Source organism: Sulfitobacter guttiformis, assembly GCF_003610455.1.
Classification (GTDB): domain Bacteria; phylum Pseudomonadota; class Alphaproteobacteria; order Rhodobacterales; family Rhodobacteraceae; genus Sulfitobacter; species Sulfitobacter guttiformis.
Window position 1 is genome coordinate 57,232 of sequence record NZ_RAQK01000001.1, and the last position, 115,343, is coordinate 172,574.

General features: G+C 56.4%; 103 protein-coding genes, 2 tRNA genes and 1 pseudogene (2 of these 106 only partly in view). 50 read left to right on the forward strand and 56 right to left on the reverse strand.

Annotated features, from left to right (window positions below):
* The 6 genes in view from C8N30_RS00275 to C8N30_RS00300 are tightly spaced (at most 42 nt apart) and all read left to right on the forward strand, a layout consistent with a single transcriptional unit that may run on beyond the window.
* On the forward strand, positions 1 to 391 hold the 3' end of the coding sequence (locus C8N30_RS00275) for a DMT family transporter (RefSeq protein WP_025062485.1). 512 nt of this gene lie to the left of the window's left edge; the window shows 391 of its 903 coding nt (coding positions 513-903); the start codon falls outside the window, past its left edge; the stop codon is at positions 389 to 391.
* A gap of 42 nt (positions 392 to 433) precedes the next feature.
* Positions 434 to 1,708, forward strand: a complete 1,275-nt coding sequence (gene eno, locus C8N30_RS00280) for a phosphopyruvate hydratase (RefSeq protein ID WP_025062486.1) — start codon at positions 434 to 436, stop codon at positions 1,706 to 1,708.
* Entirely contained in the window at positions 1,705 to 2,307 is a 603-nt protein-coding gene (locus tag C8N30_RS00285; RefSeq protein WP_025062487.1) for a DUF7002 family protein, read from the forward strand. The genes eno and C8N30_RS00285 overlap by 4 nt, the downstream gene beginning before the upstream one ends.
* A complete protein-coding gene (locus C8N30_RS00290; RefSeq protein ID WP_025062488.1) occupies positions 2,304 to 2,810 on the forward strand; it encodes a GNAT family N-acetyltransferase in 507 nt (168 codons plus the stop codon). The genes C8N30_RS00285 and C8N30_RS00290 overlap by 4 nt, the downstream gene beginning before the upstream one ends.
* Positions 2,807 to 3,229 (forward strand): cupin domain-containing protein, encoded by a 423-nt coding sequence (locus C8N30_RS00295; RefSeq protein WP_025062489.1) that lies wholly within the window; start codon positions 2,807 to 2,809, stop codon positions 3,227 to 3,229. Before C8N30_RS00290 ends, C8N30_RS00295 begins: the two co-directional genes overlap by 4 nt.
* Entirely contained in the window at positions 3,226 to 3,564 is a 339-nt protein-coding gene (locus tag C8N30_RS00300) for a hypothetical protein (protein WP_025062490.1), read from the forward strand. The genes C8N30_RS00295 and C8N30_RS00300 overlap by 4 nt, the downstream gene beginning before the upstream one ends.
* On the opposite strand, the gene C8N30_RS00305 is transcribed toward C8N30_RS00300, so the two are convergent.
* Positions 3,542 to 4,669 (reverse strand): anhydro-N-acetylmuramic acid kinase, encoded by a 1,128-nt coding sequence (locus C8N30_RS00305; RefSeq protein WP_025062491.1) that lies wholly within the window; start codon positions 4,667 to 4,669, stop codon positions 3,542 to 3,544. The genes C8N30_RS00300 and C8N30_RS00305 overlap by 23 nt on opposite strands.
* A gap of 69 nt (positions 4,670 to 4,738) precedes the next feature.
* On the opposite strand from C8N30_RS00305, the gene tyrS reads away from it, so the two are divergent.
* Both tyrS and C8N30_RS00315 read left to right on the forward strand, forming a co-directional pair.
* Complete coding sequence (gene tyrS / locus C8N30_RS00310; protein WP_025062492.1) at positions 4,739 to 5,989, forward strand: tyrosine--tRNA ligase; 1,251 nt, start codon at positions 4,739 to 4,741, stop codon at positions 5,987 to 5,989.
* 57 nt (positions 5,990 to 6,046) lie between these two features.
* The gene (locus tag C8N30_RS00315; protein ID WP_025062493.1) at positions 6,047 to 6,868 is read left to right on the forward strand and encodes a GNAT family N-acetyltransferase; all 822 of its coding nucleotides are present in this window, start codon (positions 6,047 to 6,049) and stop codon (positions 6,866 to 6,868) included.
* Between the two features lie 75 nt (positions 6,869 to 6,943).
* Here the strand turns inward: C8N30_RS00315 and C8N30_RS00320 are convergent, their stop codons facing one another.
* From C8N30_RS00320 to C8N30_RS00330, 3 genes are read right to left on the reverse strand one after another with little or no spacing between them, the layout of a single operon-like run.
* Positions 6,944 to 8,752 carry an ABC-F family ATP-binding cassette domain-containing protein gene (locus C8N30_RS00320; RefSeq protein WP_025062494.1) on the reverse strand — a complete coding sequence of 603 codons (1,809 nt, stop codon included), beginning with the start codon at positions 8,750 to 8,752 and terminating at the stop codon, positions 6,944 to 6,946.
* Positions 8,753 to 8,787: 35 nt separating this feature from the next.
* A complete protein-coding gene (locus C8N30_RS00325) occupies positions 8,788 to 9,510 on the reverse strand; it encodes a GNAT family N-acetyltransferase (protein ID WP_025062495.1) in 723 nt (240 codons plus the stop codon).
* 40 nt (positions 9,511 to 9,550) lie between these two features.
* A complete protein-coding gene (locus C8N30_RS00330; protein WP_037967927.1) occupies positions 9,551 to 10,015 on the reverse strand; it encodes an outer membrane protein assembly factor BamE in 465 nt (154 codons plus the stop codon).
* Between the two features lie 88 nt (positions 10,016 to 10,103).
* On the opposite strand from C8N30_RS00330, the gene C8N30_RS00335 reads away from it, so the two are divergent.
* From C8N30_RS00335 to C8N30_RS00370, 8 genes are all read left to right on the forward strand, one after another.
* Positions 10,104 to 10,658, forward strand: a complete 555-nt coding sequence (locus tag C8N30_RS00335) for a YceD family protein (protein WP_025062497.1) — start codon at positions 10,104 to 10,106, stop codon at positions 10,656 to 10,658.
* Between the two features lie 228 nt (positions 10,659 to 10,886).
* Positions 10,887 to 11,093: a 50S ribosomal protein L32 gene (gene rpmF / locus C8N30_RS00340; RefSeq protein WP_025062498.1), complete on the forward strand. Its 207-nt coding sequence runs from the start codon at positions 10,887 to 10,889 to the stop codon at positions 11,091 to 11,093.
* Between the two features lie 40 nt (positions 11,094 to 11,133).
* Positions 11,134 to 12,210, forward strand: a complete 1,077-nt coding sequence (plsX, locus tag C8N30_RS00345; protein WP_025062499.1) for a phosphate acyltransferase PlsX — start codon at positions 11,134 to 11,136, stop codon at positions 12,208 to 12,210.
* Complete coding sequence (locus C8N30_RS00350) at positions 12,207 to 13,178, forward strand: beta-ketoacyl-ACP synthase III (RefSeq protein ID WP_025062500.1); 972 nt, start codon at positions 12,207 to 12,209, stop codon at positions 13,176 to 13,178. Before plsX ends, C8N30_RS00350 begins: the two co-directional genes overlap by 4 nt.
* 87 nt (positions 13,179 to 13,265) lie before the next feature.
* Positions 13,266 to 13,568 (forward strand): integration host factor subunit alpha, encoded by a 303-nt coding sequence (gene ihfA, locus C8N30_RS00355; RefSeq protein ID WP_025062501.1) that lies wholly within the window; start codon positions 13,266 to 13,268, stop codon positions 13,566 to 13,568.
* Between the two features lie 4 nt (positions 13,569 to 13,572).
* The gene (locus C8N30_RS19535; RefSeq protein ID WP_025062502.1) at positions 13,573 to 14,901 is read left to right on the forward strand and encodes a MerR family transcriptional regulator; all 1,329 of its coding nucleotides are present in this window, start codon (positions 13,573 to 13,575) and stop codon (positions 14,899 to 14,901) included.
* A gap of 69 nt (positions 14,902 to 14,970) precedes the next feature.
* Positions 14,971 to 15,047: transfer RNA gene (locus tag C8N30_RS00365), tRNA-Pro, on the forward strand.
* 79 nt (positions 15,048 to 15,126) lie between these two features.
* Complete coding sequence (locus tag C8N30_RS00370) at positions 15,127 to 16,203, forward strand: 2'-deoxycytidine 5'-triphosphate deaminase (protein ID WP_025062503.1); 1,077 nt, start codon at positions 15,127 to 15,129, stop codon at positions 16,201 to 16,203.
* A 90-nt stretch (positions 16,204 to 16,293) separates the two neighbouring features.
* Here C8N30_RS00370 and C8N30_RS00375 read toward each other — a convergent pair whose 3' ends face one another.
* The 8 genes from C8N30_RS00375 to C8N30_RS00410 all read right to left on the reverse strand — a co-directional run bounded on the left by C8N30_RS00375 (position 16,294) and on the right by C8N30_RS00410 (position 23,678).
* Entirely contained in the window at positions 16,294 to 16,521 is a 228-nt protein-coding gene (locus C8N30_RS00375; RefSeq protein WP_025062504.1) for a hypothetical protein, read from the reverse strand.
* A gap of 58 nt (positions 16,522 to 16,579) precedes the next feature.
* Positions 16,580 to 17,185, reverse strand: coding sequence for an SMC-Scp complex subunit ScpB (gene scpB / locus C8N30_RS00380; protein ID WP_409373588.1), 606 nt, complete (start codon positions 17,183 to 17,185; stop codon positions 16,580 to 16,582).
* A gap of 43 nt (positions 17,186 to 17,228) precedes the next feature.
* Complete coding sequence (locus C8N30_RS00385) at positions 17,229 to 18,023, reverse strand: segregation and condensation protein A (protein WP_025062506.1); 795 nt, start codon at positions 18,021 to 18,023, stop codon at positions 17,229 to 17,231.
* Positions 18,016 to 19,035: a beta-N-acetylhexosaminidase gene (gene nagZ / locus C8N30_RS00390; protein ID WP_025062507.1), complete on the reverse strand. Its 1,020-nt coding sequence runs from the start codon at positions 19,033 to 19,035 to the stop codon at positions 18,016 to 18,018. The genes C8N30_RS00385 and nagZ overlap by 8 nt, the downstream gene beginning before the upstream one ends.
* Positions 19,032 to 20,012 (reverse strand): SPOR domain-containing protein, encoded by a 981-nt coding sequence (locus C8N30_RS00395; protein WP_025062508.1) that lies wholly within the window; start codon positions 20,010 to 20,012, stop codon positions 19,032 to 19,034. Before C8N30_RS00395 ends, nagZ begins: the two co-directional genes overlap by 4 nt.
* Positions 20,013 to 20,086: 74 nt before the next feature.
* A complete protein-coding gene (gene argS, locus C8N30_RS00400) occupies positions 20,087 to 21,832 on the reverse strand; it encodes an arginine--tRNA ligase (protein ID WP_025062509.1) in 1,746 nt (581 codons plus the stop codon).
* A 59-nt stretch (positions 21,833 to 21,891) separates the two neighbouring features.
* On the reverse strand, positions 21,892 to 22,497 hold the full coding sequence (locus tag C8N30_RS00405) for a hypothetical protein (RefSeq protein WP_025062510.1): 606 nt from the start codon (positions 22,495 to 22,497) through the stop codon (positions 21,892 to 21,894).
* A gap of 2 nt (positions 22,498 to 22,499) precedes the next feature.
* Positions 22,500 to 23,678, reverse strand: coding sequence for a deoxyguanosinetriphosphate triphosphohydrolase (locus tag C8N30_RS00410; protein WP_025062511.1), 1,179 nt, complete (start codon positions 23,676 to 23,678; stop codon positions 22,500 to 22,502).
* Between the two features lie 93 nt (positions 23,679 to 23,771).
* Here C8N30_RS00410 and C8N30_RS00415 point away from each other — a divergent pair, with 93 nt between their 5' ends.
* Both C8N30_RS00415 and xth read left to right on the forward strand, forming a co-directional pair.
* Positions 23,772 to 24,095 (forward strand): HesB/IscA family protein, encoded by a 324-nt coding sequence (locus C8N30_RS00415; RefSeq protein WP_025062512.1) that lies wholly within the window; start codon positions 23,772 to 23,774, stop codon positions 24,093 to 24,095.
* Between the two features lie 501 nt (positions 24,096 to 24,596).
* Positions 24,597 to 25,421: an exodeoxyribonuclease III gene (xth, locus tag C8N30_RS00420; protein WP_025062513.1), complete on the forward strand. Its 825-nt coding sequence runs from the start codon at positions 24,597 to 24,599 to the stop codon at positions 25,419 to 25,421.
* Here xth and C8N30_RS00425 read toward each other — a convergent pair.
* Positions 25,418 to 26,668: an MFS transporter gene (locus tag C8N30_RS00425; protein WP_025062514.1), complete on the reverse strand. Its 1,251-nt coding sequence runs from the start codon at positions 26,666 to 26,668 to the stop codon at positions 25,418 to 25,420. The genes xth and C8N30_RS00425 overlap by 4 nt on opposite strands.
* A 266-nt stretch (positions 26,669 to 26,934) precedes the next feature.
* On the opposite strand from C8N30_RS00425, the gene C8N30_RS00430 reads away from it, so the two are divergent.
* A complete protein-coding gene (locus C8N30_RS00430) occupies positions 26,935 to 27,462 on the forward strand; it encodes a hypothetical protein (RefSeq protein ID WP_025062515.1) in 528 nt (175 codons plus the stop codon).
* Positions 27,463 to 27,818: 356 nt separating this feature from the next.
* On the opposite strand, the gene C8N30_RS00435 is transcribed toward C8N30_RS00430, so the two are convergent.
* From C8N30_RS00435 to C8N30_RS00490, 12 genes and pseudogenes are all read right to left on the reverse strand, one after another.
* Positions 27,819 to 29,774, reverse strand: coding sequence for a TniQ family protein (locus C8N30_RS00435; RefSeq protein WP_025062516.1), 1,956 nt, complete (start codon positions 29,772 to 29,774; stop codon positions 27,819 to 27,821).
* Positions 29,771 to 30,868: an ATP-binding protein gene (locus C8N30_RS00440; protein WP_025062517.1), complete on the reverse strand. Its 1,098-nt coding sequence runs from the start codon at positions 30,866 to 30,868 to the stop codon at positions 29,771 to 29,773. The genes C8N30_RS00435 and C8N30_RS00440 overlap by 4 nt, the downstream gene beginning before the upstream one ends.
* A 2-nt stretch (positions 30,869 to 30,870) precedes the next feature.
* Entirely contained in the window at positions 30,871 to 33,183 is a 2,313-nt protein-coding gene (locus tag C8N30_RS00445) for a hypothetical protein (protein WP_025062518.1), read from the reverse strand.
* Positions 33,176 to 33,910 carry a hypothetical protein gene (locus tag C8N30_RS00450; protein ID WP_147419663.1) on the reverse strand — a complete coding sequence of 245 codons (735 nt, stop codon included), beginning with the start codon at positions 33,908 to 33,910 and terminating at the stop codon, positions 33,176 to 33,178. The genes C8N30_RS00445 and C8N30_RS00450 overlap by 8 nt, the downstream gene beginning before the upstream one ends.
* Positions 33,911 to 34,359: 449 nt before the next feature.
* A complete protein-coding gene (locus C8N30_RS00460; protein WP_025062521.1) occupies positions 34,360 to 34,878 on the reverse strand; it encodes a transposase in 519 nt (172 codons plus the stop codon).
* 78 nt (positions 34,879 to 34,956) lie between these two features.
* Complete coding sequence (locus C8N30_RS00465) at positions 34,957 to 38,181, reverse strand: type I restriction endonuclease subunit R (RefSeq protein ID WP_025062522.1); 3,225 nt, start codon at positions 38,179 to 38,181, stop codon at positions 34,957 to 34,959.
* Positions 38,182 to 38,196: 15 nt separating this feature from the next.
* A complete protein-coding gene (locus C8N30_RS19760) occupies positions 38,197 to 38,688 on the reverse strand; it encodes a restriction endonuclease subunit S (protein ID WP_322787453.1) in 492 nt (163 codons plus the stop codon).
* A gap of 216 nt (positions 38,689 to 38,904) precedes the next feature.
* A pseudogene (locus C8N30_RS19765) lies at positions 38,905 to 39,039 on the reverse strand (restriction endonuclease subunit S); the annotation flags it as partial.
* A 48-nt stretch (positions 39,040 to 39,087) separates the two neighbouring features.
* Positions 39,088 to 39,441, reverse strand: coding sequence for a restriction endonuclease subunit S domain-containing protein (locus tag C8N30_RS00475; protein WP_025062524.1), 354 nt, complete (start codon positions 39,439 to 39,441; stop codon positions 39,088 to 39,090).
* Positions 39,438 to 41,471: a class I SAM-dependent DNA methyltransferase gene (locus tag C8N30_RS00480; RefSeq protein ID WP_025062525.1), complete on the reverse strand. Its 2,034-nt coding sequence runs from the start codon at positions 41,469 to 41,471 to the stop codon at positions 39,438 to 39,440. The genes C8N30_RS00475 and C8N30_RS00480 overlap by 4 nt, the downstream gene beginning before the upstream one ends.
* 159 nt (positions 41,472 to 41,630) lie before the next feature.
* Complete coding sequence (locus C8N30_RS00485) at positions 41,631 to 42,527, reverse strand: metallophosphoesterase (RefSeq protein WP_025062526.1); 897 nt, start codon at positions 42,525 to 42,527, stop codon at positions 41,631 to 41,633.
* 144 nt (positions 42,528 to 42,671) lie between these two features.
* Positions 42,672 to 43,292 carry a DUF6634 family protein gene (locus C8N30_RS00490; RefSeq protein ID WP_147419664.1) on the reverse strand — a complete coding sequence of 207 codons (621 nt, stop codon included), beginning with the start codon at positions 43,290 to 43,292 and terminating at the stop codon, positions 42,672 to 42,674.
* Positions 43,293 to 43,789: 497 nt separating this feature from the next.
* Here C8N30_RS00490 and C8N30_RS00495 point away from each other — a divergent pair, with 497 nt between their 5' ends.
* The gene (locus tag C8N30_RS00495; RefSeq protein ID WP_025062528.1) at positions 43,790 to 44,785 is read left to right on the forward strand and encodes an HNH endonuclease signature motif containing protein; all 996 of its coding nucleotides are present in this window, start codon (positions 43,790 to 43,792) and stop codon (positions 44,783 to 44,785) included.
* 169 nt (positions 44,786 to 44,954) lie between these two features.
* Here the strand turns inward: C8N30_RS00495 and C8N30_RS00500 are convergent, their stop codons facing one another.
* From C8N30_RS00500 to C8N30_RS00525, 6 genes are all read right to left on the reverse strand, one after another.
* Entirely contained in the window at positions 44,955 to 46,106 is a 1,152-nt protein-coding gene (locus tag C8N30_RS00500) for a DUF2130 domain-containing protein (protein WP_025062529.1), read from the reverse strand.
* Positions 46,107 to 46,301: 195 nt separating this feature from the next.
* Positions 46,302 to 48,632: an AAA family ATPase gene (locus C8N30_RS00505; RefSeq protein ID WP_025062530.1), complete on the reverse strand. Its 2,331-nt coding sequence runs from the start codon at positions 48,630 to 48,632 to the stop codon at positions 46,302 to 46,304.
* 532 nt (positions 48,633 to 49,164) lie between these two features.
* Positions 49,165 to 49,764 (reverse strand): HNH endonuclease, encoded by a 600-nt coding sequence (locus tag C8N30_RS00510; protein ID WP_025062531.1) that lies wholly within the window; start codon positions 49,762 to 49,764, stop codon positions 49,165 to 49,167.
* 99 nt (positions 49,765 to 49,863) lie between these two features.
* Positions 49,864 to 50,529 (reverse strand): alpha/beta hydrolase, encoded by a 666-nt coding sequence (locus C8N30_RS00515; protein WP_025062532.1) that lies wholly within the window; start codon positions 50,527 to 50,529, stop codon positions 49,864 to 49,866.
* Complete coding sequence (locus C8N30_RS00520) at positions 50,526 to 51,158, reverse strand: DNA-3-methyladenine glycosylase family protein (protein ID WP_025062533.1); 633 nt, start codon at positions 51,156 to 51,158, stop codon at positions 50,526 to 50,528. The genes C8N30_RS00515 and C8N30_RS00520 overlap by 4 nt, the downstream gene beginning before the upstream one ends.
* On the reverse strand, positions 51,149 to 51,892 hold the full coding sequence (locus C8N30_RS00525; protein WP_025062534.1) for a precorrin-6A/cobalt-precorrin-6A reductase: 744 nt from the start codon (positions 51,890 to 51,892) through the stop codon (positions 51,149 to 51,151). The genes C8N30_RS00520 and C8N30_RS00525 overlap by 10 nt, the downstream gene beginning before the upstream one ends.
* A gap of 102 nt (positions 51,893 to 51,994) precedes the next feature.
* Between C8N30_RS00525 and C8N30_RS00530 the strand changes: the two genes are divergently transcribed.
* Entirely contained in the window at positions 51,995 to 53,272 is a 1,278-nt protein-coding gene (locus C8N30_RS00530; RefSeq protein WP_037967930.1) for an MFS transporter, read from the forward strand.
* Positions 53,273 to 53,279: 7 nt separating this feature from the next.
* On the opposite strand, the gene C8N30_RS00535 is transcribed toward C8N30_RS00530, so the two are convergent.
* From C8N30_RS00535 to cysS, 5 genes are all read right to left on the reverse strand, one after another.
* Complete coding sequence (locus tag C8N30_RS00535) at positions 53,280 to 54,044, reverse strand: squalene/phytoene synthase family protein (protein ID WP_025062536.1); 765 nt, start codon at positions 54,042 to 54,044, stop codon at positions 53,280 to 53,282.
* Complete coding sequence (locus C8N30_RS00540) at positions 54,041 to 54,769, reverse strand: class I SAM-dependent methyltransferase (protein WP_025062537.1); 729 nt, start codon at positions 54,767 to 54,769, stop codon at positions 54,041 to 54,043. Before C8N30_RS00540 ends, C8N30_RS00535 begins: the two co-directional genes overlap by 4 nt.
* Positions 54,759 to 55,736 carry an alpha/beta hydrolase gene (locus C8N30_RS00545; protein ID WP_025062538.1) on the reverse strand — a complete coding sequence of 326 codons (978 nt, stop codon included), beginning with the start codon at positions 55,734 to 55,736 and terminating at the stop codon, positions 54,759 to 54,761. Before C8N30_RS00545 ends, C8N30_RS00540 begins: the two co-directional genes overlap by 11 nt.
* A 3-nt stretch (positions 55,737 to 55,739) precedes the next feature.
* On the reverse strand, positions 55,740 to 57,350 hold the full coding sequence (cimA, locus tag C8N30_RS00550) for a citramalate synthase (RefSeq protein WP_025062539.1): 1,611 nt from the start codon (positions 57,348 to 57,350) through the stop codon (positions 55,740 to 55,742).
* 124 nt (positions 57,351 to 57,474) lie between these two features.
* Entirely contained in the window at positions 57,475 to 58,863 is a 1,389-nt protein-coding gene (gene cysS, locus C8N30_RS00555; RefSeq protein ID WP_025062540.1) for a cysteine--tRNA ligase, read from the reverse strand.
* A 234-nt stretch (positions 58,864 to 59,097) separates the two neighbouring features.
* Between cysS and C8N30_RS00560 the strand changes: the two genes are divergently transcribed.
* Positions 59,098 to 60,294: a pyridoxal phosphate-dependent aminotransferase gene (locus C8N30_RS00560; protein ID WP_025062541.1), complete on the forward strand. Its 1,197-nt coding sequence runs from the start codon at positions 59,098 to 59,100 to the stop codon at positions 60,292 to 60,294.
* 61 nt (positions 60,295 to 60,355) lie between these two features.
* Here the strand turns inward: C8N30_RS00560 and C8N30_RS00565 are convergent, their stop codons facing one another.
* Entirely contained in the window at positions 60,356 to 60,949 is a 594-nt protein-coding gene (locus C8N30_RS00565; RefSeq protein WP_025062542.1) for an outer membrane protein, read from the reverse strand.
* Positions 60,950 to 61,325: 376 nt separating this feature from the next.
* On the opposite strand from C8N30_RS00565, the gene C8N30_RS00570 reads away from it, so the two are divergent.
* Positions 61,326 to 62,891: a trimethylamine methyltransferase family protein gene (locus tag C8N30_RS00570; protein WP_025062543.1), complete on the forward strand. Its 1,566-nt coding sequence runs from the start codon at positions 61,326 to 61,328 to the stop codon at positions 62,889 to 62,891.
* Positions 62,892 to 62,961: 70 nt separating this feature from the next.
* Here C8N30_RS00570 and C8N30_RS00575 read toward each other — a convergent pair whose 3' ends face one another.
* The 6 genes from C8N30_RS00575 to pdxH all read right to left on the reverse strand — a co-directional run bounded on the left by C8N30_RS00575 (position 62,962) and on the right by pdxH (position 70,210).
* Complete coding sequence (locus C8N30_RS00575; RefSeq protein WP_025062544.1) at positions 62,962 to 63,390, reverse strand: YqaA family protein; 429 nt, start codon at positions 63,388 to 63,390, stop codon at positions 62,962 to 62,964.
* A gap of 490 nt (positions 63,391 to 63,880) precedes the next feature.
* Positions 63,881 to 67,528 (reverse strand): vitamin B12-dependent ribonucleotide reductase, encoded by a 3,648-nt coding sequence (locus C8N30_RS00580; protein WP_025062545.1) that lies wholly within the window; start codon positions 67,526 to 67,528, stop codon positions 63,881 to 63,883.
* A 793-nt stretch (positions 67,529 to 68,321) separates the two neighbouring features.
* Positions 68,322 to 68,398 (reverse strand) — tRNA-Pro (locus C8N30_RS00590).
* A gap of 72 nt (positions 68,399 to 68,470) precedes the next feature.
* A complete protein-coding gene (locus C8N30_RS00595; RefSeq protein WP_037967933.1) occupies positions 68,471 to 68,977 on the reverse strand; it encodes a DUF192 domain-containing protein in 507 nt (168 codons plus the stop codon).
* The gene (locus C8N30_RS00600; protein ID WP_084273670.1) at positions 68,932 to 69,489 is read right to left on the reverse strand and encodes a cold-shock protein; all 558 of its coding nucleotides are present in this window, start codon (positions 69,487 to 69,489) and stop codon (positions 68,932 to 68,934) included. The genes C8N30_RS00595 and C8N30_RS00600 overlap by 46 nt, the downstream gene beginning before the upstream one ends.
* A 115-nt stretch (positions 69,490 to 69,604) precedes the next feature.
* The gene (pdxH, locus tag C8N30_RS00605; protein ID WP_025062549.1) at positions 69,605 to 70,210 is read right to left on the reverse strand and encodes a pyridoxamine 5'-phosphate oxidase; all 606 of its coding nucleotides are present in this window, start codon (positions 70,208 to 70,210) and stop codon (positions 69,605 to 69,607) included.
* A 230-nt stretch (positions 70,211 to 70,440) separates the two neighbouring features.
* On the opposite strand from pdxH, the gene fabI reads away from it, so the two are divergent.
* The 9 genes from fabI to C8N30_RS00650 all read left to right on the forward strand — a co-directional run bounded on the left by fabI (position 70,441) and on the right by C8N30_RS00650 (position 79,507).
* Positions 70,441 to 71,244, forward strand: coding sequence for an enoyl-ACP reductase FabI (fabI, locus tag C8N30_RS00610; protein ID WP_025062550.1), 804 nt, complete (start codon positions 70,441 to 70,443; stop codon positions 71,242 to 71,244).
* The gene (locus C8N30_RS00615) at positions 71,241 to 71,552 is read left to right on the forward strand and encodes a hypothetical protein (RefSeq protein WP_025062551.1); all 312 of its coding nucleotides are present in this window, start codon (positions 71,241 to 71,243) and stop codon (positions 71,550 to 71,552) included. Before fabI ends, C8N30_RS00615 begins: the two co-directional genes overlap by 4 nt.
* A complete protein-coding gene (locus tag C8N30_RS00620; protein WP_025062552.1) occupies positions 71,549 to 72,151 on the forward strand; it encodes a LysE family translocator in 603 nt (200 codons plus the stop codon). Before C8N30_RS00615 ends, C8N30_RS00620 begins: the two co-directional genes overlap by 4 nt.
* A 7-nt stretch (positions 72,152 to 72,158) precedes the next feature.
* Complete coding sequence (gene gpt, locus C8N30_RS00625) at positions 72,159 to 72,680, forward strand: xanthine phosphoribosyltransferase (protein WP_025062553.1); 522 nt, start codon at positions 72,159 to 72,161, stop codon at positions 72,678 to 72,680.
* Between the two features lie 68 nt (positions 72,681 to 72,748).
* Positions 72,749 to 73,933: an aminotransferase gene (locus tag C8N30_RS00630; RefSeq protein ID WP_025062554.1), complete on the forward strand. Its 1,185-nt coding sequence runs from the start codon at positions 72,749 to 72,751 to the stop codon at positions 73,931 to 73,933.
* A gap of 66 nt (positions 73,934 to 73,999) precedes the next feature.
* Positions 74,000 to 75,841, forward strand: a complete 1,842-nt coding sequence (locus tag C8N30_RS00635) for a peptidylprolyl isomerase (RefSeq protein ID WP_025062555.1) — start codon at positions 74,000 to 74,002, stop codon at positions 75,839 to 75,841.
* A gap of 1 nt (position 75,842) precedes the next feature.
* Positions 75,843 to 77,354 (forward strand): anthranilate synthase component I, encoded by a 1,512-nt coding sequence (trpE, locus tag C8N30_RS00640; protein WP_025062556.1) that lies wholly within the window; start codon positions 75,843 to 75,845, stop codon positions 77,352 to 77,354.
* Between the two features lie 141 nt (positions 77,355 to 77,495).
* Positions 77,496 to 78,161: a potassium channel family protein gene (locus C8N30_RS00645; protein WP_025062557.1), complete on the forward strand. Its 666-nt coding sequence runs from the start codon at positions 77,496 to 77,498 to the stop codon at positions 78,159 to 78,161.
* A 2-nt stretch (positions 78,162 to 78,163) separates the two neighbouring features.
* On the forward strand, positions 78,164 to 79,507 hold the full coding sequence (locus tag C8N30_RS00650) for a TrkH family potassium uptake protein (protein WP_084273595.1): 1,344 nt from the start codon (positions 78,164 to 78,166) through the stop codon (positions 79,505 to 79,507).
* Between the two features lie 80 nt (positions 79,508 to 79,587).
* Here the strand turns inward: C8N30_RS00650 and C8N30_RS00655 are convergent, their stop codons facing one another.
* Positions 79,588 to 81,168 carry a divergent polysaccharide deacetylase family protein gene (locus C8N30_RS00655; RefSeq protein ID WP_025062559.1) on the reverse strand — a complete coding sequence of 527 codons (1,581 nt, stop codon included), beginning with the start codon at positions 81,166 to 81,168 and terminating at the stop codon, positions 79,588 to 79,590.
* Positions 81,169 to 81,349: 181 nt separating this feature from the next.
* Between C8N30_RS00655 and C8N30_RS00660 the strand changes: the two genes are divergently transcribed.
* The 7 genes from C8N30_RS00660 to lexA all read left to right on the forward strand — a co-directional run bounded on the left by C8N30_RS00660 (position 81,350) and on the right by lexA (position 86,833).
* Positions 81,350 to 81,931, forward strand: a complete 582-nt coding sequence (locus C8N30_RS00660) for an anthranilate synthase component II (RefSeq protein ID WP_025062560.1) — start codon at positions 81,350 to 81,352, stop codon at positions 81,929 to 81,931.
* On the forward strand, positions 81,928 to 82,944 hold the full coding sequence (trpD, locus tag C8N30_RS00665) for an anthranilate phosphoribosyltransferase (protein ID WP_025062561.1): 1,017 nt from the start codon (positions 81,928 to 81,930) through the stop codon (positions 82,942 to 82,944). Before C8N30_RS00660 ends, trpD begins: the two co-directional genes overlap by 4 nt.
* A complete protein-coding gene (locus C8N30_RS00670) occupies positions 82,944 to 83,624 on the forward strand; it encodes a uracil-DNA glycosylase (protein WP_025062562.1) in 681 nt (226 codons plus the stop codon). The genes trpD and C8N30_RS00670 overlap by 1 nt, the downstream gene beginning before the upstream one ends.
* Positions 83,621 to 84,433 (forward strand): indole-3-glycerol phosphate synthase TrpC, encoded by an 813-nt coding sequence (trpC, locus tag C8N30_RS00675; RefSeq protein WP_025062563.1) that lies wholly within the window; start codon positions 83,621 to 83,623, stop codon positions 84,431 to 84,433. Before C8N30_RS00670 ends, trpC begins: the two co-directional genes overlap by 4 nt.
* A complete protein-coding gene (gene moaC, locus C8N30_RS00680) occupies positions 84,433 to 84,906 on the forward strand; it encodes a cyclic pyranopterin monophosphate synthase MoaC (RefSeq protein WP_025062564.1) in 474 nt (157 codons plus the stop codon). Before trpC ends, moaC begins: the two co-directional genes overlap by 1 nt.
* The gene (locus tag C8N30_RS00685; RefSeq protein WP_025062565.1) at positions 84,903 to 86,075 is read left to right on the forward strand and encodes a molybdopterin molybdotransferase MoeA; all 1,173 of its coding nucleotides are present in this window, start codon (positions 84,903 to 84,905) and stop codon (positions 86,073 to 86,075) included. The genes moaC and C8N30_RS00685 overlap by 4 nt, the downstream gene beginning before the upstream one ends.
* 65 nt (positions 86,076 to 86,140) lie before the next feature.
* Positions 86,141 to 86,833 (forward strand): transcriptional repressor LexA, encoded by a 693-nt coding sequence (lexA, locus tag C8N30_RS00690; RefSeq protein WP_025062566.1) that lies wholly within the window; start codon positions 86,141 to 86,143, stop codon positions 86,831 to 86,833.
* Positions 86,834 to 86,842: 9 nt separating this feature from the next.
* Here the strand turns inward: lexA and C8N30_RS00695 are convergent, their stop codons facing one another.
* On the reverse strand, positions 86,843 to 88,903 hold the full coding sequence (locus tag C8N30_RS00695) for a ComEC/Rec2 family competence protein (RefSeq protein WP_025062567.1): 2,061 nt from the start codon (positions 88,901 to 88,903) through the stop codon (positions 86,843 to 86,845).
* Between the two features lie 127 nt (positions 88,904 to 89,030).
* Between C8N30_RS00695 and gltX the strand changes: the two genes are divergently transcribed.
* The 4 genes from gltX to C8N30_RS00715 all read left to right on the forward strand — a co-directional run bounded on the left by gltX (position 89,031) and on the right by C8N30_RS00715 (position 93,574).
* Positions 89,031 to 90,431, forward strand: a complete 1,401-nt coding sequence (gene gltX, locus C8N30_RS00700; RefSeq protein WP_025062568.1) for a glutamate--tRNA ligase — start codon at positions 89,031 to 89,033, stop codon at positions 90,429 to 90,431.
* 119 nt (positions 90,432 to 90,550) lie between these two features.
* Complete coding sequence (locus C8N30_RS00705) at positions 90,551 to 91,846, forward strand: citrate synthase (RefSeq protein WP_025062569.1); 1,296 nt, start codon at positions 90,551 to 90,553, stop codon at positions 91,844 to 91,846.
* A 395-nt stretch (positions 91,847 to 92,241) separates the two neighbouring features.
* Positions 92,242 to 93,189, forward strand: a complete 948-nt coding sequence (locus C8N30_RS00710; protein ID WP_025062570.1) for a calcium-binding protein — start codon at positions 92,242 to 92,244, stop codon at positions 93,187 to 93,189.
* A 76-nt stretch (positions 93,190 to 93,265) separates the two neighbouring features.
* Positions 93,266 to 93,574: a hypothetical protein gene (locus C8N30_RS00715; protein ID WP_025062571.1), complete on the forward strand. Its 309-nt coding sequence runs from the start codon at positions 93,266 to 93,268 to the stop codon at positions 93,572 to 93,574.
* A gap of 84 nt (positions 93,575 to 93,658) precedes the next feature.
* Here C8N30_RS00715 and C8N30_RS00720 read toward each other — a convergent pair whose 3' ends face one another.
* From C8N30_RS00720 to C8N30_RS00760, 9 genes are all read right to left on the reverse strand, one after another.
* Positions 93,659 to 94,435: an enoyl-CoA hydratase-related protein gene (locus C8N30_RS00720; protein WP_025062572.1), complete on the reverse strand. Its 777-nt coding sequence runs from the start codon at positions 94,433 to 94,435 to the stop codon at positions 93,659 to 93,661.
* Between the two features lie 72 nt (positions 94,436 to 94,507).
* Positions 94,508 to 94,960, reverse strand: a complete 453-nt coding sequence (locus C8N30_RS00725) for a cytochrome c-type biogenesis protein (protein WP_025062573.1) — start codon at positions 94,958 to 94,960, stop codon at positions 94,508 to 94,510.
* Positions 94,957 to 96,924 carry a heme lyase CcmF/NrfE family subunit gene (locus C8N30_RS00730; protein ID WP_025062574.1) on the reverse strand — a complete coding sequence of 656 codons (1,968 nt, stop codon included), beginning with the start codon at positions 96,922 to 96,924 and terminating at the stop codon, positions 94,957 to 94,959. Before C8N30_RS00730 ends, C8N30_RS00725 begins: the two co-directional genes overlap by 4 nt.
* Positions 96,925 to 97,000: 76 nt before the next feature.
* Positions 97,001 to 97,573, reverse strand: a complete 573-nt coding sequence (locus C8N30_RS00735) for a holin family protein (RefSeq protein ID WP_025062575.1) — start codon at positions 97,571 to 97,573, stop codon at positions 97,001 to 97,003.
* Positions 97,564 to 98,190, reverse strand: coding sequence for a holin-associated N-acetylmuramidase (locus C8N30_RS00740; RefSeq protein ID WP_025062576.1), 627 nt, complete (start codon positions 98,188 to 98,190; stop codon positions 97,564 to 97,566). The genes C8N30_RS00735 and C8N30_RS00740 overlap by 10 nt, the downstream gene beginning before the upstream one ends.
* A gap of 71 nt (positions 98,191 to 98,261) precedes the next feature.
* Positions 98,262 to 98,705, reverse strand: a complete 444-nt coding sequence (gene ccmE / locus C8N30_RS00745; protein ID WP_025062577.1) for a cytochrome c maturation protein CcmE — start codon at positions 98,703 to 98,705, stop codon at positions 98,262 to 98,264.
* A gap of 17 nt (positions 98,706 to 98,722) precedes the next feature.
* Positions 98,723 to 99,751, reverse strand: a complete 1,029-nt coding sequence (argC, locus tag C8N30_RS00750; RefSeq protein ID WP_025062578.1) for an N-acetyl-gamma-glutamyl-phosphate reductase — start codon at positions 99,749 to 99,751, stop codon at positions 98,723 to 98,725.
* A 48-nt stretch (positions 99,752 to 99,799) separates the two neighbouring features.
* Positions 99,800 to 100,609, reverse strand: a complete 810-nt coding sequence (locus C8N30_RS00755) for a glutamate racemase (RefSeq protein ID WP_025062579.1) — start codon at positions 100,607 to 100,609, stop codon at positions 99,800 to 99,802.
* A gap of 122 nt (positions 100,610 to 100,731) precedes the next feature.
* Entirely contained in the window at positions 100,732 to 104,130 is a 3,399-nt protein-coding gene (locus tag C8N30_RS00760) for an indolepyruvate ferredoxin oxidoreductase family protein (RefSeq protein WP_025062580.1), read from the reverse strand.
* Between the two features lie 194 nt (positions 104,131 to 104,324).
* Between C8N30_RS00760 and C8N30_RS00765 the strand changes: the two genes are divergently transcribed.
* Together C8N30_RS00765 and purL are read left to right on the forward strand one after the other, a co-directional pair.
* Positions 104,325 to 105,221, forward strand: a complete 897-nt coding sequence (locus C8N30_RS00765) for a LysR family transcriptional regulator (protein WP_037967936.1) — start codon at positions 104,325 to 104,327, stop codon at positions 105,219 to 105,221.
* Between the two features lie 336 nt (positions 105,222 to 105,557).
* The gene (gene purL / locus C8N30_RS00770; RefSeq protein WP_025062581.1) at positions 105,558 to 107,717 is read left to right on the forward strand and encodes a phosphoribosylformylglycinamidine synthase subunit PurL; all 2,160 of its coding nucleotides are present in this window, start codon (positions 105,558 to 105,560) and stop codon (positions 107,715 to 107,717) included.
* Positions 107,718 to 107,779: 62 nt separating this feature from the next.
* On the opposite strand, the gene C8N30_RS00775 is transcribed toward purL, so the two are convergent.
* The gene (locus C8N30_RS00775) at positions 107,780 to 109,045 is read right to left on the reverse strand and encodes a vWA domain-containing protein (protein WP_025062582.1); all 1,266 of its coding nucleotides are present in this window, start codon (positions 109,043 to 109,045) and stop codon (positions 107,780 to 107,782) included.
* A 63-nt stretch (positions 109,046 to 109,108) separates the two neighbouring features.
* Complete coding sequence (locus C8N30_RS00780; RefSeq protein WP_025062583.1) at positions 109,109 to 110,014, reverse strand: AAA family ATPase; 906 nt, start codon at positions 110,012 to 110,014, stop codon at positions 109,109 to 109,111.
* Between the two features lie 258 nt (positions 110,015 to 110,272).
* Between C8N30_RS00780 and C8N30_RS00785 the strand changes: the two genes are divergently transcribed.
* The 5 genes in view from C8N30_RS00785 to C8N30_RS00805 are tightly spaced (each overlapping or abutting the next) and all read left to right on the forward strand, a layout consistent with a single transcriptional unit that may run on beyond the window.
* Positions 110,273 to 111,313 carry a glycosyltransferase family 2 protein gene (locus C8N30_RS00785; protein ID WP_025062584.1) on the forward strand — a complete coding sequence of 347 codons (1,041 nt, stop codon included), beginning with the start codon at positions 110,273 to 110,275 and terminating at the stop codon, positions 111,311 to 111,313.
* Entirely contained in the window at positions 111,310 to 111,939 is a 630-nt protein-coding gene (locus tag C8N30_RS00790; RefSeq protein ID WP_025062585.1) for a sulfotransferase, read from the forward strand. Before C8N30_RS00785 ends, C8N30_RS00790 begins: the two co-directional genes overlap by 4 nt.
* Positions 111,939 to 114,338, forward strand: coding sequence for a glycosyltransferase family 2 protein (locus tag C8N30_RS00795; RefSeq protein ID WP_025062586.1), 2,400 nt, complete (start codon positions 111,939 to 111,941; stop codon positions 114,336 to 114,338). Before C8N30_RS00790 ends, C8N30_RS00795 begins: the two co-directional genes overlap by 1 nt.
* The gene (locus C8N30_RS00800) at positions 114,339 to 115,037 is read left to right on the forward strand and encodes an FkbM family methyltransferase (protein ID WP_025062587.1); all 699 of its coding nucleotides are present in this window, start codon (positions 114,339 to 114,341) and stop codon (positions 115,035 to 115,037) included.
* Positions 115,037 to 115,343, forward strand: the start of a protein-coding gene (locus C8N30_RS00805) for a glycosyltransferase family 2 protein (protein WP_025062588.1). 749 nt of this gene lie beyond the right edge of the window; the window shows 307 of its 1,056 coding nt (coding positions 1-307); its start codon is at positions 115,037 to 115,039; its stop codon lies beyond the right edge, outside the window. Before C8N30_RS00800 ends, C8N30_RS00805 begins: the two co-directional genes overlap by 1 nt.

Consider the following 115,343-nt stretch of genomic DNA (forward strand, 5'->3'; position numbering starts at 1 on the left):
CCTGTCTTCTATGCAGCTAAGTTTTTTGGGGTTTCTGGTCCTTATCCCCGCAGGACTGATGCTCATGGGTGTCACTGGGCAATCTTTCGCGCCGTTGGATGCACGCCTCTGGGCGCTCATCGTTGCGGCCATCACCATTGGTGTCTTCGCCTATTACGGCATCGTCGCGGCCATGCGTGTGGGCGAGGTAAGTTTTGTCACGCCTTTCCGCTATTCGCGGCTCATCTTTGCGATGGTGATCGGCATGTCCTTTTTCGGCGAGCGCCCCGATGTAATGACATTGTTGGGGGGAGCCGTCATCGTAGCCTCCGGCATCTATACCGTCCTACGTGAGCGCAAACACCGGATCAAAGTCGCGGCGAGCCTTTCAAACCCCGTGAGCCGCCTGTAAGACGGGCGCAAATTCAACGACCTGCCCCAAGGATCCTCTACCATGAGCACCATCATTGACATCCACGCCCGCGAAATTCTCGACAGCCGTGGCAATCCCACCGTCGAAGTCGATGTGATCCTAGAGGATGGCACGATGGGGCGCGCTGCCGTGCCATCGGGCGCATCAACAGGCAAGCATGAGGCGGTCGAGAAACGCGACGGCGACGCGGCACGCTATTTCGGCAAAGGCGTGCTGGATGCCTGCGCCGCTGTGAACGGAGAAATCGCAGAAGCGCTGGTGGGCATGGACGTGACCGAGCAGGTCGACATTGACGAAGCAATGATCGAGCTGGACGGTACCACCAACAAATCCCGCCTTGGCGCAAATGCCATACTAGGCGTCTCGCTGGCCGCTGCAAAAGCCGCCGCAGATTATTGCACGCAGCCACTGTACCGGTATGTGGGCGGTACCTCCGCGCGCGTGCTGCCCGTACCGATGATGAATATCATCAACGGTGGCGAGCATGCGGACAATCCTATCGATATTCAGGAATTCATGATCATGCCTGTGGCGGCTGAAAACATTCGCGATGCCATCCGCATGGGCGCAGAGGTTTTCCACACACTGAAAGCAGAACTCTCCGCCGCAGGGCTGGCCACAGGCGTCGGTGACGAGGGAGGGTTTGCCCCCAACATCGGCTCCACCCGCGATGCACTTGATTTTATTATGAAGTCCATCGAAAAAGCAGGCTATAAACCCGGCGAGGATATCTACCTCGCTCTCGACTGTGCAGCGACAGAATACTATAAGAATGAGGTCTATGTCCTTGATGGTGAAGGCAGAATGTTGACATCCAACGAAAAGGTAGACTACCTCACCTCGCTGGTAAACGATTACCCCATCATCAGCATTGAGGACGGCATGTCAGAGGATGATTGGGAGGGCTGGATCGCGCTCAATGCCGCAATCGGCGACCGTGTGCAGCTGGTCGGGGATGATCTGTTTGTTACAAACCCCACCCGCCTGGCCGAGGGCATCAAGCGCCGCGCCGCCAACTCCATGTTGGTAAAAGTAAACCAAATCGGTACGTTGACAGAGACTCTTAAAGCAGTAGATATGGCCCACCGTGCAGGATTTACCAACGTCATGTCCCACCGGTCCGGCGAGACAGAAGACGCCACCATTGCCGACCTTGCGGTAGCAACCAACTGCGGGCAGATCAAAACAGGTTCGCTGGCCCGCTCTGACCGGCTGGCCAAGTATAACCAGCTGATCCGCATCGAAGAAGCACTGGGCGAAAGCGCACAATACGCAGGCCGCAGCATTCTGAAATGAAAAGAGAGGCGTTTATCAAGCTGTGCGGCGAGACGCTGTATCATGTGAGCGCCGCAACAAATGAAAACCAGATAGCGGCGCGCGGGCTAATGTCCGCCGCCGCTTTGGCCGCGCAAGCAGATATTGAACCGGCAGATATAGCACTGCGAAAGCACCGTATTATTATCGACGGGACTGCAACTCTGAACCACCAGCTGCCCTTGCTGAAAGGGCGCGCCAGAACCGCTAGCTTTCTCGAAGGGCACAGCCTCAAAACCTGGGCAATGCAGCTTGATCAGCGCGTATTCCTCGGCACTGCGACAAAACTTGACGCGCTGAAAGGCAGTTTCGAGCTTCCAACAACAGTCTTTGCGCTTGATTCCGGTCTGGTATTTGATGCTTTCGTCGACGACCTATACCTCTCGCCAATTAATAGCGGCAATGCCGACCGCCTTCCCGCCCTGCGCGGGGATTGGATATACGTACCCGCGCGTTCTTCTGTCCAAGATTTCCGTACAAACCGGCAAAAACGTGGACTTGTTAAAAACCGTGATACAGTGAGGGAAATCTCCCTCACCTGCGCCATCCCACCTGAAGTTCTTAAAAGCCTGCGTGTATGACATTGATCCGCCCTGTAACGACGTCCGCTGACCTTGATGCTGTGCGCCAGCTATGCTGGGATTACCGCAGCCACATTGCATCAGCGTCACCCCAGGATGCGAAATTGACCGAGATATTTTACCCTGTCCCGAAATATACCACGCTCATGGAAGGTCTTGCGCGGACCCATGCCCGCCCGCACGGGATGATCCTTATCGCTGTACACGACGCAATGTCCGCGGGTTGCGCCATGTCACACGCCCTGGATCCTGAAACCTGCGAGATCAAGCGCATGTATGTCACGCCACGCGCGCGCGGCAACGGGATCGCCCGCAAGCTTTTGGAGGTATTGCTCGACCAGGCCCGCAAAGACGGATTTTCGCGCGTCCAACTTGATACTTCCAAAAATCTTGTGCCTGCCCGCGCCCTTTATGCCAGTATGGGATTATCCGAACGCGGCCCTTACGGGGACATCCCCGCGATTGCCTTGCCCCATCTGGTTTTCTTCGAGGCCTCCCTATGACCGATCTCACCGCTGACGACATTATAGCCTGCCTTGACCTCGCGCCGCATCCCGAGGGCGGCCACTACCGGCAAACATGGGTTGCAACAAACAAGGGCCGCCCGTCAGGGACCTGCATCTATTTCCTGCTCAAAGCGGGCGAGCGGAGCGATTGGCACCGCGTCGATGCGACCGAGATCTGGCTTTACCATTCCGGCGCGCCGCTTGTCCTCGGTATGGCGGAAACACACAAGGGGCCTGCGCGGGATTATTTGCTGACCCCCGACCTGACCAAAGGCGCGCCACAGATCATCGTACCCGAACAACACTGGCAGCGTGCGCACACGACAGGCGCCTATACTTTGGTCAGTTGTACCGTTTCACCTGGATTTATGTTTGAGGGTTTCACGCTCGATCCCACCCTCGAAATACCCGTATGAGCAAAAAACAGACAATCGCCCTCACAGGCATCGCTCTGGTCGGCACGCTTTTCTTGATCGAACGTGCGACCAGCAGTGTCACCCTCATACCCGCGAATGTTGTGAGTGTCGCGCAAATCCCAGCCAATGACGGGCCGGACCAGTGGACCGTAACTTTCGAACTATCGAGCCGCGACGTCTTTGAGACGCAGCCGCGGTATGTTCGGCCGGACCTATCGCTGGGTGATCCGATTTGTGTGGCTGCCCGCGCCCGAAGCTGGGCAACAACCAGATATGATCTGACCGGTCAGACTTCCTGCTGGATCGGAGCTGTCACTCCGCTGCGCGGTCCGTAAGGTCAGGCACGCTCACGGTGCCCCCACCCACAGCCGCACGCACACCCGTGGTCCCTGCGCAACTGGTCGGCATTCCGCGTGCCACACGCACGGCGAGATAAGCAAAGGCCTGCGCCTCGAGCATATCACCATCAAGGCCCACCTCCTCAATCGCCACGACCGGACAGTCGAGCGAGACCTCAAGCATTTGCATCAACACCGGATTACGCCGCCCGCCGCCTGTCACAAGCACCTTTGAGGGTGCACATGGGCAATGCTGCATCGCCTCTGCCACACCTGCCGCGCACATCGCCGTCAAAGTCGCCGCAGCGTCGCTGTCTGACAACTCCCTCACCAGCGCAACAATTTCGTCAAAGTCATTGCGGTCCAGTGACTTGGGAGGCATCCGCGCGAAATATGGCTCCGCCAGAAACAACTCCAGCGCGCCGGTCTCAACTGTGCCACCGCGTGCCACAGCGCCGTCCTTGTCGTAGGCTAGCCCAAGGCGTTCCTGCATCAAATCATTCACCGGCGCATTCGCAGGACCGGTATCAAAGGCCAGCAGCGCCCCCTCCAGATGCGGCTCGGGGATGCTGGGATCGACCCATGTCAAATTGCCCACACCGCCCAGATTGAGGAAGGCCACCGGCCCGTCCGCCTTGATGTAACGCGCACAGGCATGGTGGAAAAACGGGGCCAGCGGCGCACCCTCCCCGCCCAGCTCCACGTCGGCCGTACGAAAATCCCAGACTACCGGCACGCCAAGCTCCTGCGCCAGCATCGCGCCGTTGCCCACCTGTAGGGTGCCGTGCACGCGTGGCGCATGGGCCAATGTCTGGCCGTGAAACCCGATCAGATCAACATCCGTAAAATCGCGCAATATCTCAAGGTGCGCTGCCTCAATCACCGCGGCCGCTTCTTCTACAGCATTCCCTGCCCACAGCCCGAATCCCGCAGCGATCTGTTTGCGCTCCGACGCTGAATACGCCCTGAATGAAGAGCGTCCGAAGCCCGCGATATCACGCCCGTCCGTGTGCAGTACTGCGACGTCGACACCGTCCAGTGACGTCCCCGACATCGCACCCGCAGCTGTCACCACACCTGTCTTTGCTATGGCTTTGCTCATATTCTTGTCTTTTCCTTTGGCCTTGCCCGCCCTATAGATGCCCTGCAATTCAAGCCGAGGGCAAGCGCCATGACATACCATCCCAAATCCGAATTCGTCACCGTGATGATGGAGCGTGGCTATCTCGCCGATTGCACTGACTATCAGGCACTTGACGATGCCCTTCTCAAAGGCGCACAGCCAGCCTACATTGGCTATGACGCGACCGCAAAGTCGCTGCACGTGGGTCACCTGCTCAACATCATGATGCTGCGTTGGTTGCAGAAATCGGGTAACAAACCGATCACCCTGATGGGCGGCGGCACAACAAAGGTTGGCGATCCTTCGTTTCGCGCGGATGAACGTCCGTTACTTTCCTCTGAACAAATCAACGCCAACATCGAGGGGATGCAGCAGGTTTTCGCAAAATACCTCACCTACGGTGACGGGCCCTCCGACGCGATTATGCTCAACAATGCCGAATGGCTGGACGGCCTGAACTACCTCGATTTCCTGCGCGACATCGGGCGTCACTTCAGCATCAACAGAATGTTGTCGTTTGAATCGGTCAAGTCGCGCCTCGACCGTGAGCAATCCCTGTCCTTCCTCGAATTCAACTACATGATCCTTCAGGCTTACGATTTTATGGAGCTTCACCGCCGCTACGGTTGCATCCTCCAAATGGGCGGCAGCGATCAGTGGGGCAATATTGTAAACGGCATCGACCTTACGCGCCGCGTAATAGATGGCGAGGTTTACGGCCTCACCTCACCGCTATTGACCACCTCGGACGGCAAGAAGATGGGCAAATCCCAGGGGGGCGCGATCTGGCTCAATGGCGATATGCTCTCCCCCTACGAGTTCTGGCAGTTCTGGCGCAACACCACCGATGCTGATGTAGGCAGGTTCCTAAAGCTCTACACAGAACTGCCCGTGGATGAATGCGAGCGCCTCGGAGCACTTGAAGGCTCCGAGATCAACGAAGCCAAGATCAAGCTGGCCAACGAAGTGACCGGCCTGTTGCACGGTGTAGAGGCTGCGCAGGCGGCAGAGGCGACCGCGCGCGAGGTTTTCGAGAAAGGCGGCGTCGGAGACGACCTGCCCACGCTGACGCTAACCGCGGCCGATGTGGCGGGTGGTATCTCTATCGTGCAGCTGATCGTGAAATCCGGCCTTGCCGGATCGGGCAAAGAAGCCAAGCGCCTGATTACCGAAAACGGTGCGCGCCTCAATGACGAGCCCCTCACCGATGCTTCGTTGATGATTGACGCCTCCGCACTGGCAACGCCGATCAAACTGTCGGCAGGTAAAAAACGTCACGCTCTTATCCAGCTTGGGTAATTATGAAGGGGGGCATCGGTTAAGCCCCCCTTAACCACAGCGGGCGCATCGTCTTGCATGTTTGACGCGAATCCGCCGCCCGCCTCCCATGCCTTGATGCAAGATCGCGCTTTTGCCGCTGCGCTCCGGCTGTGCGGCGAAGAGCCGGTGATGCTATCCTCAGGCTTGCTATTGCTCAACCGGCGGATTCTAGGCCTACGGGTTTTGATGCTGCCTCGTGCGCTGCCACCGCCAGATTTCTACGTCCAGCTTGGGCAGGCGGGACTACACCGTCGCCCGCTAATCCTGTCACCAGACGCACCGCATTCTGTCAATGGAGCATGCGAAATCGCTGCGCCCCGCTGCCTATTTAACCTTGATCTGACCCCGACCAAACCGGCCCGCCGCGCCAGATTGCATCAAAACTGGCGCCATCAGCTCGGGCAGGCCGAGCAGGGACCTTTACGCGTGCTGCAACGCCCGATGACAGCCGATCACCCGCTGCTGGCCCTTGATACTGCGCAGTCACGCAAAAGGCGCTACAGAAACTGGCCTGGCGCGCTTACCTCAGCCTTTGTTACCGTCGCACCGGATCAGAGCCAGCTGTTCACTGCGATGTTGCGCGGTCATCCTGTTGCCCACATGCTGATTCTGACACATGGCAGCCGCGCAACCTATCACATCGGCCATACGACCCAACAGGGGCGCAGCCTGCATGCGCACAATCTGCTGCTGTGGGAGGCTATGACGGTGCTTGCGGAGCGCGGCATAACCACCCTGGACCTCGGGCCGACGACAACTGCGCAGATCGACCGTTTCAAACGGCGCACAGGAGCAATATCACAGCCAACGGGCGGCACGTGGTTCCGCTGGACACCGTTTGCGCGGCGCAATGATTAAGGTAGCTACTCACAATTCAGATATTTGCAGCCAAAATTCACAGGGAATCTCCGCGGAGCATCCATTCCCCTATCTTCAGCTGTTCGCTTTCTCTTCCAGCATCAGCCATTCTTCTTCGGCGTCGCTGAGTTTTTCATGCCGCTGAACAAGCGCATCACTTGCCTTCTGGAACTTCGCAGGCTGCTCGGTAAAGAGTGCCGGATCGCTCAACAGTTCTTCCAGCTTTGCGATCTCCGCGCCAATGCGCTCGATCTCTGCTGGTAGGGCTTCAAGGCGATGCTTCTCGGTAAAGCTGAGACCTGATTGGGACTTTGTTTCCTTGACAGCTTTTGCGCCGGTGGTTTTTGATTTCACAACACTATCCGCGAAATCTTCCATGCCGCGCTGTGCAAGATAATCCGTCCAGCCACCTGCATATACGGTTGCTTTGCCATCGCCTTCCATCGCGATGGTTGTGGCAGCGACACGGTCGAGGAAGTCGCGGTCGTGGCTTACCAGAATGACGGTACCGTCATAGCTGCCCAGCAATTCCTGCATCAAATCAAGGGTTTCTACGTCCAGATCATTTGTCGGCTCGTCAAGCACCAGAAGATTGCTCTCCCGCGCCATCAGCTTTGCCAGCAACAATCGCGCCTTTTCACCACCCGACAAGGAGCGTACGGGCGCACGCGCCTGCGCTTCGTCGAACAGGAATTCTTTGAGATAACCGACGACATGTTTGGGATTGCCGCGTACCAGAATCTGGTCTGCTTTACCAGAGACCCGCATATCGGGATCACCTGTCAAACTGTCCCACAGGGTCATATCCCCGTCGAGTTGCGCGCGCGCCTGATCAAAGAGGGCCAGCGCCAGATTGGTCCCGATCTTGACCTCTCCGGTATCGGGTTGCTCCTTCCCGATCAGCATGTTCAGGAGCGTGGTCTTACCCACGCCATTTGGCCCGACCAGTGCAATCCGGTCTCCGCGATTCACTTGTAAAGAGAAATCGCGCAAGATCACCTTGTCGCCGTAAGACTTTGTTATATTGAGCGCTTCCATGACCTTTCGGCCGGATTTAGGTCCCGCTTCCAACGCCATTGCGGCGGTGCCTTGCCGCGTAATCTGGCTGCTGCGTTCAGCGCGCAATTCCTGCAGGGCGCGCACACGCCCCTGATTGCGCTTGCGCCGCGCCGAGATCCCCTCGACCGCCCACCGTGCTTCCGCTTTGATCTTGCGGTTCAACTTGTGGCGCTGCATGTCCTCTTCTTCCCAGATCGTGTCACGCCATGCCTCGAAGCCCTGAAAACCAATTTCCTGACGGCGTACTTCGCCGCGGTCGATCCACAAGGTGGCACGCGTCAGCGCGTTTAGAAACGCGCGGTCGTGAGAGATAATAAGATATGCTGCGCGGGTCGATTTAAGCTCGCCTTCGAGCCATGCAATCGCTTCGATATCAAGGTGGTTGGTCGGCTCGTCGAGCAGCATCAACTCAGGCTCGAGTGCCATCAAACGTGCAAGTGCCGCACGGCGCCGCTCACCACCGGAGGCAGTCGCAACAGGCCGCTCGGGATCGAACTTGAGGCCCTCGCCTGCCCGCTCGACCTTGTACAACTCACCCGGATCAAGGCCGTGTGAGGCGAAATCGCCAAGCGTCTCGAACCCTGATAAATCCGGGTCCTGTTCCATATAGCCGACTGTCACACCCGGCCCTGCGGTGATGTCGCCCTTGTCGGCCTCCACCAGTCCGGCCATCACCTTCATCAGCGTCGATTTGCCAGAGCCGTTACGCCCCACCAATGCCAATCGGTCCCCTTGCTGGATGACCAGCCCGAGGTTTTCAAATACAGGATCACCGCCAAAAGTAAGGGCGATGTCGGAGAGCTGGAGAAGGGGTGCGCGTGCCATGCGTGTCGCCTACTGCGGCCCTGCGGAAACGTCAATCAGACAAGTGCACGAAGGCGGCTTTTCCGCGCAGGCGGGATCGCCCCAATCTCCAGCGCAGTAAAAACATGCAGGGTGTTCATGGCGCGGTCTATCACTGCGTGGTCGCTGACCCAGCCCCCCATCATCAGATAGGTGCGCAGCAGCGGCGGCAGGGCCGCTGTGGCCCTTGCAAGATCAGGCGTGCGGCGCAAGCGCATACCAAACCGGTAGACATCGTCCGATGCGACCTGCGGGATCCATCGTGCAGGCCCAAGATGGCGTGCCTTCAGCAGGGCAAAAGCGTCAAGATAAGGCGCAGGATCCGTTCCGGAAAAGGAAGAACAGCCAAACAGCATTTGTACGCCATTGGTATCAACAAATGCCGTGAGTGCCGCCCATGCAATGCGCAGAATGTCGGGATCAACATGATCGGGGTGGATGCAAAAGCGCCCCAACTCCAGCATCGTGCCCTGAAACTCGCGTAGCGCAGTCAGGTCATAATAGGTGGCCGCATAACTTTTTTGCAGATCGGCCCCCGCGAATACCGCCATACGGAACGTTGCAACCAAAGCGTCTGTATCGTGCGACCGCACCATGACGTGACTGGCCTGCGCATCAAACGCATCTGCCGTTCCGCCAGCCATGCCAAAGCACAGACCGCGCAATTCAAACGCGGCTTCCATGTCGGCCGCGCTTTGTACAAGGCCAACAGTATATTTACCTTTGGTGAGGGGTGTCATCGAGAGCCCACTGCGCGCAAAACCGCGCAGGTCAATACGATCAGCCTGCAAGGCCTGCGGGGTTAAAGCGCCCGATATTGCCCAAAAGCTGGCGGATAAAGCTGTTGTCGGAAACGCCCGAAGACGTCACACGACGCGTAAGCGGCACAACCTGCCCACGCTCAAGCCCGAATGTCTCAATATTGCTGACAACACCGGCACTGTCAAAACTGATCGCAAGAACCTCGCGCTCGATTTCTTTGGGTGCCAGCGCGCCGAATGTCCGCTTACGGCTGCGCACATAGTAAAAGCCGCTCTCGTTCACGACACCAGCCGTCGAGGGCGCGCCGATGCTCTCTTCTACAGATGCGCGCGTATCAACGCCCACTGTAATCTGCTCAAGATCTTCGGCAGGCGGGATATAACCGTGATTTTTAAATTGGGGCGCACAGGCCGAAACCGCGCCTGCAACCGCAGCCACCAGTAGCGCACGCCGCAGAATGCTCGTGTTTATCGTGATACCCATGGTAGTGCCCCTTGCCCTCAGCCTGTATGGCTTTTATCTCGCATATACCAAATCCGCCCCATGGTTCAAGAATTGAAAGCACATATACATGTCGCCCACACCTCCCACGGCCACCAGCTTGCGGGTAGCGAGCCTCTCGCAGACCGCGCCGACCCCGTTCTCGCTGCGCCCCGGCGCACCCGCCCTTGCCGCGATCGCAGAGGCGTTGGCGCTGAGCGGACTGCGAAAACTATCGTTTGAAGGCACGTTACGGCCCCTTGGGGACAGTGACTGGCAGCTCAAAGGGCGCTTGGGTGCGACAGCGACCCAGCCTTGTGTTGTCACACTCGAGCCCGTGGTCACACGCATTGATACGGATGTCATGCGGGTGTTTATTCATGATTACGTAGATATAGACGCCCCCGAAGCCGAGGTCCCAGAAGACGACAGCGTCGAGCCGTTGGGCGCATGGATTGACCCGGCACAGATAATGGAAGAGGCGCTGGCCCTTGCGCTGCCGGAATATCCCCGCAAGCAAGAGGGCGAAACGACACCCCTGCGCGTCACCGAACCTGGCAAGACCCCGATGACGGACGAGCAGGCACGCCCCTTCGCAGGGCTTGCAGCCTTTAAACAACAGCTCGAAGAGGATAATGACACCTAAGCGAGGATCATTAGATACGCCCCCCGCAGTGCTCCGGTAGATTGCAGGCAAATTCCGGCTTGAAATGCCATGTTCGGGCAGTAATTCGCGCCTCTTGGCTCAATTAGCGTTGGACAAGCGAGCGCCACTTGCCTAAACGCACGACACGCCCGTACGGGAGTTGACATGAAACCTAGGCCCGACGCAGCCGATCTGCGCACCATGGCCCCGAATACAAAGGCACCTGATATGGCTGTCCAGCAGAATAAAGTCTCCAAATCGCGCCGCAACAACCGCCGCTCACACGATTCGCTCACCGCAGCGAACCCGAACGAGTGCACGAACTGCGGTGAGCTGAAGCGCCCGCACCATGTATGCTCGGCCTGCGGTCACTATGCAGACAAAGAAGTTGTTGCCCAAAACGACGAGATTGATCTCGACGAAGACGCAGCATAAGCTTCGTATAAGCAATAACAACTAAAGGCATGCACACCAAATGACGGCCCCGACCGATCATAAACGTGCTGCCGCCCGCACCCTGATATCGGTTGATGCGATGGGTGGCGATCAAGGACCGGCAGCAGTTGTTGCCGGTTGCCTTATTTCGGCCAAAGCCAACCCTGATATCTCCTTTATCCTCCACGGCTCCGAGGCGGAGTTGAAGGCGCTGGTGAGCAAGCACCCCATTCTGGACAACCGCACCACGATCCGCAACGCGGTGGGTGTAGTGACCATGGAAGACAAGCCAAGTCAGGTCGTACGCACGGGCAAGGACACTTCAATGTGGTCCGCCATCGAATCTGTGCGCACCGGAGAGGCGGCAGTAGCAGTGTCATGCGGTAATACCGGCGCACTGATGGCGCTGTCGATGATCCGACTTCGCAAGCTTCCTGGCGTGAACCGCCCCGCGATTGCGGTCCTCTATCCTTCCTCGAACAAGCAGGGCTTTAATGTCATGCTCGACGTAGGCGCGGATATCAAGGCAGATGCCGACGATCTGCTGCGGTTTGCGCTGATGGGTATGTCATATGCACGCAACGGTCTGGACGTGGCTCGCCCGCGTATCGGGCTTTTGAACGTAGGCACAGAGGAGCATAAAGGTCGCATCGAGCTGAAAGAAGCCCACGACCTGATTCGCGACCACGCCCGTGAGGCCGCATTCGATTTTGTAGGCTTCGTGGAGGGTGGCGACATTTCCGGCAACAAAGCCGATGTTATCGTGACAGACGGCTTCACTGGCAATATTGCCATCAAAACCGGAGAAGGCACGGCCAGCCTGATCGGCACCCGCCTGCGGGAAGCTTTCAAATATTCACTGCTGTCGCGTCTGGCATCTGTGCTGGCTTACACCTCGCTCATGCGGTTGCGCCTGAAGATCGACCCGCGCCGGGTAAACGGCGGCGTGTTTCTGGGGCTGAACGGAACAGTAGTAAAATCGCACGGTTCTGCCGATGCCACAGGCATTTCAGCGGCGATCAAACTGGCCGCGCAATTGTCCCAGAACGGTTTCAACGACAAGCTGGCCGCCCGTGTTGCTGCTGCCTTGCCCAGCGAGGAGCAAGCCCCCGAATGACCCTGCGCGCAGTTGTAAAAGGTGTCGGCCACTATTTGCCCGTACGCATCGTCGAGAATGCCGAATTCGAGGCAACGCTGGACACCAATGACGAATGGATCCGCGCCCGTTCGGGCATTGAGCGGCGGCACTTCGTTGGGCCCGATGAGACAACAGCCAGCATGGCCACCTCGGCCGCCCAGGACGCCCTCGAGATGGCAGGCTTGAAGCCTGACGATATTGACGCGGTGATCGTAGCCACCTCGACGGCCGATCTAACCTTTCCCTCTGCCGCGACGATGGTACAGGCGCAATTGGGCATGAAACGCGGCTTTGCTTTTGATATTCAGGCCGTTTGCGCGGGATTTATCTTTGCCCTTAGCAATGCTAATGCACTCATCCTTTCGGGACAGGCAAAGCGCGTACTTGTGATCGGGGCCGAAACGTTCAGCCGCATCATGGACTGGACCGACCGAGGCACCTGTGTGCTGTTCGGCGACGGTGCAGGCGCACTGGTGCTTGAGGCTCAGGAAGAAGCAGGCAGCACAGCTGACCGCGGTATTTTGTCCACTGACCTCAACTCCGACGGTACACAGCGGGATCTATTGTACGTCGATGGCGGCACGTCAACCGGCACCACAGGGTATCTCCGGATGCAAGGCAATCAGGTTTTCCGCCACGCCGTTGAAAAACTGAGCCAGACAGCCACCACTGCTATGGAGATCGCAGGCGTAAGCAGCACCGACATCGACTGGGTCGTACCCCATCAGGCCAACATCCGCATTATTCAGGGCACCGCCAAAAAGCTGGGTCTTCCGATGGAAAAGGTTGTTGTGACTGTTCAAGACCACGGCAACACCTCTGCTGCTTCGATTCCGCTGGCGTTATCGGTGGGCGTGGCACGCGGCCAGATCAAACAGGGCGACCTCATCGTGACCGAAGCGATTGGCGGCGGCCTTGCATGGGGTGCGGTGGTCCTGCGCTGGTAACGATTGCGGATTTGCGCGGGTGCCTCAGTGTAGTTGTTGACTTAATCAACTGATCTGGCCAAACTATTGGGAAATATGGGGGAAGTTATGACGTCTAACACACTTACACGGATGGACCTGAGCGAAGCAGTATTTCGCGAGGTCGGGCTTTCGCGTAACGAAAGCGCACAACTGGTCGAAACAGTCCTCGAAGAAATGTCCGACGCGCTGGTGCGCGGTGAGCAGGTGAAAATCTCCTCTTTCGGAACATTCTCCGTGCGTGCGAAATCTGCCCGTATCGGTCGTAATCCAAAAACAGGTGAGGAAGTTCCGATCAATCCACGCCATGTTCTGACCTTCCGCCCCTCCCATCTGATGAAGGACCGTGTCGCGGACGGTAACAAGTCCTGAACTGATGCCCAAATCGCCTGACGCATTCCGCACAATCTCAGAAGTTGCCGACTGGCTCGGCATTCAGGCGCATGTCTTGCGCTTTTGGGAGAGTAAATTCACGCAAGTGAAGCCTATCAAACGCGCGGGTGGCCGACGGTATTACCGGCCCGTGGATATGCAACTGTTGGGCGGTATCCGAAAACTATTGCACGACGATGGTCTTACCATCAAAGGCGTTCAAAAAATCCTGCGCGAAGAAGGCATGAGCTTTGTCGCGGCCTTGTCAGAGCCGTTGGACGATGCCGATGCTGAAAGCTACGTGTCCGCGCCTGCTGCCCCCCCTCCGCGCGCACGCAAAGCGCCCGAGCCCGAGCAGGCGGTTGTATTGCCCTTCGAGATGCCAAAAGAAAGTCAGCGTCCCGCAGAAAAGGCCAAAATAGACAAAGAGACCAAGGCGATGCCTTCGCCCGTGGCTCCGCCAGAACAAGACTCATCGGCAGAAGGGTCACCGCAACACGATGATACCCATGTCGGAGAGACTACCGACGCGTCCGAATTAATGCGCACATCCACTGACACGCCCGCAGACGCGGGTTCAAGCGACGCGGACAGCAAAGATGCAGTAGATGCGCCGGAACCAGAACCTGCGGTGGATACTGCGCCGGTAGCTGAAGAACAGACAGTAGACGCCGCCGTGGCCGAAAAAGCTGCTCCTGCACTTGAAGAGGAAGCGGCTACAAAAACTTGGGAGAATGAAGAAGCCGAGCAGAGTGAACCTTCGCAAGACTCCGATGCGGCATCGAAATCTGAAATCGCGGCAAAGGTAGAGCCGGAGATTGAAACAGGCACTACCGATGATGAGAACACAGCTGCCGAAGATCCGGAAGATGCGGCGCCGTCAGAGAGCGTAGAAACAGCCGAATTAATGTCCGTTAAAACAGAAATCGCACCCCTGCCCTCCTTCCTCCGCAAACCGGTAGATGAGCCGGCGGCCTCTTCAAAAGATACCTCCGACGACGATGGCGATCCAGCGCCAGATCAAAGCGCCGAGCCCTCTGCGCCTTCAAAGACGCCAGAGCCGGAGCCAACCAAACTAGAGGATTCAGAAGTCGCGGCGACGGAGGACGCACAGCCAATAGAGGCGCCCCGCCCCAAAGCACGCGATATCGGCATGCCCGATATTACTCCCGAGGGCGAGATCCCAGCGCAGCCAGCTGCCTTAAGCTACGCCAGCCGCATGCGTCAGGTAGATCCCGCCACAGCGCAAAAATTACAGCCCCTCGTGTCGCAATTGGCCGCATTGCGCGACCGGATGGCTGCGCGCACTGGTGGCGCACATCCTAAATCCTGACACCACGGTGAAAATGGGTGCGATTGCCTCTTGCACCGCCCTGCCTATGCGGTATGAACACGCCATGTTCGGGCTATGGCGCAGCCTGGTAGCGCGTCCGTCTGGGGGACGGAAGGTCGCAGGTTCGAGTCCTGCTAGCCCGACCAACTTATACGCAAAACGCTCGCATCCCCTCGGGTGCGGGCGTTTTGCACATCTAAAGACCCAAAACCGGAAGGACCTCCCATGCCCGGCGTGATCCCAAACCAACAGCTTGAAACAATGATCGCCAGCGGTGTCATTTACGCCGATCCCGCAGTGGACCGCGCCCAAATACAGCCCGCCAGCCTTGATCTGCGCCTTGGAACGGTTGCCTACCGCGTGCGCGCCTCGTTTCTTGCGGGGCATGGTGCAAAAGTTGCCGACAGGCTGGAAGAGTTCGAGATGCACCGCGTTGACCTGACCAATGGTGCGGTCCTCGAAAAAGGGGCCGTTTATGTGGTGCCGCTGATGGAGCATCTGGCGTTGCCCCAAAACGTGAGCGCTGTTGCAAATGCCAAAAGCTCGACGGGACGCCTTGATCTGCTAACCCGCACGATCACCGATGGTGGCACCGAATTTGACCGCATCGGCGCAGGCTATCACGGCCCGCTTTACGCTGAAATTTGCCCTCGCTCGTTTTCGGTACTCGTGCGCCCCGGGATGCGCCTCAACCAGATAAGATTTGGCACCGGCAATGCCGTCCTTAACGATGATGCACTGCGCGCGCTTCATGCTCAGACACCACTGGTCAACGGTCCTGCGGTGATAGACGACGGTCTGGGATTCTCTGTCGATTTGCGGTTGGCAGGCACCACTCTTGTCGGCTACCGCGCAAAACCGCATACCGGTGTGATCGATCTTGACCGGATCGGTCATTACGCTCCCGCGCAGTATTGGGAAGAGGTCCACAGCGACAATGGCCAGATCATTCTTGACCCCGGAGCATTCTATATTCTGGTGAGCCGCGAGGCTGTAACCATTCCACCGGAATATGCCGCGGAAATGGCGCCCTACCTCGCCATGGTCGGTGAATTCCGCGTACATTACGCAGGCTTTTTCGACCCAGGGTTTGGTTATGACGCAGCGGGCGGGACCGGATCACGCGGAGTTCTGGAGGTGCGCTGCCATGAAGCGCCTTTTGTACTGGAGCACGGCCAAATCGTCGGGCGTCTGGTCTATGAGCGTATGGCTGAGGCCCCTACCCAGCTTTATGGTGCGGGCATCGCATCGAATTACCAAGGTCAGGGTTTGAAGCTGTCAAAGCATTTCAAAGCGCCCTAAAATGCTATGACAGGGTGTTATCTCAATCCCCGCCTCAGTACTTCAGGAAAATTGGACAAAGGCGGAGCGCTCTTAACCGCGCAATAGCTGTCAGCCTTTATTGTTACTCTCCCGTTTGGCGCGGCGGGCGGCGCGCACTTCTTGCTGGCTCGGGCCGCGCTGGACAGGATTACCGTAATCGTCGATCTCGCCCTTGGGCTGCTGCTGCTGTTTACGCCCGTTGCGCATCGAGGAAGCTTTGTTAATGCCCGCGTCGATACCTTTGCTCATGACTTTGCGCATGATGATACGCAGGAACATGTTGATGATCTGGTTCATGGTGATCTCCACATCTGATTTGTTGCCAATATAGGGACAATTGCGGCATTTTTAGGGATTAGTCTTCGAAAAGCTCGCTCTGGCCCTCGGTGCTTTCGGGTTCGTCCTCGCCATCTCCTACTTGTGGCAAAAGCCCCAAGGGCGGGCGGTTTTCAAGCAGACCCGCAGAGCGCAGTTCCTTGAGACCGGGTAGATCACGCGCACTCTCAAGGCCAAAATGATCAAGAAAAGTCTCGGTTACCACAAAAGTTACCGGTCGGCCCGGTGTCATCTTGCGGCGCCCAAAGCGGATCCATTCCAGCTCAAGCAGTTGGTCCACCGTCCCGCGGGAGACGGAGACGCCGCGAATTTCCTCAATCTCGGCGCGGGTGACGGGTTGGTGATAGGCAATGATCGCAAGCGTCTCGATCGCAGCACGGCTGAGTTTGCGTACTTCTACCGTTTCTTTCTGCATGAGAAAGCCCAGATCGGCGGCTGTACGCAAGGCGTAGGCATCACCGATCTTCATAATCTGCACACCGCGCCCGTCGTACCGTTTGCGCAGGTGCACCATTGCCTCGGCGGCATCACAGCCATGCGGCATCCGCGCTTCAAGCTCACGGAGAGTGACAGGTTCAGCGCTGGCAAAGAGCACGGCTTCGATCATGCGCTCCTGCTCGGCCATGGGAGGCGCGTCAAACAGGCTTTCCTCTTTATCCTCCACCTTTTCAACCACGTTCATTTTCCCTTTTTCGCAGCTGGATCGGCGCGAAACTCTCTGATTGGCGCAGCTCCAGATGTCCTTCCTTAACCAGCTCCAGCGAGGCCGCGAAAGTGGCGGCCGTAGCGGAGCGGCGCTTGACCGGATCGATCTCCCATCCTTCGGGCAGAAAGCTCATCAAATCGCCCCAGTCACCCGCAAAGCCGATCAATCCGCGCATCCGCGCCAATGCCTGCTCCATTGTGTAGACACTTTCGCGGTCCATCACAAAGGGGCGGAAGTCGTCACGGGTCCGGATGCGTGCATAGCCCTGCATCAGATCCAGCAGCGTGGCGGTGTAGCGCACATTGCGAACCCGTTCGACCATCTGGGTCTGACCGCGAACAAAGAAATCACGCCCTAACTGGTCACGCCCCATAAGACGCGCGGCGACATCGCGCATCGCGGCCAGACGCTCAAGCTGGAAGGCCAGATGAGCGGCAAGCTCCTCGCCCGAGGGCCCTTCCTCAGTCGGGTCAGGGGGCAGCAGCAAACGCGATTTCAAAAAGGCGAGCCATGCGGCCATCACCAGATAGTCGGCGGCAAGTTCCAGGCGCAACGCCTTTGCCTGCTCCACAAAAGCGAGGTATTGCCGCGCCAGCTGCAGCACAGAGATTTTGCGCAGATCTACCTTTTGTGTTCGGCTGAGGGTCAGCAGCAAATCAAGCGGGCCCTCGAACCCGTCCACATCAATGATTAACGCCTCGGCGGCCAGCCGGTCAGCAACCGTCGCGGCGTCTTGGTCGAATATGTTTTCAGCCATTCACACCCTCGCCCAACAGCGCCTTAAGCTGCGCATCAAGGGCGGGAATGTCAATATCATCGGGTGTCTGGCGGTAACTGAGCGCCCGCAAGGCACGGCGTTGCGCCGCATCGGTCATCTCGCCCGCAGCGGCAGCGACCTGCGCCCGCTCGGCCAGTGTGCCATTGCAATGGAGGATCACGTCACAGCCTGCGGCAAGAGCATCGCGGCTCAACCCATCCAAGCTGCCCGAGAGAGCTTTCATGGAGATATCATCCGTCATAATCAGATTATCAAACCCGATATCCTCGCGGATGACCCCCATCATGCGGGCAGACAGGGTGGCAGGCACCGCATCAACAGCCCCATAGACCACATGCGCGGTCATCCCCATCGGGGTGTCGCGCAGTGCCTTGAACGGGGCAAAATCAACGCGATCAAGTTCATCGCGGGTGGCATAAACATGAGGCAACTCGAAATGGCTGTCAGCCGTGGCACGGCCATGACCGGGAATATGTTTGATTACGGGCAAAACGCCCCCTGCCAGCATACCGTCATTTGCCGCCTGCCCCATAAGGGCGATGTTTCCTGCGTCGGTTCCGTAGCAACGGTTATAAAGGAATTCATGGGTTTTTGGCCCCGGGACATCAACCATAGGCGCGCAGTTGCTGTCGATACCCAGTGCGAAAAGCTCATGGGCGATCAGGCGAAACCGGATGTACATGGCTTTGGCGGCGTTATCACCAGCAGCCTGCACAAAATTCATGGGTTGTTGCCATTCGCGCCATATGGGCCCTCGTAACCGCTGAACGCGGCCGCCCTCCTGATCAATTGTAATTGGCGCATTGTGCCCTGCCGCCTCACGCAGTTCATCGCACAACGCCCGCACCTGATCAGGCGTCCCGATATTGCGGGCAAACAGAATGAAGCCAAACGGCGTTACATCGGCAAACAGCGCCTTTTCCTCGGCCGTCAGACGGAGCCCTTCAGCGTCAAGAATTGTTGCGCCAAACCGCGCAGCGCTCAGGCTCACCGTGTCACCACGGGAATGCAATCGACACTTTCGGCAACCAGTGCAGAACAGAAGCGACGTGCGTCACCGATGTCCTCGAACCCATGCGCGCGCAAGCGGTAGAACGTCCGACCACCGGACTTCGCCTCCATCACGATCCGCTGCTTGCCTTCCATAAACGGAGCAAAACGCGCGCTGAGCTGGCCCCATTGAGCGCGGGCAATCTCGGGGGTGTCAAACGCGCCTAGCTGGACCAAACGGGTCCCTACCGGAAGCGAGGCGGCTTCAAGCTCGGTCGTTGACGCGGAAGCCGCAGCCGGAACCACCATCCCTCCACTGTCAGTCCCTGCGTTGATGGAGGCACGCGCAGGGCGCTGTGACGGACGCAAGGAGACGGACATTCCGTCACCTTCCAGCACTTCCGGGGCATCTTGGACATCTGGCACGGCAACGGATGCCAAAACCGGCAGACTCTCGTCTTCCGTTGCCTCCATCGGCATGATGCCGTCTGTCAGCTGCGCAACAAGGCTGTCGACTGAACCACTTTCAAGGGCAGATGCGATATCTTCGGCGGCAGGTGCTTGAGTTACATCTGACGATTCGTCTGCAGAAACCTCCTCGAAATCAGCCATAGGCTGGTCTTCGTCAATTAGATCGATGGGCTGGGGCGCGAGCCGGACTTGCTCGGTTACCTCGTCCGCAGCGCCGAGGGCTGTGACAGTATTGACCGACAGGCCCTGATGCTCTGCCAGGGTGCCACCCGGCTCTTCGGGCCGCACGCGCATCTCCCCCGCGGCGGCGCGCACAACAGGTATACCGCTCACGTCCCGCACCAAAAGTTTATAACCCCAGATACCGATACCGACGACCAGCGCCAGAGACACAGCAGCACCGGTAAAGTTCGTCAGTTTGCCCACGGCCTGCCCCCGCGGAATTGCATACTCGGGGTGCAAGTGAGGAGCAAAGCCCCCCTGGGGGTTTTGTGTGTAGTCTGCCATCGTCGCCTCTCTGCCCGCGCAGTACATTGCCGCGTGGATCTTATGTCAGTGTCCTGCTTGCCTACGCCGGCTGCTTAGCGCATCTCTTCCGAAGGTGTGACGCCAAGGATACCCAAGCCTGACGCAATTACAATCGCCACGGCCCTTGCAAGCGCAATTTTCGCCTGTGATGTTGCACGATCGTCCTCTTGTATGAACCGCAGTCCGGTCTCGGAGTTTCCAAGCGCCCAGAAGCCATGTAAATCGCCTGCTAATTCATAGAGATAGAAGGCAATTCGGTGTGGCTCATTACTGCGCGCAGCTGTCTCTACCAGACGAGGCCATTCTGCAACTTTTCTGAGCAAAGCCAGCTCTGCATCGTGATCGAGCTTCCCCAGATCCGCAGTTTTCAACGCCGCATCGCTCACGTCGATGCCCGCCTCTGCGGCCTTGCGCAGTACACTTGCGACGCGGGCATGGGCATATTGCACGTAAAACACAGGGTTTTCGCGCGATTGCTCCTTCACTTTGTTGAAATCGAAATCCAGCGGGGCGTCATTCTTGCGGGTGAGCATGACAAAGCGTGTCACGTCCTTGCCCACTTCCTTGATCAGATCACTGAGCAGGACGAAATTGCCTGCCCGCTTGGACATCTTGAACTCTTCGCCGTTCTTGAACAGCTTCACCAGCTGCGTCAGCTTTATATCGAGCGGGACAGACCCGCCCGAGAGAGCGTAAACTGCCGCCTTCATCCGTTTGACATACCCGCCGTGGTCAGCGCCAAAGACGTTAATCAGCTGGTCATAACCGCGCTCGACCTTGTCATTGTGGTAGGCGATGTCAGGTGCGAAATAGGTCCATGTTCCATCGTTCTTCTGGATCGGGCGGTCCTGATCATCGCCGAACTCGGTGGATTTGAACAAGGTCTGCTCGCGGGCCTCGTAGTCATCCGGCAGTTTGCCCTTTGGCGGCTCTAGGGTGCCACGATAGATGAGCCCCATATCATCAAGCTTTTTAAGACAGGCCTCGATCTTACCGGTATTATACAGCGATTTCTCCGAAAAGAACCGATCCATTTTAACGCCCAGCAATGCCAGATCCTCGCGGATCAGCTCCATCATCTGGTCCGTGGCAAAGTTACGGATCGGGATCAGCCAGACATCCTCGGCCTCGTCGAGATATTTATCCCCGACCTCGTCTTTAAGCTTTTGACCGACCGGCACCAGATAATCGCCGGGATATGTCCCGTCGGGGAATGCCACCTTCTGCCCGTGTGCTTCCTGATAGCGCAGGAAAACAGACCGCGCCAAGGCGTCGATCTGGTTACCGCCATCGTTGATGACGTATTCGCGGGTCACATCCCAACCGGCAAAGGCCAGCAGGCTCGCCAATGCATCGCCGAACACCGCCCCACGCGTATGGCCGACATGAAGCGGCCCTGTGGGATTTGCAGAAACGTATTCGACGTTCACGGATTTGCCCGCGCCCAGCGTCCCGCGACCATAGTCGGTACCAGATGCAAGCACGGATGCGGCGACACCCTGCCAGACCGCAGGCGCCAACCGCAGATTCAAAAAGCCGGGTCCCGCCACCTCCGCAGAGGTGATACGCGGATCATCCGCCAGATGTACCGCGAGCTTTTCAGCGATATCACGCGGCTTCATACCGGCAGGTTTTGCCAGCACCATCGCCGCGTTGGTTGCCATGTCACCGTGCGACGCATCGCGCGGTGGTTCTGCCGTCACGTTGTCAGTGATCAAACCACGGGGAAGATCGCCTGCGGCGACCATGGCATCAAGGGCGGTCAGAACGAGGGAACGGATATCGGCAAAAAGGTTCATTGAAATGCTCTCGGCGTGTTGGGTGGTCTTTCATGTACCACCCTGACGGGCCGCGTCAATCAAAGCCGCACTTCGGACCCCGTAAGAGGCCCCAACGTCCCCGAAAGCAAGCCGATGACCGTCTTTCGCGCGGGTGTCACCACGCCCGCCCCCACCGAGACGGTATTGAGCGTCAATCCATCACGCCGCAGCGCGTGGGCAAGGGCCGTTTGTGCAGATAAAATCGCCGGTGCCATCGCACCACCTGCGACATCCAGCGGCTGCTCGGGGCGGGAGACGACCGTGAGTATCTGGCCACCGGACAAAGACAAAGCGGGCATAAATCCCTGCACAATCCCCTGTAGCACAGCAATGTTGAGATCGATCTGTTCCGGATGGCGCAGCGGCATCAGGTTCAGGACAGCATCCAGACGGGCCTCACCCCATACACGGCCAACACGCCGCAATGCCTCCTCCGGCGCTCCTTTGAGGGTCAGGGGAACGGCATCGCTCAACTGCCCAAGCGCCTGAGCATCGGCATCTGCTGCGACAACTTGCGCACCGGCCGCGGACAGCGCGCGGCTCATACTGCGACCAAACGCACAGCAGGCGCCCAGCACCATGATCCGCTTGGCCTGCAACGCCCCTACGGGCTTTTGCAGATTTTCAATTTGACGGTCCAACATCTTCATCCCTTTCCCACAGACTGGATCCCTGCCAGCGGTGTGCCGCCAATCAGGCGATCATGCTCTTGCAAGGCAAAGCGGTCGGTCATGCCCGCGATATAATCCGCGACAAGCCGCGCGAGTAGTGTACGGTCTGATCCGGCCTGAGCAATATGATTTGCCCAATCGTCAGGCATTAAATCAGGCTGCTCCAGAAACAACGGAAACAGATCCTCCACTACGCCGGTCACTTCGGCGCGGATCTTCATGACAGCCGGCGCGCGGTACATCCGCGTGAACAAGAACCGCCGGATTTGCCCCAGATCGCGCCACATCGCATCCGAAAAACAAATGACCGGACGCTCGAGATGGCGAATATCCTCGACGGATCCGGCACCCGACGCCGCCAGATTTGCACGCGACGTCTCGATGACGTCGGCCACCATGACGCCGAATACGCGCCGCAATGCCTCATGCCTGCGGCGGTAAGCGTCAAGGCCGGGGTGCAGCGCGTCAACTTCTTCGAAGGCCGCCCCAATCAACGGCAGCTGCGCAATCTCGTCTTCGGCAAACAGCCCTGCGCGCAATCCGTCATGCAGATCGTGGTTGTTATAGGCGATATCATCGGACAGCGCCGCAACCTGCGCCTCGGCACTGGCATGGGTGTCAAGCTCCAGATTGTGCAGGTCATTATAATCGGCCAGCGCGTGGGGCAGTGCGCCAATGACGGGGCCGTTGTGTTTTGCCAACCCCTCCAGTGTTTCCCACGTCAGGTTAAGGCCATCAAAAAGCGCATAGTGGCGCTCCAGTGAGGTAACAATCTTAATCGCTTGCGCGTTATGGTCGAACCCGCCGTAGGGTTGCATAAGCGCATGCAATGCATCCTCGCCGGTATGGCCAAAGGGCGGATGACCCAGATCGTGCGCCAGCGCGATGGCCTCGGTCAGCTCTGCATTGAGATGAAGCGCCCCCGCGATCGTTCGCGCCACCTGTGCCACCTCGATGGAATGTGTCAGGCGTGTGCGGTAATAATCACCCTCATGCTCTACAAATACCTGCGTCTTATGCTTCAGTCTGCGGAAGGCAGACGCATGGATGATGCGATCGCGATCACGCTGGAAGCACGAACGGAAACTGCTCTCTTGTTCAGGCACTCGCCTGCCGCGTACACGGTCTGGGTCCGAGGCAAAGGATGCACGCATCTGGTCACTCCTGTAACGCGGCGCTTGTACCCCGCATGTGGGAAACCTATATTACGCCTATGACCCAATGAAAACACGTTGCGGAGTGACCCCATGAACCTGCCCCCCACAGTGACGCCACGCGCCTTTGAACGCCTGTCCGAAATCGGTGCTGCTACCGAAGGAAAAGCGCTGCGTGTGGCGGTTGAAGGCGGCGGCTGTTCCGGCTTTCAATACGAAATCGCACTGGACGAGCCGAATGAAGACGATCTGGTTCTGGAAGGCAGCGGCCAGCGCGTCGTCGTGGACAGTGTGTCGTTGCCATTTCTGGCAAATGCTGTGATTGATTTCACCGAGGAGTTGATCGGGGCGCGGTTTGTCATCAACAATCCGAATGCGACCTCGTCGTGTGGGTGCGGTACATCTTTCTCGATGTAACCGTTGGGTATTGGAATTCTCCTGCGGGGTGAATTGCGTAGATGCGCCTGAACCGAGGAAAAGATGCACAGAGCTCCCGAGCTTTATGCCGCATCTGACCCTCACGCCAGAACGACACTCGATAAATCTGTATCTCTCACCCTTCCCCCGGTCCGGCGTTTCTCATGCTGGCTAGGACGTGTTGGCCCGTACGACCCTGTGTGGGCATAAAAGGCCAGATAGACATCGTCTGATTGTCATTTGCCGTAATGTATGCAGCCGCTCAAATTTCTGGGTGTGGCCTGCCCAATCCTATGGCAAGCGTACCTTGTGTGCGCGGATGCGTGCATCATTGCATCTTAAGTCTGCGAAGCTATAGTTTGCATAAAATACAGGCAAACGCCAGTTTTCTTTCTGCGTCACTCTGTCTCGCCCTGACCGGTTGTCGTCTTGCCCTGCTGATCCAATTGCGCGATAGCAGAGAGACCTGCGCCAAAGACAGCCCCCAAGGAGTGTCCATCCATGAAGATCGCCACATTCAACATCAACGGCATAAAGGCCCGCATCAACGCCCTTCCAGACTGGCTTGACGAAGCAAAGCCCGACGTTGTGTTGATGCAGGAGATCAAATCGGTCGACGAGGCATTTCCGGCCGAAATTTTCGAGGAACGTGGCTATAACGTAGAGGTGCATGGCCAAAAGTCCTTTAACGGAGTGGGGATCTTGTCGAAGCTCCCCCTAGAGGATGTGACACGCGGCCTGCCCGGACTTGACGGTGAACCCTATGTTGCTGACGAACAGGCGCGCTATATCGAAGCAACTGTGGTGGGCGACACCCATTCTGTCCGGCTGTGCGGGTTGTACCTGCCCAACGGCAACCCCGTTGAGCTGAACGAGGATGGCACGCCGGTCGAGGGTGGCAAATACGCCTACAAGCTCGATTGGATGGACCGTTTGCGCGCGCGTGCGCAGGTACTGCTGGCGGAAGAAACTCCGTTTTTGATGGCGGGCGATTACAACATCATTCCGCAGGCAGAGGATGCCGCCACCCCTGACAGTTGGCGCGGCGATGCCCTGTTTCGCCCCGAAAGCCATGCAAAGTGGCGGTCCCTTTTGAATCTTGGTCTAACCGAAGCGTTCCGCGCCCGCACGCAAGGACCCGGCCACTATAGTTTCTGGGATTATCAGGCAGGCGCATGGAACCGGAATAACGGCATCCGGATCGACCATTTCCTGCTGTGCCCCTATACTGCCGACCGTTTGATAGACTGCCAGATCGACAAGGACATCCGCGCCCGCGACAAGCCTTCGGATCACGTGCCGGTCTGGATTGATCTGGCGCTCTAGGCCGGTTTGCCTGCCGCCAGCGGGCCGTTCAGTTCGTTATCCGGTTTCAGGCGCGCCTCACCCAACCGCGGGTGGAGCTTGGCCGTGAGCAAGAGCGCGACCACGCAGCCCGCACCCGCCAGAGCAAAGACGCCCGTAACCGGCGCCACCAACAGCACCAGCCAGGCGCCCCCGGGTGTCGCGATGCCCGACACATCGCGGTAGGATGAATAAACCGCCGACATCTCTGTACGCTCTGATGGCTTGACCGCCATTAAAAACGGCAGCCCGCCGCAGATATCCAGCAAAATAAGAAAGAAGCTGGCCGCAACCAGCAACGCGATCGTGACCCAAGGCGAAGTAATACCCAACCCTGCAATCCCGAAAAGCACCGCACATGTGGCAAAGCCTGTGCGCACAGATTGGCGGATCGAGCGGGCCTGTATCCAGCGTAGCATAAATGGCGTCAGGAACAGCGCCGCGTTGGTTGTGGACATAACTGCCCCGCCCAGTTGCGCCCCCATCCCGTTCCCGACGGCATAGATCGGCAGATAGACGATATAAGCCCACCACCCGCACGACCGGATCACGGCGAACAACCAGCCCGCGACAAGGCGCGGCTGTCGGAAAAACCGGCCCAGATAGGCAACCGGATTGGGCGGTGGCCGCTTGGCCTTTGTGATGAGCTTACCGTTACCCATGCGCATGTAGGTAAAAACCAAAAGCATAACCCCCGCTGCGGACGCGGAGATGATGAAAGGCGCAGGATGCCACCAATCCCAGAGAATGACCCCTGCAAATGGCCCGATCGTCCACCCCAGCGCGGAGTAAAACAGCCGCTGAGTCTCGCAGCGGCCGAGTTCGATCCGCGCGATATAATCAAGCACATAGGAGTTGAAGCATACAAATGTGGTGACCGTCGCAATGGAGTTGAGTGCAAGTGCCAGCACCGTCAACGCAGGCGTGCCCACCATCGCCGAGCTACATCCCGCGATATAGCAAAAGCACCCGATAACATACATCCAGCGGCGCGGGATAAACCGGTTGAGGAACGGCACCAGCAGACCTGCCATCAGCGACACGATACCGATCATGAAATAGACCGAACTGATCCGTGCGGCATCGCCTAATGCCGCCAGCATCGCCACCGGAAATACCGAAACCAGCATACCGCGAACGACGGCTTCGCAACCCGCAAGGATCGCAAAACCCCGCACTGATGGCGCAGGCGCGTGGCGGAGCCACTCGGGTATTCGACGTTCAAACATCTATATCAAATCCGGCAAGATATCGCGATCATAGGCGCGCTTCAAAAGCGCTCAAGCAGCGCCGCGACTACCTTCACGCAAAAGCGACGTTAAGCGAGATAATTCAACTATGATATAAATTTGATGCTTAGTGCATTGTATTCAAATCATAATGTTTTACGCCCATCCTACTGCAGAGCCAATCGTCTCTATCAGCGGGAACATATCAGGGGCCAGCGCGGTTGTACTGGCAGACCCCGCGACGGGGGAAATATTGGAGTATCACGATGAAAAATTTGGTTTTGAGCACAACAGCAGTAATCGCATTGATGGGAAGTGCAGCTTTTGCGCAAACGACAAGCGTAGTACCAGCGTCTACAGTGTCACTCATCGAGGTCACCACCGATCTTGAAGCGATCCAGAATGCAGAAGCCGCCGAAGTTTGGGTCAACATCGACGCTGATTTGGCTTTGGCGATCGAGGCACGCTTTGCCGAGCGCATGGCAGCGGAGGGCGCGGAAATAATCATCGACATCGATGAGGTATCCCTCGCCACTAGCTTTGAGCAAGCGATCGGTAGCGAAGAATCGTATCTGCAGGGCGATATTTTGTATCGCGTCCCTGGCCCCGATAACAATGCAAGTTACACCCTGAAAGTATCGTCGCTGCAGGCGCAGGCATTCTACCCCGATGGAACGTCGATCAGCGATATTACGCAGGGGAGCGACATCTACTATGCTGCGATGATCGACGCATTCGCAGATAACGTTGTGCGTAATCTGGACGCATCGCAGGAAGAGCTTGCTACCGAGTAAGTCTTTCAGACGATCATATGGGGGGCGCGGGAAACCTCGCTCCCCATTTTTATGGGTAACGACTTTTTGAAAACCTTGTTTTCAAAATGATCAATGAATTCAGCTCGGCTAGCCTAGCCGCGCTAAAAGAAAATCACATGAGAACGTTTTTCGCCGGATGATCAGTTCGGCAAAATATCCCCCGGGTAGCCGACTTATGCATTGCAATCTGCGTGACAGGGGCTTTTCTGTATAGTGAAGCATAACTTTCACAATTTTTGACCCAAAACCCCTATTTGTATAAAGTTGATTTTGACCGCAGCCATACTGGAAGCATCGGATTCACCGTTTGGAAGCATCAAATTCACCAGCTTTTGTCATTTTTTTGTTTTTCCTGAAAGATTGAGCTTGGCGATTTCTTTGCTCCTTTTATAGCGACCCTCTTTTGGAAGGGGGTGAGCTGCCTCTAAATCTGATGCAACCGACAGAACTTCGTCACGCCGATAAATTTCAGCACCAACCCACTTTGGATCGCATATTGTATCGACACTTTTCTCTTTGAGAACGCGGCTTACGATGCTCCAGTTTATTCCAAACATTCGTCCAATCAGACCAGGAGTCAGGTACATCTCTTGAAAATGCTCAATCTCAGTATGGGAGAAAAATATAGATTTAGTGACTTTTTTGGTTTCGCGCTGTTTTACCGCGATCAACCAAGGTCCACCGTTTTCTGTGGAGATGAGGCGCTTTATCGCAGCCCGCCGAATACCCAGAACTGATGCGGCGGAAGTCAAACTACACAAATCACACCCTTGGAATTCTTTAATTTTGTTAACCACATCCAAATAGCAAAAGCGAAGATGATCAATGCGGTTTCCGCCTTGTAGTAGGCATGTTTTTGGCAATTCCCCATCGAGTAGCCACATAAAGACCTGACTTGTATCTGTTCGCAGACGAGACGCCTCAGATAGACTGACATATCCATCTACTTCGGAGGAAATAATGGGCAGACCATTGCAAACAACTCCCAAAAATTCGTTCAGGTCATCGCGGTTAAAGTTACCACGTAGCTGACCCCTGTGCTCTTCTACCAGCGGCGTGATCGACTTAATGGTTTCGTTGCGCACAAGGTGTCCTACTTGGTTCGTGCTACCTCCAAGGAATCTTGCAACCTGATTTTGTGGGATAGAATTTGCAATACGACCAATAACGCGTTCAGCTTCCTCCACTGGGAAAACCAACTGATTGGAAGCTTCACGATCCACTGACTGAGGTATCAACCCAGTTGTACGCGCCAGGCCGAAAAGCCTGAATTTGTTAATGCCAATGGCTAATGACAAGGAACTTACTGAGTGGACTTTCCGCTTCGTAACAACTTCGCCAAATACGATTTCACCTGCACCAATTGAAAAGTTTTCTACAATCGATTCACGTACCACATTGACGATCGGTCCAAGGCCGCCGGTTCGAACGGACTTCTTTATTGAATTGTAAAGGTAACCGAACACTGCCTGCGGACCTGTCCTTCCACTTTTGCGTCCGGATGAAACTTTAACATTATGCAGAACATCTTTGATCGCTTCAGGACCCAGGGAGCACACATGAAAGCCCACATCACCCACAGCGGCCCAATCTGTATCAGTATATTCTTTTACTACTGCTTGGGATCCATCAAGAAACAGACTGCCAATCATTTCGCAAGCTCGGACCCCCTCCGAAATGCCCTGACCATCAAGCCAAGGTATATTCGCCCGAGTTCCGTTCATGCGGTCAATAACGTAGTCTTGAAGCACACCGGGATTACGCCGTACGGATGAAGCCACGGTATCCATGTCCACGTCGGATTGCTCGATCAGCTTCGCTAAATCATATGCCTGAACACCATACCGTGAATCGATTGAAGCCAGCTCCATACAATGAATCGGGCAAACTTTTACTGGTCGGAGCTGCCAGATCCACCTTTGTCGGAAAAGGCCAGCTCCAGAAGGTCCTGAGGATTTCGCATCGGCATTCAAACATTCGGGGCAATAGTGGACCTTTGTCCTTCGAAGTGTAGAAACATCAAGAGTCTCACCGCGCAGTGAAAATGCGCCATCGCTTTGCAATTGTACGGTATTAAATTTGAGGACTTCAGGCTCAATACCAGACAAGGCCGCCGTAAGTTCGACAAAATTGGCATCGCCATTCCTGAAAGCTCTGGCACCAAGGCCCACATAACTACAAAATTGACGGGCGTTTACACCAGCGTGAACGGTCCCAAGGCGAGCAAAGTATCCCTGCGACAACTCATCACTGTGAAATGAAACCGAAGGTTCAAGGCGTTCAGAGATCATCTGGCTACCTTTTTGTTTACCCTTCGACCCTTATTTTTTGCCCGAAAATCAGACTGCGAATTGTCAAAAAGCACCTCTGATGTGTCTGCTTCAGCACTTGTACCATCGACCCATCCCGGAAATTCGAATGGATTTACTGGATTGTAGTGTTTGAAAGTGAGTTCGAAGGTCGCCTTGAAATCTTCGATATCAAGCGCTACAGCACCATCCTCTTTCGCACGAACGACAGACGTTGCGATCAATCGCATACAGCGCCCATAACTCCCCTTACAACCATCGTACACGCGGTCAGAAAAGTATGGGTCGCTACTTACGGTAGGGTTCAATTTCAATCCTGCGTCACTTGCAAGTTGCTGAATCGCTTTTCCAATCATACTTACCGTATCGCTGCGTGGAAATGCTTCCAGCTGAAAATCAAGCAACCGGCCAGCCAGCTCATCGTTCTGAGGATCGTCATAGATAAAGCTGCGGAGTTTTGTTGTTCCAATCGTAATGAGGCAATAGCCGCCGCCATCTTGCAGAAACGTTTTCAAGAATAGGTTTACTGGTTCTGACGGCTTCAACAGGTTGTGAACTTCGTCCAGAATGACGATTTTAATGCCTTTCAACTTCAGCCGATGAGTTGCCAATTCATTCGCTTGTGCTCTTGTCATTTGAGCAGGAAACGTTGTGAAACCCGTTTTGGCGCAGATATCCTTATATACACCTTTCACGGTGGCATCCGTGCGAAGGCGGCAATAAAGTATTGATGGCCCGCATTTATCGACATCAATCTCTTCATCAAGGACCTTCGACAAAACCTGCTGCACAAGAAAGGACTTCCCCTCACGCGCAGGAGCCGTCACCGCAATACCCATTGTCTCGTTCTGAAATCTCTTTGGCTCTGACAGAATGTTTCCGTCTTCGTCGCGCTTCAAAACCATCTCAAGTCGTTGTACGAGTTGATTGTCCCAATTGCTGACCATATAGCGCTTCAGCAGCCAGTCAGACAGCTCTGCAGTATCGTTCAAACCAGGGCGCGGATCATCCAGCATTACAGCGGAAGATGGCGTTTGATCTGGTTCAGCCGCCAGGGCTTGGCTTTCAATATTCATGCTCATTCCATTGTCCCAGGCTTGAAAATATCTTTCGGACGTCGGCCTCGCGCCGCCGTACGGTCGGTTGGTTTGACATGAGCACCTGAATTCTGATCTCCCGAACCTGCACTGGTGCCCCGCGCATGCGCTCCACCTTCATCATCCGCGCCGCCTACAGGGACGCCATAAAGGCTATGTGTTTGCGCGCTCGCGATCATCGTGGTGGGCGTAGCAAAATAACGCAGAGCACGCTGCTCTGTCTTAAGAAGGAGCTCTGGGGTCATAGTTTTCCTCGTGACCTTTCGTCTGGTCGCAATGCGGTCTTGAATTAGACTGTCGATCTTTTGCTCAGCACTTCTGCGTGTTGCCTCAGCATCAGGGTTGCGTTCGACTTCCTCTCTTTTGAGGATCAGTAGCCATTCATCCAAATTGACACCGCGGGCACGTGGATCCATGACCTCAAGCGGGATCCACGTGCGTGGCTTAATCTCAACCTGAATCTCGCTCAGGTTCTCTTCCCACCATCGGATTTTAAAGGCGCGATTTGGATCGCGCAAAAGCTCGCGAGCGAAAACCTTAGAAGAATAGTTGGCATGCATTACTCGGATACCAGTTGTTTGCGCACGACGAAAAAACGTTGTCCCAAAGATATGGGTCATGTTCTTCAATGCTGGGATCGGCCTACATCCAATTCCAACCCTCATCTCGTGGTTCCATAAGTCAGCTGGGGTCAGATTATCTCGCCCACCGTTCTCGTCGTTATGATAGATATCGACGATCCAGACCGTCAGAACTTGAATAAGATCATCAAGCGTCATGACCGCCTCAGCCTCGGCGTCGTATTCGCCGCGCTCACCGATGTTAGAAAATGTTTTTCCCGGTATTTTCGCGAGCAAGCCTCTATTTACGGTCTTGAACACCCGCTCTACCGCTGCCCGAATAAAGGCCTTCGCCTTCGGCGCCGACACCTTATCGATGCGGAGCTGGGCGCATAGCATTTCGGTAGCGCCAGCGAGGTAAGCATTCCCAGAATCGTGCATGACTTTTTCCGGCCGCAGAAACTGGTTCCATTCCCCTTCTGCCCCGCATGCTTCAGCAAGCTTTGTTTTATCCGACATCGCCATGAGGAAAGTGCGCTTTGCCAGATCCGGCGTTGCGGTCATTCCGATCTGCATGCCCAGAATACATCCGGTGTAGACGTCAATCATGACCGACATAATGACCCGCAGAGGCTTAGCTTCTGATATCCCCAATGCGCGCAGTTTTTCTTCGCCGAGGAAGTGAACAAGGTATGGATACGGCACGATGGTCATCAGATCGACGTCATTTTCATCGATCATGACGATCTGACCGGCTCTTTCAACATTCAGCCCCATTCCGACAATGAACCTGTTGCGATCCATATAGTCAGAACCATTTTTCCTTAAAATACTTTCAAGTGGTGAAATGGCTTTGATCCACGCGCTGACAGTCTTGAGCGAAGGTGGAACAACCTTGTTTACAGCCTCACGTTCCTTGACTTCGATAAGTTCACCCACCGCTTCACGGATTTCAATAGCCGCAAGAAGGCTTTGCCTCTTGGCATTGACCTTTGAAGTGATCTTATCGTGAACGTCAGTTTTTGGCACCTTTTCAAGCGTTTCATATTGATCAATTACAGCTTTGAGAATTTCAACTACTTCTGGAGCCAGTTTACTCGTGCTGTTCCCAGAGAGATGGCGGTTGTCGACAAGATTACAAAATCCGTGCGTTCGCAGTTGTTCGTCCCACCGTTTGATGGTTTGAGCCGTTGCAGAGTCAATTGGAATCGATTTCTTTCGAAACGGATGGCGACGAAGCTTTTCTATCGTGCCACTCAACTGGGCAATCCGACCAGGCAATTTTCGGAGAATAACCGACTCGATCCCCTTGATTTCAGATCGTGTCCGCTTGAGTATCCCGCGCTCTTGGCAAATTTCACGCATCAGCATCACAGAGGCGAAGCGCAGAATGAGATCCTGTGCTGGGCTCTCGTCAAGTGAAGCTACAAACTGGGGTTTGAACGTCTGACTATGGTCGATGAAAACATAGTCACCCTCATCGATATCAAGCGTTCCATCCATTAACGCGGCCGTCAATTCATGGTGCGGAACAATACGCCGTCCTACAAACTCCAAATCTGGTCGAGAGCCCTTCATAATAGCCGGGATATTTTCAGCCTCGGGATCGGGGGAATACTCAATCATATGGCCTTGAACAGCCTGCCTGATGAATGTGATCTTGCGGTTTTGAAATCGGCCTGTTGTGCCAGGTTCAAAGCGGAAGACTGGAGTGGATGTCTGGGCGTCAATCATGGGTGGCCACACCCCGCACAACCACAGAGTCTCGACTGATTTTTTCATGCTTCCACAAAACAAGATGTCCAGATCCAATCAAGCGCACCAACGCCCGGAAGCCCCGCGGCCCTCTGTTAATCTGGCAGATAAGTTCGTCGAGTTTAGCTTTCGAAGTCACGTCAGCAACAACGGTCAAAGCGATGGCGTCAACATCCGCTTCTTCGTCGCGGCAGCCTCGAATAAGCTCAGCGTTGAAAAGCGTAATCGGATCGCGGGCAAACTCTGTAACGAGATACAACTCATCGAAAAGCTTTTTCTGACGCCCATCTTCTCTTACCTGTGCAATTTCGTCTTGGAAATCCTCAGTTACGTAGACTGTGGGCTTGTCAGTGAGACCGAAACGTTTGCCGCCTTCCTTGATGACCAAGTGATCCAGATAATGTTCGCGGGTCTCCTTTTTACCATCTTGGTAATGAAACGGACCCACCTGCTCGATGACATCAAGCGTGTCAGTTTCAGCAAGTGCAATCATGCGCGTATGGTATTCACCCATGCTGCCACATTTAGAAATTTGGCCCGGATCTTCATCACTGTCATGAATGACCATCTGAATTACGAAATGGCCATGTGCTGACTTTGGGATCTGGTGTATTGCACGAGATGGCCTCGGCTCATTCCATACATATTCAGAGCTCACGGCTTCAGCCCCATGTTTTCCTTTGCCCGAAGTGAAGGGCTCCGCCAAATGACGCCACTCCTCAGAATCAACGAATAAGAGAGCTGAAAAATAGAATGCAGATACACAAATAATGAGTATTCATTTGCCAGGTCTGCGTTTGAACTCTCAAATCCGAGAGCTTTGCGAATGTTCATCTCAGCCTCTTTCCTGCTCTCTACCGCTGTCCATGTCGCTGCACCAAGAGGGCGAAATGATGCGCTCCATCCAATAGGAAACAATGAAAGATTCGAGTCAACCATCTGTTTTTGTTGCGAATTTACTAATTTCATATGTTTTACACTACGTCCCTTGAACCACTCCAACTTCCAACCATTCATTTTAAAAAGCTGAATTTCTTGTTTGGTATTGGCCAAGTATGTCAAGGAATCTGAAGCGATACGGCTGGGATGAATAAACCTGAAAAGAGTTATCCCTTTACCTCATCAATAATTGTTGCCGAAGTCCTGAATTAAAGATCAGCTTTTGTGCAGTGCTACATGTTCTTGTGTTTCGGCGCTTTGCTTCACGCAGATACAGCGCCCGATCAGCCCACCGCTTGGAAGAATAAGATCAGTGCGCAACTTTTTACGAAGATCAAAAGCAACCTTGTAGGTAATCTCGAACCTCTGTTTGAGCCTCTCAGATGTTTGTAATTCAATCCTCCGACTGCTCACATTCGCAGAAATAATCATCTCAGCCGCAATAAACCATTGTTGCAGATCAAGATGCGAGCGATGGCAAATTGTACCTGAAGTAACCGAAAATTGGTGCCGACATTCGCGGCACTGGTACGGTTTTCGCGTCTTGATTTTGCCGATGTTGCTTGAACCACATGCGCTACAGGTCAAACCCTTTGGCCATCGAACAGATTTCAATCGGCGGATACATTTTCCCTCAGTATGAAAATGCTTGTCCACCGCAATCGAAGGTAATGCTTTGGATAAGTCCATCCAGTGATTGGAACTTACATCCGCATCGTAAACTGGTCGATCCATGCGGTCAGCGCTCTTTGTTGCGAACTTTTTCGACGATGATACCCGCTTTGCCCAAAATCAGAATGACCATTCCACTTATCAATTTGGTCTGACCTCAGTGCCGTGAGTGTTTTCAAAAAACTGGAACAGCGCATCTGTCTTCACTCCCAGCGCGTCTTCATCATATTTTGATGCAGGCAATCCTGTGCGCTCATCATACAGCAAATCATAAATCTCCTGCCTGAGGCCATCCCGGGTACTTTGCTTCTGGAATATATCCTGCACAGCCTCAATCTTGCGCTGGATTGCCTTCAACAATTCTACCGATGCTGATTTGATTTGCCTTATCTCTTCTTTTGACAGGTCATCCTGGACCAGCAGATCAAAGACCGGCTTCTGATCAAAGGTGAGCCCCAAGGCGACATGCGCTTGTGTTTCGCCCTCCATCTCGGCCGTAAGCCGCATCAGCGCTTCGAAAGTGGCTTCGATCGTATTCTTGTCTTTTTCCTTGTTATAATCGGCGATGATCTCGTCGAACCGCTCCTGGAAATCATTCAGCGTCGGATTTGCTGCGAGCATTTTCGCGAGGCGCTTTTGCAAGACACTGCGAAGGTCTTGCACGTCGCCGGCCTTGCGCTCGCTTTTTGCAAATTCCTTCCGGAGCATCTCAAAATTGACCTTAGAGATGTCGAAAATCCGATCCTCCTCACGGTCCGCCTTGATGTCGATGGCTTCTGCGACAATCGCGTTCAATTGTTGAATGATGGCCGCCGTATCAGCGTCAGCCTTGTCGTCCTGAAGAGAGCTGTAGATGTAGTTGATCGCCTGATAGTCGGCTTTATAGGTCACAACACGCTCAAACGTCAGGCATGCTTTGTATTTGCGAAACACAGCGCGACACGCAATCTCAAACCCTTTGCGCGTCTCGTCGTTCGTGTTGATCAGCTCTTTCGCATCCTGAAGCGCTTTGAGCTTATTAAAACCAGACGCATCTTTCATCCGATCAGGATCATACCCTTCGGCGGTCAGACGCTCGCGCACCAGCCCGATGGCCTCTGCCAGCTCGGCAAGAAGTTTGTCATCAGGATTCAATGGATCAACCTCAGGTGCCTCACCAGGTCCTCCCACAGGTCCCTCGCCCGTATGTCCAGCAAAAGTCGCCAGCGCTTTGCGGAGGTTTTTCAGAATGCCGCAGTAATCCACGATCAACCCGTTGTTCTTGCCCTCTTTCACACGGTTCGCGCGCGCGATGGCCTGCATCAGGGTGTGCGCCTGCAATGGCTTGTCCAAATACAGCGTAGAGAGCGACGGCACATCAAAACCAGTCAGCCACATCGCACAGACAATCACGATGCGGAACGGATGGTCATCGCGCTTGAAAGCCGTCTCGACATCCAGCCGCTTTTCGATCTCACGACCACCGACGGTCTCTCTGACCGTGAAGCCATCCTTCATCAGCTTGCGATGCGGGATGATATCCAGGCCCCAATCAGCAAACCGTTTCACCTCGCCCTGCTCGTCACTGACGACAACGGCAATCTCGGTCTCGCGCATCCATTCAATCTGCTGGCTGCGGATGACCTTTTCCTGATCATCACCGAGGGTTCTCAGCTCGATCTGCAGCGCTGCAATCCGCGCCGCCCATGCCGCCTTGATGTACTCATACATCCGCACAGCCGTGATCTTATCGATCGCCACATACATGGCCTTGCCACTTTCCCAGTTCGTCGAGAAATGCGATGCGAAATCCTTTGCCACATGCTGCAAACGCGGCTCTGCAGTGACGATATGGTATTCGCGCTTCAGATCATCCGACAGCTTTGCTGCAACGTTCGGATCATCAATCTCCGCATCCGCAATTGCCGCAGCCAGCTTTTCATTTAATCCCTCGCCTGAAACCTGAAGCTTATCACCCCGCGCGTCGTAGAACAGCGGCAAGGTCGCGCCATCGAGGATCGCATCCTGAAAATCATAGGTGGACAGGTACTCGCCGAACACCTGCTTGGTCACCTCGTCATTGCCGAACAACGGCGTGCCATTGAAGCCGATGAAGCTGGCGTTTGGCAGCCCCTTGCGCATGTTCAGCGCCAGCGTGCCGTATTGCGTGCGGTGCGCCTCGTCCGTCATGACAATCACATTGTCACGGTCGGAATACACGCCCCCCTCGGCCTGCGCGTCCGTAAATTTCTGGATCATCGCAAAGACGACCTTTTTCTGCTTGCCCAGCAGATCGCGCAGACCCGCCGCTGATCCGGCACGGCACGGGTCCTTATCGTTATTCGCCAAGCCCACAGAGGCAAACGTCTTGTAAATCTGGTTGTCCAGATCGGTTCGATCCGTCAGCACCACGAAAGTATAATCGCCCCCCAGCTTGCGATGCACCTTCTGCGTGAACAGCGCCATGGAGAACGACTTGCCCGACCCTTGGGTATGCCAGAACACGCCCAGCTTACCCTTAAGGCTTTCGCGCCGCTCCACGGCCTCCACAGCGCGGTTCACCCCGAGATACTGGTGGTTCTTCGCCAAAATCTTCGCAGGGCCACTCGCCGTATCCGCAAACAGGATGAAATTCTCGAACAGATCCAGAAACCGCCGTTTGTCGCAGACGATCTTCAACAACGCCTCCATCGGCAGCATACCGTCGCGCCGATCCGTCTCGTCCAGCTTCAGCCAGTCCGCGAAATGCTCGTAGTCGGCAGTGATCGAGCCCATCTTGGCCTCGCCGCCGTTGCCCAGAATGACCAGCGCGTTGAAATGGAACAGATGCGGCACCGTGTCTTTGTAATCGGACAGGTTCTCGTTATACGCACGGCGCAGGTCTTTGTCGGGGCGCTTCAGCTCGCAGAACATCAGCGGCAATCCATTGACGAAGCCGATGATATCGGCGCGGCGGCGGTGGGCATAGCCGCGTATCCACATCTCTCGCACACACAGGAAATCGTTGCTCGAAGGGTCGTCGTAATCGAACACGCGCAGACGGTGGGTCTTTTGCACGCCGTCTTGGCGGTATTTCACGCGCACGCCATCGCGGATCAGGTGGTATTTGTCTTGATTGATGCGGGTCAGCGATTGCGAACCGAAGATGTCAGTAATCTCGCGCAGCGCGGAGCGATAGGCATCATCGGGCAGATCGGGGTTCAGCCGCACCAGCGCCTCGGACAAATAGCGCGTCAGAACGATGTCCTTATCAGAGCGGCGGCCCAGTGTGCCCTCGGCCCCAAACGTCTCCGAATTCCACGCCATGACCGAGCGCCAGCCGTGCGTGTCGCGCAGATAATCGGCCATGGTGGTCTGGACCAGCTGGTCCTCGGTATAATCATTCATATCAACAGAGTACCGTTAAACGGGAAGACGTCCATCCATAAGTCGCGGGAGCAGGAGATCGCGGGCGGCTGTGAGTTTGGTATTTTGAGTTTCCAGCACATCGACCGCTTCAAACTTTGGCGTTGCAATCGCCTTGAACGCCGCCTGAATGTCCAAAGGTGGATAGAGTATCGGAACTTGCTTCAACGCGCCCGCACTCAGGTTCGGCATTGTCGATCCGAGCGCCTGATTGACGATAAATCCAGCAGTATCAGGCGCGCCGAGTGTCTCGAAAAGATACCTTGCATCAATCACCGATGTGTTTGGTCTAATCCGCAAACAACCTGTCCCACAAAAGAACCCAGCCTGTTTTTCATCAATGAACGCACGTCTGCCAATTTCGCCCCGCCGTCCATAAACCGTATCCCCGACAATCATTCGATGACGCCCCAACTTATCGGCCAGCGCTTCTGGAATTCGGGCGATGCCGTCACAGTCGATAGTATTTCCCTTGATGTTCTTTGGCATGATCACCGGAACACCCTCTTCGGTGTAGTCAGCCTGATGAAGCTGGCTGCCAAATGGCCCCGTCTGAATTCCGTCACCTTCAACGCAAACCTCGGGAAGCAGCTTCAACTCCCACCCCTCCGGCAGGCCGTCCAAAAATTTTGCTGTCTCATGGCCGGGAAAGCGGAAGTGGACGAACCATTCGCGGTAGAGCAGCCTTGCGGCCTGCTCCAACAAAGCAATCCGCCGCCGGTTGTTTTCGATCAGGTCGTCATAGGCCGAAAGGATAGCGGCAATGCGTTCTTGGGTCGGGAGGTCGGGCTGTGGAATGTTAACGGTCTTCAAATCAGCCAGATTGATAACTTGCTGAACAGCGCCTTTGGTCCTCTGAAAAAGCTCTGAGCGGCCATTCGGTGACCGCTAAAAGTACATTATAAATTTCGAATTATACTCTGGGCGCAATGCGACAAGACCTGCTTGTCTCGCAATGTTTGCTCCAGCAAGCTCCATAGGAACAATCGCAGCTTCACCGGGGTTTCCGACCAATGAAATCAATATCTCACCCCCGCGCAAGATCGTGCGTGCATAAGGTTTCGATGTGTCTTGTGTTATCGTTCTCAGATCAAGCGTGTTGATTTTGCCTTCTTTTATATCACCGCCACGCACAAAAAGGATGCCATTCTCTTCGTCTTCTGGTCCGGGCTTCACGACACCATAAGTGATTGATCTCTCCGTCTCAGTCATCTCTTGCAGTTGAAGGGTCGGCCAACTCATACAATCAACTCTTCAAAATTCGCCGCAATCGTCTCGGCCAGATCCACCGCCTCGGCGTTCAGCGTCTCGATCTCCAGATGGATTTCCCTGATCGTCGCGTCGAAATCAAAATCTGCGTCATCCACCTCGGGTGCCACGCCCACATAGCGCCCCGGTGTCAGGCTATAGTCATTCGCTTCCAGCTCGGCGTGGTCAACCAGTTTGACCAGCCCCTCCACATCGCAAAGCACGCCGTCAGGAAAGCGTGACAGCAGCCACTCCGCCTGCCCCTCGAAATACCGCGCGCGCCGCAAGGCACCCGTCACCGACAGCTGCACATCCGGATCACCCGTCAGCGCCACGCGGGCACTGGCAATCGCCGCCAACAGCTTCTTGCCCTCCGCCGCCTTCTCCCCACCCGCGATCGCAGCCTCTTGCGCCTTTTGCGCCAGCTTCGCCAGATGGTCGATCTCCTTGATCAGCACCTTTGCATGCTCCGCCATCGGCTGCATCGCATCCCGCGCCGCCGTCAGCGCCGCAATCTCTGCCTCAGGTTCCCCCAGCGCGGCAGAGGTCGCCACAAACGCCTCCGCATCCCCCGTGAGCTTGGCAATCCCCGCCTTAAGCTCCGCAGTGTCGGTGTGTTTGACCAGATAGCCCTGCGCCGCCTCCAACGCCTCGATCAGCCCCGCAAACGCCGCCCCCTGCGCCTCGTCCCGCGCGGTCTCCAGATAGTCCCGCACCAACCCGTTGAAGCGGTCATTCTGCCCGCGATACAGCCAGACAATCGCCGTGAGGTTCTGCATCTGCTCGGGCGAGAAATCGAAAATCTTGCGTGTCACCTTGCGGAAGACGTGCCGCGCATCCAGCATCAGCGCTTTGTCCCGCATGGCCTCCGGTTTGCCCTTGTCCATGAACCAGATTTCACAGGGCACGGTGCGGGTGTAGAAAAAGTTGCCGCGGATCGCGCACATGATGTCCATGTCGCCTGATTTCACCAGCGCCTCGCGCACTTTCGCCTCTTGCCCCCCCGCCGAGGACGCCTGCGACGACATTACGATTCCCGCGCGGCCCCTTTCAGACAGATAGGCATGAAAGAACGATATCCAGACATAGTTGCCATTGGACACCTTGCCGCCCTTGTTCACGCCCGGCAGACCGAACGTCAGGCGCGGATCGTCCTTCATCTTCTCCGCGTCGATCTCGTCCACATTGAACGCCGGATTGGCCATGACGTAATCAAACGGCCCCTGATCCTTGTGCGGGTCTTCGTAATAACTGATCGCCTTTTGTATATCGCCATCAAGGCCATGCACGGCGAGGTTCATCTTGGCCAGCCGCAGCGTGGTCGGATTCTTCTCCATCCCGTAGAAGGTCAGCTCGTCATTCGGGCTGGCCTTCATTGCCTCAACGAAATGCGCCGACTGCACGAACATGCCGCCAGAGCCGCAAGCAGGGTCGATGATCTTGCCACGCACAGGTTCGATAACATTAACGATGGTCTCTACGATACTGATCGGCGTGAAGAATTCGCCGTTGTCATGTGCCTTCTGATCGGCAAACTGGGTCAGGAAATATTCATAGATGCGCCCGAACACATCGCCATCCGCCTTTTGCAGCGCCGGATCATTGAAGATACGCAGAACCTGACGCAGTGCATCATCGTCCAGCTCTGTATACTCCTGCTTGGGCAGCAAGCCCGTGAGGCCTTCATAGTCTTCCTCGATCGTCTCCATGGCATGAATGACGGCAGCCGACGGACTTTGATCTTCAGGCAGACTGATAAGGTAGTCAAACTGCGCATCAGGCCGCAGGAAGATGGCACTGCGGCTGGAAAAGTCTGCTTTCGTCAGATCGCGCACGACGCCCCCACGGCTGGGCAATGTCGGCAGGATTTCATCGCGTACTTTCAGATACCGAGAACACGCATGACGCAGGAAAATCAGCCCCATCACGGGCATAAAATACTCGTTGCTTGCGAAGTTCGACGTGGACCGCAGAACGTCCGCCGATGACCACAAACGTTTCTCCAGATTTCCGATGTGTTCCAATGCGTGGCTCCAACTGCTTTCGTTATTCCGTATCTCTATATGGAAACGATGGAGATACACCAGAATGGGTTGCGCTTGAACGATGTTTTACCAAATACCAAAGTGTGTTTTTGAAGCTCCGTACCAGCATCCCCGCACATCAAGATGATACCTTTTGCATCACAAGAGTTTTTCGGGAAGCTCCCCCTTCACCGCGTGAATCCGCATCTCAGTCTTATCCCCTCGCGAACGAATGCGCGTGTAAGCCAGCTGCGCTCTGTAAGCCGCACCGATATCGAGAGCGATGGACCGGTGGATCTCGACCCCGTCACAGAATTCAAGATCAGCGTCGCTGGCAATGTCCCTGCGAAGTGCAGGCGTATGACCATGAACAATGACCGTCGGTTTGCGGTCTCGGCGTTCCGGATCAGGGTCTCGCAGGTCCCACCCGTCCCGGTGCGATAAAAAGGGGTACCGGATCGTAGCCCAGTGATACTCTTCTCTTACAAAGAAGCGATCCTGACCCAAAAACTCTGGGACATCACCGTATGGATGCACTCCAGCATGCACAAAAAGTAGATCTCCCAGCTGTAAGTAAGTCGGTCCCTCAGCCATCAGTTGAAGGTATTCTGGATGCATCACCTTTCGGAGCTCTCCTTGTATTTCCGAAGGGGTATTATCTTCCTCGGACATGCCCAACTCGGACAGAACCGTCTTACCGCCACCAGAAATCCAGAGCGATAGCAGGTCCGGAAACAATAGGCCGAAATGCAAAGCCAAATCGTGATTTCCAGGCAGCACGTGCAACACGTCAGCATTCGCAAGCGCGGTACCTCGCATAGCGAGATCAACTGCACCGACCGACGAAGGGCCGCGATCAATCAGATCGCCGACGAATACCAGATGCCGTACTGCGCCATTCCGCGGTGTATTCCGGATGTCTTCAAGAACCCGCTCCAGTAAATCGGCCTGACCGTGAACATCCCCGATGGCGAACACTTCGGCGTTTTCCGGCAGAAGGCCTGGAAGATCTCGCCATGGCAGCGAATAAGAACCGAATTTCAGCGCAATAGTCATGCTTTCTCACCGAGAAAGTTTAACCTCTTCACCGACATTGAGGCGCCCATTTTAATGTGCGGTCGTGCAAAATACCATTTCTCAAATCGCTGCGACCGGCCCCTTCCAAAGGTCCCAAGCCGAATTTGAAAATCTGCCCGGACTTCATCCATCTCTGAGCCCCGCATAAATCTGATCCTCAGCGATCTGTGCCTGGACTTGCCAAAACTCGAGCGCAAGATGCTGTAGCGCCGCCACTTTGGGCCCCAACTGCCTTAGAATGTTGTCAGCCGTAACTGGATAACCCAGCCGGTACCATCTCGACGCTGTACGCGCCCAGGTCTTACCTGGATCGATGCCACAAAGCCTCGATGTGTTGATTAAGGATCCCTTTAAAGTCGGATGCCCTGCTTGCGTACCAATCAAGATTGCCCCGCCACATTGGAGATCCTGGATCGCGATCCAAGGGCACAAAATCGGAGCCTGCTTAAGGTCGCCTGGCGAAGCTCCCGTGAGCCCGAGTTCGAGAGACCGACCTTTCATACGCTGCATGAGTTTTGAAATCAGCCGTTCCCTGCAAGACAGCCATTCACCTACCGTCAAACACCATGCGTGCCGCGCGTTGACATACTTCACCGAAGGGGTCAAAGCCTCAAAGGCTTCAAGAACCTCCGATGGTATTGAATCCGCCAACGCATAAAATCCGCCGCCGCCTGTTGTGAATAGAACCGGGTCAGATTGTCTAAGAACTTTAAGCGCAGCAAGATCTTCAGTGTTCGGATCCATCCCAGCCCCTCTGATAATAATGATCAACATCTGGGTAAACTGACAGCGGCGCAGGGCACCTGTCAATGATTTAAGCATATGAATTAATTATATAAATGCGAAAATTGGGGCGCGCTATTTTCTCCCACCCTTTCATAATTGCATTTGTCCCTTTGCTTCATGATCAAGCGCAAGAGTCTGAGGGGCTTTCAGCAAGCATCGGCCTTTGCGAAAAGCCGACGTACGCCGGAAACGGCCCATACCGAACTCTCAATGCCGTGCTTGGATGCTGCGGTTGCAGCCCGCAAAGCCGACATTAGCGTTGCTACGCACTGGCGGGCGTAGGCCGAGTGTGCTCTGCCCCTGGTTCTTCTTGACTCCGACCTCACACATTCGACAATCTCTCAGTGCGTCCAGAGCATAAGGTAGCGCCGGACGCCCCGCTTCACATCTGCTGAATAGAACCGGCACCGGACCATTCCGGGGAAGGCCGAGACACCCTTGCACTGGAGAGCATGATGCCATCCTCGAAAACGCCTATGGGCGAGCATGACCACCTGCTGGAGATCTACGAAACCGAAGTCGAGGTCGAGTATCGCGGCGAGCGATACTGCGTCCGTGACAATGGCGCAGTGTATCGACTGAACGAATTCCGGAAACGCGCCCGTCCGCTCGACAAAACATGGACCTTCGGGCGCCAGAACGTCACGACCGGCTATCACCTCCTGGCCGGTGTGCCGATCCACCGCATCGTTTGCAGTGCCTTCAACGGTCCGCCACCCTCTGATCAGCATGTTGTCGATCACATCGACACCAACCGGGCGAATAACAGGCCCGAGAACCTGCGTTGGCTCACTAGGCTGGAAAACGCACTCTTAAACGAAATCACCGCACGCCACATTGAGCTGGCTTATGGGTCGATAGAAGCGTTTCTCGAAGATCCATCCAGACCCATAAACGAAACATCCTTTCCCGACGTCTCATGGATGCGGACTGTGACCAAAGAAGAAGGTTCCAGAACCAAATCCCGCTTCGAGGCGTGGGCGAAGAGCGGTTTCGTCCCAAACGGAGGCGCAATCGGCGAGTGGCTCTACGGCACTCGTGAGCGAGCTGATTTCGAGCCAGAGCCGGAAGAGTATGAAAGCTTGACGCAATCGGCGATCCAAGTGAAGTGGAAGGTCCCGACCAAGTTTCCGGGATGCCCAGAGGCGGTTTCAGAAGATGGTTTGGAGCGATACGCTCAGAACCTCCGGTTCGGAGAGGTCTTCGCCCGGAACGACATTTACCAGAGCTTGGTCGTTCAATGCGCGCTCGTCGAAGGCGGGCTGGTCGTTCTTACCCGTGCTGCGGAAGCTGAAGCGATCAAGAACTGGGCCGTCGCCATAATCACGATCCGTGGCGAGCTGTTCGTTCACCGCAGCGAACATCAATATTTCACTTTACAAGGTGCTCTAAAGACCTTCTGCGAGCTGACGGGCGAGAGTTTGGAGGACAGCATCGACGACTATACGTAAAGGGCGCGCCATGCGTTTTGGTATATTTGTCGGGCTAATTCAAATGCCGGGTCGGCCCTTACTGGCCATCCACTCAACAAGAGGCATGCTACGGCGCGGCTCGTCATTCCAGACATTCGTCGTGGCAAACGTGGCCCCGATTTATCGCTGGCGAAAATCTGGTGCAGATTCAATCGGCATTCCCGATCAACAGTGCCTCAACGCTTTCGATTTCAGGCATCGAACGCCCTGCGATCCCTTGTAAATCACCGTGCATGCCGACGGTAGACGCGATCACCAGATCGATTTGCTTGGCACGTAATGCCCACTGTTTTTCGATGAATACGCGCTCTTTGCGTAGATTGTCTTGCATGTCCTCAAACCGCTCAACAATCGCATCAACACGTTGTTTGAATTGCGTGCCAGTTAGATAATCGTAGACCATCTCCATCTTGGTTTCCTGACCCATGGCGCGGCCTTTCGCACCAGCAACATCAATCAACGCCTGACGCAGCGATGTCGCCAGCGGTACCGCAAAACGTGGCGCACAGACCCAGATGCCGTCGACCATACCGAAGCTATCCACCCCCTCAGGCAAGGCATGGGATGTTATTACTGCAACCTCACATCCCGACGCCCTTTGATCATCGCGCAACTTGGCAAGCCACGCTGCTGTCCAGTTTTTCGTGCGTTTGCTTTCCCACAGAATACTGCCAGCGACGCCATTCGGCCCAGTCACATCTTGGCGTACATCCGCCCCGCTGACCCCTTTGGCCACCAGCACAAATCCATCAATCGGAAAGGCTGCGGCTAAGGTTTCCTCAAGTACGATCTCAGCAGCTTCGCCTTGGGTCTGCATCGACCCCTGTTCGGACTTCTGTTTTAGCGCTTCGATCTGGCGTTTCATGCCCTCCATGACCTGCGCTTGCTCGGCCAGTTTCAATCCGGCCTTTTCGTCTGCCTCGCGGGATAATTTCTTAGCCAAAACCGGGCGTTCCGCTGCGAGCATCTTTTGCAACGTCAGCTCCATCTCAGCTTCTTTATCTTTAAGCTCCTGCTCACGCTTCAGCGCCGCAGTTTGGGCAATCTGTGCCACTTTTAGCTTTTGATCTTGCGCTTTGAGCCGGTCTTGTAATGCCGCCTGCGCAGCCGAGGACTCGGCCTTCGCTGCTTCCTTGGCCTGCGCCTTTGCGGCGGTCAACGCTTCGGTTGCTTGTGTCTCTCGCTTGGCCAGCTCATCGTTGAACGACGCCCGCAGATCAGCCAGCATTGGGCCTGCTAATTGCTCAGTAAGCTCAATTTCGTTCGAACACTTCGGACACTGGATCTTCAACTCGGACATGCGTTCACCTTGGCAATTTAGAGAATGCTTCGTCTACCACGGAACTGAATGCGCCTCCAGCGCAGGTGTGGTCGAGGTTCTACGGCCCATAGCTGCCACTAAATGGTGGCAGACCATGCTGCGATGCGGTCTGCTAGAGCAGACTTTCACTACGCTAGCAGTATTCAGTTGCCATAAGTTTGGGATTGTGCACCGCTAGCTTTCATTTGCCTTGTCAGCTTTCTTCAAGATCTCTAAGTGACCCGGCGCATATCGCTTCACCACTGCAATTGCTTCTTTGCAAGCAAGCGTAATGTCGTCAGCCGTTGGTGTTTCATCGTAGTATGTGCCGTGGCACATCGAGTTTATCAGTGCACTCTTGATTGGAATCCCGTCCTCACCAGCCAAGAACGTTATGAACTCTTGGACAGATGGCGTTTTGTCTGGTCGACAGAAACGCCCAACAGCTTCAATGACCGAACGTATGCAATTGCCGGTAGAATGATCCGGCTCAGTCCCTTGCGCTATTCGGTACACGTGCTCCAGCTGTTGCTCGAACGGTGAAACATATTGGCCCATTCGAGTAATCGTATGTTTCGTCCCATTGTTGCTCAGCGCGAACGTCGCCTCCGGTTTAATGACGGCATTCGCTCTTGCTACGTTGAAGAAATAGCTGCTGTGAGTAAGTACAAGTAGGTTTGGTCTCGGACTCTTGTTGCCATCAATTTTCGATGGGTTCACGCTTATCTCGCCTTGTTTGGATATGTTCAGGTGCTTCAAGGTTTGCGCGATGGCAAAGACGTAGTCGTAAGACATTGAAGTGACTGGGTCGTCAAACACCAAGAAAAGTTTTTCATAGTCGCTGTTGGCAGTGACACGTCTGTGGATAGCAGCAATGAAGTAACAGAAAGCGATTGCAGTCTTCTCACCGTCACTCAATGTTCGATGCGGGCCACGCGTCATCTCTTTATCGCCCCGTTTTAGAGCAAAGGAAGCTTTGTCGAACACATACTTGTCGCCAAAAAATTCCTTCAACAACAATACGAACGTTTCCGCCACCCGATCTTTCGCATGTTTCGATGGACCTGACTTTTCGAGTTCTGCAAGCTGCTGCTGCAGTTCGGTCAGCTTTTGATCCAGACCACGTAAAGTTTCGATGCTTGTCCAGTGTTCAATCGCGTATTCGAGGCCGAAGACAGAGCATGCGTCTCGTTGCAATTTGCGCCGCTCGTCGTCTGCCTTTGCGACTGCGCTTTGGAGATCGGCGCATATTTCATTGTTGCGTGCAATAAGTTCGTTTAGTCGCTCTAAGTTCACTTCGAGATGTTGCTCGCCAAGTGAAACAGGTAATGCGATAGCTTTTTGCTTGGCGTCTAGGCTAACCTCGATGGCGTCTAAGTCATCTCGTATGCTCTGTAGTTCCTTATCCGGCACCTCAAGTGACTTTGTGCTTTGTGAGGGAATAAAGCCTTTCAGCTTGTCAAACTTACCGCGTTGTCGCGCTAGCACCGTCTCAATTCCGTCAATCGTTTTGCGAGCATCTTGGATATTTCTTGCTTGCTCCTTGAGCACTCTACGGTGCTTTTCCTCAGCTTCATTGAAGTATGCGACAAAGTTATCAATGAGCGCCTTCGGTTCACCTGCGGTGATTGACTGTTCGCAAAAAGGACAACTATCAAGGTCGTGCTTTGTAACTCGCGCAACGCCCGCCTCATAGAAGCTATGGTGTGCTTCCACTTTTTGCTTGAACACATTTGCAACGGTTGATGGCGACACTGCTTCGCCAAGCAACTGACTAATTCCAGTGACTTTAACTCGTTGCAGGTCTAAGCTAGTTGCCGCCTGCGGATAGTCTGGCTCAGCTGGTATAGCTTTGAGTGTATCAAGTTGATCAATGATGGCAGACAGCGAGATTGGTGGTGCTGCGGGCTTTTCTTCGTTTGCCTGTAATACTGCGTCGAGTGTAAGGGTTTTGTAGTCTCGAAGCTGCTTACTGACCTTCGCTTTTGTTGCTAGCTCAGCGACTTTTACCGCCTCAAATGACTCAGTAAGCTTTGCTCGATGTATGTCGAGCGCTTTTTGAGCTGCCTCTATATCTTTCGATATTTCTTTGATTTTAATGTTATCACTATCGACTGTGATTTCGTTTTCAATGTCGCCATCGATTTCATAGCCACGTTCACGGAGTTCATCACTGACAAAGTCCTCAGAGAACACATAAAAAATGGTGCCGTCGGTCGTAACCGTTGCTGTATCGGTGTTTTTGCTCAGAGCTAACTCGCCTAGCGAAGTTGTCCCACGCAAAAAACTGAGGCTCGCGGTATCTGACGACTCTTCAGAAACCAAATGAAATGCAGCTTTGGAAAGATCCTTGCATTGTTGATGCAGGTCGAAACAACGGAACGCACGAGACAAGAAAGATTTTCCTGTACCGTTTCGTGCAAAAATAAGATTCTGCGCCTGCTTTGTCAATTCGTCCTCAAGCTCAAACACAGGCCCGAGGTAGCAAGCTTTTATTTTAAACGGGGGTAACTGTTGACTGCTCATAATTCCTATCACGCTATCAGATTCGCAGGAATGTCCAAGTAATAACGCTACGATTTTCGCGCTTTGGTTGTCTTTTGAATACGTCCCTTACTAGCGCCACGACAACAACGGTGAACAGGTTGTTCAGCTCACGTTGTTTGTCGCGGGCTTTGAACATCACCACTACCAGCGGACTATCGAGCTTGTTTCGCTATTTTCAGAAGGTTTAAACTCTAGCACTCTGTAGGTCCGCTTTGGCTATCTGTAGACCAAAGCTTGCATCTGCAGCGAACGACCGGTTTCCGCCCCTGGTGTCGAATGAGGAGCCCCACATACGACACTCTAGCGTAGTGTTGAAATCGGCTTGCACTTCATTTTTTGGAGCAAAAGCAATTAAGCGAGTTCAACTTTTGTCCCTCGGCACAAGGACAAAAACCTTCCGTTAAACCCCTGAAATCATAGCTTGGTGAATCCGATGCTTCCAATTTGGAAGCAAAACCCCCGTTTTTGGGAGATTTATGCTTCCCTCTACATTTTCCAAGGTGAAGCACACTCAGGCCTGTAACTCTGCATCCCAATAGAGGAAATCCATCCAGCTGTCGTGCAAATGTCCCGGCGGGAATTTGCGACCCGTGTTGCGCAGCGCCTCGGCGTCGGGCTGTCGCGGGGGTTTGCGCAAGGTATAGCCCGTTTGGTGCAGCGCCTTCGACCCTTTTCGCAGATTGCAAGGAGAGCAAGCCGCCACCACGTTTTGCCAGCTCGTCACGCCACCACTGGCGCGTGGCACCACGTGGTCGAACGTCAAGTCGCCCCGCGATCCGCAATACTGACACCTGAATTCGTCACGCAGAAATAAATTAAAGCGCGTGAAGGCCACGCGCTTTTGAGGTTTTACATAATCTTTCAACACAACCACCGAAGGGATCCGAAGGGTTGTCGTGGGGGAATGAACGCAATCGTCATACTCTGCCACGATGTCCACCCTGTCGAGGTATTTGGCCTTCACCGCGTCCTGCCAACTCCACAGCGACAGCGGATAGTAACTCAAGGGTCGGTAATCAGCGTTCAGAACCAGCGCTGGTCGGTCCTTGAGGGCCGCGGGACTTCGCGTGAATTCTGTTCTGAAATCCCCGTCTCGTAAATCGGAGTCCATTTGCATGCCATCCTGTATCCGTTTGACACGACTATATCCGGTGTTTCCTCACTGGCAAGCCTTGCATTTGTACAAGATGTCGCAGGGCTTGCCGGCCGCTTATAGACCCAGTTTGTCGCGCATGAATGCAAGCGCAACCGACAGGCCATCAGGGGCGATGCCGTGGCCAGTTCCCTTCATGATATGCGCGTACACGTCAGTCCAACCCGCCTCTTGCAACGCTTCTGCAGCTTCCGGCAATGATTGAGGCGGCACCACGTCGTCCTGGTCACCATGAATGAGCAGGACCGGAGGGCGCGATACAACCTCGTCCTTGAGCGTATCGGGCGACAGCAAGCGGCCGGAGATCGCAACAACGCCTGCCACCTCGTCGGGGCGGCGCGCAGCGATATGCAGGCTCATCATCGTTCCTTGGGAAAAGCCAAACAATACGACCTGCTCGGGCAGCACGTCCTCATCAACCATGAGCGCATCCAGAAACGCGTTCAGGTCCTCTAAGGCTTGGGCCATGCCCCGCGCACTTTCTTCCTCGCTCGATCCGTCGATCCAAGGGATCGGGAACCACTGGTACCCGTTGGGCATTCCCGCAACGCTTTCTGGCGCATCGGGCGACACAAATAACGTATCTGGCAAATGCTCGCCCAGCGGGTCGGCAAGACCCAAAAGGTCCGCCCCGTTCGCCCCGTAACCATGGACGAACACAACAATCGAGCGGGTCTCGCCCGAGATTGTTTCGCGGCGTTCCGCATTCAGCACACGTGTCATGTTAGTCCTTCCCGATCTTTGATATGACGGTAGTAAGTGAACAAAAGGCGCGCCGCAACTGCCCGCCATGGCGACCAGTCCTGCGCCATCTTCTCGAGCATTTTGGCATCGGGACGTGCTGGCAAATCCCACAGCATCCGCACCGCTTCCTGTAGCGCCAGATCACCCGGAGCAAAGACGTCCGCGCGGCCAAGGTTGAACATCGCATAAACCTGCGCCGTCCAGACCCCGATGCCCGGCACAGCCGTCAATGTGGTGATCACACCCGCGTCAGTGGCCTCGCGCAGCGCGTTATAATCAACGCCTGCCTGCGCCAGTGCACGGGCATATTTAATCTTAGGCCTGCTCAAACCGACCGCCTTCAGATCATCCTCGCGGGCGGCCTGCACAGCCAAGGGTGTGACGAGACCCGCCGCCTCTACCCTGCCCCAGATTGCCCGCGCCGAGGCGACCGAAACTTGCTGGCTTACAATTTTGTTGAAAAGCGCTGCAAACCCGTCCGGTGCAAGGCGCAGAGGCAGCGGGCCGGTCTTTGCCAAAGCATTAGCAAAGCGCGGCTCCTGACCCGCCAGCCATGACGCACCCCGCGCAACATCCGCCTGCGTTCTTATCAAAGCAGTCACAGCGATGACACCCAAGCCAACGCCTCCTCGACCTGCGCCACAGCTGCGATATTCGCGGGAGTAGCGGGCCGATCAATCAAGATCACATCAAGCCCAAGCGCAGCAGCAGCATCCAGTTTTGGACGGCTGGCCAGCCCGCCAAGGTTACGGCAGATGAGCAGATCAACCCGAAGTGCTGAAAACAAAGCCTTTTCGGCGGCAACATCAAACGGGGGATCACCGAATACAAGCTCCACAAAGGGATAAGGCGCTGCGCGTTCATGGCGTCGCGTTTGGCGCAGCATCAGAACCTCTCCTGCAAAGCGCGCATACCTCTCGAGGCTGTCCCAGCCTGTCGCGCAGAAAACACGCGCACCCGCAGGTATCATTGTATTTGCCGTTGCCACATCTGCCGCCCGCTGCCAGCGCGCATTCTCCGCCACATTCCATAGGGGCCGCTCCAGCCGCAGATAGGGCAGCCCGAGCGCGCATGCCGCCGCAAAACCCTGCTGCGTCACGTTGCGATCAAATGCATGGCTGGCATCCAGCACGGATGTAAATCCGCCCTGTGCCACCTGCTCCTGCATCTGGGATGCGTCCTCGAACCTGCGCAGCACTGGCACCTGCGGCATCGGCGCCGCACCGCGCGGTGCTTCGGACAACCACGCAGTATACCTGATGCCGCGCGAAGCCAGTGCCTGCGCCATAGACCGCGCCTCGAAGCTGCCAGCGAGTAAAAGGATGTGGTGGTCTTGTTTCATAGACTTAACATGGAGCCCGCGCAAACCCGACGCAAGAGCACACGAAGGGTTGCCCCGTCCTGATCACAGGCGTACCGATATGCCAGACAAAGGAAGATCACGATGATTGACGACACCCGCGCAAAGCGCAACGTAATGGTGCTGGTTGCGGCACAGGCATTTCTCGGCGCACAGATGCCGATGATATTTCTTGTAGGCGGCCTTGCTGGACAATCGCTGGCCTCCAACATCTGCTTTGCCACATTGCCTATATCCATGATTGTCCTCGGATCAATGCTGTCGGCCACGCCGGTTTCGGCGATCATGCAGCGCTACGGTCGGCGCGCTGGTTTTTTCCTCGGGGCAGCGGGCGGTGCATCAGGCGCGCTGATTGCAGCCTACGGGCTGTTTATCTCCTCTTTTCCGATCTTCCTCACAGGCTCTTTCCTGACGGGGATCTATATGTCCGCGCAGGGGTTCTACCGTTTTGCCGCCGCCGACACGGCATCAGAGGAATACCGTGCAAAGGCGATCTCCTATGTCATGGCAGGCGGACTTGTCTCTGCCATTATCGGGCCACAACTGGCGTCTGCGACCTCGCTCAGCCTCACGGCGGTCCCATTTGTGGGTACATACGTGGCAGTTGCCGTTCTGAACATTCTAGGCTCGCTTCTGTTTTTCTTCATCGACATCCCCAAGCCGCCGATCCCCGCCATAGACGCCCCGCGCGGTCGCAGCCGGATGGAGCTTTTGCGCACTCCCCGCATTGCCGTGGCCGTAATCTGTGCAATGGTATCTTATGCACTGATGAACCTTGTGATGACGTCAACCCCGCTGGCCGTTGTGGGTTGCGGCATTGCCGGTGACACACCACTGCCGCCGTTCTTTGCCGATATGTTTGCGGGTCAGGAAACCTCGGTCAAATTCAAGGTCATCGCCGGATTTGTCGTCACCGGCCATGTTCTTGCGATGTTTGCGCCGTCGTTTTTCACCGGCCATCTGATCAACCGTTTCGGGGTCGAGCGGATTGTCGGTTCCGGCATTGCTATCCTCGGCGCTGCCGGACTGGTGGCATTGCAAGGCGTGCAGCTTGGCAATTTCTTTCTGGCGCTGGTGCTGCTCGGGATCGGGTGGAACTTCGGGTTCATCGGCGCGACCTCCATGCTCACCAGTGCCCATGCTCCCCACGAGCGTGGGCGCATGCAGGGTTTGAACGATCTGCTTGTATTTGGCGGCGTAACCGCAGCCTCGCTGGCGTCGGGTGGATTAATGAACTGCTCGGGCGGGACAGCACAGGCGGGATGGTCGGCGGTGAACTACTTTATGATCCCGTTCCTGATCCTCGCGGCAGGCTCGCTTATCTGGCTGGTGATACATGACCGCCGCACGGCCGCCGCTTAAACGCTGCTTACCAGAGGCCAGAGGCGGCACGAAGCCTGAAGGCGAATCCCGTTTCTGGCAAGGCCCCCTCAACAACAGCTTGTGGATGCGTTATCGCGGCGCGAAGGGCAGGCTCGGCTGCGGTGGCCGGCAACAGTGCGGGCGTACAACTGCGCGCGATCTCTCCCCTGTGGGCGCGAGCCTCCGCCAGAGCGGCCAACCCGTCAGACGCCAGCGCAATGACGCCGTCTTGTGTCCCATCCAGAAGTGGCACACGGCCTGCCGCCTCAAGTGCGGGGATCGCTCGTAACCACGAGCCAATGCCCGACGCATAACCTGCACGCCGAACAGGGCCTTCAGCAGAAAATCCTGACAGCGAGGCGGCAACCCACATCAGATGCCCTGCCGTCTGATCAATATAGCGCGCCAGATCCGCAGCATCCTCGAAAGGGTCTCGGTAGATATCCCAGCGGCGGGCCGCAACCAGCGCGTCCAGCGTAACGGCCTGCTCGGCGCTCAAGACAGCAGCAAGCGGCGTCGCCACTTCGTGGCGCCGTACGGGCCCTCCCGTTGCGATTTCCTCCAACACATCGCGCCACCACTGTAGGCGCATCTCCGCAATCATCGCCTCTTGGGTGACCCACGGCGCACGGCTGACTTCGACGTTGAATGCATAAAGCGCAAAAAGGGAGGCCCGCAGCGGTACAGGGGCCAGCATGGCCGTGCGAAACCGCAACGGATCGCCACGCTCGACGATGCCCGCACAGGCGTTTAGGTCGTCCGACAACTTCATGCAGGGGCCACCACACTCAGCAAATAGCCGTATTCATCACGGTGGGCGCGCCAGCACGCCACCTCCTCCGCAGCGGTGTCCAGAACCTCGCGCAAGGCAGGGTCTGCGCCATCTCGCAATGCCGTGATCCGCGCATCCAACGGCGTGTAGTAGGCTTCCCATGCCGTATCGTTCAGGCGCCGCTGGCCAAGAACACGGTAACCCGCTGCCTCGATCTGCTCAGTGATGCCCTGCCTGTCGGTCATGTCGGGATACTCCTTTTCCCACAGTGCTTGCGCCCGCGGTGACGGGGCATCGGTAAACCTGCACGCTTCGGAGAAGGCGATCGCCCCGTCGGGCAGCAGCGATTTTCGCCAAGACCTCAGAGCCGCACCAACGCCGATGAAATAGACAGCCCCCGCGCACCAGATCAGGTCATAGGGGTTGGCGATAACTTTCATGTCCGCCTTGAGAACCGTCACACGGCCATCACCGCGCCACGCCTCCCGCGCCGCCTGGACAAAATGCGGCGTCTTATCGAGGGCGGTCACATGGGCCTGCGGGGCCGCAGCGAGCAAAGCAGCGATATCCCCCCCCGGTCCGCAGGCGACATCGGCAATCCGCGCTGTGGCAGACAGCCCGAGCAAAGACGCAGCCCAGGCCACATCCGCCGCCTCGCCCGGTCCCTCACGCGGAAGATCGCGGTGAAGAGCGAAAAATGGGTCGGTCGAGGGATCAGTATTCATCGAGAAATCCTTTGAGTATACCAAGGGTGCGCGGATCATTGACCAGCCCCAGATGGGTCGCCCCGAGGATCATGTCAAACCGGCCCTTATCGGTGACAGCCCCCATTGTCGGTGCATATTGCGAGGACACAAACGCCTCGTCGGCGCCACCCGCAAGCAGGATAAAGCGCGGTAGAGCGGCAATATCCTCAAGATAGTCACTGCGTGGAGCGAAAGATCTGTTGAGGCGGTAGGAATAGGAGAGTGTCGCGGTACCGCCCAATGGTCCGCTCACAACAGATTCGGGCATATTGAGCTGCACAACAGGCCGATCGTTCAACACGGTGATCCCGACACCGTTAAGCATGTTCAATCCGATGATCCGCCGCGTGAGTGCGTTACTCCAGCCGCCCGCATTCTCACGCATGGTGGGTGCATTATATTTAAGGAAAGGTGCCATAAGCACAGCGCCATCCAGCAGGTGGCCATGTGCCCCGCCCGCAAACCGCACCACCAATCCGCCACCCGAACTGTGTCCGGCCATGATCACGGCCTGACCGGGCTTCGCCAAAGTTGCAATCAGATCGGCCAGATCATCTTCGAGCTGGCCAATGTAATCCACATCACCCCGCCGGTCCGGTGCTGTCCCATGGCCGCGCAAATCGGGAACAACCACATCGGCATTTTCAGACAATCCGTCGGCGAGGCTGTCAAACTGCAATCCGTGCCAACCCGAGCCGTGGACCATGACCAACAGCGGCACATCATCCGCCCCACCGTAGGTCCGCACCTGAAGGCTATACCCATCGCGCATCGCAACGCCCTGCAAAGCTGCAGCAGTCTCCATGTCCGCGTCGGAAAGCTGCGAAAAATCAAGACTTCCAGCGTCATCCCTCTGATCGGGATACCGCGTGAAAACCAGTCCTATCGCCAGTGCCAACAAAAGCGCAGCAGCGATGCACAGAGATTGCAAAGTCCTGATAATCATAACCTATCTCTTGTCCCTGATCAGCTTCCAGCGGATCGCGTCCAGCAGCGCTTCGAACGAGGCATCGACGATGTTTGCCGATACGCCCACAGTGGACCAGCGCCGCCCCTGCCCGTCCTGACTGTCGATGATAACGCGGGTTACCGCCTCGGTACCGCCTTGGGTGATGCGAACCTTGAAATCTACCAGCCTCATATCTTCCAGCAGTACTGAATACTGGCCCAGGTCCTTGACCAGCGCCTTGCTGAGCGCATTTACCGGACCGCGGTCACTTCCTGTCTCGTCCATACTTTCGGACACCGACAGACGTTTTTCGCCATCAACCTTCACCACAACCACTGCCTCTGACAGGCTGATCATCTGGTCATATTTGTTTTTGCGCCGCTCGACAGTCACGCGGTAGCGCTTGACCTCGAAGAGTTCCGGCATCTGGCCCAGCGCCTTGCGCGCCAACAGCTCGAAACTCGCTTGCGCGGTATCGTAGCTATAGCCTATCCCCTCTCGCGCCTTCACCTCGTCAAGGATCAATGCAAGGGCCGGATCGTCCTTTGCCACCACAAGTCCCGCTTCGCCAAGACGGCGGCGCAGGTTGGATTGACCCGCCTGATTGGACATCGGGATAATGCGCGTATTTCCAACCAGCGAGGGTATGATATGCTCGTATGTGCTGGGGTCCTTCAGGATCGCGCTGGCGTGCAGACCCGCCTTATGGGCAAAAGCAGACGAGCCAACAAAACCAGCCTGCCGCAGGGGAACACGGTTGAGTATTTCGTCGAGCATACGCGAGGTGCGTGTTAGTGTTTCGAGCGCGGCATCGCTCACCCCTGTCTCGTAGAGGCTCGCATATGGCTCCTTAAGTTTCAGGATCGGGATAAGCGCTGTGAGGTTCGCATTCCCACAACGCTCCCCCAGACCATTGAGAGTGCCCTGGATCTGGCGCGCACCTGCGTCAACTGCTGCCAAAGTGCAGGCTACCGCGTTTTCGGTATCGTTATGGGTATGTATGCCAAGGCGCGCACCATCTATCCCTGACGCGATCACCTCGCCCGTGATGCGGCCCACCTCGGATGGCAAGGTACCCCCATTGGTATCACACAACACAATCCAGCGCGCACCGGCATCATAGGCAGCGCGGATCGCCTCCAGCGCATAAACGGGGTTGGCCTTATATCCGTCAAAGAAATGCTCGGCATCAAACAGGGCCTCGCGACCAACAGCTACGATATGGGCCACGGATTTCGCGATGTTGCTGGTATTTTCGGGCAAGGTTATGCCCAGCGCGGTGGTCACATGGAATTCATGGGTCTTGCCCACCAGACAAATGCTTTGGGTATTTGCGTTTATTACGGCAGCCAACACATCATCATTTTCCGCCGACATGCCATTTCGCTTCGTCATGCCGAAGGCAGTCAGAACTGCCCGCGTCTTTGGTGCCTCATCGAAAAAGGCTGAGTCTGTGGGGTTGGCACCCGGCCAGCCGCCTTCGATATAATCCACGCCCAGCGCGTCGAGGGATTTCGCAATTATCTGCTTCTCCTCGGTGGAGAATTGCACGCCTTGGGTTTGCTGGCCGTCCCGCAGCGTAGTATCATAGAGAGAGAGGCGGGTCTTCATTCTATAGCCTCTTCTCGTACTATCCGAAGTGCGTGCCCTTGGCACGAGCAGCGCCAGTCCACCTCATCGGGGTGGCGCTTGGTGCCCCCCGTCGGACTAGCGCCGTTCTGTGTTGCTAGAGATATCATTTGAGGGCCTCTAATTTGGCTAAGTCAACTTCAGGACCGGCGGCTAGGACAATTCCGTCTTTACCCATCTGAACTGTTACACCAGCATCTGTCAAAATAGCCTTCAACCGGTCCACTTCTGAAAAGTCCTTGGTTTCCACTGCCTTCATTCGAGCAACAGACAGCAATTCAGTCCAACCATCGAGCTGAGCACCACCTAGCTCCGTCCACCCACCTAATTCCTCTGTCAATATACCAAGAAGCTCTGCGCTCGCTTTCAGTTCAGCGAATGCACCCGCGCTTGCAAACTCATGCATCAGGGTCAGAGTGCCCGCCGTATTCAGGTCATCTCCAAGAGTATCGATAACAACTTGTGGTATCTTGGGGGACGCTACGACACCTTCGGTCACTTTGCGCCACTTCTTCAAAGTTCGTGATGCTTCAGCGGCTTTCTTCTCCGTCCAGTCCATAGGCTTCCTGTAATGCGTCGACAGCATCACAAAGCGTATCACCTCGCCCGGCACGCCTTGATCCAACAAATCGCGCACGGTAAAAAAGTTGCCCAACGATTTGGACATCTTCTTGCCCTCTACCTGCAACATCTCATTGTGCAACCAGACATTCGCGAAATCATGACCTGCGCATTTGCTTTGCGCGATCTCGTTCTCGTGGTGCGGAAACATCAGATCATTGCCCCCACCGTGGATGTCGAAGTGTGCGCCCAGCAGATCATGTGCCATGGCAGAGCATTCTATATGCCAACCCGGACGTCCGCGCCCCCATGGGCTGTCCCAGCCGGGGGTCTGTGCATCCGATGGCTTCCACATAACGAAATCCATCGGGTCTTCCTTGTAGGGAGCAACCTCGACACGCGCGCCAGCGATCATATCATCAACCGAGCGTCCCGACAGCGCGCCGTATTCGGTATAATTGCGAACCCGAAACATGACGTGCCCCTCGTTGAGGTAGGCATAGCCCTCTGCGACCAGACCTTCGATCATCGCGACCATCTGGGGAATATACTGGGTGGCACGCGGCATGGCGCGCTGGTTGTCCGTGCCATGGATCGAAGGCTGCAAGGCCCCTACAGCTGCCATATCGTCGAGAAACCATTTCGTCGTCTCGGCGGTGATCTCGCCAATCGGGCGACCGGTCTCGCTGCTGCGGGCATTGATCTTGTCATCCACATCCGTGAAGTTGCGCACATAAGTGACGTGCTCCGCTCCATAAACATGACGCAGAAGCCGGTAGAGCACGTCAAACACAATCACAGGGCGCGCATTGCCGAGATGGGCGCGATCATAGACCGTAGGCCCGCACACATACATCCGCACATTTGTTGCGTCGATGGGCACGAATTCTTCGCGCTTGCGTGTTTTGGTGTTGTGCAGTTTGAGGATCGTCATGGCATATGTCCTAATCGGCGCGGGGATGCGCGGGACATTTCACAGTTTTAGAAAAGATAAAACAACGTGATCAACACCCGCGAGAAGTATCTCAGCAGGTAATTGTACAGCGCGTAATGATCATGCGTGTTGTCATGTAGTTTGAGTAGCCCAGCAAAGGCACGCAGGTCAAGGATGATTGACAATGCCGCGCCCCTCTGCGCCCCTGCGCCCATCAAACGGGGAGATATCACCATGCAGGCATCACAACGGATCAGCACCATGCTCGGCGGCGGCTCTGACGGCTGGGAGGTTTTCGCGCGGGCGCGCCAGATGATTGCGGAAGGTACCCCCGTCACAGAACTCACGATTGGCGAGCATGACATTCGCACCGCCGCCCCCATCCTGCAAGAGATGCACCGCACAGCGTTGGGCGGGCATACCGGATATGCGTCGATCTCCGGCATCCCTGCGCTGCGTGACGCGATTGCCGAACGGGTGAGCGCACGCACAGGTGTACCCACGCGGCGCGAGAATGTTATCATCACATCAGGTGGCCAATCCGCCCTTTTCGCAGCGCATACCGCAGTGCTCGATCCCGGTGATACAGCGCTCTACATCGACCCCTATTACGCCACTTACCCCGGCACTGTGCGCGGTGTCTCGGCGCGCCCGCAGGCGATCAAAGCCCACGCGAGCGAGGCGTTTCAACCGCGTTCAGCCGATATCGCCGCCCATGCGGCAGAGGCGAAGTCGTTAATGATCAACTCGCCCAACAATCCTACAGGCGTCGTCTACAACCGCGATACCCTGAACGGAATCGCACAGGTTTGCCGCACCCACGACCTGTGGCTTATTTCGGACGAAGTATACGACACGCAAATCTGGGAGGGTATGCATATCTCGCCGCGCAGCCTTGATGGAATGGCAGAGCGTACGCTGGTCATTGGCTCAATGTCCAAAAGCCACGCTATGACCGGATCGCGTATCGGTTGGGTTATTGCACCTGAGCATATCGTCACCCACCTGATAAATCTTGCAACCCATACAACATACGGTGTTCCGGGCTTTATTCAGGATGCGGCGCTATTTGCGCTCCGCCAAGGCGAAGCCTTCGAGACCGAGATAGCAGAGCCATTCCGCCGCCGCCGTGCGCTGGCATATGAGATTTTAAAAGCCCAAAGCGTGGTCGGTATGATCCCCAATGCCGGTGCGATGTACATGATGCTGGATATACGGGCGACGGGCCTCAGCGGAGAGGCGTTTGCCTATGCCCTACTCGACGCGCACCGGATCGCCGTAATGCCCGGTGAAAGCTTTGGCGCGGCAGCAGCTGGCCACATCCGCGTCGCCATGACGGTCGATGATGCCGCGTTTACCACTGCGCTGAACACGCTTTGCAACTTCGCCCAAAAGCTTGTGACTAACAGAGCTGCCGCCGCCACAAGCTGATACATAAAAAACGCGCCCTCAGGGGGCGCGCTTTATTATTGCTTGGTCGTCGTTCGACAAATTAGAAGCGGAACGAGCCACGCAGGTTAAATGTGGTTGCGTCTGCATCCACACCGGAACCGCCGATATCGTCAAAGCGGTGCTCGAGCACTTCGCCACCAACAGTGAAACGATCAGTGACTTGATAAGCCACGCCCACACCGATGAATTCACCGGTTTCATCGCCTACGCTTGTGTCGACGCGTGCCGCACCCGCAGTTGCATAGACGAGTGTACGACCAAGGTCGTAACCGCCACGCAGTTTCAGACGTGCCACGCTGTCGGCTTCTGCTACACCGCCAAGGTCGATGTCTGTTTTGTCATATTCGAACTCACCACCAAGTACGAACTTGCCAAAGTCATAGTCGTAACCGACATGCAAACCGTAGGTAGTGTCATCGCCGTCAACGTCACCGGTGCCGTCGATGTCGGCATATCCGAGGTTCAAACCGCCGTAGGCGCCGGTCCAATCGGTACCGACCGGAGCAACAGGTGCATATACGGCTGTCGCTGGTGTCTCGATCACCGGATCTTCAAGGCTGCCCGCAAATGCGGTGCTGCCGAGGAGGGAAACGGACACCGCTGTTGCGCCGCCAAATTTGTAAAACTTTTTCATGGGTTACTCCTTAAAAAACAGTTGGTATGCAGACAGATGTTCTGCCTTCCGGTGCACTAACACCTCGCTTCCCTTCTTAGTTCCAGACTAATTTTGGAAAACGGCACTTCATGCGCAAACCACCGCCGGAAGTTGCCATACGCCGGCAATTTCACGCTGATCTGAAATCTAGGTATCGTCGCAAACAGGACAGATCTGGGCGCAAATTTTTCTCACTCTCTCTCATATTAGGGAGTTCGGGAATGCAGCTGAGGACATGCATCGCATTATTGGTCGCTCGTACCATCGGGGCAGAGCGCGGCCGTGCAGCGCGCGGGGCGCCGTGGGACGGTAGCCTGTTTGCCGCCTGATCCCCTTATTTACGAAAGCACCCTATATGAACGAACAATTACCGGCATTGTCCCCCGCTTCTGGAGTTTCCGGCCGCATCGGAGGTCGCGCTGCCCGCCGCGCCGCGCGTGCCACCGCCCTGCCCGACAATCTGCGCCCCGTGCGCGCAGGACTTGAAGGCGGCCAATACAAGCCGCTGTCGGATGGTGATGTTCTAAAAATCCACCACGCTGCGCTCAACGCGCTGGACACCATCGGGCTAGCCGATGCACCTGCATCCGGTATTGCTTACCTCACGGGCGCTGGCGCTATTTTGGGCGATGACGGGCGCATCCGCTTTCCGAGTGCATTGGTCGAGGATGCATTAGCGCGGGCGAACAGGTCAATCACTCTGATGAGCCGCGACGGGCGCAATGATCTGGACCTGTCAGGCACGCGCGTTCATTACGGTACCGCAGGTGCCGCCGTGCATCTGGTGGACGTAGACGGCCAGCATTACCGCGATTGTGGTGTGCAGGACCTGCACGATGCCGCAAAGATTGTCGACGTCCTCGACAACGTGCACTTCTGCCAGCGGCCCATGGTGTGCCGCGATATCCCCGACAATATGGAGATGGATTATAACTCTATCTTCGCCTGTGTCGCTGGCACCACTAAACATGTAGGCACCTCCTTCACCGATCCTGCCTTTGTCGCACCGGCGATGGAGATGTTGCACATGATTGCAGGCGGCGAAGATAAATGGCGCGAGCGGCCCTTTGTGTCGAACTCGAACTGTTTTGTCGTCCCCCCGATGAAGTTCGCGACCGAGAGCTGCCTTGTCATGGAGGAATGTATCAAACACGGTATGCCGGTGCTGCTACTCTCGGCCGGTATGGCAGGTGCCACGGCCCCCTCCACGGTCGCAGGAGCGATCGTGCAGGCAGTGGCGGAATGCCTCGCTGGTCTGGTATATGTTACGGCGGTGAAACCCGGTCATCCGGTGATCTTTGGCACATGGCCTTTCGGTCTGGACCTGCGCACGGGTGCCATGACGGGCGGCTCGGGTGAACAGGCTCTGCTCACTGCGGGTTGTGCGCAAATGCACAATTTCTACGATCTGCCCGGCGGCGCTGCGGCAGGGATCGCCGACAGCAAACTCCCCGATATGCAGGCGGGTTGGGAGACGATGTGCTCGAACGTCATGGCAGGCCTTTCGGGGTGCAACATGATCTATGAGGCCGCAGGCATGCACGCCTCCTTATTGGGTTTCTGCCACGAAAGCCTCATTCTGGGCGATGATGTCATAGGTCAGGCCCTGCGCTGTGTGCGCGGTATCGAAGTCAACGACGAGACGCTGGCCCTCGATCAGATCGCGCAGGTCTGTATGGGGGGACCGGGCCACTATCTCGGCACTGCGGGCACGCTGAGCCGGATGCAGAGCGACCATTGCTACCCGTCGTATGGCAACCGCATGTCACCGAAAGAGTGGGTGGAAAAGGAAAAACCTGATCTTCTCACGACGGCAACCGCACGCAAGCACGAGATACTCGGCACAGCCTCCGCTGCGGCACTCGATCCTGCGCTCGACCGCGCCATTCGAGCCAAATTCAATATCCACCTGCGGCCCTGAACGAGAGGGTTATCTTCCGCTGCCCTCTCACACGGGCGGCGGATGCGCGGTCGCCGAAATGCTCAAGCCGTCACACCCAACTGAGAACAATGCCCGCCAACACGATGTAGCGCATACCTTTCGCCAACGTCACCAGAACGACGAAAGGCACCAGCGGCTCGCGCATCAATCCGGCCACCACCGTGAGAGGGTCACCCACCACAGGCAGCCAACTGCCCAGCAGCGACCACCGGCCATAGCGACGGTACCAGCCCTGCGCACGGGCAAGTTGTTGATCTGTGAACGGAAACCAGCGGCGGTCTTTGAAGCGCAACAGATACCGACCGAGCACCCAGTTGATCACCGACCCCAAAACGTTACCAAGCGTGGCCACGACCAAGAGGGCCGTCACCGCATGGCCCTCGCCTAGCAACAGACCGGCCAGCACTGCCTCTGATTGCATCGGCAGAACAGTTGCCGCAACGAGGGCAGATAAAAAAAGGCCAATATAACCGATCACTGAACGCTAATCCCCTAAGCCCTGTGGATACGGCCTGTCTGAGAGCGCCGCTTGGGTCTTTCGACGCAAGCCCGATCGCCACAGTTTTCGATAACATATTTACCTGACGCGGGCTGCAGCGGCCGAACGTATGCGCCTCACAGCTCGTTAAACAAATACTTCAATGTCCTACAGGGATAACTTGAAATAACGTAGGCCATAAAAAGGGGGAGCGCGAACGCTCCCCGCTTAGTCTCGCCGCATAGGCTCGATTTATTAACCGCTCGATTTTATTTTTGCCTGCGGCCTATGCGTCGTCAAGGGGCGAGCGCACCCGCCCCGTGTAAGCGGTTCCGGCGTCTTACCGGAACCGCGAAAGGCGGCAGTCGTTCCTAGAGAACAACCAGAGCCTCCCGCTATCGATATTCGATCCTGCGAAACCCATCGCCCTTTTACAGAGACAAGTCTCACATCTCGAAAAATGGGACGCCGAAGCGCCCCAACTTAATTCTTAGCTGCAGCCGGAGGTCCCGCCGCAGGTGTTACACTTCATGCAGGTGCCGTTCCGGACCAATGTGTAGTTGCCACACTCGCCGCACGCTTCGCCCTCGTATCCTTGCATCTTTGCTTTGACCCGCGCGTTCATCGGCGCGGAACCCGAAGAAATTGCCGCCGTGCTGGACACTGCTGTTGCTACGCCGCCATCCCCTTGGGGCATCATCGACGTCAGTGCTTCCATCGCTGCGGAATGACCGCCCTGCAGCATCGTCAGGTTTTGCGGCACGCGGTTGCGAAGGTACCCCTGCGACGTGATCTGCTTGAGCACTTCTAGCGATTTGGAAGCTGCACTTTCGGACAGCTGGGAGACATTCGCCACGCCCTCTTCATCACCACGGCCCAGCGTGTCGAAGGTTGCACCCTCTGGCTGCACATGCGCCAGATCGGTCCGGTCAAGATAGCTCACCGCCAGTTCGCGGAAGATATAATCAAGGATCGAGGTCGCCTGCTTGATGCTGTCATTGCCCTGCACCATGCCTGCTGGCTCGAACTTGGTGAAGGTAAACGCGTCCACAAACTCCTCCAGTGGCACGCCGTATTGTAGCCCAACAGAGACCGCGATGGCAAAGTTGTTCATCATCGCACGAAAGCCTGCACCCTCTTTGTGCATGTCGATGAAGATCTCACCCAAGGAGCCATCCTGATACTCACCGGTGCGCAGGTACACTTTGTGCCCGCCCACGTTTGCCTTTTGAGTGTAACCCTTGCGGCGCTGTGGCATCTTTTCGCGGTGCGATTTGACGATTTCCTTGACGATTACCTTCTCGACGATCTTCTCGGCCAGCACGATGGCCTTCTCGTGCGCTGTGCCGCTCTCAAGAATCTCCGCCGCATCATCGTCGTCCTCAACAAGCGACGCCGCCAGAGGCTGGGACAGTTTTGATCCGTCGCGGTAGAGTGCGTTGGCTTTGACACCCAAGGACCAGCTCAGCTCATATGCTTTCAGGCAGTCCTCGATGGTCGCATCATTTGGCATGTTGATTGTCTTCGAGATCGCACCCGAGATGAACGATTGTGCCGCCGCCATCATATAGATGTGGCTGTTGACCGACAGATAACGCTTACCGGTTTTACCGCAGGGGTTGGCGCAATCGAAAATGCCGTAGTGCTCTTCTTTCAGATGCGGCGCACCTTCAAGTGTCATGGTGCCACAAACGTGGTTGTTGGCGGCATCAATGTCTTTTTTCGAAAAGCCGAGGGATTTCAACAAGTCAAACGTCGGGTCATTCAGCTTGTCTGCGGGTATGCCCAGCACCCTTGTGCAGAAATCAGCACCCAACGTCCACTGATTGAACACGAACCGGATGTCGAATGCCGCTTCCAGCGCGCCATCGACCTTTGCCAGTTCGGCAGGGCCGAAGCCGTGGCCCATGAGGCTGGTATGATTGATGCCCGGTGCGTTTCCGATGGTGCCATGGCCTACGGCATATCCGATAATCTCTTCGATCTGGGCAGAACCATAGCCGAGTTTCTCGAGCGCGGCCGGAACCGATTGGTTGATGATTTTGAAGTATCCGCCACCAGCAAGCTTTTTGAATTTTACCAACGCAAAGTCGGGCTCGATGCCAGTTGTGTCACAATCCATGACCAGACCGATAGTGCCGGTTGGTGCGATAACGGATGTTTGTGCGTTACGGTAGCCGTGCTTTTCTCCCAGCTTGAGCGCCTCGTCCCATGTGGACATCGCCACATCGACCAGACCCGGCTGCGGGCAGTTTTTATGATCTAGCGCCAGTGGCTTGATCGCCAGCTTCTCATAGCCTGTCGTCTCGCCGTAGGCCGCATTGCGGTGGTTACGGATAACCCTCAGCATATGCTTGGCGTTCTTGGCGTAACCGGGGAATGCACCCAGCTCTCCGGCCATCTCGGCAGAGGTGGCGTAGGCAACACCGGTCATAATTGCCGTCAGGGCACCGCACAAGGCACGCCCTTCGTCGCTGTCATACCCGAAGCCCATGTTCATCAGCAAACCACCAATATTGGCATAGCCAAGGCCCAGCGTGCGGAAATCATAAGACCGCTGCGCGATTTCCTTGGAAGGAAACTGCGCCATCATCACGGAGATTTCCAGCGTCACGGTCCAGAGGCGCGAGGCGTGCATGTAGTCCTCAACCTGAAACTCGCCGTCCTTGAGGAAAGTCAGCAAATTCATCGAGGCGAGATTGCAGGCCGTATCATCAAGGAACATATATTCCGAGCAGGGGTTAGAGCCGCGAATGGCACCATCTTCTGGGCATGTGTGCCAGTCGTTGACCGTGTCGTGATACTGGATGCCCGGATCGGCGCAGGCCCATGCGGCATGGCCGACTTGTTCCCACAAATCGCGGGCGCGGATGGTTTTGGAAACTTTGCCGGATACGCGGTCTAGCAGCTCCCACTCTGCGTCATTCTCGACGGCCTTGAGGAATGCATCGGTTACGCGGATAGAGTTGTTCGAATTTTGGCCGGATACAGAATTATACGCCTCAGAATCCCAGTCTGTATCGTAAGTCAGGAATTCAATCGACGTGTGACCCTGTTTTGCATAATCCAAAACCCGTTTGACATATGTCTCTGGAATCATTGATTTTTTGGCAGAACGGATCGCGTCCTTGAGCTGTTCGTTCTTGGTGGGGTCATAGGCATCTGCTTCCAGACCGTCCCAGCTTGCGATCGCTTTGAAGATCAGGTTCAGCTTTTGCTCGTGCATTTTAGAGCCTGCGACAATGCTCGCTACTTTTTGCTCTTCAAGAACTTTCCAATTGATGAATTCCTCGATGTCGGGGTGGTCCGCATCGACGATAACCATCTTGGCCGCGCGGCGCGTCGTGCCGCCAGATTTTATCGCACCTGCAGCGCGGTCACCGATCTTGAGAAACCCCATCAAGCCTGAGGACTTGCCACCGCCCGACAGTTTCTCGCCAGCGCCGCGCAGCGACGAAAAGTTAGTGCCGGTGCCGGAACCATATTTGAAAAGGCGGGCCTCGCGCACCCAAAGATCCATGATCCCGCCATCACCGACCAGATCGTCGGCCACGGACTGGATGAAACAGGCATGCGGTTGCGGGTGCTCATAGCTGGAGGTGGAGCGGGTCAGCTTGGCTGTTTTGTGATCCACATAATAATGGCCCTGCGCCGGACCGTCGATGCCGTAGGCCCAATGCAGACCGGTGTTGAACCACTGCGGCGAGTTGGGTGCCGCGCGCTGTGAGGCCAGCATGTAGCGCATCTCGTCATAATAGGTGCGCGCATCTTCTTCGGTGGTGAAATAGCCACCTTTCCAGCCCCAGTAGGCCCATGCACCCGCAAGACGGTCGAATACCTGCTTGGAGGAGGTCTCACCGCCCATCTGTGCGTCTTCGGCTGGCTCCGAACGCCACAGGAACTCAGGAACGCCCTTTTCCTTCACGCGCTTGGAAGCGGATGGAACACCTGCTTTTCGGAAATATTTTTGTGCGATGACGTCGGAGGCCACTTGGCTCCATGATTTGGGAACTTCGACATTGTCGAGATGGAAGACGACCGAACCGTCAGGATTGCGAATTTCGGAGACTGTGCTCACGAAATCCAGATCCGCATAAGCGTCTTTTCCTTGAGTGGTGAATTTGCGTTCAATTTTCATCGCGCTGCCCCATTATCCAGCTTTTCACATATCTGGGCACACGATTAGTGCCCGGCTCCTGACTTTCAGGCAGAGCCACATCTAGTGCCCGGCTCCTGACTTTCAGGCAGAGCCACATCAAGGTGCGCATTGGTGCAAATCACCTAATACGCGCTTGTTTTCCTGTCATTTAAGACCGTTTGCCTGCACTCTGCTCATTAGCCCGCCGCACAGTGTTAAACCACTACATGTTGTGGCGTGACTGTTAGCCTGCACAACCTGACGTATATGACCCCAATCGGTCAACGTATTTATTAGCAAGAAATTCATTTTTTGGAGGTTGACGTGTCCAAGGACAGAGGTGGCCTTCACGCCCGCGTGATGACACCAGCCGCCATGCGCAAAAAGGTTAACGAGAATGCATTTCCAAAAAATGCTTTGAAACGCCACAAATATGGCAAATTCCTCATCCCTTCCCAAAGGTCTGGCACCGAAACGAGGTCCCCCGACTGCCCGAATCTCGCAAGATGGAATCAGGCAAAATTCATCGCTGAAAAAACTGGCACGGGTCATAAGTGACCGGCAGAAATGACCCAAGCGCAACACTAGCTATGGGGAAAAACCCTAAAGCTGAACCAGATTTGACCACATCTTGGAAAGTTGGAAGTTTTTCGTTTGGCGGCCGAGTGCCGTGTGCCGAACGCGATTCTCATAGAGGCTTTCCAGAACAGGGATTGTTACCAAGTGCTGAAAACACTTGCGGCCTCTCCGAATTAACGAAGAGGCCGCATGAGTTCGATCTGGTAATCGAAAATGGTCGGGGCGAGATGATTCGAACATCCGACCCCCTGTACCCAAAACAGGTGCGCTACCAGGCTGCGCCACGCCCCGACTGAGGTCTACTTAGCGAAGGCAATCGGGATTGAAAAGCCGAAATTTAACCCGCAGAGCTATCAAATGCATTTAGCTGCATTGCCACGGCTCCTGCTTGCTCAGAAAGGCGGGATGGCGCAGCACATCCCCCGCTTTGATCCCCAAGCGGCGGGCCAACCCACCATTGATTTCCAACACCCCCGTGAGCAACATGCTCCCCGGCGAAATAGGCGTTTCGTCATGGGGCTGGGCGCGTTCGTGAATGTGCTCGATCACCCCGAAACTGTCTATAAACAGCATATCAAGCTCGATCAGCGTGTTTCGCATCCAAAAGCTCAGAATCTGCGGGCGCTGGTAGACAAAAAGCATCCCCTTGCTCAGGGGCAGCGCTGCAACATGCATCAAACCCTGCGAACGGGTGGCATCCGTATCCGCGACATCTACGTTGAATACAGCCTTGCCAAAATCGCCCGTGATGGTGACACGGTCCGTCTCACAGTGGTCAAGCGGCGTGCGCGCCTGCGCCCTGCCCCCGACGAATCCCGCAAGACCTAATCCGGCGATGAATGTTCGTCTGTCGACGAAACGGTTTCCCATGCGTGCACCTCTGCTGCCATGCGACCGCGCTTGCCGATGATGACACGGATCGCGATTGCTTCACCCGGAGACAAATCAGACAGCCCCGATTGGCGCAAGACATCCATATGAACGAAAACATCCTCGGGGTTGCCGAAGACATTTGCAAAACCAAAACCTTTACCCTTGTCGAACCATTTGATCCGCGCGGCAACCAGCGGGCTGTTTGCTATCTCTTCTCTATCCAGTCCCGCAATATCAGGCAGCGTTGTCTGCACACCGACCGGCGGCCGGATCGACCGGATCTCGCTGGCTTGTACGCCGCGGTCGGTCTGTTGTGCCATCAACTCGACGCGTGAACCGTCGGCGACCGAGCTTTGTCCAAAGTTTCGCAACACGTTGACATGCAAAAGTATATCAACGCCGCCAGCATCAGACAGGACAAAACCGAATCCTTTGACCGGATCGAACCATTTTACTGTACCCGTAACCGCCATGGGCTCAGGTAAATCTTCCTCGTGCGTTAGGGACATATTTTTCGCACCGTCTTTCAAATCAAATGTAAGAGCAAATCTGCCCCTTTGGCCAAGAAAAAGTCATCACTGGTAAAATAAAAAACCGCATTTTAGAAATTAAGCCGTAAATTATTTACGGATTAAGCCGTGTAATTGTCCAAGGCGCATCAGGCGTTTCGCGCCGCCACTGAAATCTGTTGTGCAACCTTGCCGCACCATCGCTCCAGAATTCCAGCTCTAGCGGGATCAAGCGATAGCCACCCCAAAAAGGCGGCCGCGCGGGAGTGTCGCCGTGCTCGGCTGCTGCCTTCTCCAAAGCCCGCTCAAGCGTGGCACGATTCTCAAGCGGTTTGGACTGGTCCGAGGCCCACGCACCGTGCCTGCTTTTCAGCGACCGCGATGCGTAATATGCATCTGCCTTTTCGCCGTCCTCTCGTGTGATTAAGCCTCTTGCACGCACCTGCCGGGCCAACGACTTCCAGTGCATCACAAAAGCGGCTTTGCCTGCCTGCTCCAGCTCAACCGCTTTGGCACTTGTATAGTTGGTATAGAAAACAAATGCATCATTTTCAATATCTTTAAGCAAAACAACGCGCGCATTGGGCATACCGTCCGCATCGACGGTACTAAGGGCGATGGCATTCGGATCGCTCGGCTCGACCTGCGCTGCCTCTGCCAACCACGCACGCGCCAAAGCAAAAGGATCGTCACCTGCAAATATACCGGTACGGTCTGACATTATCGTTTCCCTTTCACACACATAAAAACCGCCGGACTATACTCTCCCTACAGCCCTGTGGTTATGCAATATAGGGCGCGTTAAGGCGCCTATGGTATTGCTTGCCCACACAATTCACCCATTGCGAGCATCTTCGCAAGCCAAAATGCGATATATATTAGCCTCACTTGATGGCCAGCACCCAATCGCGTAGACCGATCTGAACCTGATTATGAACGGAGTTTTAGGCAATGTCGAACAATCTGATGGCGGGCAAGCGAGGGCTGATTATGGGATTGGCCAACGATAAATCAATTGCCTGGGGCATTGCCAAACAGCTCGCTGATGCCGGTGCCGAGCTTGCGTTTTCCTATCAGGGTGACGCCTTGAAAAAACGTGTTGATCCGCTGGCTGCCTCGCTCGGCTCCGATATTGTACTGCCCTGTGATGTAGGCGACGAGGCATCGATTGACGCGCTGTTTGACGGTTTAAAGGAGCGCTGGGACAGCCTTGACTTCATCGTGCACGCCATTGGATTTTCTGATAAAAACGAATTGCGTGGCCGCTACGTTGACACCAGCCGCGCGAATTTCACGCTGTCCATGGATATTTCGGTCTATTCTTTCACCGCGGTTGTCCAGCGCGCCGAAAAGATGATGACCAAGGGCGGTTCCTGCCTGACCCTGACCTACTACGGCGCCGAAAAAGTCATGCCTCATTACAATGTCATGGGTGTGGCAAAGGCAGCACTTGAGGCATCAGTCAAATATCTTGCCGAAGATCTGGGCAAGGATAACATCCGCGTCAATGCAATCTCCGCAGGTCCGATCAAGACGCTCGCCGCCTCCGGCATCGGCGATTTCCGCTATATTATGAAGTGGAACGAGTACAACTCACCGCTGCGCCGCAACGTCACCATCGACGAGGTCGGCAAATCCGCGCTGTTCCTGTTGTCTGATCTGGGTTCGGGCACAACCGGCGAGAACCTGCATGTGGACGCGGGCTATCATGTGGTAGGCATGAAGGCGGTCGACGCGCCAGACATGAGCAAATGAAGCTTGGCGTGATGACGGCGGCGATACTAACTATTGCCTCGCCGGGCTATGCCCGGGATGTGGGCACCGCCGGAATTGCGCCACTTATCACGGGCCGTTTGAACGTCGATGTCGTGTGCGTCATCCGGCATTTGGACGGCGGATTCCCAAATCTGTCCGAGCCGTTGGGCTGTCCGGTAAAAACCTTTGCCACCAGCACATCGCTCACCCTGTACGCCGATCACGTCGCCACAGCGCACTGGTACAATAACGCGCTTCAAGAAGGTGCGCGCGCCCTGCCCCACAAAGTCATGGCCCTCAAACGATGACGCCCGAAAATCTCTTAGCCTTCAATGCGGTACTGATCGTCTCTATCCTCAGTCCCGGCGCGGCCTTTTTAATGGCTGTGCGCACCTCGATCGCGAACGGGCGGCGCGCAGGTGTTTCAACCGGCCTCGGGTTAGGCATTATGGCCAGCTTGTGGACACTGGCAGCACTTTTGGGAATGGACGCGCTGTTTGTTTTCTTTCCATGGGCCTTCGCCGCGCTGAAAATTGGGGGCGCAGTCTACCTTATCTATTTGGGTATCAAGACATGGCGCGGGGCCGCGACCCCGCTCGGGAGCGCTCCGAAGGCGCAGGGCCGCGCGTTTATCGACGGCTTTTTGGTAAACCTCGGCAATCCCAAATCAGTCTTGTTCGCCGCAGCGGTTCTGGTGGTTATCTTTCCACCCGATCTAACGCTGGCTGAAATCGCTTTTGTCACCCTCAATCACCTCGTTCTTGAAATCTTGTTTTACACGGCTTGCGCCTTCATCCTGACCGCACCTGTCGCCCGCGCCCGCTTTTTGCGTGCCAAACCCCTGATCGACCGTTCGGCAGCAGTGCTGCTGGGCGGTCTTGGTATTAAACTTCTACTACAAAGGTAACTTCGCCATGTCCGACACCCGCCTCCCCCATGAAAAAGGCTTTCACATCAGCTGGGACCAAATCCACCGCGACAGCCGCGCACTGGCATGGCGGCTGGACGGCAAAGGACCGGACGATGGTGCATGGCGCGCCGTAGTTGCCATCACCCGCGGCGGCATGGCCCCTGCAATGATCGTCGCACGCGAGCTCGATATACGCACCGTGGACACGATTTCAGTGGTTTCCTACCATTCCGGCGGCGGAAAGGCAGACGAGCGACGCGAGGCCCGTGTGCTCAAATCTCCTGACAACAATATGATGGGCGATGGCACAGGCATTCTCATTGTCGACGATCTGGTAGATAGCGGCAAAACCCTCGAGCTTGTCCGCTCGCTCTACCCCAACGCGCATTTCGCCACAGTTTACGCCAAACCCGCGGGCGAGCCCATGGTCGACACCTTCATTACGGGCGTATCGCAAGACACATGGATCTTTTTCCCATGGGACATGGCTCTGCAATATGTAGAACCTTACCGCGGAAAAGACTGATCTAAAACGGCTTCTTCAATTTACCTTTACGCTTACTCCAACCTAATTTCCCGCAACGGACGCCCGCAATGACAGCACCCCGCACCGCCACCACTTTCGCCCCACCTGTCATGGAAGCCCGCCGCTGGCTCGACGGCATCACATTCCCCGTTGACCGCCCCCTCATCAACGTGAGTCAGGCCGCTCCCGTCGAGCCACCGCACCCGGATATGCGCCGTGCTATGGCCGACGCGGTACTCGAAGACGATTCAGCGCACCTCTACGGCCCGGTCTTGGGCATGCCTGCCTTACGCACAACATTGGCTGCACGCACCGCCCGTATTTATGGCGGCAGTGTCGCACCTGAACAGATCGCGATAACATCGGGCTGCAATCAGGCCTTCGCCGCCGCGATCGCCGCCCTGTGCGGGGAAGGCGACGAAGTCATCATTCCAGTGCCATGGTACTTCAACCATAAAATGTGGCTCGATATGGCGGGGGCGACATCCGTACCGCTTGCCTGCGACGGTACGTTGCTGCCCGATCCCGCGCAGGCGGCAGACCTTATCACCCCCCGGACCCGCGCCATCGTACTGGTAACGCCAAACAATCCCACCGGTCGCGAATATCCCGATGGTTTGGTGCGTGCCTTTTACGACCTGTGTAGATCGCATGGAATCGCGCTCATTGTGGATGAAACATACCGCGATTTTCATGCAGGGAGCGATGCGCCCCACAGCTTGTTCACGCAAGCCGACTGGGATGAAACCCTGATCCACCTCTATTCGTTTTCTAAGGCCTACCGCCTCACCGGCCACAGGATCGGTGCGATTGCCGCGGCCCCCGCGCTGTTAGCGGAGATCGAAAAATTTCTGGATACTGTTGCGATCTGCCCCAATCAGGTTGGCCAGTCTGCAGCCCTGTGGGGGATGCAAAACCTAGACCAATGGCTGGCGGCCGAACGAAGCGAGATCCTCACCCGCCGTGCCGCCATAACCACCAACATGCCCGCGCTGGCGACACAGGAGTGGAAATTGTTGGGGCTGGGTGGTTATTTTGCCTATCTGCAACACCCTTTTGTCATGAGCAGTGCGCAGCTTGCCCCATTGATGGTAGCCCAAGCAGGTATTCTGTGCCTCCCGGGAACCATGTTCTACCCGCAGAACCACAGCGACGGTGAGGCCGAGCTGCGCATTGCTTTTGCCAATCTTGACGCGGGCGGCATCGCTACGTTGTTTGCGCGCCTTGCAACGCTTGATCTGCCGCACCGATAGCATCCTCTTGCCCCTGTGGGTCCAAGTGCTTAGACAGTCCCAAACACTGCACAAGGGACACCTGTCATGGCCAAGAAATCAAGCGTGGGCAAAACCGCAATGTGGATCGTCGTAGGTCTGCTGTTTATAGGTTTGGGCGGCTTTGGCGCGGTCAACCTGAGCGGTAATATACGGACCATCGGTACGGTAGGTGACAAGCCTATTGCGGTGGACACCTATGCGCGGCAGGTCCAGAACGAATTGCGCGCCATCAGCCAACAGACAGGTAGTGCCATGAGCTTTGCACAGGCCCAAAGCCTCGGCCTTGACCGCGCTGTGTTGCAACGCATTACCCGCGACCGCGCCCTTGACCATGAAGCGACACAGATGGGCCTGTCGATCGGCGATGAAGCCCTGCGCGACCGCATCCTTGAAATTCCTTCTTTCCAGGGAGTCGACGGACAGTTCGATCGCGAAGGCTATGCCCAAGCTCTGCGTACTGCGGGTCTCAACGAGAGCGACTTCGAGGTTAGCCTGCGCGAGGAAACAGCCCGCCAACTGTTGCAGGGCGCTGTGTTGAGCGGTGTCGAGATGCCCGCCATCTATTCCCAGACCCTTGTCGCCTATGTGGGCGAGCAGCGTGATTTCACATGGGTCCTGTTCAGTGACACCGGTGCCGAGGATGCCACGCCTCAGGCCGACGAGGAGACGCTGCGTGCATATTTCGAAGCAAACGCCGACAGCTTCGTTTTACCCGCAACCAAGAAAATTACCTATGCATGGCTGAACCCGACCGATATTCTTGATCAGGTAGAAGTCCCCGAAGACGAGCTGCGGGCCGAATACGATTCCCGCGCGGAACAGTACATCCAACCCGAGCGCCGTTTGGTAGAGCGTCTGGTTTTCGCCGATCAGGCCGCCGCCGATCAGGCCGCGGCCGCGCTGGAAGTGGATGGAACAACCTTCGAAGCATTGGTTCAAGAGCGCGGCTTGCAGCTGTCGGACGTGGATCTCGGTGATGTTGATATCGCCAGCCTTGGTGCTGCCGGCGCGCCTGTTTTCGAGGCCGCTGTTGGCGATATCGTTGGCCCCGCCCCGACCAATTTGGGCCCTGCCCTGTTTCGTGTGAACGCCGTGCTGCCGGCACAGACCGTCACATTCGAGGAGGCCGAGCCCGAGTTGCGTGATGCCATCGCCGCCGACCGTGCCATCCGTCAGGTCGAGAGCCTCGCAGAGGATTTCGACAATCGCCTCGCCGGTGGCAACACACTGGAGCAGCTAGCCGAACAAACCGATATGGTGCTGGGACAGATCGACTGGACCGTGGACAGCACTGACGGAATTGCCGCATATGACGCCTTCCGAGAAGCCGCAGCGACCGTAGCAGCGGGCGACTTTCCGCAGGTCGAACAACTAAGCGATGGCGGTGTCTTTGCCCTACGTCTGGACGAGGCGCTGCTGGAACGCCCTGCAACCTATGAGGATGTGGCGGAAGAGGTCGCGAACCGCTGGACCGCTGAACAGATTGTGAAACGCCTGACAGTACAGGCAGAAGCCGCGAAAGTTGCTCTTGAGGCAGGTACCCCACTTTCCGATCAGGGACTCTCCGTGCGGGTGGCAAAAGAACAGACGCGCAACGCCTTTATCACCAACACACCAGTGGGCTTCACCGCCGAAGTCTTCGAGATGGAAGTCGGCGATGTCCGTATTATCGAAGATGAGGAAACCGTGGTTCTGGTGCGTCTCGATGCGATCAACGCCGCTGGCGACAGCGAAGAGGCAACAGCGCTTGTGGCACAGTTGCGCAACCAGCAGAATGAGGCGCTCGCACGCGGTCTGTTTGATATATTTGCCGATGACACACTGCTGCGCGCAGGTCAGAACATCGACCCCCGCGCGGTCAACGCCGTGAATGTGAACTTCCAGTAAAATGGGACTTACACCTTCCTTCGACACATTTGCGGCGCAGTATGACGCGGGCCACCATCAGGTTGTCTATACCCGTCTTGCTGCGGATCTGGACACGCCTGTGTCGCTCATGCTGAAACTTGGCGGTGCGGCTGAAAACGCATTCATGCTCGAATCTGTCACTGGCGGAGAAGTGCGCGGGCGCTACAGCATCATCGGGATGAAACCCGACCTCATATGGCGTTGTAATGGCACCACAAGCGAGGTTAATCGCGCTGCCCGCTATGACCCCGATGCTTACGAGACTGTCGCGGGCGATCCCCTGACCGCGCTGCGCAGCCTCATCGCCGAGAGCAGGATCGACCTTCCCGACGACATGCCACAAGCCGCCGCCGGTCTGTTCGGCTATCTGGGATATGACATGATCCGTCTTGTCGAACGTCTTCCAGACGTGAACCCCGACCCACTCGGGCTTCCCGATGCCGTGATGCTGCGCCCTTCGGTTGTGGCCGTGCTTGACGGGGTAAAGGGCGAGGTAACGGTTGTATCACCTGCATGGGTCACGCCCGGCCAGTCGGCGCGCGCGGCCTACGCCCAAGCCGCCGAGCGGGTCATGGACGCTGTGCGCGATCTTGAGCGATCCCCCGCAGGATCCTCCCGCGATCTGGGCGAGGCGACTATCACGCCTGAAGCAGTGAGCAATTTCACGAAAGACGCCTATAAAGACGCTGTGCGTAAAGCGCAGGAATACATCAAAGCAGGCGATATTTTTCAAGTCGTCCCTTCCCAGCGGTGGGCCCAGGCCTTTCCACAACCGCCCTTTTCTCTCTACCGCTCGCTGCGGCGCACCAATCCATCGCCCTTCATGTTCTACTTCAACTTTGGCGGCTTCCATGTGGTCGGGGCCAGCCCCGAGATCCTCGTACGGGTATTCGGGCAGGAAATCACCATACGCCCCATCGCAGGTACCCGTCCCCGCGGCCAAACCCCCGAAGAAGATCGCGCCCTTGAGGCCGATCTGATGGCCGACCCCAAAGAACTGGCCGAGCATCTGATGCTGTTCGATCTGGGGCGCAACGATGTGGGCCGTGTTGCCAAAATCGGCACCGTGCGCCCAACCGAAGAATTCATCGTCGAGCGGTATTCACACGTCATGCATATCGTATCGAACGTTGTGGGCGAGTTGCGCGAGGATTGTGACGCGCTTGATGCGTTTTTTGCAGGGATGCCCGCCGGTACAGTCTCGGGCGCCCCGAAGGTCCGCGCAATGCAAATCATCGACGAACTGGAGCCTGAAAAACGCGGCGTTTACGGCGGTGGTGTGGGATATTTCAGCGCCGGCGGCGACATGGACATGTGCATCGCGCTTCGCACGGCCGTGATCAAGGACCAGACACTGTATATTCAGGCTGGCGGCGGCGTGGTATACGACAGTGATCCCGAAGCGGAGTATATGGAGACAGTGCATAAATCCGGCGCGATTCGCCGCGCTGCCGAGGACGCAGCACGTTTCGACGGCGGCACGAACAGCTAAGGCGCAGCGGCAGAACGAGACGCAGGTTATCCAATTTTATAAAGCTTTGCTTACACTGGTCGCAAGAACTCGCGACCGGCATCACGCTTCAGTCATCGACCGGTTATTCAAATCACAGCACGCCGTGACAGGACCCAGAATATGGTTAAGAACCCCACCCGCACTTTCGCCGTCATTGGCCTCGGAAATTTCGGGAGCACGGTCGCAGCAGAATTGCAGCGTTTCGGCAATCACGTCATCGGTATCGACATCGATGAAGGGCGCGTGGGCCGTCACGCCGAAAATCTGTCCCAGGCGATGATCGTCGATGCCCGCGATGATGTTGCCCTGCGCGAGGCCGGCGTAGCCGATTGTGATATCGCGCTGGTCGCGATGGGGTCGGATCTGGAGGCGAGCATACTGGCCTCGATCAATCTCAAACTGGTCGGCGTGCCGATCGTCTGGGCCAAGGCAACTACTAAAACCCACCACCGCATCCTGAGCAAGCTCGGCGTTGACCGGATCATCCATCCTGAAGTCGAGGTCGGCCAGCACATCGCGCAAGTTTTGCACAATCCGCTGGTGCGCGATTACGTCAGCCTCGGCAATGGCTACCACGTTGTAAATTTTCGCATTCCCGAAAGCCTCGAAGGCAAATCGCTGGCCGAGCTCAAGCATAGAGACGGGTTTAACCTGCGTTGCATCGGCGTCATGCGAGGTACCGAGTATATCGGGCTGGACGGAGCCGAATGCAGGCTCGAACGGGCCGATCTTCTTCTGCTTCTGGGCCAGCGCAAGGATCTGCGCGAATTTGCCGGAAGCCTTTAGACATGCGACTGCGGTTCAAGCGCGGGACGTTCTCTCGAAAGAATATCGCCCTCCCGCCGCCTGTGGTTCTGGTGCTCCTTTACACCGTATTCATCATAATCGGCGCGCTGGTCCTGTGGCTTCCTATCTCGCATCATGGAGACATCGGTCTGAGCGATGCAGTTTTCACCTCTGCCTCTGCAGTTACGGTAACGGGGCTGGTGCTGGTTGATACAGGAGCCGCGTTTACCGGATTTGGTCAGGCGGTCATTGCCATTTTGATCCAACTGGGCGGAATCGGCCTGATGACCACTGCCGTGCTGGTTCTGGGGGCTTTGGGTATTCGTGTCGGCATGCCCCAGCGCTTGATCCTGCGCGAGGAGGTGAACCAGACCTCGATCTCGAACTTAATGGTTCTGGTGCGCATCATCCTCGTGATCGCACTTATATGCCAGACCATTGGTGCCGTCGCCCTCGCCTTTGTGTTTGTGCCACAATACGGATGGAACGGCATCTGGCAGGCCGTATTCCACTCTGTCTCCGCGTTCAATAACGCAGGCTTTGCCCTCCATGCCGACAGCCTTTCACAGTGGGTCGGCAATCCGGTCGTCAATATGGTGATCCCGCTCTTGTTCATCTTCGGCGGTATCGGTTTCATCGTGCTGGGCGACATCTATCAAAAACGATCTTGGGCAAAGCTCAACCTGCATTCAAAGTTGATGCTGTCAGGCACGCTGGTGCTTATTGTCTGGGGAAGCGTGGCCTTTGGACTGCTGGAATGGTCAAACCCCCAAACGCTAGGACCCTTGAGCACCACTGACAAACTTTGGGCAAGCTGGTTTCAGGGTGTTACCCCGCGCACAGCCGGCTTTAACACGATCAACACCGCAGGTATGCACGACAGCTCGACCATACTCACCATAACCCTGATGATCGTCGGCGGCGGCAGCACCTCGACCGCAGGGGGAATCAAGGTGACGACACTCGCAGTCCTGTTGTTGGCAACTGTTGCTTTTTTCCGCCGCCGCACCGTTCTTCACGCTTTTGGACGCTCTATCGGGCTAAACGAAGTGATGAAGGTAATGGCCCTCACCACCCTCTCGATGCTGCTGGTTCTTACGGGCATTTTTCTGGTCTCCATCAGCCATGACGGAGAGTTCCTCGATCTCGCTTTCGAGGTCACATCTGCCTTCGGCACTGTTGGTCTGTCGCGGGGTGCCACCGTTGATTTGGACAATTTCGGCCGTGCAGTGATAATTTTTACAATGTTTATAGGCCGCGTAGGCCCTCTTGCCATTGGTTTTTTCCTTGCGACGCGCAGTGTGCCACGGGTCAAATACCCGGCCGGACAGGTCCACCTCGGCTAGAACACGGATGTGGCGCATATCCTGCGTTCGGACCTAAAAGGCCAGACATAAGCGGAGGCATTGGGTCATGAACCAGCCGCCTATTGCCCCAATAAAACCGCCGACACAGGCGCGAGCGCGACTGATCCTGCGCGGTCCGCCAAACCCCAAACCAGCAGCGCCTCAATCGTCTCGGGACGCAAACGGCCAAGCACAATCACGCCGCCCTCCTGTCCTGCCTTGAACGCGGCCTGATCAAGGAAGCGGCGGATGACCCGCGGTTGCTGACCTTCGCTGTCGAAATCGCGAAATACCGGTGCGGCGGGCACGCCTTCCTTGAGCGCCAGTTTCGGCATAGAGTTGAGGCCCTTGCTTTGCGTCACAAGGCCATGACCGCTGGCCTGCAGTATTCGCGTAACTTGGTCAGCGACTTCGCGGGTGCCTTGCAGCCCCTCGCCTGTCCCCTCCAGTATGCCAACAATCTCGGGCATTTCTTGTATTGCCACGCTCAGCGACACTTCCGCATCGGAGGGCTGCGCGCCTGCGGGCAGGTCAAGCATGGCAAGCACATCAAACCCTTCACTTCGAAAACGCGCCGCGCGGTCGGCGGCATCGGGCAGACCCATGTCTACGGCAAAGCTGACCGGATAGGGAAAGCTCGACAAGGCAGGCAATCCGATCCCGCCTGCATCCAGATCGGCACCGGTGTCTATCAGGACAATCCCCATCAGGGGTTTGCCTTCGGGATTGGCAAAAGGTTGGGCATTGCGGCTGATGGGCCGCGTATCATCTGCGCCACCAGCTTCGATGATTACTGTCTCGACCGGCTCCACGTCAGGCTGGGCCGAGCGGGTAACAAGGGTGTTTGCCGGCGTACCAACACTGCTGCGCACTTGTCCGCCAAGCGTGCCAACTGGCCTACCCGGCACGTCCAGAACCCGCGGCCTTGCTGCTTGGGCCGTCTGCAAGGGGGCTTCGGCTCCCTCCGGCGCAGGATCGACCTGTGTAAATATCTCTTCTTCCGGGGCCGTGCCCGCAGTAGGGGTATCCGCAGTGTCGGGCGCAATGGCCTGAGGCGCTTGTGCCACGACTTCGGTATCCTGACTGTCGTCTGGGATCATCGGGGCCAGTGCTTGCGGATTGGGCAACACAGGCTCGTCCTCGGCTGCGCGTGCTGCCACACCTTGCGGAAGCGGACGCGGCTCTGTCAGGTTAGCAACTGTACCGGTTTCGGGCTGGGGTGGCGCAGCTGGTATCACAGTTGCAACGTCCGAACCGCCTTCCGCTACGGGCGGCAAGGCCGAAGGTGCCGTAGACGAGGTGACACTCTCGTTTCTAGCAGGCGACGTTACGGAACTCTGCGCAATCGTGCCTCCTGCGACGGGAGCCGGGGCATCCGCGGTTGTTTGCGGCGCCAAGGCGGCGGCTGCAGGTTCTTTTGGCAAAGTCTCAGGGGTTGGGGCACGCAAACTGCCCTGCGGCTGGGTAGCGGTGACCTCTCCCGCGGCGGGTGCGTTTACGAAAGGCTGTGACGCAACCGCCCGCGGTGCAGCGACATTGTCTGCCGAGCCGGTTTGCGGGGCCGGTCGCGGCTCCATCGGGACCAGAACGGACACAACGCCCGCTACCCCCACACTGAACACAGCGCCCAGTGCAATTCCGCCGAAAATACCACGTGCCATAGCTGGTGCACCCTTGTCCTGTTCTCCCGCACCAGCCCCATTCCGGATCTTTTCAACCGGTTAATGCGGGATGCGGCGGCCCAGCCCCTTGACGATACCGCCCAAGACTGACCATCTACTCACCAGCTTTATACCCCGTTTGCACCCCGTTTCTCTAGTCCTAATACGAAGTTTTCCCAAGATGCTCCTGTTGATCGATAACTATGACAGCTTCACCTATAATCTGGTGCACTATCTGGGGGCTTTGGGCGCGCAGATGGACATCCGCCGCAACGATACGCTGAGCGTGGACGAAGCGCTGGCGCTGCGCCCCGCAGGCATTGTGCTGTCGCCCGGTCCGTGTGATCCGTCACAGGCGGGCATCTGCATTGCTCTGACACACGCGGCGGCAGAGGCAGGCATCCCGCTGCTCGGGGTATGTCTGGGTCACCAGACGATCGGCGAAGCCTTCGGCGGAAAGGTTGTAAGAGCGGGCGAGATCGTGCACGGCAAAATGGGCCAGATGCACCACACCGGCAAGGGTCTGTTCACAAACCTGCCGACACCTTTTGCCGCCACCCGCTATCACTCGTTGATCGTCGAGCGTGCAAGCCTACCAGACTGTCTGGAGATCACTGCAGAGCTGGAGGATGGTACAATTATGGGGCTGCAACACCGCGATCTGCCGATCCACGGGGTCCAGTTCCATCCTGAATCCATCCGGTCTGAGCATGGCCATGCCCTGTTGGAGAATTTTCTCAAGGAGGTCAAAGAACCCGCATGAGTGAACAGCTTAAACCCCTGATTGACGCAGCCGCGAATGGTCCCCTGACACGCTTGCAGGCTGAAGAAGCCTTTGGCATCCTGTTCAACGGCGAGGCAACACCCAGCCAGATCGGCGGATTTTTGATGGCCCTGCGCACACGCGGCGAGACGGTGGATGAGTATGCCGCCGCCGCCGCAGTGATGCGCGCGAAATGCCATGCCGTTCGTGCGCCGGATGGCGCGATGGATATTGTCGGCACCGGCGGTGATGGAAAAGGCACGCTCAACATCTCTACCGCTACAGCCTTTGTCGTCGCTGGCGCAGGCGTGGTCGTGGCCAAACACGGCAACCGCAATCTGAGCTCTAAATCCGGTGCGGCGGATGCTCTGACGCAAATGGGGCTGAAAACGATGGTCGGCCCAAAGGTGGTTGAGCAAGCACTCAAAGAGGCGGGAATCGGGTTTATGATGGCGCCGATGCACCATCCTGCCATTGCCCATGTGATGCCCACACGCTCGGAGTTGGGGACGCGCACAATCTTTAATATTCTCGGGCCGCTGACGAACCCCGCAGGCGTCAAACGCCAGCTGACGGGCACCTACAGGCGCGATCTGACGCGCCCCATGGCCGAGACGCTGCTCGCGCTCGGGTCGGAAGCGGCATGGTTGGTCCACGGGTCGGACGGGACGGACGAATTGACCATCACCGGGGTGAGTTGGGTGAGCGCGCTGAAAGATGGCCAGATTACGGAAATTGAGATCCATCCAGAGGATGCGGGCCTGCCTGTGCACGCGTTCGAGACAATCGTCGGCGGTACGCCCGAAGAGAACGCAGCGGCATTCAATGCCCTTCTGGACGGCGAACAGTCGCCCTACCGCGATGCGGTTTTGCTAAATTCAGCCGCCGCCTTGGTAATTGCCGAAGCGGCCCCCGACCTCGGAACAGGGGTGGAGATAGCCCGCGCCAGCATAGATAGCGGCACTGCACGGGAAAAAATCACCGCAGTGGCCCGCATTACACAAGCAGGTTGATGTTCGAACTGGACCGCCTTGGCGCATGGGGGGAACTTGAGTTCTTCAGCCGGACTTTGCCCGACATTCAAGCACAGATTGCCGCTGACACCCGCACGGTCCTGCCGCCCTCGCAACTGGTTTTCAACGCCTTGGAGCGGGTGCAGCCTAACGACGTGCGCGTCGTCATACTGGGACAAGACCCTTATCATACTGTGGGTAAGGCAGACGGGCTTGCGTTCTCGATCACAGCCGACTTCGGAGGTCGCCTTGATAGTCTGGGTAATATCCTCAAGGAATTGCGCGATGATACAGGCACAGTCCGAACCCGCACCCAGCTTGATGACTGGGCGGATCAAGGCGTGCTGTTGCTCAACACAATCCTGACTGTGCCCGAGGGCTTGCCGAAAGGACATGCGAAGCTTGGCTGGCAAACCCTCACCGGCCAAATACTGCGCCATCTGGCCACTGCCCCGCGTGCCTATTTGCTCTGGGGTGGGCCGGCGCATAAAGCCGCGCAGGAGGTTGAAGCAAGCATGAACTTCAAATTGCTCTCCTCCCACCCCTCGCCTTTGGGCGTTACAAAGAGGGGCGCGACTTTTGAGGCATTTCGCGGCTCAAAACCCTTTAGCCGCACCAATGCGTGGTTGCGCAGCCAAGGGCATGGGTCCATAAACTGGAGCGATCCGGAGGCACTATGACACAGACAATCCTAGAGAAAATCAAAGCCTACAAGCTCGAAGAAATTGCCGCCGACAAGGCCGCCGTACCCTTAGAGGAGGTCGAGGCGCTGGCTGCGGCTGCGCCACCTGTACGCCCCTTTGCGGATGCTCTCCTCACGGCGTCGATTGAGAATTACGGTCTGATCGCAGAGATAAAAAAGGCCAGCCCATCAAAAGGGTTGATCCGCGCTGATTTTGATCCTTCCGCTCTTGCGAAGGCCTATGAGGATGGCGGTGCGACCTGCCTGTCCGTGCTGACCGACACGCCCAGCTTTCAGGGTGCAAAGCAGTTTCTGATAGATGCCCGCGCCGCCTGCGACCTGCCGGTACTGCGCAAGGATTTCATGTATGACACCTATCAGGTCGCCGAGGCGCGCAGCATGGGCGCTGATTGCATATTGATCATCATGGCAAGTGTGTCGGATGCGCAGGCCGCCGAGCTTGAGGATGCAGCCACCCAATATGGCATGGACGCCCTGATAGAGACCCATAACGCCGCAGAGGTGGAGCGTGCTTTACTCCTCAAATCGCGCATGATCGGGATTAACAATCGCAACCTGAACACCTTCGAAACTTCGTTGGACACCACCCGTACCCTGTCAAAACACGTTCCCGGCGAGCGGATGATCGTGTGCGAAAGCGGGCTGAACACAGCGCAGGACCTTGCCGACATGGCGCGCTTCGGCGCGCGGACATTCCTGATCGGCGAAAGCCTGATGCGTCAGGAGGATGTCGCCGGTGCCACACGCAATCTGCTGGCCAATCCCCTGCGCGCAGGAGGTATGTAATGTCGTTGACGCATTTCGACGGAGACGGACATGCCCATATGGTGGATGTCTCGGGCAAAGCGGTGACAGCGCGCATTGCGACCGCCGAGAACTTTATCCAGATGCAGCCCGAAACATTCGATATAATTACCCAAGGGCGCGCCAAGAAAGGCGATGTTCTGGGGGTTGCCCGCCTCGCTGGAATTATGGCCGCCAAGAAAACTTCCGATCTTATTCCGCTGTGCCACCCGCTGCCGATCACATCGGTTTCGGTTGATCTGGTACCCGATGCCGCCCTGCCCGGCATACGCATCACGGCCACTGTCAAAACCACCGGTCAAACAGGTGTCGAGATGGAAGCGTTGACAGCTGCATCTATTGCCGCTCTGACAGTTTATGACATGAGCAAGGCCGTAGACAAAACCATGGAAATCGGCGGTTTACGCGTCACCCTTAAAGACGGCGGGAAATCAGGCCGACATACGCTACCATGATCACCGTTGAACAGGCTTTGGCAGAGTTGTTCGCACTGGTCACGCCCATGCAAATCGAGGAAATACCCCTGCGCGCGGCGTCTGGCCGTGTGCTGGCCCGCGACGTTGTCGCACAGCGCAGCCAGCCTCCTTTTGCCGCCTCTTCCATGGACGGCTACGCGCTGCGCCGTGCCGAGGTGGAGCCGGACGCCATGTTCAAAGTGGTCGGCGAGGCTGCTGCAGGCCACCGCTATAACGGCACGCTGAGGGCGGGACAGGCAGTGCGGATCTTTACCGGTGCGCCGGTGCCTGACGGTGCTGATTTTGTAGTCATACAAGAAGACGTGACGCGTCGTGGCGATTTGATCACCCTCGGTCACCGGATCGGGGAGAAGGACAACATCCGCCCCGCTGGCGGCGACTTTACTACCGGGCAGACTGTATCGGCTCCACTCAGGTTGCGCCCTGCCGATATTGCCTTGCTGGCCGCGATGAATGTGCCAATTGTACCAGTCTTTCGCAAACCCGTTGTCGCGATCATCGCCACCGGCGACGAACTCGTTCAACCGGGCGAAATGCCAGGACCGGACCAGATCATCGCATCGAACACCTACGGCCTTGCCGCGCAACTCGACGCGCTAGGGGCCGATGCCCGTTTGATGCCCATTGCACGTGACACGACCGCTTCGCTCCTGCGCGCATTCGAACTGGCACAGGGCGCCGACATGATCATAACCATCGGTGGTGCGTCTGTCGGCGATCATGATCTGGTTGCTCCGGTCGCCGCGCAACTGGGCATGAGCCAGTCGTTTTACAAAGTCGCAATGCGCCCCGGAAAGCCGCTGATGGCAGGTAAGCTGGGCGGATCGATCATGGTCGGTTTACCCGGCAATCCGGTATCCGCGCTGGTTTGTGGCGTGGTCTTCGTGGCGCCAATGCTGCGGGCCATGCTGGGATTGGGGCAAGCGGCCGCACCCCGCAGGTCAGTTCCGCTGGCCGTTGACATGCCCGCCAATGGCCCACGCGAGCATTATATGCGTGCGAGCCTTGTCCAAGGCCGCGTAATCCCCGCCACCCAACAAGACAGCTCGCTGTTGACCGTATTGGCGGGCGCAAACGCCCTGCTGGTGCGCGCAGCGGATGAGCCGGCATTGAATGCCGGGTCAATGGTTGAGGTTATCGACCTCTAAACTCGTTGACACAAAACAAGAACGTCCCTAGAACAAAAAGAGACATAATAACCAGGGGATGTGCAGTGCTGACCAAAAAACAGCTTGATTTGTTAGCCTTTATTCACAAACGCGTTCAGCGTGACGGAGTACCGCCAAGCTTTGACGAAATGAAAGAAGCGCTTGATCTGCGGTCGAAATCGGGCATTCACCGCCTGATTACTGCTCTTGAGGAGCGCGGATTTATCCGCCGTCTGGCCCACCGCGCGCGCGCCATCGAGGTTGTAAAACTGCCCGACAGTATGACAGGTGCAGGTTTCCAGCCGCGCGTGATTAACGGTGACCGCCCCGATACGCCGCCGCCTGCCCGCGCCCTGCCCGTTAGCAGCGTCGAGGCAACCGAACTGGACGTGATGGGCAAAATCGCCGCCGGTGTCCCGATCGAGGCGATAAACCAGCGCTCCTATGGTGTGACAGTTCCGAACGCGATGCTGTCAGGTGCCGGCGCGCATTACGCCCTTGAGGTCAAAGGCGATTCGATGATCGAGGCCGGTATCAATGACGGTGATGTCGTAGTGATCCGTGAAACCGAAGTGGCCGAAAACGGCGATATCGTCGTTGCATTGGTCGAGGATCACGAGGCAACACTCAAACGGTTCAAGCGCAGCGGCTCTTCCATCGCGCTCGAGGCGGCGAACCCCGCGTATGAGACGCGTGTATACCCTGCGGATATGGTCAAGGTTCAAGGGCGTCTTGTTGGGCTGATCCGCTCCTACTGACGGGCTTGCTTAGTCTTTATTGCGCCGTGCATACCGCTCAGGTGTGCGCGGCGTTTTGCGTTCAGGCCAATAGGTCCACAACCGATCCCCCGAAGCAGTGCGTGCAGTCTGCGCCATTTCGAGCCCCTGCGCACCAAATCGGTAGGCCAGCGCGCCGGTCTGTTTGAGGCTGTCGGGATCATGCACCACACAGGGCAAATCCTGAGGATCGAATTTAACGGAACTTACTACAACTTGCCCCCTAACGCAGCCCTTGAACGCTTCGACGGCGCGCTTGCCCGACAGGTGCATGATAGCAGTGCTATTCGCATCCCAGCGCGCATTGGCAACACCCTGATCACTGCCATCGCCATCATTTTCGAGCCAGTTGCGCGCCGCAAAGCCGGCGCCCCGCGCCTTGCTCAGTGCGCGTCCCTCCAGCGTCATGACCCCCACCAGCGTACCGGTATCAGAGATGAGAACGTCAGGCCGTTGCGTGCCTGACCAGATCAAAAATGACGCGGCAATTGCCACAAGCCCGCCCCAGCGCAGGCGCCCGCGCCACAGGATCAGCGTGAGGAATCCCAGCGCCAGGAGCGGCAAAACCGCCGCATCCGGCCCCACGACATAACTGCGCGATTGTGGCAGGGCAGTAACGAAATGCGCCACCGCAAGGATCCACCACACGCCAAAGCTCATCAGCCAGAGGCCGACAATCTCAAGTCCGATAGGGGCCAGCACCACCGCGACCACGGCCGCGGGAATGACAAGCACCCCCATTAACGGCACGGAGACAAGGTTAGCCAGCAATCCATATTGGGCGATCGCGTTGAAATGCGCGGCGCCGATCGGCGCAGTGGCAATGCCCGCAACGGCAGAGGAAATCACAACCGCGCTCACCGGTTTGAGCCAGCCCGGACCCATCGAGATTTTTTCATCACGTATCCAGCCGAACACTGCGACCAGAGCGGTCGTGGCAGCAAAGGACATCTGGAACCCCGGACCCATCAGGGCCTCGGGCCGCAGAACCAGCACAATTGTCGCTGCAATTGCAACGCCTCTCAAGCTGATCGCCCGACGCCCGATCATCAGCGCCACTAATGCCACCGCCACCATGATAAATGCCCGCTGGGTGGCAACATTTCCTCCCGACAGCGCCAGATACCCCGCCGCCGCGACAAGCGCACCGGCTGCCGCGATACTGCGCGCGGGCACGCGCAGGGCGAGAGGCGGCACAAGCGCAAGGGCGATGCGCAGCGCGGCAAATACCACACCCGACATCAAGCCCATATGCAGCCCCGATATGGCCAGCAGATGCGCCAGATTGCTGGCCCTGAGCGCGTCGAGGGCCTGCTGGCTGATGGCAGAGCGGTCGCCGGTGGTAATAGCGGCAGCAAAACCACCCACATCTCCTGCCAGCACTTCCTGAATGCGCGCAGAGGCGGCCATGCGAACCCGGAAAACACCCAAGCCACCCGCAGGCTCAGCGACGCCCATCAACGGTGTGCGGGCATATCCCACCGCCCCCAGACCGATAAACCAAGCGTGTCGCTGAAAATCAAACCCGCCCGGTTCAACGGAGCCGGAAGGGGGCGATAAATGGCCGGTAATCATCACCCGCAGCCCCGGTTCGGGTGGAATATCACTGCTTCGGTCACCAAGCAGGGACAGCCGCACACGAAGCGGGGTGCGCTCAGGCGAGACACGGTCGAGTACAACGTGGTCAAGCGTTAGACGCAGCGCATCCGAACCGGAGCGGTCAATGGCGACGACACGCCCCTCGACAGCGCCGTAGTAGCGAAAACCTAGGACAGGCCCTGCAACGGAATGCGCCCGTGCAGACGCCAGCAGCACACCTAGACAGACCAATAACCCCGCAACCGCAAGAGGGCGCGCAGGCTCTGGCAGACCGCGCGCGAAGGCAGCACAAAATAGCCCTGCAAGAGCGACCCGACCCAAATGGATCATCGATGGCTCGAACCCCAGTTGGAAATAGAGACCGACACCGACTGCCAGAAACACCGGCACCCAGCCAAACAGCGCCCCCCGCTGGGCGCGCATCATTTCGGCAAAGCTTTGCGCCACGCCCATTGCTTGCCCCCGTTCGCTTCACTGGATACATGTTTCCAAACCTATCAGCGCCATGGTTACCAAATCGTAAACATGACCGCAGAGTTAATACTGCTACTGCCCCTGCCCACCCCCGAAAGGACCTCATATGTGCTCTGAAATCGTTACCCGCTTTGCTCCGTCACCCACGGGTTTTCTGCACATCGGGGGCGCGCGCACCGCACTGTTCAACTGGCTTTATGCCCGCGGACGCGGCGGCAAATTTTTGTTGCGGATCGAAGATACAGACCGCGCCCGCTACACCCCCGAGGCGACAGCAGCTATCTTGCAGGGGTTGGCGTGGCTTGGGCTTGATCACGATGGCGAGGTGGTAAGCCAGCATGAAATGGCACCGCGTCACGCGGAAGTTGCACACGAATTGCTCGCAAAAGGTGCCGCGTTCAAGTGTTTCGCGACTCAGGATGAAATCGAGGCTTTCCGCGAGACTGCGCGCGCCGAAGGCAAAAGTACGCTCTACCGCTCGCCGTGGCGCAATGCGGATACTTCTACACATCCTGATGCGCCGTTTGTGATCCGCATCAAAGCACCCGATGCGGGCAAGACAGTCATCCGCGACACTGTGCAGGGAGATGTGACCATTGATAACGCCCAGCTGGACGACATGATCCTGCTGCGCTCGGATGGCTCTCCGGTATATATGCTGGCTGTCGTCGTGGACGATCACGACATGGGCGTTACGCACGTAATCCGTGGTGATGACCACCTCAACAATGCGGCGCGGCAGATGATGATCTATCACGGCATGGGTTGGAACGTGCCGGTTTGGTCGCACATCCCGCTTATCCACGGTGATGACGGCAAGAAATTAAGCAAACGTCACGGCGCATTGGGCGCACAGGAATATCAGGCTATGGGCTATCCTGCGGCGGGCATGCGCAATTATCTGGCCCGCCTCGGATGGAGCCATGGTGACGACGAGTTTTTCAGTGATGAGCAGGCGAAAGAGTGGTTCGACATTGATGCAATCCGCAAAAGCCCTGCACAGTTTGACCTTAAAAAGCTGGAAAATATTTGCGGCCAACACATCGCAGTAGCAGATGATGCTGCACTGCGGCACGAAGTCGAAGGCTATCTGGCGGCAGCACGCCTCCCTGCCCTAAGCGACGCACAGTCATCAGGATTGGAGCGTGCGCTGTATTGCCTGAAGGAGAGAGCCAAGACATTACCGGAACTCGTTGAAAAGGGTCATTTTATCCTGACATCACGCCCTATTGAGTGCGACGAGAAAGCTGCAAAAAACCTTGATACGGTATCCCGTAGTATACTGGGAGAATTGACGCCGCACCTGCAAGATGCTAGCTGGGACAAAGAAACTCTCGAAGAGGTTTTGAACGGTTTTGCTGCCGCACGCGACACCAAGTTCGGCAAGCTGGCCGGACCACTGCGTGCAGCCCTTGCAGGGCGGGCCGTGACACCTTCGGTTTTCGATATGATGCTGGTGCTGGGCCGCGACGAGACATTGGCCCGCCTGACAGATGCCGCAACCTGAGACAGAAATACATCTGTCATTAGGATGTAGTGGATAAGAAATATAAGGATGCAACGGCCAGACCCGTCGCAGACCGGGCTGCCGACAGGCACCCACAGCCAACCTAGAAGGGGACAAGCATGGCCGAGAGTACAAAACACGCGACGCTGACAATTGGAGATAAAACGGTAGAACTGCCGATTTTCACACCTACAGCCGGTCCTGACGTTATCGACATCCGCAAGCTTTATGCACAGGCAGGGGTCTTTACCTACGATCCCGGTTTCACGTCGACAGCATCTTGCGATAGCACGATCACCTTCATTGACGGTGATGAGGGGATTTTGACCCATCGTGGCTATGCCATTGGCGAGCTGGCGGAAAAATCCCACTATCTCGAAGTTTGCTATCTGCTGCTCAATGGTGAGCTCCCCTCACCCGCAGAGCTCGAAGATTTTGAAGCTCTGGTGACCAATCACACCATGATCCACGAGCAAATGCACAATTTCTTCCGTGGCTTCCGCCGCGATGCGCATCCGATGGCAACTATGGTGGGCGTGGTCGGTGCGATGTCCGCGTTTTATCATGACAGCACCGATATTGCTGACCCTTGGCAGCGCGAGGTCGCCTCGATCCGTCTGATCGCCAAGATGCCGACGATTGCTGCGATGGCTTATAAATACAGCATCGGCCAGCCGTTCGTCTATCCGCGCAACGATCTGGATTACGCGTCCAACTTCCTGCGCATGTGTTTTTCTGTGCCAGCCGAGGATTACGTCGTCGATCCAATTCTGAGCCGCGCCATGGACCGGATTTTCACGCTACATGCCGATCACGAGCAGAACGCATCGACATCGACAGTGCGGCTGGCGTCCTCCTCCGGCGCGAACCCGTTTGCCTGTATCGCGGCGGGTATTGCGTGTCTTTGGGGCCCTGCCCATGGCGGCGCAAATCAAGCGTGTCTCGAAATGCTCAAGGAAATCGGCACGCCGGACCGTATCCCTGAGTTTATTGCCCGCGCCAAGGACAAGAACGACCCCTTCCGCCTCATGGGCTTTGGCCACCGCGTCTATAAAAACTTTGATCCGCGCGCCACTGTTATGAAGCAATCCGCCGACGAGGTGCTTGAGCTTTTGGGTGTCGAGAACAACCCGATCTTGCAAGTCGCCAAAGAGCTGGAGAAACAGGCGCTGGAGGATCCGTACTTCGCGGACAAGAAGCTGTTCCCGAATGTCGACTTTTATTCCGGTATCATTCTGGAAGCGATGGGCTTCCCGACATCGATGTTCACGCCAATCTTTGCGCTGGCACGGACCGTTGGCTGGATTTCTCAGTGGAAAGAGCAGCTTAATGATCCACAACTGAAAATTGGCCGTCCGCGTCAATTGTATCAGGGTGCGGATTTACGCGCCTATGTGGACATCGAAAAGCGCTAAGCTTTTCGTTGCCGTTAATACCTCAAAAACCGGATGCGATGCGCTTCCGGTTTTTTTATGCCCAGTAGTATTGCCCCAGTGTCCTAGGTGTAGTGCGCCGTGCATATCCGCGCGGCTGCGCAGATTGCCGAGGGACACTGAAAGAGCGGCCTAGCCTCCGGGTGCGAACGAATCATTCATGTTTGCCTGCTGCTCCCTAAGCCGCCTACCGTATAATCACCAAAAATAGGCGGGATTATGCACAGCGGACTTGCCACAATCGAAACAGAAAAACTAAAAACTGGGCAAAATTATGGCATTGTTTCGGCAGGGGCCACAATGATTAAGGCAAGCTTGACCGGTCCTGAAAACACTGCGTATCCATAATATAAGAACGTCATATAGAGGATATGGTTATGCTACTTTTACTTTCATTCGCACTGCCGCTAGCCATTCTGGGCTTTGGTTTAAACGGAGACGACGACGAAGAAGAAGTTGTTGAGCAGGAAGGCACCGAAGAAGGCGACCGTCTTGAGGGTACCGAAGGCAGCGACTTTATTGACGGTCTCGAAGGCGATGACGTAATGAATGGTCGCGCCGGAAATGACACAATCTTTGGCCGCGACGGTGACGACATTCTGCAAGGTGAAGATGGCGATGATATGCTGTGTTCCGGTGATGGCGATGACTTTGTCACAGGCAACGTCGGGCAGGACTTGATCGAAGGTCAGGGTGGCGACGACTTCGTCTCTGGCGATTACGGCTTCGATACTGTGAACGGTGACGAAGGAAATGATACTGTCGTTGGCGGCCGTGGCGGTGACATGGTTAACGGCGGCGAAGGCGATGATCTCGTATTTGGTGGTATCCTTGAGGGTCTGCCGTTGAACCTCGATCAGATGACTGCACTGCGTGATGGCGCGTCAATGTATGACGTTACAGACGGCATCGATATGCGTGATGACAGTGTGGGTAACACGCTGAGCGGTGGCGCAGGCGATGATAACCTGATCCTCGGCTCGGGCGACATTGCAGACGGCAACGAGGGTGCGGATACGTTCCACATCATGTCGGAACAGAACGGCACGATGGCACCGACCATTGTAAACTTCGAACTGGATACTGATGCGCTGACCATCATCGTCGACGATGTGGACACAGATCTTGAAGTCTCTGTAACCGACGAAGCGGGCGACTCGGTTATCCGTCTCGGCGACAATGTTCTTGCACGGGTAACGGGCACCGCAGGGTCCATTACAGCGGCCGATGTTACGCTGATCTCGGAGGCTGAGGTTGAAACACTGTTCGATCCCAACCCCGTAGTTATCGCACCTGCAGTAGCACCTGCTGCGACTGTCAGCTGATCAAGATTGATCTGAGGGGTGGCACTTACCCTGCCCCTCACAAAATCTGAATGCTAACCCGAAAGGAGTTCCCCCCATGCCCCTTACGACATTTCACGACCGGCGTTATCAGTGGTCCCAAGCGAAAAGTCTGATGCCTCCTCAGGCACAGTGCGAGCGAGGCCCCCAAGGTGCGCTGGTTCCTGACAGTGACGAGGAAATGGACCACATCGCAGTGGTCTACGACAAAGGCGAAACACCTCCGAAAATCACGATCAAACAGGTGTCAGGTTCGGTGCATCAGGTATTTGCAGACGGTATTGCAGTTGCAATCGTTGCACGGGCGTCAGGCGATGCGCCCAACCCCTCTGATGTTTTGCTGGTCGAGCGCGGCGTTCATTCATAACATCTGCGTTCTATATTCGCTAACTATATTCGCTAAAAAAGGCCGCTGCATCATTGGTGCAGCGGCCTTTTTTATGTAGTAAGATTAGCGTCCTTCAAAAGAGGCGGGCCGTTTCTCCATAAAGGCCAGCACCCCTTCCTTGAAATCACGCGAATTTCCACATTTCCCCTGTTCTTGCGCTTCGAGGGTCAGCTGGTCCTCAAAATCATTGTTCCAGCTTTCGCGGAGCACTGTTTTCACAGCAGCATAAGCAGCAGTTGGGCCTGCAGCCAGATGCGCGGCCTTAGCGCGCCAATGTGCGTTAAATTTGTGATCTTCCACTGCTTCCCAGATCATACCCCAGTCGTCAGCCTGCCGAGCACTGATTTTATCTGCAAACAGCGCTGCCCCCATCGCCTTTGCCATGCCCATCTGGCGCGGCATGCTATATGTTCCACCCGCGTCCGGGATCAGGCCGATGCGGGTAAAGGCCTGTAAGAAATACGCACTCTGAGTTGCAAAAACCACATCCGTGGCCAACGCCAGATTGGCCCCTGCCCCCGCCGCCGCACCATTGACCGCTGCGATTGTGGGCACCGGACAGCCCGAAATTGCGCGCAACATCGGTGCGTATTCATCACGAAGTGTGCGCTCCAAATCGATCGATCCACTTGCCGCTGCATCACCTAGATCCTGACCTGAGCAAAACGCCTTGCCTGCGCCCGTGATCACGACCACCCGCGCCTCACGGCCACCCTGCTTGAAAGCATGCTCTATCTCGGCGCGCATCTGTGTGGTTAACGCGTTATACTTGTCTGCGCGATCCATAGTGATGACAGCCATGCCATCATTCAACTCGTAGGTAATTGTCTGGTAGTCCATAGCGCCCTCGCTGGTTTCGACGTTTGCGCCGACACTATCACAAGTGCCCGGACCTTCCAGCGCAACGGGGCGTTACTTGTTCAGGATGTCGCGCAGGGCCGCAGCTTCATCCGCGCTCAGAGCATCGTCTTGAGGCGCTTTAGCACCGGCACGGCCGCGCACATAACTCACACCTACAACACCCGCTAATAGCAGCATCAGCGGTCCAGCCGCCCAGAGAAGCCAGTTTGCGCCACCGAATGTGGGTTTGAGCAAGACAAATTCGCCGTATCGCGCCACGATGTAATTTAGTGCCGCCTGATCACTATCACCCGCAACCAGTCGCTCGCGGACAAGAAGGCGCAGGTCTTTCGAAATGGGCGCATTACTCTCATCAATGCTTTCGCTTTGGCAAACCGGACATCGTAGCCCTTTGGACAGTTCAAGTGCACGGAGCTCCAACACAGGGTCGGACAAAACTTCATCTGGCTCGACTGCAAACAAAGGCGTCGCTACCAGAGCAAGAATTAGGATCAGACGTTTCATTCCGCAGGCACCGCCGCACGCTTTTCTTTGCGTGCACTTACGCCGACGCGGAAACGGCGGTCGAGCAGACTAAACAGCCCTCCAAGCGCCATAAGCGCACATCCGACCCAGATCCAGCTGGTCATGACTTTTATATAGGTCCGCACAGCCCAGCCGCCATTCTCCTGTTCGTCTCCGATCACAAGATACAGATCGCGCTTCCAGTTCTGATGAATAGCCGCCTCGGTTGTTGGCATCTGTGCAACGGGATAAAACCGTTTTTCGGGTGCCAGCGTTGCAATTTCCTTACCGTCCTGCGTCACGTCTATCACGGCGGTCGTTGCGACATAATTAGGGCCATTGCTATTGGTCACACTACGCAGAACCATCTCGTATCCGTGGACCTCAAATGGTACATTGATCTGCGCCACGCGAATATCCTCGACTGTCCAAGCATAAATACCTGCCACGCCGAGAATGGTGATCCCAAGCCCCGCATGAGCAGTCGCTTTGCCCCAATCTGCCCCCGGCAACCGGAACAGGCGGCGCAAACGGTTTGGCCCACGCCCCGTGCGCTGTGCCAGATCAATGACGACCCCCATCAGAACCCATGCACCAAGGAACATGCCAACCGGCCCGATCAGACTACGGCCCGTCTGCATCGCCCATACCAAACCACCAATCGCCAAACAGGCAACAAACGCATAGCGCAAGGGGTATAGGGCACGCGACATACTTGCCCGCTTCCACGGCATGCTCGATCCAATGGGCAGTGCGATTCCCAGCAGCACCATAAACGGTGTGAAGGCAGCGTCAAAAAACGGTGGGCCCACGCTCAGCTTACGATCGAAAAACATCTCCGCCAGGAGCGGCCACATGGTCCCCACAAACACAACAAAGCACGAGACTGCCAAAAGTAGGTTGTTCACAACCAGCGCACTCTCGCGACTGGCAAGGCCGAAAACGCCCTTTGCCTGCATCGCGCCTGCGCGCACTGTAAACAGAATAAGCGCCCCCCCCATAAAGAACGCCATGATCCCGAGGATAAATACCCCCCTGTCGGGATCATTCGCAAAAGCATGTACCGAAGTCAGCAGACCCGAGCGGACGATGAAGGTACCGATCAGGGAAAAGCCGAAAGCAAGGATTGCCAACAGAATAGTCCAGCTTTTAAGCGCCTCGCGCTTTTCCACCACAATAGCGGAGTGCAGGAGGGCTGCGGCCAGCAGCCATGGCATAAAGCTTGCGTTTTCAACCGGATCCCAGAACCAAAAGCCGCCCCACCCAAGCTCGTAATAGGCCCACCATGATCCGAGTGCGATACCGATGGTAAGGAATATCCACGCAGCCAGCGTCCATGGACGCACCCACCGGCCCCATGCGGCGTCTACCCGCCCCTCAATCAGGGCAGCGACTGCAAAGCTGAACGCCATGCTGAGGCCCACATAACCCAGATATAGAAAGGGGGGATGGAATGCCAAACCCGGATCTTGCAGAAGTGGGTTCAAGTCCTGACCATCGAAAGGCGGGACCGCCATGCGGGCAAACGGATTTGAGGTCAGCAGGATAAATGCCATAAAAGCGACCCCAATCGAGGCCTGCACTGCAAGCACCCTTGCGCGCAGAGTCGTTGGCAGTTGCGCGCCAAACCACGCAGCCATCGCCCCGAAAAGCGCCACAATCAGCACCCACAAAAGCATCGAGCCTTCGTGATTTCCCCATGTTCCGCTGATTTTATAAATCATCGGCTTCATAGAGTGGCTGTTCGCGACGACAACAGACAGGCTAAAATCGGAGGTGACAAAGGCCCATGTCAGCGCGCCGAAGGATGCTGCAACCAGCAAAAACTGCACCGTAGCAGCAGGTTCCGCGACGGCCATCCAGCCGGACCACCCCTTGGCGGCCCCAACCAGTGGTACAATCATCTGAATCACAGCAACACCGAAGGCGAGCAGGAGGGCGAAATGTCCAAGTTCTGTAATCATGTATCCTTCATAGCCGCAGCAGACTGTTCTTCCAATCACATTCCGCTTGAAAACATATGGTCAAACAGCCGCAGCCTTACCGCCCCTCAAGCCATTCGCGCAGTGCCAGATTATCCTCCGCTCCAAGCGCCTGCGTGCTCAGGCGCGCATCAAAGCCGGGGCTGGCAACTCCTACAGAATCAGACCTCAGTCTGGAAATCATCTCAATGTTCTCCACAACCTTAGGTGCCAGTTTTACTGTCTCGACAATGCTGCGCTGGAACTCTTGGGTTTTCACCTGATGACGTGCCCCGAAGTAAAATGACACAACGACGCCCAACAACCACCAAAGAGGCTCCGGTACCAAGGCAATGCCCTGCATACGCTCCGCAAACCACAGCGGCGCCACCATCGCCGACACAAACAGCCCAAGCGTCCCTAGCGCCAGTGCAGGACGGGGTAACCGGTTTACCCCGTCCATAAACTTGTCAAACCCGCCTTTCACCGGCGCGCTGAACTCCTCGCCGTATTGGTTCATCGCCTGACTTTGCGCTTTGGCACCTCGGTCCGCACCTGCCTCTGCATTCTCGCGAAATACTTCGACGGTGTCGCGCACCAGATTGCGGTCTCCGCCAAATAATGTCCCGAACAGATTCTCGATCATACCCATTGTGCTGTCCTTGCTTTGAATTGCTCTGCTGTGAGGTGGTATTTCGGTGCGATAAACTCCTCTGCCCGTTTGATCCAACCGCCCTTCCCACCTGCCTGAGTGCGCGCGTACTTACGACTCGCCGTGCGCCTGTCTGCCAGCCGGAAGTAATAATTACGGCGTGCAATCCCGTAGGCATTGATCAGATGATCCGGCCCAGCACGGTATGCCGCGCGCACAGCAGCCAGACTTTGTGGTCCCAATGCGCCATCGACAGTCACATCGTAGCCCATCTCAAACAGCAGCCCTTGCAGAATCTTCACCGCATTGCTGCCTGCGTTGACATACATATCGAACACTGTCGCCTGAAGCGGCGGCGGCAGTTCCGCAATCAACGGACGACTAAAATAGTGTTCGAGAAAAGTATCAACTGCCTGTACCCGTGTCAGCCGGCGCACATCGGCGGAGGTAATTGTACCGTCGCGGTCCAAATCGAGGCCGAGCCGCCGCATCGTGTGGATTGTCACGCCGAAATTCGTAGCCCCGCCCGGATCATCGGGATCGTTCACATATCCGCCCTCTCGCGCGACAATTCCTTCGGCGGTATGTCTGACATCCGGTGACACAAGTATCTGCATGGCTTTCCCCTCATTGCTGGGGGAAATCTGGCCTGAACAATGTTAACAGCCGCTCACCGGAGCGTACGGTATCAGCTTTCAGGTTCTTTATAAACGCCTTGTGCTTTAAGTGCGTCAACAACCTCTTTAGGCATGTAGGTCTCGTCATGTCTGGCAAGAATTTCAGTCGCTTGAAATACGCCGTTAATGTATCTTCCGGTGCCTACCATGCCTTCGTTTTCGCCAAACAGATCAGGCAACACCCCTGTATAGGTTACAGGCACACTCGCACCGCCATCGGTCACGGAAAAACTTATCTCCTCTCCCTGACCTCGCCGCAATGTACCTTTCTCGACCAGTCCCCCGATGCGGAAAACCTCTGAAGGGGCTGGCGGTTCTGCCATCACCTGACTGGGCGCGCGAAAAAAGTTGATCCCGTCGCGCATCCCATACCCGATCAGTGCGGTCGATCCGATCAAAGCCACAACTGCCACGGCAATCAGTTGAATACGCCGCTGTTTTTTCAGGCTTTTCATCGGAACCTCATTTCGGATTAGGGGAACAGCGGCGCCATCATCAGGCCCTCTGTCTCTTCGATACCTAGCATCAGATTGGCATTTTGCAACGCTTGACCAGACGAACCTTTTGTCAGGTTATCCAGTGCTGCCACAACTATGGCACGGCCCTCAATGCGGTCGCCTGTCACACCGATATGGCAAAAGTTCGATCCACGGATGTGGCGGGTGGATGGTGCCTCACCAAAAGGCAACACATCAATGAAGGGCTCTTCAACATACGTCGATTGCAAAGCTTTGTGAATGGCCTGTGCGTCACCCTTAACGTAAACCGTGGCGAGAATTCCGCGGTTGGCAGGCATCAGATGGGGCGTGAACTGCACCTTTACAGGCCGTCCTGCGATCGCCGAGAACTCTTGATCGAACTCTCCCAAGTGCCGGTGCGTTCCGCCCAGTGCGTAGGCGTGATATCCCTCTGAGAGTTCCGCATGCAGAAGGTTTTCTTTGAGCGCACGTCCCGCACCTGACACCGCACATTTCAGATCCAGAATGATGTCGTCCAGATCTATAAGGCCTGCCGTGATAAGCGGCCGTAATGCAAACTGGCCTGTCGCGGCATTACATCCCGTCCCCGCCACCAGACGGGCTGCCCTGATCTCGTCGCGGTAGAACTCGGTCAGGCCGTAAACCGCCTCCGCTTGCTGCTCCATCGCGGCGTGGGGATTGCCATACCAGCGCTGGTATTCCTCAGGGTCCCGCAACCGGAAATCGGCCGAAAGATCTACTATCTTCAGGGTCTTCGGCAACTTGGCAATGACTTCCTGCGAGGTCTTGTGCGGAAGCGCGCAAAAACAAAGATCAATCTGTGAAAAATCGATCTCTTCCATCGTAACCAAATCCGGCAGATCCATATGGCGCAAATGTGGAAACACGGATGCCATTCTCTGACCCGCCTTGGAGTTCCCACCCAACGCTTTGATCTTCATCGACGAATGCCCCGCGATGAGGCGAATAAGCTCTGCTCCGGTGTAGCCGGAAGCGCCCAGAATTGCGATGTTATATGTCATGTCTAAAGTCCTGAATGCGGGTTCAATGCGGTCAATTTCATTTCTGCGTCACGCCGCAGTAAAAGTCATCTCACGTCGCAAAAACTGTGTGGCCCGGGTGCTGACCCGCTTGGGATCACCTGTTGTGAGGAAAGCGCCATTGCCGGTTCCGGACTTGTCCGGATGGCGCATCAGATAATCAGCAAGGCTTTCTGCAACCAAATCAGCCTGACTGAATACGGTAACATCCGCGCCCAGCGCCTCCTGAAAGGTCGCCTTCATAAGCGGATAATGCGTGCAACCCAGAATTGCCGCCTGCGGGTGCGGCATTTTGCGTTTGAGCGCGTCTACGTGGCTGCGCACCATCGCTTCGGCAAGGATCATATCGCCATCCTCTATGGCATCGACGACACCGCCACAGGCCTGCGCCTCCACATCAACACCTATGGCCCGAAACGCCAGCTCACGCTGGAAGGCGCGTGTTGCAACAGTGGCAGGTGTCGCAAACAATGCCACATGTTGCACCGCTACCTCACGGGGGGGGGAGTTATCACCCCACTGCCGCTCGGTGAGCGCCTCAATCAACGGCACAAATACGCCCAGAACCCGCTTATCCTGTGGAACCCAGCCCTCTTGCATCCGCCGCAAGGCTGCCGCCGAGGCTGTATTGCAGGCCAACACCACCAGATCACAACCCGCATCAAACAAGCGTTGCGTGGCAGCGACAGTCAGGTCGTAGATGTCGTCGGCATTGCGTACGCCGTAGGGGGCATTCGCACTATCCGCGAGATAGACAAATTCCTGATCGGGTAGACGCTTTTGCACAGCCTCCCATATTGTCAATCCGCCCAAGCCACTGTCGAAAATACCTACTGCCATATGCGTTTACCGGACACTGCCGCCTTCACTTTCAATGCCCGTACCAACCAATCCAGACGGGTGCTTTTGCCCTGCTTACGCGGCTTTGCGTGCGGAATCCATCACTGTCGTGCTACGCACCCTCACTCCGCTGCCCGCGACAGCGGTGCACCGCCGGCGCGGATCACACCCAACAGTTCCTCACGGCGCTTGGCGGCTTTCGCCTCATTGGCCTGCTTCACCGGACCAAACCCGCGAATCTGCAGGGGCAATAATGCCAGTGCTGTAATGGCATCGCGTGTCATGTCGTTCAGCGATGGCAAGACATCGCGCATATCGGCCTCGTATTGCGTAATCAAAGCGCGTTCCATTTTCCGCTCGGCTGTGTAGCCGAACACATCCAGCGCTGTACCCCGCAAAACCTTCAGCTTGGCCATAAGGCGCAAAGGCCTCTCCAACCACGGACCAAACTCCTGCTTGAGCGGACGCCCGTTGGGTCCCATCTTCGACAACAACGGCGGCGCAAGATTGAAAGACATTTTGAAATCGCCCTCAAACTCCGCCTGCGCCTTCTCGCGGCTCGTCAGCAATAAACGCGCAACTTCGTATTCATCTTTGTACGACAGCAGCTTGTGATACCCTTCGGCAACCGCTTCACGCACCGCGGTGTCCGCGATCATGTCCAGCATTTTGGCATAACGCTTCGCCAGCCGCTTACCCTGATAGGCCGTCAGGTGATCCTTCCTGAATGCGATTTTCTCGTCCAAAGTCTTCGGCAGTGCCACAACGTTGGGCGTCAGCACCGCCTGCGCCTGCGCCGGATAAAGCACCGCCCAGCGCCCGATCTCGAATGCACGCAAATTCCGCTCTACCGCTGCGCCGTTGAGAGTGATCGCCTGGGTCACCGCCTCCAGCGTCAGCGGGATGAGCCCGCGCTGCCATGCGCCACCAAAAATCATCATATTGGAATAGATGCTGTCGCCCAGCGTTGCTTTTGCCAGGTCGGAGGCGTCAAACATGGACAGATCATCCTTGAGCCTCGCCTCGAGCGCCAGTTCCAACCGGTCAAACGGCATCTTGAACTCTGTGTCGCGGGTAAAATCGCCGGTAATGATCTGGTGACTGTTGACCACAGCACCCGTGCGCCCAACCGATGTAAGGCCCAGCGTTTTATTGCCCGCAGATGTCACAAGGTCGCCACCAATGAGCGCATCACATTCGCCTGTGGCAACACGGATGGCGGAAATGTCTTCGGGACGCTCGGCGAGACGACAATGGATGTTCACCGCACCGCCCTTTTGCGCCAGCCCCGCCATTTCCATCATACCGGCACCTTTGCCGTCAAGCTGTGCAGCCTGCGCCAGCACCGCACCGATGGTCACGACCCCGGTGCCACCAACACCCGTGATAACAACATTATAGGTCCCTTTGATCGCAGGAAGCGTAGGCAGCGGCAGATCGGGTATTTTCACCTCTGTCGTCGGATCTTTGCGGATCTTGGCCCCCTCCAGCGTCACAAAAGACGGACAAAATCCGTTAACGCAGGAGAAATCCTTGTTGCAAGAGGACTGGTCGATCGCACGTTTGCGACCCAGTTCGGTATCTGCCGGCACGATTGACACGCAGTTCGACTGCACGCCGCAATCGCCACAGCCCTCGCAGACGTCCGTGTTGATGAACATCCGCTTGTCGGGATCGGGAAACAGGCCACGCTTGCGCCGGCGGCGCTTTTCTGCGGCGCAGGTCTGGATGTAAACGATAGCGCTGACGCCTTCGACTTTTGCCAAACGCGTCTGCACATTCTGCAATTCCGCCCGCTCGAATGTCTCGACACCCTTGAACGCACCGAAATCAACATCCTCCTTCTCGTCATAAACGACGACAAGGTTCTTGATCCCCATTGCCTTGAGCTCAGCCACAATACGCGGCGCATTCAGATCGCCTTCGTTATGCTGACCCCCTGTCATGGCAACGGCATCATTATAAAGAATTTTATACGTAATGTTCGTCTTGGCTGCGATGGCCGCACGGATCGCCTGAACGCCCGAGTGATTGTACGTTCCATCGCCAAGGTTCTGGAACACATGCGGCGTCTTTGAAAACGGCGCTTCCCCGATCCAGTTCGCGCCCTCTCCCCCCATATGGGTAAAGCCGAGCGTTTCGCGGTCCATCCACTGAACCATGAAGTGGCATCCGATGCCTGCGTAGGCACGACTGCCTTCAGGAACTTTGGTCGAGGAATTGTGCGGGCAACCGGAACAGAAATAAGGCAAACGACCCGCCAGCTCCTCGGCGTTATCCGCACGCCGTGCATCTGCCAGATCCGCCAGACCTGCGCGGATACCATCCGTGCCTCGCCCCTCTTCGCACAGAACATTGCCCAGCTTTTCAGCAATATCGAGCGGATCAAGCGCCCAGCGCGCCGAGAAGAACTCCGCCCCGTTTTTGCGCCCGCCATACACCCGATGTTTCATGTCATCGTCAAATAGCGCTTCTTTAATCTGCACTTCCAACAGCTTGCGCTTTTCTTCGATCACAATGATCAGGTCGAGATCCTCGGCCCAGTCATGAAAACCCCTCATATTCAGCGGCCAGACCTGCCCCACCTTATAGGTTGTGATCCCCAACCGCTCGGCCTCTGCCGCGTCAATGTTGAGCAATGACATCGCATGCACCAGATCAAGATAATTTTTGCCCGCCGCAACAAACCCGATTTTGGCGCCCGGCTTGCCCCAGATACGCTTGTCCATATTGTTTGCATGACTGAAGGCTTCCGCCGCATAGCGCTTGTAGTCAATCAGCCGCGCCTCTTGCGCGATCCGCTCATCCACCAAACGGATGTTGAGGCCACCCTCGGGTAATTCGAATTCCGGCGTGACAAATTCCATCCGGTGCGGGTTACCATCCACCACGGATGTGACCTCAACCGTGTCCTTCATCGTCTTGAGACCAACCCAAAGCCCCGAATACCGCGACAGCGCCCAGCCATAGAGGCTGTAATCGAGGATCTCCTGAACCCCTGCGGGCGACAGCACCGGCATGTACGCGTCTATCATCGCAAAATCAGACTGATGCAGCACCGTCGAAGATTCGCCCGTGTGATCGTCGCCCATGGCCATGATTACACCACCATGCTTGGAGCTACCTGCCATGTTAGCGTGACGCATCACGTCGCCTGAGCGGTCAATACCGGGCCCTTTGCCGTACCACAGGCCAAAAACGCCATCGTACTTTCCCTCGCCGCGCACCTCTGCCTGCTGCGCCCCCCACAGCGCCGTGGCCGCAAGATCCTCGTTCAGTCCCGCCTGAAACGTAACACCATGTTCGGTCAATTGCTTTTCGGCACGCATCATCTGCATGTCCACCGCCCCGAGAGGCGATCCGCGATAGCCCGTCACCAGACCGGCAGTGTCCAGCCCCGCACGTTTGTCACGCGCCGCCTGCATCATCATCACCCGCACCAGCGCCTGCGTCCCGTTCAAAAGAACAGGGCTTTTCTCAAGATCAAAGCGGTCATTCAGTGAAATCTTTTGCGTTGTCATGGTATTCCTCCCAGAACCCAAAGGCACAGCCCTACAGCGTTGCCCCATATCAGCATGCTTGGTTTAGGAGCACAATAGGTCACATATACTGACCTGTATAGCATATAATGCATTCGTCATATTTTTCCCCTATGGTTAGGGCTGGGTACAGCGGCGGAAATCCGGTAGAACGGTAATAACACGAAAGGCGGATCATGGACTGGGACAAACTGAGGATTTTTCACGCGGTAGCTGATGCAGGGTCACTTACCCATGCCGGCGACAAGCTGAACCTGTCACAATCCGCTGTGAGCCGTCAGGTGCGCGGGCTGGAGGAGCAACTGAACACCAACCTGTTCCACCGTCATGCCCGTGGCCTGATTCTAACCGAACAGGGCGAACTGTTGTTTGATGCCACCCGCGCCATGAACAAACGTCTTGATGCTGCCGCAGCTCGCATACGCGACAGCGAGGAAGAAGTGTTCGGCGAATTACGTGTTACCACTACAACCGGCTTTGGTACCCTCTGGCTCGCGCCGCGCCTGTCAAAGCTCTACGATAAATATCCCGATCTCAAGGTTGATCTGATGCTCGAGGAGCGCGTGCTTGATCTGCCCATGCGCGAGGCAGACGTAGCTATCAGACTGAAAGAGCCCTCACAGGCCGATCTTGTGCGGAAACGGCTTATGACAGTGCGCATGTGCCTTTATGCCAGCTCTGAATATCTCAAAGCCAATGGCGCGCCCACAGCGATCGAGGATATCTCGAACTATCGCTTGATCTGTCAAAGTCCGTCGAGCGATCAGGTCGGTGCCGGTCTAAGTCTCGTCCAGCAATTGCTGATGTACGATATAAAATCCCTTTTGACAGTGAATAACTATTTCGGCGTCCTTCAGGGAGTGCTCAACAATCTCGGGATCGGTGTCTTGCCTGATTACCTGACACAGGATTTCCCCGATCTGGTGCGGGTGCTACCGGATGTAGAATCAGCCGAAGTGCCGGTTTTTCTCGCTTACCCCGAAGAGCTGCGTCAATCCAAACGTGTCGCTGCCTTCAAGGACTTTGTCCAAGACGAAATCATCTCCTACCGCAAACAACTCAAGAGCAGTTAGCGCAGCAGCAACGCAGCTATGCATAAAGCGCATAGCGGTCATGCTTCGAGCCGTTCAGAATCTGCCTTGAAATCAGGCAAAGCGCGGCCTACCTGACCATTGTAAGGATTGCGGCACCTCGTGTGCCTGCCTTGCACCTCCCTGTTGGACTTTGCCGGGCCTTTGTGCCCGGCACTTTTTTTCCTGCGCACGGGGGAGCTGCATTTCCATCTCCTACTGCTCAACACCTTTGCAAACCCCCTTTCCCCCTGCACGCTCCTGCCGTATGTGATGGGCCAAGTTTCAATGCCCGTCCGTTTCGGGCATACCGTTCACGAACCACTGGGGAGCGCGACCATGTCAGAGCCGGAAATCACGACCGAAATTATCAAGTCCCACGGACTGAGTGACAGCGAATACCAGACCATCCTGGATCTGATCGGGCGCACCCCCAGCTTTACCGAACTTGGTATTTTCTCCGCGATGTGGAACGAGCACTGTTCTTATAAATCGTCCAAAAAATGGCTGCGTACCCTGCCAACAGAGGGTCCCCAAGTAATTTGCGGCCCCGGCGAGAATGCAGGCGTGGTCGACATCGGCGATGGTCAAGCGGTTGTGTTTAAGATGGAGTCGCACAACCACCCCTCGTACATCGAACCCTATCAGGGCGCGGCCACAGGCGTTGGCGGCATCCTGCGCGATGTCTTCACAATGGGCGCACGCCCGATCGCGTCGATGAACTCGCTCAGCTTTGGCGAGCCGTCACACCACAAGACCAAGCAGCTCGTCCACGGTGTGGTTGCAGGCGTGGGTGGCTATGGCAACTGTTTCGGGGTGCCTTGCGTCGGCGGCGAGATCCGCTTTGACAAAGCCTATAATGGAAATTGTCTGGTAAACGCATTCGCAGCAGGCCTCGCAGACACCGATAAGATTTTCTACTCCGCAGCTTCAGGTGTTGGCATGCCTGTCGTCTATCTGGGTGCGAAGACTGGCCGTGACGGTGTGGGCGGGGCGACGATGGCCTCAGCCGAATTTGACGACACCATCGAGGAAAAGCGCCCTACCGTGCAGGTCGGCGATCCCTTTACCGAAAAGCGTTTGATGGAAGCAACGCTCGAGCTGATGGCAACTGGCGCTGTAATCTCGATTCAGGACATGGGTGCAGCAGGTCTCACATGCTCGGCGGTCGAGATGGGCGACAAAGGTAACCTTGGCGTGATCCTCGATCTTGAAAAAGTTCCCACCCGCGAGCTGAACATGACAGCCTACGAAATGATGCTCTCGGAGTCGCAAGAGCGGATGCTAATGGTCCTGCGCCCCGAACTGGAGCAGGAGGCAAAGGCCGTTTTTGACAAATGGGACCTCGACTTTGCCATCGTGGGCGAAACCATCGCCGAGGACCGCTTTCTCATTCGCCTGAACGGCGAGATAAAAGCAGACCTGCCGCTCAAAGCTCTTTCCGGGACCGCCCCTGAATACGACCGCCCTTGGGTTGAAACGCCAAAAGCCGCAGCATTATCCGATGTTCCCGCGATCGACCCGATCACAGGTCTCAAAGCGCTGCTTGCCTCTCCGAACTATGGCAGCAAGGCCTGGGCCTACGAGCAATATGACACAATGGTAATGGCCGACACGGCCCGCACACCGGGCTGGGGCGCTGGAATCATCCGCATTCACGGCACGGATAAATCACTGGCCTTCACGTCGGATGTGACCCCCCGTTATGTCAAAGCGAACCCTGTCGAAGGCGGCAAACAGGCTGTGGCCGAAGCTTACCGTAATCTGACGGCCGTGGGTGCCACACCACTGGCCACAACCGACAACCTCAATTTCGGAAACCCAGAAAAGCCTGAAATCATGGGCCAGTTTGTCGGCGCCATCAAGGGCATCGGTGAGGCTGTGAGCGCTCTTGGCATGCCCATCGTTTCCGGCAACGTCTCACTATACAACGAGACAGATGGATCCGCGATCCTTCCAACACCGACGATCGGCGCGGTAGGCATTCTCAAGAAATCAAGCGACATAATCGGCTTTGACGTTCAGCAAGGCTATCATGCCGTTGTTCTGGGCGAAGGAAAGGGCCACCTTGGCCAATCCGCTCTCCTCGCAGAAGCCTTCGGGCGGATTGAGGGCGATGCCCCTCCCGTCGATCTGGTGGCCGAAGCGCTGCACGGCGACTTTATCCGCGCACACCATGTGCTGATCTCCGCCTGTACCGATCTCTCAGATGGAGGGCTAGCACTAGCAGGGTTCGAGATGGCTCATCATGCCAATCTAGGCCTCGCAATCGAGATGGAGCAGACTGCCCCGCTGTTCGGAGAAGATCAGGGCCGTTATCTCATTGCAGGCACACCGGCTAACATTGCAAAACTGCGTGATGCCGCAGAAGCGAGTGGCCTTGTGCTCAGCCATGTCGGGGTTTTTGGCGGCGATACCCTCAGCTTCGGGACGAGCAGTGCTGCCTTGTCCAGCCTGTCGGATATCTACAGTGGCAGCTTCGCCAGCACGGTTACCTGATCGACATTTCTGTTATTTAAATCTTGGGGGCGGCTGTGAAAACAGCTTTTGAGCGGCGCCCCCTACTCCCCCTCCATCATTGCCATCAGCCGCGTTTTCTCGCCCGCATCATCAGGCCTTGAGATCGCAGCGGCGAGTGCTTCAAGTGAGGCAATCGAATGCCCTGCGCGAAAGCTGTCTACATGGGGCAGCATGGCGCGGATGCCCGCCGCCTTGGGCGCAAACCCGTCCCAACGCAAAAGCGGATTAAGCCAGATTACTCGCCGCGCCGACAGATGCAGCCGCTGCATCTGACGCGCCAATGCATCTGGCGCATCACGGTCCAACCCGTCTGTGATCAACAGCACCACCGCCCCTTGGCCCAACACGCGGCGCGACCAATCGCGGTTGAAAGCCTCAAGGCTCTGACCGATCCGCGTACCGCCCTCCCAGTCCTGCGCTTGCGCGCCCGCCGCCTTGAGCGCAGCATCCACATCGCGGGTGCGCAGATGCCGGGTAATATTCGTGAGCTGTGTGCCAAACGTAAAGGCATGCACCTGTGCCCAACCCGCACCACGTTCGTTTGCAACAGCATGGAGAAAATGCAGGATAAGGCGCGAATACTGGCTCATCGAGCCGGAAATATCGCACAGTACGACCAGATTGGGCCAACGCGGCTTGGGCTTTTTCAGCGCCAGCATATCCATTTCGCCCCCGCGTCGCAGGGCCGCGCGCAGGGATCTTGCAGCATCGACACGCCCTTGCCCGAAACTCGGGCTAGAGCGCCGCGAGGGTAGCGGTTTGACAGGTAGACTCAACCGCGCCAGCATCCGCTTTGCCAGTGCGACTTCCGCCAGACTCATCAGCTCAAAGTCCAGCGTTTTCAAGCGTTCCGATGTCGACATCGTCAGCGAGGCGTCGACCTCGATCACTGTTTCTTTCTCGGGTGGATCGCCCTCCTCCTCTCGCGGCGGCGCCTCCGCCCCATCCAAAAGCGCCTCTGCCGCCCGCTTTTCAGCCGCCTGCGCGGGGCGGTCTTCCTGCACCCCTCGTATGGCGGGCAACATCGCTGCCATCATATGCTCCAAAAACCGCGGATCGCGCCAATAAAGCCGGAAAAGTTGTGCAAAGATGGTAGAATGCTCGGGCCGGTTCACAAAACAGGCATGAAGTGTCCAGTAAAAATCACGTTTTTCCGTGAATCCCGCCGCCTCGACAGCGCGGATCGCATCAATTACCCGCCCCGGCCCGATAGGAAGTCCAGCCCTGCGCAGCGCGCGGGCAAAGTGCGTTATATTTCCTGTCAGGCGTGGGCTATCTGGCAGCTCCAGAGGAATGTGTTCAACCATAATCCAAAGTCCGCACTGTCTGTAACGGATAAACTAGGTTTACTGAAAAATGGAAAAAAGCGGTCATGCGTCAAGGCTGGCCCTTGCTTCATCGAGAATGCGCTTTGCCTCGGACCCTTGCAGTTTCGCAATATCATCCTGATACTTAAGGACCGCCCCCAATGTGTCAGCGATTACTTCGGGGCTGAGGGTGAGAACATCAAGCGCCAGCAAACATTTTGCCCAGTCGATGGTTTCGGCAACGCCCGGCTTCTTGAACAGATCCTCCGTCCGCAGACGCTGCACAAACGCCACAACTTCGCGGCTTAGCGCCTCGGATGCTTCTGGCGCTCGGGCCTGCAAAATATCCATCTCGCGGTCAAAATCAGGGTAATCGACCCAATGGTAGAGGCAACGGCGCTTGAGCGCGTCGTGCACTTCGCGTGTGCGGTTGGAGGTCAGGATAACAATTGGCGGTTCTGGGGCCTTGATCGTGCCCATTTCTGGGATCGTGATTTGAAAATCGCTAAGCGCTTCGAGCAAGAATGCTTCGAATGGCGCGTCGGTACGGTCCAACTCATCAATGAGCAAAATCGGCGGGCCATTCACGTCAGGGCGCAGCGCTTGCAAAAGCGGGCGCTCGATCAGAAACTCCTCGCTGAAAAGCTCCGCGTTGAGGGCTTTTCGGTCCGCGCTACCCGTGGCCTCGGCAGTTCGGATGGCAACCATCTGCGCGGCGAAATTCCATTCGTATACCGCAGAGGACGCATCAAGTCCCTCATAGCACTGCAACCGGATCAGACGGCGCCCCATACTGGCAGCCAGTGCTTTCGCGATCTCGGTCTTTCCAACGCCGGCTTCCCCCTCGAGAAACAACGGACGGCCCAGTTTCAAACTTAGAAAAACAACAGTGGCGAGCGGCCGCCCGCAGACATACCCCTGCTCGGCCAGCATCTGCTGCACTGCATCAATTGATGAAATATCGGCCATGTCCCGCGCGCTCCCTGTCGTGGTGACCTTACAAGGCCATTGCACGCTCCGAGCGTCAAGACGCCAATGATAGATATGTCACGGCCCTGCTTCGTAAGGCATGGCAAAGATTGACGGGATTCATGCAAACTGGCATCCTTTATCGAGATAATAAGAGGTTGGCGGCCATATCGGTACGATAACCCTGTAATGAGGCGGACATGTTTACTGCAATATATTATGCGACAGCCTTTTCGGGAGGCTGTTATGGCGGGTGATCTGGCGATCACAGCAGTCACTTGCGTAAAGAACGAAGGACCATTCTTGCTGGAGTGGATTGCATTTCATCAGTGCATCGGCGTGACCGATTTTCTGTTCTATTCCAACGATTGTGACGATGGCACTGATACTTTGCTGGATGCCTTGGCAGCGCTTGGGCATGTGACGCATCTGCCCAACCCTGCTGAGGGTCGCAATTACCAGATGGAGGCACTGCAGGATGCAAAGGGGCAACCGGTCGTGCAAAACGCCGACTGGGTCTGGATTGCCGACGTTGACGAATTTCCGAATATCCACGTCGGTGATCACAGCTTTGCCGCGCTTATTGACGCTTGCGGCGATCCACAGGCAATCAGCCTGAACTTTCAGTTCTTTGCTAATGATGATGTTGGCGCATTCGAAGATCGCCCGGTGATCGAGCAGTTCACAAAAAGCCATAACCCCGACATGTGGTGCGGCGAAGCCGCGATTGAGGTTAAATCACTGGTGCGGCAGGATTTCCCCCTACATTACTATGGCGCGCATCGCCCGTTCTTTAAGGCAAATGTGAAGAAAAAACAGCGGCCACGCTGGACCGACGGTTCAGGGCGCGATGTCCAGCACCGGTTTTTGGTCGCGGCCAATCCGCGCCGCATCCGCCGGTTTCCCGCAACAGGATCGCGGTTGCACGCAACGCTCAACCACTACGCTCTGCGCAGCCTCGACAGTTATCTGGTCAAAAATGACCGTGGCGATGTGAACCGAGAGAACCGCGCCTTTGACGATACCTATTGGCGCGAACGTAATGACCCCGCTTGGGAGGATAGATCGATCCATCGCTATTTACCCGCGCTTGAAGCACGGATTACAGGGCTGAAGAAGCAAGGCAACATCGGTGCTTTGCACGATGCTTGTGTGACTGCCCATAAAGCGCGCCGAGATGCGCTTTTGATGCAGCCGGAGTACCGCGAGATGCAGAACCAGTTGCGCCACGCTAACAAATTGCCGCCACAGGAGGAGGCGATGCTGCGCGATCTGGGTCTGTTGGAGGAAATCATTTGAGCGCGCTTAGGGTTGTCAATCTCGGGTTACCAAAGACGGGGACCACCACGCTGGGCCGTGCGCTCAAAATTGCGGGCTACCGTGTTGCGGATCACCGCATCAGGCCGCGCCAGACTGATACCCTAACGCTCAAAGACGCTTTTGTCGCGGACCTCCTCTATCAAGGATACTTTCAAAGCGGCGATCCGGCCGAGCTTTTCGAGGACTTCACGGCCCTAACCGAGCTGAGCTGCCTGCGCAACGGCAAATCCCTCTGGCCCCAGATGGATTTCGGCCTCATTGATGCAATCCGCAAATACCACCCCGAAGTCCGGTTTCTGGCCTCACGTCGTGACAGTTGGGACGTGTCCCAATCCATGTTGGCGTGGTCAGATCTGGGCACTGAACGCCTGCCCACGTCCAACGTCCCCGGCCTGCCCGAAGGTTATGGCGACACGACCCGCGAGCGGATCCAGTGGATTGACGGCCATTATGCGCATCTGCGCGCCATTTTTGCCGGCGATAGCGCATTTCTGGAATATGACGTCACCGATGATGCGGTACAAAATACCATCGCTGCGCATATCGGAACGCCCTTGCCGTGGTGGGGCCAGATCAACACGAATAACGGACACAAGGCAGGCTGATGCGTATTTTCATCCATATCGGCCCCGAAGAGGTCAGCGCATCGCGGGTGCAATCGGTTCTGGCGGACAAGCGCGAGCAGTTGGGCCGCGAAGGCGTCGTGTTTGCGCGCAGCCCCGGCAATAAAAACCACACGCGCCTGTTCATGGCCGTCACCGACCCGGGCCATGTAGATCCCCTTCGTTTTAACCGCGGATACATCACGCCGCAAAAACAGGCGGCTCTACGCGATGACCTGATTGGCGATTTGACCCGCGAAGTAGATCAAAAGAAACCTGAGACATTGATCCTGTCTTGCGCGCAGCTCGGACCCGGCCTGCGCACAGCCTCCGAACTTGAGCGATTGCTCAACCTACTCAAGCCACTGTCCCAAGACATCACAATCATCGCCCATGTGGATCTACCTGCACGTATGCTTGCGCGGGCGTACGGGGGGCAGATTCTCGAGGGTCGCGGCCTTTCCTTGCAGGCTGAGGTTGATCTGGCGGGCGCCAGTGACTGGTGGCAATCGGCACTTGATGCCTGCCCGCAAATTGACCCCGCCGCAGGTGTTTTTGCCGAAACGCAAGCGCCCAATCACTGGATCGATTTGCCCGCTCTTGTGCGATTTTGGGAAGGGACATTTGGCACCGGTAATGTGCATCTCCACAGCTACGATGAAGGCCGCTTTGCCTCCGCGCATGTGGCAGATGATATCGCCACCGCTTTTGGCATCGAAAACAACTTTGGAAAAGTGGAGGAGATGGTCCCTGCACCGCCCCTGCCGGACGCCGCACTGAGCCGAGGTCGGCAGCTCAACGCGCTAATCCTTCGGCTGCTGGCGAGCCGGCAGCGGATTCTGCCGCGGCAACTGTGGCGCAGCTTTGTACAGGATGTTGCTGTGGATGGCTCGCCCCTGGACATTGCGACCCTCGGAGCCGTGACAAACCATTTCACCGCGGGCGTCGAAACCCTGCTTGAAAACCACCCGAATTTGCATCCTGACACATTCAAAGCGCTGCCCTCCAAAGGCAAATGGCAGGAGGCGGATCCGCTCTACGGCTTTCGCCCATCCCAATACTTGCTGGGGTATATGTGGCGCATCGATAAGGCCACCACCGAAGAAAAGCAAAAGCGCGCCGCCGATCTACACCGGCTGGCAGGTACCGTGAGCAACACCCCGGAAGCGCCGCAACCCGACGCAAGCCCGCGCAGTCCCGCAGACGCCCCCGACGGACTTTCGGCCTATGCGCGCACGATCATGCCGCCGCTGGCTGTGCAGAATTTCGAAAAATTGCGCACTTCTTCTTTTGCCCCTCACAACAAGATGGGCTCTGTCAATGAGGAAGCCATCGCCGCTGCCTACACCCCTATCGCACCCCGCGAGCTGTCGAAGGGCAACACCGGAAATGTGATCGTCGGCTGTATGAAAAACGAGGCTCCTTACATCGTTGAATGGGTAGCCTATCACCGTGCTATGGGCGTCGATAACTTCCTCATTTACACAAATGGTTGCGAGGATGGCACCGCAGAGATCCTCGACCGCTTGCAAGAGATGGGCGTGCTCCAGCACCGCAACAATGATGACTGGAAGGGCAATTCACCCCAGCAATACGCGCTGAACCAATCCCTCAAAGAGCCGCTGATCAAAGATGCCGAATGGATCATCCACATCGACGTTGATGAATTTATGAATGTCCGCTGCGGTAACGGCACTTTGCAGGACTTCTTTGCCGCGGTGCCCGATGCCACCAATGTCGCCATGACATGGCGCATGTTCGGCCATAACGGTGTTACCAAGCTCAGCGATGATTTCGTGGTAGAACAGTTCGACACCTGCTCCCCCAAATACTGCCCCAAACCCCATACCGTTTGGGGCTTTAAAACGATGTTCAAAAACATCGGTGCCTATGAAAAAATATCGTGCCACCGTCCCAACAAGCTGGTGGACGGATTTCAGAAAAAGGTTAAGTGGATCAACGGATCAGGCCGCGACATGACCAAGGACGTTGCCGAAAACGGCTGGCGCTCGTCCAAGAACAATGTGGGCTTCGATCTGCTTCAGCTTAACCACTACGCCTTGCGCTCCGCCGAGAGCTTCCTCATCAAGCGCCAGCGCGGGCGCGCTCTGCACGTGGACCGATCTATCGGGATCAATTACTGGATCCGCATGGACTGGTCCGATTTTCGCGACATAACAATCAAACGCAACACCCCGCGCCTGCGGGTCGAATATGACCGCCTTATGCACGACAATACCCTGCGCGGCTGGCACAACAGTGGCCTTGAATGGCACCGTGCAAAAGCGGCAGAACTGCATGAGAACCCCGAATTTTCAGATCTCTACAAAGAAGCTCTTGCTGTTAAACTGACCGAGACAGAGCGCGTGGCCTATGCACTTGCCCTCGATCTGGAGAGCTGAATGACAGACGGTAGTCAATCTGCGGATCAGTTTGTAATGTCAAAAGGCCTTAAATTCCCCAAAGACGGGCGTTTTATCACCGGTCAACTGCGTGCCGCCCTGCGCGAAAACCGGTATGAAGCAAAAGAGGCGTCATGCGCCCTCAAACTGGTGCGTGACGACGATACAATAATCGAATTGGGTGCAGGCATCGGTTTTATGTCTACGCTGGTCGCCAGCCGCCGCGCGATCAAGGGCGTCTATGCGTTCGAGGCAAATCCCGCATTGATCCCGTACATTCAGTCCGTGCATGCGGCCAATCGCCTGACAAACGCCCACGTGACCCATGCCATTCTGGGCGATGCTAACGGCAGCGCCGATTTTTATGTACGTAGCAATCTGCTGTCCTCCTCCATGGCCCCAATTGAGGGCGACACACCACAGAACACCGAACATGTTCAGGTTGACGTGCTCGATGCGGCGAAGGTGTTCAATGAAATTAAACCGACCATTCTGATTGCCGACATTGAGGGCGCAGAAGCGCATCTTTTGCCACAGCTTGACCTCAGCAGACTGCGCGGCGCAATGATTGAACTCCATCCGCAATATATCGGACCGGAAGGCGTGAACGCAGTGTTCCGCGCGATGATGGATGCCGGACTGGCCTATTACGCGCGCGGCTCGACGCAAAAAGTCGTGTCATTCAGGCGGGCATGGTAATGTCCCACCTTGCAATACTATGTGTGCGCAACGAGGCGGCATTTCTACTCGAATGGCTTGCCCATCACAGCGCTGTAGGGTTTGACCATTTCCTGATTTTTTCAAATGATTGCCAGGACGGTACCGATGTGATGCTGGACCGTTTACAGGAGCTGGGGCATGTTACTCATATCCGCAACGATGGCCCTTTTGATAAAGGCGGCATTCAATTTACAGCGCTGAAAGCCGCTGCAAAACATGAGCTTGTGAAAAAAGCTGAATGGATCCTTCCGCTCGATGTTGATGAGTTTGTAAACATACATTGCG

Bases quoted from the DNA above. Each gene is read 5' to 3' on its own strand.
- C8N30_RS00285 (WP_025062487.1), top strand. From the start codon at position 1,705: ATGAAAAGAGAGGCGTTTATCAAGCTGTGCGGCGAGACGCTGTATCAT.
- C8N30_RS00800 (WP_025062587.1), top strand. From the start codon at position 114,339: ATGACAGACGGTAGTCAATCTGCGGATCAGTTTGTAATGTCAAAAGGC.
- C8N30_RS00615 (WP_025062551.1), top strand. From the start codon at position 71,241: ATGAAGCTTGGCGTGATGACGGCGGCGATACTAACTATTGCCTCGCCG.
- C8N30_RS00425 (WP_025062514.1), bottom strand. From the start codon at position 26,668: ATGTTTGAACGTCGAATACCCGAGTGGCTCCGCCACGCGCCTGCGCCA.
- C8N30_RS00765 (WP_037967936.1), top strand. From the start codon at position 104,325: ATGGACTGGGACAAACTGAGGATTTTTCACGCGGTAGCTGATGCAGGG.
- C8N30_RS00710 (WP_025062570.1), top strand. From the start codon at position 92,242: ATGCTACTTTTACTTTCATTCGCACTGCCGCTAGCCATTCTGGGCTTT.
- ihfA (WP_025062501.1), top strand. From the start codon at position 13,266: ATGACGTCTAACACACTTACACGGATGGACCTGAGCGAAGCAGTATTT.
- trpC (WP_025062563.1), top strand. From the start codon at position 83,621: ATGACACAGACAATCCTAGAGAAAATCAAAGCCTACAAGCTCGAAGAA.
- gltX (WP_025062568.1), top strand. From the start codon at position 89,031: ATGTGCTCTGAAATCGTTACCCGCTTTGCTCCGTCACCCACGGGTTTT.
- C8N30_RS00320 (WP_025062494.1), bottom strand. From the start codon at position 8,752: ATGGCACGCGCACCCCTTCTCCAGCTCTCCGACATCGCCCTTACTTTT.
- C8N30_RS00500 (WP_025062529.1), bottom strand. From the start codon at position 46,106: ATGTCCGAGTTGAAGATCCAGTGTCCGAAGTGTTCGAACGAAATTGAG.
- C8N30_RS00715 (WP_025062571.1), top strand. From the start codon at position 93,266: ATGCCCCTTACGACATTTCACGACCGGCGTTATCAGTGGTCCCAAGCG.
- C8N30_RS19535 (WP_025062502.1), top strand. From the start codon at position 13,573: ATGCCCAAATCGCCTGACGCATTCCGCACAATCTCAGAAGTTGCCGAC.
- C8N30_RS00760 (WP_025062580.1), bottom strand. From the start codon at position 104,130: ATGACAACGCAAAAGATTTCACTGAATGACCGCTTTGATCTTGAGAAA.
- cimA (WP_025062539.1), bottom strand. From the start codon at position 57,350: ATGAAGACCCGCCTCTCTCTCTATGATACTACGCTGCGGGACGGCCAG.
- C8N30_RS00330 (WP_037967927.1), bottom strand. From the start codon at position 10,015: ATGGGTATCACGATAAACACGAGCATTCTGCGGCGTGCGCTACTGGTG.
- C8N30_RS00780 (WP_025062583.1), bottom strand. From the start codon at position 110,014: ATGGCCGATATTTCATCAATTGATGCAGTGCAGCAGATGCTGGCCGAG.
- C8N30_RS00565 (WP_025062542.1), bottom strand. From the start codon at position 60,949: ATGAAAAAGTTTTACAAATTTGGCGGCGCAACAGCGGTGTCCGTTTCC.
- pdxH (WP_025062549.1), bottom strand. From the start codon at position 70,210: ATGTCAGACCGTACCGGTATATTTGCAGGTGACGATCCTTTTGCTTTG.
- C8N30_RS00540 (WP_025062537.1), bottom strand. From the start codon at position 54,769: ATGAATACTGATCCCTCGACCGACCCATTTTTCGCTCTTCACCGCGAT.
- C8N30_RS00305 (WP_025062491.1), bottom strand. From the start codon at position 4,669: ATGAGCAAAGCCATAGCAAAGACAGGTGTGGTGACAGCTGCGGGTGCG.
- argC (WP_025062578.1), bottom strand. From the start codon at position 99,751: ATGACATATAACATCGCAATTCTGGGCGCTTCCGGCTACACCGGAGCA.
- gpt (WP_025062553.1), top strand. From the start codon at position 72,159: ATGTCCGACACCCGCCTCCCCCATGAAAAAGGCTTTCACATCAGCTGG.
- C8N30_RS00620 (WP_025062552.1), top strand. From the start codon at position 71,549: ATGACGCCCGAAAATCTCTTAGCCTTCAATGCGGTACTGATCGTCTCT.
- C8N30_RS00460 (WP_025062521.1), bottom strand. From the start codon at position 34,878: ATGGATCGACCAGTTTACGATGCGGATGTAAGTTCCAATCACTGGATG.
- fabI (WP_025062550.1), top strand. From the start codon at position 70,441: ATGTCGAACAATCTGATGGCGGGCAAGCGAGGGCTGATTATGGGATTG.
- C8N30_RS00600 (WP_084273670.1), bottom strand. From the start codon at position 69,489: ATGTCCCTAACGCACGAGGAAGATTTACCTGAGCCCATGGCGGTTACG.
- C8N30_RS00660 (WP_025062560.1), top strand. From the start codon at position 81,350: ATGCTCCTGTTGATCGATAACTATGACAGCTTCACCTATAATCTGGTG.
- C8N30_RS00440 (WP_025062517.1), bottom strand. From the start codon at position 30,868: ATGAATATTGAAAGCCAAGCCCTGGCGGCTGAACCAGATCAAACGCCA.
- C8N30_RS00415 (WP_025062512.1), top strand. From the start codon at position 23,772: ATGAACCTGCCCCCCACAGTGACGCCACGCGCCTTTGAACGCCTGTCC.
- C8N30_RS00530 (WP_037967930.1), top strand. From the start codon at position 51,995: ATGATTGACGACACCCGCGCAAAGCGCAACGTAATGGTGCTGGTTGCG.
- xth (WP_025062513.1), top strand. From the start codon at position 24,597: ATGAAGATCGCCACATTCAACATCAACGGCATAAAGGCCCGCATCAAC.
- tyrS (WP_025062492.1), top strand. From the start codon at position 4,739: ATGACATACCATCCCAAATCCGAATTCGTCACCGTGATGATGGAGCGT.
- C8N30_RS00295 (WP_025062489.1), top strand. From the start codon at position 2,807: ATGACCGATCTCACCGCTGACGACATTATAGCCTGCCTTGACCTCGCG.
- plsX (WP_025062499.1), top strand. From the start codon at position 11,134: ATGACGGCCCCGACCGATCATAAACGTGCTGCCGCCCGCACCCTGATA.
- C8N30_RS00465 (WP_025062522.1), bottom strand. From the start codon at position 38,181: ATGAATGATTATACCGAGGACCAGCTGGTCCAGACCACCATGGCCGAT.
- C8N30_RS00705 (WP_025062569.1), top strand. From the start codon at position 90,551: ATGGCCGAGAGTACAAAACACGCGACGCTGACAATTGGAGATAAAACG.
- C8N30_RS00485 (WP_025062526.1), bottom strand. From the start codon at position 42,527: ATGACTATTGCGCTGAAATTCGGTTCTTATTCGCTGCCATGGCGAGAT.
- C8N30_RS00515 (WP_025062532.1), bottom strand. From the start codon at position 50,529: ATGACACGTGTGCTGAATGCGGAACGCCGCGAAACAATCTCGGGCGAG.
- C8N30_RS00410 (WP_025062511.1), bottom strand. From the start codon at position 23,678: ATGCGTGCATCCTTTGCCTCGGACCCAGACCGTGTACGCGGCAGGCGA.
- C8N30_RS00350 (WP_025062500.1), top strand. From the start codon at position 12,207: ATGACCCTGCGCGCAGTTGTAAAAGGTGTCGGCCACTATTTGCCCGTA.
- C8N30_RS00645 (WP_025062557.1), top strand. From the start codon at position 77,496: ATGGTTAAGAACCCCACCCGCACTTTCGCCGTCATTGGCCTCGGAAAT.
- argS (WP_025062509.1), bottom strand. From the start codon at position 21,832: ATGAACCTTTTTGCCGATATCCGTTCCCTCGTTCTGACCGCCCTTGAT.
- C8N30_RS00435 (WP_025062516.1), bottom strand. From the start codon at position 29,774: ATGATCTCTGAACGCCTTGAACCTTCGGTTTCATTTCACAGTGATGAG.
- C8N30_RS00505 (WP_025062530.1), bottom strand. From the start codon at position 48,632: ATGAGCAGTCAACAGTTACCCCCGTTTAAAATAAAAGCTTGCTACCTC.
- C8N30_RS00725 (WP_025062573.1), bottom strand. From the start codon at position 94,960: ATGAAACGTCTGATCCTAATTCTTGCTCTGGTAGCGACGCCTTTGTTT.
- C8N30_RS00595 (WP_037967933.1), bottom strand. From the start codon at position 68,977: ATGGGAAACCGTTTCGTCGACAGACGAACATTCATCGCCGGATTAGGT.
- C8N30_RS00535 (WP_025062536.1), bottom strand. From the start codon at position 54,044: ATGAAGTTGTCGGACGACCTAAACGCCTGTGCGGGCATCGTCGAGCGT.
- C8N30_RS00335 (WP_025062497.1), top strand. From the start codon at position 10,104: ATGTCGCCCACACCTCCCACGGCCACCAGCTTGCGGGTAGCGAGCCTC.
- C8N30_RS00325 (WP_025062495.1), bottom strand. From the start codon at position 9,510: ATGACACCCCTCACCAAAGGTAAATATACTGTTGGCCTTGTACAAAGC.
- C8N30_RS00795 (WP_025062586.1), top strand. From the start codon at position 111,939: ATGCGTATTTTCATCCATATCGGCCCCGAAGAGGTCAGCGCATCGCGG.
- C8N30_RS00635 (WP_025062555.1), top strand. From the start codon at position 74,000: ATGGCCAAGAAATCAAGCGTGGGCAAAACCGCAATGTGGATCGTCGTA.
- moaC (WP_025062564.1), top strand. From the start codon at position 84,433: ATGTCGTTGACGCATTTCGACGGAGACGGACATGCCCATATGGTGGAT.
- C8N30_RS00395 (WP_025062508.1), bottom strand. From the start codon at position 20,012: ATGGCAGACTACACACAAAACCCCCAGGGGGGCTTTGCTCCTCACTTG.
- C8N30_RS00495 (WP_025062528.1), top strand. From the start codon at position 43,790: ATGCCATCCTCGAAAACGCCTATGGGCGAGCATGACCACCTGCTGGAG.
- C8N30_RS00525 (WP_025062534.1), bottom strand. From the start codon at position 51,892: ATGAAACAAGACCACCACATCCTTTTACTCGCTGGCAGCTTCGAGGCG.
- C8N30_RS00670 (WP_025062562.1), top strand. From the start codon at position 82,944: ATGTTCGAACTGGACCGCCTTGGCGCATGGGGGGAACTTGAGTTCTTC.
- C8N30_RS00405 (WP_025062510.1), bottom strand. From the start codon at position 22,497: ATGTTGGACCGTCAAATTGAAAATCTGCAAAAGCCCGTAGGGGCGTTG.
- C8N30_RS00370 (WP_025062503.1), top strand. From the start codon at position 15,127: ATGCCCGGCGTGATCCCAAACCAACAGCTTGAAACAATGATCGCCAGC.
- C8N30_RS00430 (WP_025062515.1), top strand. From the start codon at position 26,935: ATGAAAAATTTGGTTTTGAGCACAACAGCAGTAATCGCATTGATGGGA.
- C8N30_RS00560 (WP_025062541.1), top strand. From the start codon at position 59,098: ATGCAGGCATCACAACGGATCAGCACCATGCTCGGCGGCGGCTCTGAC.
- trpE (WP_025062556.1), top strand. From the start codon at position 75,843: ATGGGACTTACACCTTCCTTCGACACATTTGCGGCGCAGTATGACGCG.
- eno (WP_025062486.1), top strand. From the start codon at position 434: ATGAGCACCATCATTGACATCCACGCCCGCGAAATTCTCGACAGCCGT.
- cysS (WP_025062540.1), bottom strand. From the start codon at position 58,863: ATGACGATCCTCAAACTGCACAACACCAAAACACGCAAGCGCGAAGAA.
- C8N30_RS00300 (WP_025062490.1), top strand. From the start codon at position 3,226: ATGAGCAAAAAACAGACAATCGCCCTCACAGGCATCGCTCTGGTCGGC.
- C8N30_RS00720 (WP_025062572.1), bottom strand. From the start codon at position 94,435: ATGGACTACCAGACAATTACCTACGAGTTGAATGATGGCATGGCTGTC.
- C8N30_RS00375 (WP_025062504.1), bottom strand. From the start codon at position 16,521: ATGAACCAGATCATCAACATGTTCCTGCGTATCATCATGCGCAAAGTC.
- scpB (WP_409373588.1), bottom strand. From the start codon at position 17,185: ATGGCCGAGCAGGAGCGCATGATCGAAGCCGTGCTCTTTGCCAGCGCT.
- purL (WP_025062581.1), top strand. From the start codon at position 105,558: ATGTCAGAGCCGGAAATCACGACCGAAATTATCAAGTCCCACGGACTG.
- rpmF (WP_025062498.1), top strand. From the start codon at position 10,887: ATGGCTGTCCAGCAGAATAAAGTCTCCAAATCGCGCCGCAACAACCGC.
- C8N30_RS00580 (WP_025062545.1), bottom strand. From the start codon at position 67,528: ATGAAAATTGAACGCAAATTCACCACTCAAGGAAAAGACGCTTATGCG.
- C8N30_RS00445 (WP_025062518.1), bottom strand. From the start codon at position 33,183: ATGATTGACGCCCAGACATCCACTCCAGTCTTCCGCTTTGAACCTGGC.
- C8N30_RS00315 (WP_025062493.1), top strand. From the start codon at position 6,047: ATGTTTGACGCGAATCCGCCGCCCGCCTCCCATGCCTTGATGCAAGAT.
- C8N30_RS00490 (WP_147419664.1), bottom strand. From the start codon at position 43,292: ATGGATCCGAACACTGAAGATCTTGCTGCGCTTAAAGTTCTTAGACAA.
- C8N30_RS00685 (WP_025062565.1), top strand. From the start codon at position 84,903: ATGATCACCGTTGAACAGGCTTTGGCAGAGTTGTTCGCACTGGTCACG.
- C8N30_RS00570 (WP_025062543.1), top strand. From the start codon at position 61,326: ATGAACGAACAATTACCGGCATTGTCCCCCGCTTCTGGAGTTTCCGGC.
- C8N30_RS00695 (WP_025062567.1), bottom strand. From the start codon at position 88,903: ATGGGCGTGGCGCAAAGCTTTGCCGAAATGATGCGCGCCCAGCGGGGG.
- C8N30_RS00650 (WP_084273595.1), top strand. From the start codon at position 78,164: ATGCGACTGCGGTTCAAGCGCGGGACGTTCTCTCGAAAGAATATCGCC.
- C8N30_RS00730 (WP_025062574.1), bottom strand. From the start codon at position 96,924: ATGATTACAGAACTTGGACATTTCGCCCTCCTGCTCGCCTTCGGTGTT.
- C8N30_RS00630 (WP_025062554.1), top strand. From the start codon at position 72,749: ATGACAGCACCCCGCACCGCCACCACTTTCGCCCCACCTGTCATGGAA.
- C8N30_RS00735 (WP_025062575.1), bottom strand. From the start codon at position 97,573: ATGGGTATGATCGAGAATCTGTTCGGGACATTATTTGGCGGAGACCGC.
- C8N30_RS00385 (WP_025062506.1), bottom strand. From the start codon at position 18,023: ATGGCTGAAAACATATTCGACCAAGACGCCGCGACGGTTGCTGACCGG.
- C8N30_RS00655 (WP_025062559.1), bottom strand. From the start codon at position 81,168: ATGGCACGTGGTATTTTCGGCGGAATTGCACTGGGCGCTGTGTTCAGT.
- C8N30_RS00775 (WP_025062582.1), bottom strand. From the start codon at position 109,045: ATGGTTGAACACATTCCTCTGGAGCTGCCAGATAGCCCACGCCTGACA.
- C8N30_RS00740 (WP_025062576.1), bottom strand. From the start codon at position 98,190: ATGCAGATACTTGTGTCACCGGATGTCAGACATACCGCCGAAGGAATT.
- C8N30_RS00290 (WP_025062488.1), top strand. From the start codon at position 2,304: ATGACATTGATCCGCCCTGTAACGACGTCCGCTGACCTTGATGCTGTG.
- C8N30_RS19760 (WP_322787453.1), bottom strand. From the start codon at position 38,688: ATGCCAAAGAACATCAAGGGAAATACTATCGACTGTGACGGCATCGCC.
- ccmE (WP_025062577.1), bottom strand. From the start codon at position 98,705: ATGAAAAGCCTGAAAAAACAGCGGCGTATTCAACTGATTGCCGTGGCA.
- C8N30_RS00755 (WP_025062579.1), bottom strand. From the start codon at position 100,609: ATGGCAGTAGGTATTTTCGACAGTGGCTTGGGCGGATTGACAATATGG.
- C8N30_RS00545 (WP_025062538.1), bottom strand. From the start codon at position 55,736: ATGATTATCAGGACTTTGCAATCTCTGTGCATCGCTGCTGCGCTTTTG.
- C8N30_RS00510 (WP_025062531.1), bottom strand. From the start codon at position 49,764: ATGGACTCCGATTTACGAGACGGGGATTTCAGAACAGAATTCACGCGA.
- trpD (WP_025062561.1), top strand. From the start codon at position 81,928: ATGAGTGAACAGCTTAAACCCCTGATTGACGCAGCCGCGAATGGTCCC.
- C8N30_RS00475 (WP_025062524.1), bottom strand. From the start codon at position 39,441: ATGAGTTGGCCGACCCTTCAACTGCAAGAGATGACTGAGACGGAGAGA.